General features: G+C 38.2%; 107 protein-coding genes (1 of these 107 only partly in view). 50 read left to right on the top strand and 57 right to left on the bottom strand.

The features are described 5' to 3' along the window. Positions 1-112: 112 nt before the first annotated feature. Genes LEP1GSC203_RS14000 through LEP1GSC203_RS13980 form a run of 5 tightly spaced genes read right to left on the bottom strand, consistent with a single transcriptional unit; the run spans position 113 to position 2,945 of the window. Positions 113-703 (bottom strand): HAD family hydrolase, encoded by a 591-nt coding sequence (locus LEP1GSC203_RS14000; RefSeq protein WP_002974713.1) that lies wholly within the window; start codon positions 701-703, stop codon positions 113-115. Positions 704-715: 12 nt separating this feature from the next. Next, positions 716-1,369, bottom strand: coding sequence for a molybdenum cofactor guanylyltransferase (locus LEP1GSC203_RS13995; RefSeq protein ID WP_232225902.1), 654 nt, complete (start codon positions 1,367-1,369; stop codon positions 716-718). Beyond that, a complete protein-coding gene (locus tag LEP1GSC203_RS13990; protein ID WP_002974741.1) occupies positions 1,317-1,760 on the bottom strand; it encodes a molybdenum cofactor biosynthesis protein MoaE in 444 nt (147 codons plus the stop codon). The genes LEP1GSC203_RS13995 and LEP1GSC203_RS13990 overlap by 53 nt, the downstream gene beginning before the upstream one ends. Continuing rightward, positions 1,761-2,003 (bottom strand): MoaD/ThiS family protein, encoded by a 243-nt coding sequence (locus LEP1GSC203_RS13985; RefSeq protein ID WP_002974568.1) that lies wholly within the window; start codon positions 2,001-2,003, stop codon positions 1,761-1,763. It lies immediately after the preceding gene. Next, entirely contained in the window at positions 2,004-2,945 is a 942-nt protein-coding gene (locus LEP1GSC203_RS13980) for a GTP 3',8-cyclase MoaA (RefSeq protein ID WP_002974560.1), read from the bottom strand. It lies immediately after the preceding gene. Between the two features lie 131 nt (positions 2,946-3,076). Between LEP1GSC203_RS13980 and LEP1GSC203_RS13975 the strand changes: the two genes are divergently transcribed. Then, entirely contained in the window at positions 3,077-4,153 is a 1,077-nt protein-coding gene (locus tag LEP1GSC203_RS13975; RefSeq protein ID WP_002974569.1) for a HesA/MoeB/ThiF family protein, read from the top strand. Here LEP1GSC203_RS13975 and LEP1GSC203_RS13970 read toward each other — a convergent pair. The 7 genes from LEP1GSC203_RS13970 to nirB form a co-directional block, all read right to left on the bottom strand. Further along, the gene (locus tag LEP1GSC203_RS13970) at positions 4,150-6,306 is read right to left on the bottom strand and encodes a molybdopterin-dependent oxidoreductase (protein ID WP_002974651.1); all 2,157 of its coding nucleotides are present in this window, start codon (positions 6,304-6,306) and stop codon (positions 4,150-4,152) included. The two genes, LEP1GSC203_RS13975 and LEP1GSC203_RS13970, sit on opposite strands and share 4 nt — an antisense overlap. Before the next feature lie 96 nt (positions 6,307-6,402). Further along, on the bottom strand, positions 6,403-7,758 hold the full coding sequence (locus LEP1GSC203_RS13965; RefSeq protein WP_198008581.1) for an MFS transporter: 1,356 nt from the start codon (positions 7,756-7,758) through the stop codon (positions 6,403-6,405). Between the two features lie 203 nt (positions 7,759-7,961). Beyond that, positions 7,962-9,152: a molybdopterin molybdotransferase MoeA gene (locus LEP1GSC203_RS13960; RefSeq protein WP_002974678.1), complete on the bottom strand. Its 1,191-nt coding sequence runs from the start codon at positions 9,150-9,152 to the stop codon at positions 7,962-7,964. Further along, positions 9,149-10,063 carry a bifunctional molybdenum cofactor biosynthesis protein MoaC/MoaB gene (gene moaCB, locus LEP1GSC203_RS13955; protein WP_002974596.1) on the bottom strand — a complete coding sequence of 305 codons (915 nt, stop codon included), beginning with the start codon at positions 10,061-10,063 and terminating at the stop codon, positions 9,149-9,151. Before moaCB ends, LEP1GSC203_RS13960 begins: the two co-directional genes overlap by 4 nt. 12 nt (positions 10,064-10,075) lie before the next feature. After that, positions 10,076-10,864 (bottom strand): uroporphyrinogen-III C-methyltransferase, encoded by a 789-nt coding sequence (gene cobA, locus LEP1GSC203_RS13950; RefSeq protein WP_002974676.1) that lies wholly within the window; start codon positions 10,862-10,864, stop codon positions 10,076-10,078. Between the two features lie 11 nt (positions 10,865-10,875). Then, on the bottom strand, positions 10,876-11,247 hold the full coding sequence (gene nirD, locus LEP1GSC203_RS13945) for a nitrite reductase small subunit NirD (protein ID WP_002974663.1): 372 nt from the start codon (positions 11,245-11,247) through the stop codon (positions 10,876-10,878). Between the two features lie 14 nt (positions 11,248-11,261). After that, complete coding sequence (gene nirB / locus LEP1GSC203_RS13940; RefSeq protein WP_039938051.1) at positions 11,262-13,781, bottom strand: nitrite reductase large subunit NirB; 2,520 nt, start codon at positions 13,779-13,781, stop codon at positions 11,262-11,264. 434 nt (positions 13,782-14,215) lie between these two features. On the opposite strand from nirB, the gene LEP1GSC203_RS13935 reads away from it, so the two are divergent. Beyond that, a complete protein-coding gene (locus LEP1GSC203_RS13935) occupies positions 14,216-17,734 on the top strand; it encodes a nitrate reductase (RefSeq protein WP_002974727.1) in 3,519 nt (1,172 codons plus the stop codon). Positions 17,735-17,834: 100 nt separating this feature from the next. Next, entirely contained in the window at positions 17,835-18,929 is a 1,095-nt protein-coding gene (locus LEP1GSC203_RS13930; RefSeq protein WP_002974557.1) for a PepSY-associated TM helix domain-containing protein, read from the top strand. Positions 18,930-18,936: 7 nt separating this feature from the next. Here LEP1GSC203_RS13930 and LEP1GSC203_RS13925 read toward each other — a convergent pair whose 3' ends face one another. Together LEP1GSC203_RS13925 and LEP1GSC203_RS13920 are read right to left on the bottom strand one after the other, a co-directional pair. Continuing rightward, positions 18,937-19,500 (bottom strand): LIC_11695 family lipoprotein, encoded by a 564-nt coding sequence (locus LEP1GSC203_RS13925; protein ID WP_002974685.1) that lies wholly within the window; start codon positions 19,498-19,500, stop codon positions 18,937-18,939. 16 nt (positions 19,501-19,516) lie between these two features. Then, positions 19,517-21,910: a TonB-dependent receptor gene (locus tag LEP1GSC203_RS13920; protein WP_039938050.1), complete on the bottom strand. Its 2,394-nt coding sequence runs from the start codon at positions 21,908-21,910 to the stop codon at positions 19,517-19,519. A gap of 131 nt (positions 21,911-22,041) precedes the next feature. Here LEP1GSC203_RS13920 and LEP1GSC203_RS13915 point away from each other — a divergent pair, with 131 nt between their 5' ends. Further along, positions 22,042-22,473, top strand: a complete 432-nt coding sequence (locus LEP1GSC203_RS13915) for a DoxX family protein (RefSeq protein WP_002974703.1) — start codon at positions 22,042-22,044, stop codon at positions 22,471-22,473. A gap of 67 nt (positions 22,474-22,540) precedes the next feature. Then, on the top strand, positions 22,541-22,945 hold the full coding sequence (locus tag LEP1GSC203_RS13910) for an RNA-binding protein (RefSeq protein ID WP_002974696.1): 405 nt from the start codon (positions 22,541-22,543) through the stop codon (positions 22,943-22,945). A 4-nt stretch (positions 22,946-22,949) separates the two neighbouring features. Here the strand turns inward: LEP1GSC203_RS13910 and LEP1GSC203_RS13905 are convergent, their stop codons facing one another. Then, the gene (locus LEP1GSC203_RS13905; RefSeq protein WP_002974598.1) at positions 22,950-23,486 is read right to left on the bottom strand and encodes a CoA-binding protein; all 537 of its coding nucleotides are present in this window, start codon (positions 23,484-23,486) and stop codon (positions 22,950-22,952) included. A 104-nt stretch (positions 23,487-23,590) separates the two neighbouring features. Here LEP1GSC203_RS13905 and LEP1GSC203_RS13900 point away from each other — a divergent pair, with 104 nt between their 5' ends. The 3 genes from LEP1GSC203_RS13900 to LEP1GSC203_RS13890 are packed head-to-tail and all read left to right on the top strand — an operon-like array spanning position 23,591 to position 26,109. Further along, positions 23,591-24,742, top strand: a complete 1,152-nt coding sequence (locus tag LEP1GSC203_RS13900; protein ID WP_002974672.1) for a hypothetical protein — start codon at positions 23,591-23,593, stop codon at positions 24,740-24,742. 7 nt (positions 24,743-24,749) lie between these two features. After that, entirely contained in the window at positions 24,750-25,478 is a 729-nt protein-coding gene (locus LEP1GSC203_RS13895; protein ID WP_002974680.1) for a hypothetical protein, read from the top strand. 49 nt (positions 25,479-25,527) lie between these two features. After that, entirely contained in the window at positions 25,528-26,109 is a 582-nt protein-coding gene (locus LEP1GSC203_RS13890; RefSeq protein WP_232225901.1) for a DUF4334 domain-containing protein, read from the top strand. A gap of 68 nt (positions 26,110-26,177) precedes the next feature. Here the strand turns inward: LEP1GSC203_RS13890 and LEP1GSC203_RS13885 are convergent, their stop codons facing one another. Both LEP1GSC203_RS13885 and LEP1GSC203_RS13880 read right to left on the bottom strand, forming a co-directional pair. Beyond that, positions 26,178-27,869 carry a methyl-accepting chemotaxis protein gene (locus LEP1GSC203_RS13885; protein ID WP_002974664.1) on the bottom strand — a complete coding sequence of 564 codons (1,692 nt, stop codon included), beginning with the start codon at positions 27,867-27,869 and terminating at the stop codon, positions 26,178-26,180. A 117-nt stretch (positions 27,870-27,986) separates the two neighbouring features. After that, entirely contained in the window at positions 27,987-29,141 is a 1,155-nt protein-coding gene (locus LEP1GSC203_RS13880; protein WP_084764976.1) for a DJ-1/PfpI family protein, read from the bottom strand. A gap of 118 nt (positions 29,142-29,259) precedes the next feature. On the opposite strand from LEP1GSC203_RS13880, the gene LEP1GSC203_RS13875 reads away from it, so the two are divergent. Further along, positions 29,260-30,402, top strand: a complete 1,143-nt coding sequence (locus LEP1GSC203_RS13875; protein ID WP_002974683.1) for an AraC family transcriptional regulator — start codon at positions 29,260-29,262, stop codon at positions 30,400-30,402. Between the two features lie 2 nt (positions 30,403-30,404). On the opposite strand, the gene LEP1GSC203_RS13870 is transcribed toward LEP1GSC203_RS13875, so the two are convergent. The 7 genes from LEP1GSC203_RS13870 to LEP1GSC203_RS13840 all read right to left on the bottom strand — a co-directional run bounded on the left by LEP1GSC203_RS13870 (position 30,405) and on the right by LEP1GSC203_RS13840 (position 41,550). Continuing rightward, positions 30,405-31,580 carry a YheT family hydrolase gene (locus LEP1GSC203_RS13870; RefSeq protein WP_002974755.1) on the bottom strand — a complete coding sequence of 392 codons (1,176 nt, stop codon included), beginning with the start codon at positions 31,578-31,580 and terminating at the stop codon, positions 30,405-30,407. Positions 31,581-31,589: 9 nt separating this feature from the next. Next, on the bottom strand, positions 31,590-33,281 hold the full coding sequence (locus tag LEP1GSC203_RS13865) for a glycoside hydrolase family 2 protein (RefSeq protein ID WP_002974720.1): 1,692 nt from the start codon (positions 33,279-33,281) through the stop codon (positions 31,590-31,592). Continuing rightward, on the bottom strand, positions 33,281-34,609 hold the full coding sequence (locus tag LEP1GSC203_RS13860; protein ID WP_039938048.1) for an MFS transporter: 1,329 nt from the start codon (positions 34,607-34,609) through the stop codon (positions 33,281-33,283). Before LEP1GSC203_RS13860 ends, LEP1GSC203_RS13865 begins: the two co-directional genes overlap by 1 nt. A 97-nt stretch (positions 34,610-34,706) precedes the next feature. Further along, positions 34,707-36,239 carry a lipid A deacylase LpxR family protein gene (locus tag LEP1GSC203_RS13855; RefSeq protein ID WP_039938046.1) on the bottom strand — a complete coding sequence of 511 codons (1,533 nt, stop codon included), beginning with the start codon at positions 36,237-36,239 and terminating at the stop codon, positions 34,707-34,709. A gap of 68 nt (positions 36,240-36,307) precedes the next feature. After that, on the bottom strand, positions 36,308-38,983 hold the full coding sequence (locus LEP1GSC203_RS13850; RefSeq protein ID WP_002974665.1) for a fibronectin type III domain-containing protein: 2,676 nt from the start codon (positions 38,981-38,983) through the stop codon (positions 36,308-36,310). Positions 38,984-39,092: 109 nt separating this feature from the next. Continuing rightward, entirely contained in the window at positions 39,093-41,195 is a 2,103-nt protein-coding gene (locus tag LEP1GSC203_RS13845) for a 7TM diverse intracellular signaling domain-containing protein (protein ID WP_002974719.1), read from the bottom strand. Between the two features lie 31 nt (positions 41,196-41,226). Next, on the bottom strand, positions 41,227-41,550 hold the full coding sequence (locus LEP1GSC203_RS13840) for a DUF3817 domain-containing protein (protein WP_002974697.1): 324 nt from the start codon (positions 41,548-41,550) through the stop codon (positions 41,227-41,229). 230 nt (positions 41,551-41,780) lie between these two features. Here LEP1GSC203_RS13840 and LEP1GSC203_RS13835 point away from each other — a divergent pair, with 230 nt between their 5' ends. Together LEP1GSC203_RS13835 and LEP1GSC203_RS13830 are read left to right on the top strand one after the other, a co-directional pair. Beyond that, entirely contained in the window at positions 41,781-43,796 is a 2,016-nt protein-coding gene (locus tag LEP1GSC203_RS13835; RefSeq protein WP_002974723.1) for a neutral/alkaline non-lysosomal ceramidase N-terminal domain-containing protein, read from the top strand. Positions 43,797-43,832: 36 nt separating this feature from the next. Further along, positions 43,833-46,211 carry a hypothetical protein gene (locus tag LEP1GSC203_RS13830; protein WP_002974669.1) on the top strand — a complete coding sequence of 793 codons (2,379 nt, stop codon included), beginning with the start codon at positions 43,833-43,835 and terminating at the stop codon, positions 46,209-46,211. On the opposite strand, the gene LEP1GSC203_RS13825 is transcribed toward LEP1GSC203_RS13830, so the two are convergent. Together LEP1GSC203_RS13825 and LEP1GSC203_RS13820 are read right to left on the bottom strand one after the other, a co-directional pair. Next, positions 46,115-47,557: a hypothetical protein gene (locus LEP1GSC203_RS13825; RefSeq protein WP_039938044.1), complete on the bottom strand. Its 1,443-nt coding sequence runs from the start codon at positions 47,555-47,557 to the stop codon at positions 46,115-46,117. The two genes, LEP1GSC203_RS13830 and LEP1GSC203_RS13825, sit on opposite strands and share 97 nt — an antisense overlap. Positions 47,558-47,578: 21 nt before the next feature. Beyond that, positions 47,579-48,886, bottom strand: coding sequence for a lactonase family protein (locus LEP1GSC203_RS13820; RefSeq protein WP_039938043.1), 1,308 nt, complete (start codon positions 48,884-48,886; stop codon positions 47,579-47,581). Between the two features lie 271 nt (positions 48,887-49,157). Here LEP1GSC203_RS13820 and LEP1GSC203_RS13815 point away from each other — a divergent pair, with 271 nt between their 5' ends. The 5 genes from LEP1GSC203_RS13815 (at position 49,158) to LEP1GSC203_RS13795 (ending at position 56,449) form a co-directional block, all read left to right on the top strand. Then, positions 49,158-49,961: an SDR family NAD(P)-dependent oxidoreductase gene (locus LEP1GSC203_RS13815; protein WP_002974610.1), complete on the top strand. Its 804-nt coding sequence runs from the start codon at positions 49,158-49,160 to the stop codon at positions 49,959-49,961. 14 nt (positions 49,962-49,975) lie between these two features. After that, positions 49,976-50,395 (top strand): hypothetical protein, encoded by a 420-nt coding sequence (locus LEP1GSC203_RS13810; RefSeq protein ID WP_002974552.1) that lies wholly within the window; start codon positions 49,976-49,978, stop codon positions 50,393-50,395. A gap of 109 nt (positions 50,396-50,504) precedes the next feature. Beyond that, on the top strand, positions 50,505-53,624 hold the full coding sequence (locus tag LEP1GSC203_RS13805; protein ID WP_002974677.1) for an HAD-IC family P-type ATPase: 3,120 nt from the start codon (positions 50,505-50,507) through the stop codon (positions 53,622-53,624). Positions 53,625-53,766: 142 nt separating this feature from the next. Continuing rightward, positions 53,767-55,008, top strand: a complete 1,242-nt coding sequence (locus LEP1GSC203_RS13800) for a response regulator (RefSeq protein ID WP_002974730.1) — start codon at positions 53,767-53,769, stop codon at positions 55,006-55,008. Positions 55,009-55,012: 4 nt separating this feature from the next. Beyond that, positions 55,013-56,449: a PAS domain-containing sensor histidine kinase gene (locus LEP1GSC203_RS13795; RefSeq protein WP_002974706.1), complete on the top strand. Its 1,437-nt coding sequence runs from the start codon at positions 55,013-55,015 to the stop codon at positions 56,447-56,449. Here the strand turns inward: LEP1GSC203_RS13795 and LEP1GSC203_RS13790 are convergent. Then, positions 56,446-57,552, bottom strand: coding sequence for a hypothetical protein (locus tag LEP1GSC203_RS13790; protein WP_002974625.1), 1,107 nt, complete (start codon positions 57,550-57,552; stop codon positions 56,446-56,448). The genes LEP1GSC203_RS13795 and LEP1GSC203_RS13790 overlap by 4 nt on opposite strands. A gap of 83 nt (positions 57,553-57,635) precedes the next feature. Then, positions 57,636-57,920, bottom strand: coding sequence for an STAS domain-containing protein (locus LEP1GSC203_RS13785; RefSeq protein WP_039938041.1), 285 nt, complete (start codon positions 57,918-57,920; stop codon positions 57,636-57,638). A 114-nt stretch (positions 57,921-58,034) separates the two neighbouring features. Here LEP1GSC203_RS13785 and LEP1GSC203_RS13780 point away from each other — a divergent pair, with 114 nt between their 5' ends. Continuing rightward, positions 58,035-58,340 (top strand): hypothetical protein, encoded by a 306-nt coding sequence (locus tag LEP1GSC203_RS13780; protein WP_039938040.1) that lies wholly within the window; start codon positions 58,035-58,037, stop codon positions 58,338-58,340. A gap of 53 nt (positions 58,341-58,393) precedes the next feature. On the opposite strand, the gene LEP1GSC203_RS13775 is transcribed toward LEP1GSC203_RS13780, so the two are convergent. Beyond that, positions 58,394-59,314: an FxLYD domain-containing protein gene (locus LEP1GSC203_RS13775; RefSeq protein WP_002974756.1), complete on the bottom strand. Its 921-nt coding sequence runs from the start codon at positions 59,312-59,314 to the stop codon at positions 58,394-58,396. Between the two features lie 69 nt (positions 59,315-59,383). Continuing rightward, a complete protein-coding gene (locus LEP1GSC203_RS13770; protein ID WP_002974635.1) occupies positions 59,384-60,790 on the bottom strand; it encodes an LA_3751/LA_3752 family putative glycosyltransferase in 1,407 nt (468 codons plus the stop codon). A gap of 20 nt (positions 60,791-60,810) precedes the next feature. Here LEP1GSC203_RS13770 and LEP1GSC203_RS13765 point away from each other — a divergent pair, with 20 nt between their 5' ends. Then, entirely contained in the window at positions 60,811-61,941 is a 1,131-nt protein-coding gene (locus LEP1GSC203_RS13765; protein ID WP_232225899.1) for an SGNH/GDSL hydrolase family protein, read from the top strand. Between the two features lie 13 nt (positions 61,942-61,954). Here LEP1GSC203_RS13765 and cueR read toward each other — a convergent pair whose 3' ends face one another. Continuing rightward, on the bottom strand, positions 61,955-62,344 hold the full coding sequence (cueR, locus tag LEP1GSC203_RS13760; RefSeq protein ID WP_002974642.1) for a Cu(I)-responsive transcriptional regulator: 390 nt from the start codon (positions 62,342-62,344) through the stop codon (positions 61,955-61,957). A 110-nt stretch (positions 62,345-62,454) separates the two neighbouring features. On the opposite strand from cueR, the gene LEP1GSC203_RS13755 reads away from it, so the two are divergent. From LEP1GSC203_RS13755 to purT, 6 genes are all read left to right on the top strand, one after another. After that, the gene (locus LEP1GSC203_RS13755) at positions 62,455-62,895 is read left to right on the top strand and encodes a hypothetical protein (RefSeq protein WP_002974738.1); all 441 of its coding nucleotides are present in this window, start codon (positions 62,455-62,457) and stop codon (positions 62,893-62,895) included. Continuing rightward, on the top strand, positions 62,882-63,085 hold the full coding sequence (locus tag LEP1GSC203_RS13750; protein WP_002974752.1) for a heavy-metal-associated domain-containing protein: 204 nt from the start codon (positions 62,882-62,884) through the stop codon (positions 63,083-63,085). Before LEP1GSC203_RS13755 ends, LEP1GSC203_RS13750 begins: the two co-directional genes overlap by 14 nt. Further along, on the top strand, positions 63,069-65,273 hold the full coding sequence (locus LEP1GSC203_RS13745) for a heavy metal translocating P-type ATPase (protein WP_002974578.1): 2,205 nt from the start codon (positions 63,069-63,071) through the stop codon (positions 65,271-65,273). The genes LEP1GSC203_RS13750 and LEP1GSC203_RS13745 overlap by 17 nt, the downstream gene beginning before the upstream one ends. 23 nt (positions 65,274-65,296) lie before the next feature. Beyond that, positions 65,297-66,160, top strand: a complete 864-nt coding sequence (locus LEP1GSC203_RS13740; protein ID WP_002974701.1) for a helix-turn-helix domain-containing protein — start codon at positions 65,297-65,299, stop codon at positions 66,158-66,160. Beyond that, on the top strand, positions 66,157-66,627 hold the full coding sequence (locus LEP1GSC203_RS13735) for an ankyrin repeat domain-containing protein (RefSeq protein WP_002974555.1): 471 nt from the start codon (positions 66,157-66,159) through the stop codon (positions 66,625-66,627). The genes LEP1GSC203_RS13740 and LEP1GSC203_RS13735 overlap by 4 nt, the downstream gene beginning before the upstream one ends. A gap of 76 nt (positions 66,628-66,703) precedes the next feature. Further along, complete coding sequence (purT, locus tag LEP1GSC203_RS13730; RefSeq protein WP_002974667.1) at positions 66,704-67,879, top strand: formate-dependent phosphoribosylglycinamide formyltransferase; 1,176 nt, start codon at positions 66,704-66,706, stop codon at positions 67,877-67,879. A gap of 63 nt (positions 67,880-67,942) precedes the next feature. Here the strand turns inward: purT and LEP1GSC203_RS13725 are convergent, their stop codons facing one another. Continuing rightward, positions 67,943-68,683 carry an adhesin OmpL37 family surface protein gene (locus LEP1GSC203_RS13725; RefSeq protein WP_002974580.1) on the bottom strand — a complete coding sequence of 247 codons (741 nt, stop codon included), beginning with the start codon at positions 68,681-68,683 and terminating at the stop codon, positions 67,943-67,945. A 190-nt stretch (positions 68,684-68,873) separates the two neighbouring features. On the opposite strand from LEP1GSC203_RS13725, the gene LEP1GSC203_RS13720 reads away from it, so the two are divergent. The 3 genes from LEP1GSC203_RS13720 to LEP1GSC203_RS13710 are packed head-to-tail and all read left to right on the top strand — an operon-like array spanning position 68,874 to position 72,051. After that, positions 68,874-70,370, top strand: a complete 1,497-nt coding sequence (locus tag LEP1GSC203_RS13720; RefSeq protein ID WP_002974653.1) for an ABC-F family ATP-binding cassette domain-containing protein — start codon at positions 68,874-68,876, stop codon at positions 70,368-70,370. After that, positions 70,367-71,293 carry an ABC transporter ATP-binding protein gene (locus LEP1GSC203_RS13715; RefSeq protein WP_002974729.1) on the top strand — a complete coding sequence of 309 codons (927 nt, stop codon included), beginning with the start codon at positions 70,367-70,369 and terminating at the stop codon, positions 71,291-71,293. The genes LEP1GSC203_RS13720 and LEP1GSC203_RS13715 overlap by 4 nt, the downstream gene beginning before the upstream one ends. Beyond that, complete coding sequence (locus tag LEP1GSC203_RS13710; protein WP_002974641.1) at positions 71,290-72,051, top strand: ABC transporter permease; 762 nt, start codon at positions 71,290-71,292, stop codon at positions 72,049-72,051. Before LEP1GSC203_RS13715 ends, LEP1GSC203_RS13710 begins: the two co-directional genes overlap by 4 nt. Here LEP1GSC203_RS13710 and LEP1GSC203_RS13705 read toward each other — a convergent pair. The 4 genes from LEP1GSC203_RS13705 to LEP1GSC203_RS13690 all read right to left on the bottom strand — a co-directional run bounded on the left by LEP1GSC203_RS13705 (position 72,048) and on the right by LEP1GSC203_RS13690 (position 74,781). Beyond that, positions 72,048-72,791 (bottom strand): SCO family protein, encoded by a 744-nt coding sequence (locus LEP1GSC203_RS13705; RefSeq protein WP_002974747.1) that lies wholly within the window; start codon positions 72,789-72,791, stop codon positions 72,048-72,050. The genes LEP1GSC203_RS13710 and LEP1GSC203_RS13705 overlap by 4 nt on opposite strands. Beyond that, positions 72,788-73,408, bottom strand: coding sequence for a toxin-antitoxin system YwqK family antitoxin (locus tag LEP1GSC203_RS13700; protein ID WP_002974690.1), 621 nt, complete (start codon positions 73,406-73,408; stop codon positions 72,788-72,790). The genes LEP1GSC203_RS13705 and LEP1GSC203_RS13700 overlap by 4 nt, the downstream gene beginning before the upstream one ends. Then, a complete protein-coding gene (locus LEP1GSC203_RS13695; RefSeq protein WP_002974722.1) occupies positions 73,365-74,279 on the bottom strand; it encodes a YHYH protein in 915 nt (304 codons plus the stop codon). The genes LEP1GSC203_RS13700 and LEP1GSC203_RS13695 overlap by 44 nt, the downstream gene beginning before the upstream one ends. Positions 74,280-74,376: 97 nt before the next feature. Next, positions 74,377-74,781, bottom strand: a complete 405-nt coding sequence (locus LEP1GSC203_RS13690) for an FKBP-type peptidyl-prolyl cis-trans isomerase (RefSeq protein ID WP_408605604.1) — start codon at positions 74,779-74,781, stop codon at positions 74,377-74,379. 68 nt (positions 74,782-74,849) lie between these two features. Here LEP1GSC203_RS13690 and LEP1GSC203_RS13685 point away from each other — a divergent pair, with 68 nt between their 5' ends. After that, positions 74,850-75,155 (top strand): HepT-like ribonuclease domain-containing protein, encoded by a 306-nt coding sequence (locus LEP1GSC203_RS13685; RefSeq protein WP_002974571.1) that lies wholly within the window; start codon positions 74,850-74,852, stop codon positions 75,153-75,155. Between the two features lie 13 nt (positions 75,156-75,168). On the opposite strand, the gene LEP1GSC203_RS13680 is transcribed toward LEP1GSC203_RS13685, so the two are convergent. Together LEP1GSC203_RS13680 and LEP1GSC203_RS13675 are read right to left on the bottom strand one after the other, a co-directional pair. Continuing rightward, complete coding sequence (locus LEP1GSC203_RS13680) at positions 75,169-76,302, bottom strand: DUF1577 domain-containing protein (protein WP_002974732.1); 1,134 nt, start codon at positions 76,300-76,302, stop codon at positions 75,169-75,171. A gap of 98 nt (positions 76,303-76,400) precedes the next feature. Further along, positions 76,401-76,961 carry a hypothetical protein gene (locus LEP1GSC203_RS13675; protein ID WP_002974659.1) on the bottom strand — a complete coding sequence of 187 codons (561 nt, stop codon included), beginning with the start codon at positions 76,959-76,961 and terminating at the stop codon, positions 76,401-76,403. Between the two features lie 179 nt (positions 76,962-77,140). Between LEP1GSC203_RS13675 and LEP1GSC203_RS13670 the strand changes: the two genes are divergently transcribed. Next, on the top strand, positions 77,141-78,085 hold the full coding sequence (locus LEP1GSC203_RS13670; protein ID WP_002974604.1) for a patatin-like phospholipase family protein: 945 nt from the start codon (positions 77,141-77,143) through the stop codon (positions 78,083-78,085). Between the two features lie 24 nt (positions 78,086-78,109). Here the strand turns inward: LEP1GSC203_RS13670 and LEP1GSC203_RS13665 are convergent, their stop codons facing one another. Together LEP1GSC203_RS13665 and LEP1GSC203_RS13660 are read right to left on the bottom strand one after the other, a co-directional pair. Then, positions 78,110-80,383, bottom strand: coding sequence for a Kelch repeat-containing protein (locus LEP1GSC203_RS13665; protein ID WP_002974679.1), 2,274 nt, complete (start codon positions 80,381-80,383; stop codon positions 78,110-78,112). Between the two features lie 153 nt (positions 80,384-80,536). Further along, a complete protein-coding gene (locus tag LEP1GSC203_RS13660) occupies positions 80,537-82,816 on the bottom strand; it encodes a hypothetical protein (RefSeq protein ID WP_002974602.1) in 2,280 nt (759 codons plus the stop codon). Between the two features lie 84 nt (positions 82,817-82,900). Here LEP1GSC203_RS13660 and LEP1GSC203_RS13655 point away from each other — a divergent pair, with 84 nt between their 5' ends. Beyond that, positions 82,901-83,377, top strand: a complete 477-nt coding sequence (locus LEP1GSC203_RS13655; RefSeq protein WP_039938037.1) for an OmpA family protein — start codon at positions 82,901-82,903, stop codon at positions 83,375-83,377. Between the two features lie 43 nt (positions 83,378-83,420). Next, entirely contained in the window at positions 83,421-83,816 is a 396-nt protein-coding gene (locus tag LEP1GSC203_RS13650; RefSeq protein WP_002974660.1) for an acyl-CoA thioesterase, read from the top strand. Position 83,817: 1 nt separating this feature from the next. Here the strand turns inward: LEP1GSC203_RS13650 and LEP1GSC203_RS13645 are convergent, their stop codons facing one another. Beyond that, positions 83,818-84,204 (bottom strand): LIC_11502 family protein, encoded by a 387-nt coding sequence (locus LEP1GSC203_RS13645; protein ID WP_002974714.1) that lies wholly within the window; start codon positions 84,202-84,204, stop codon positions 83,818-83,820. Between LEP1GSC203_RS13645 and queG the strand changes: the two genes are divergently transcribed. Continuing rightward, positions 84,203-85,180, top strand: a complete 978-nt coding sequence (gene queG, locus LEP1GSC203_RS13640; protein WP_002974616.1) for a tRNA epoxyqueuosine(34) reductase QueG — start codon at positions 84,203-84,205, stop codon at positions 85,178-85,180. The two genes, LEP1GSC203_RS13645 and queG, sit on opposite strands and share 2 nt — an antisense overlap. 20 nt (positions 85,181-85,200) lie before the next feature. Here the strand turns inward: queG and thiE are convergent, their stop codons facing one another. From thiE to LEP1GSC203_RS13595, 10 genes are all read right to left on the bottom strand, one after another. Next, on the bottom strand, positions 85,201-85,839 hold the full coding sequence (thiE, locus tag LEP1GSC203_RS13635) for a thiamine phosphate synthase (protein WP_039938034.1): 639 nt from the start codon (positions 85,837-85,839) through the stop codon (positions 85,201-85,203). Further along, positions 85,829-86,632: a hydroxyethylthiazole kinase gene (thiM, locus tag LEP1GSC203_RS13630; RefSeq protein WP_002974750.1), complete on the bottom strand. Its 804-nt coding sequence runs from the start codon at positions 86,630-86,632 to the stop codon at positions 85,829-85,831. The genes thiE and thiM overlap by 11 nt, the downstream gene beginning before the upstream one ends. Positions 86,633-86,653: 21 nt before the next feature. Then, positions 86,654-87,049, bottom strand: a complete 396-nt coding sequence (locus tag LEP1GSC203_RS13625) for a response regulator (protein ID WP_002974709.1) — start codon at positions 87,047-87,049, stop codon at positions 86,654-86,656. 6 nt (positions 87,050-87,055) lie between these two features. Further along, entirely contained in the window at positions 87,056-87,187 is a 132-nt protein-coding gene (locus tag LEP1GSC203_RS20095) for a hypothetical protein (RefSeq protein ID WP_002974561.1), read from the bottom strand. 58 nt (positions 87,188-87,245) lie between these two features. Beyond that, positions 87,246-88,001, bottom strand: coding sequence for a type I methionyl aminopeptidase (gene map / locus LEP1GSC203_RS13620; protein WP_002974705.1), 756 nt, complete (start codon positions 87,999-88,001; stop codon positions 87,246-87,248). A 3-nt stretch (positions 88,002-88,004) separates the two neighbouring features. Beyond that, positions 88,005-88,208: a hypothetical protein gene (locus LEP1GSC203_RS13615; protein ID WP_002974631.1), complete on the bottom strand. Its 204-nt coding sequence runs from the start codon at positions 88,206-88,208 to the stop codon at positions 88,005-88,007. Positions 88,209-88,221: 13 nt separating this feature from the next. After that, a complete protein-coding gene (locus LEP1GSC203_RS13610) occupies positions 88,222-91,452 on the bottom strand; it encodes a SpiroCoCo family coiled-coil protein (protein ID WP_002974627.1) in 3,231 nt (1,076 codons plus the stop codon). An 83-nt stretch (positions 91,453-91,535) separates the two neighbouring features. Beyond that, a complete protein-coding gene (locus LEP1GSC203_RS13605; protein ID WP_002974712.1) occupies positions 91,536-92,171 on the bottom strand; it encodes a hypothetical protein in 636 nt (211 codons plus the stop codon). Positions 92,172-92,202: 31 nt separating this feature from the next. Next, a complete protein-coding gene (locus LEP1GSC203_RS13600) occupies positions 92,203-92,850 on the bottom strand; it encodes a hypothetical protein (protein WP_002974581.1) in 648 nt (215 codons plus the stop codon). Next, complete coding sequence (locus tag LEP1GSC203_RS13595; protein WP_002974708.1) at positions 92,850-94,106, bottom strand: 1-acyl-sn-glycerol-3-phosphate acyltransferase; 1,257 nt, start codon at positions 94,104-94,106, stop codon at positions 92,850-92,852. Before LEP1GSC203_RS13595 ends, LEP1GSC203_RS13600 begins: the two co-directional genes overlap by 1 nt. A gap of 47 nt (positions 94,107-94,153) precedes the next feature. On the opposite strand from LEP1GSC203_RS13595, the gene lmtA reads away from it, so the two are divergent. Continuing rightward, entirely contained in the window at positions 94,154-94,915 is a 762-nt protein-coding gene (gene lmtA / locus LEP1GSC203_RS13590; RefSeq protein ID WP_002974584.1) for a lipid A Kdo2 1-phosphate O-methyltransferase, read from the top strand. A 6-nt stretch (positions 94,916-94,921) separates the two neighbouring features. Then, positions 94,922-95,185 carry a hypothetical protein gene (locus tag LEP1GSC203_RS13585; RefSeq protein ID WP_002974634.1) on the top strand — a complete coding sequence of 88 codons (264 nt, stop codon included), beginning with the start codon at positions 94,922-94,924 and terminating at the stop codon, positions 95,183-95,185. A gap of 20 nt (positions 95,186-95,205) precedes the next feature. Here LEP1GSC203_RS13585 and LEP1GSC203_RS13580 read toward each other — a convergent pair whose 3' ends face one another. After that, entirely contained in the window at positions 95,206-95,787 is a 582-nt protein-coding gene (locus LEP1GSC203_RS13580) for a hypothetical protein (RefSeq protein ID WP_039938071.1), read from the bottom strand. Between the two features lie 74 nt (positions 95,788-95,861). Here LEP1GSC203_RS13580 and LEP1GSC203_RS13575 point away from each other — a divergent pair, with 74 nt between their 5' ends. From LEP1GSC203_RS13575 to LEP1GSC203_RS13550, 6 genes are all read left to right on the top strand, one after another. Further along, entirely contained in the window at positions 95,862-96,776 is a 915-nt protein-coding gene (locus LEP1GSC203_RS13575) for a TIGR01777 family oxidoreductase (protein WP_002974716.1), read from the top strand. Positions 96,777-96,839: 63 nt separating this feature from the next. Next, positions 96,840-97,244 (top strand): c-type cytochrome, encoded by a 405-nt coding sequence (locus LEP1GSC203_RS13570; RefSeq protein ID WP_002974666.1) that lies wholly within the window; start codon positions 96,840-96,842, stop codon positions 97,242-97,244. Positions 97,245-97,295: 51 nt separating this feature from the next. Then, a complete protein-coding gene (locus LEP1GSC203_RS13565; RefSeq protein WP_002974582.1) occupies positions 97,296-97,517 on the top strand; it encodes a hypothetical protein in 222 nt (73 codons plus the stop codon). 42 nt (positions 97,518-97,559) lie between these two features. After that, complete coding sequence (locus LEP1GSC203_RS13560; RefSeq protein WP_039938032.1) at positions 97,560-97,910, top strand: STAS domain-containing protein; 351 nt, start codon at positions 97,560-97,562, stop codon at positions 97,908-97,910. A 56-nt stretch (positions 97,911-97,966) separates the two neighbouring features. After that, positions 97,967-99,247, top strand: coding sequence for a citrate/2-methylcitrate synthase (locus LEP1GSC203_RS13555; RefSeq protein ID WP_002974587.1), 1,281 nt, complete (start codon positions 97,967-97,969; stop codon positions 99,245-99,247). A 43-nt stretch (positions 99,248-99,290) separates the two neighbouring features. Then, on the top strand, positions 99,291-101,348 hold the full coding sequence (locus LEP1GSC203_RS13550; RefSeq protein WP_002974573.1) for a SpoIIE family protein phosphatase: 2,058 nt from the start codon (positions 99,291-99,293) through the stop codon (positions 101,346-101,348). A 90-nt stretch (positions 101,349-101,438) separates the two neighbouring features. On the opposite strand, the gene LEP1GSC203_RS13545 is transcribed toward LEP1GSC203_RS13550, so the two are convergent. The 4 genes from LEP1GSC203_RS13545 to LEP1GSC203_RS13530 are packed head-to-tail and all read right to left on the bottom strand — an operon-like array spanning position 101,439 to position 104,805. Continuing rightward, the gene (locus LEP1GSC203_RS13545; protein ID WP_002974644.1) at positions 101,439-102,359 is read right to left on the bottom strand and encodes a TPM domain-containing protein; all 921 of its coding nucleotides are present in this window, start codon (positions 102,357-102,359) and stop codon (positions 101,439-101,441) included. Next, complete coding sequence (locus LEP1GSC203_RS13540) at positions 102,359-103,024, bottom strand: TPM domain-containing protein (protein WP_198008579.1); 666 nt, start codon at positions 103,022-103,024, stop codon at positions 102,359-102,361. The genes LEP1GSC203_RS13545 and LEP1GSC203_RS13540 overlap by 1 nt, the downstream gene beginning before the upstream one ends. A 45-nt stretch (positions 103,025-103,069) precedes the next feature. Then, positions 103,070-103,924: a heme o synthase gene (locus tag LEP1GSC203_RS13535; RefSeq protein ID WP_002974689.1), complete on the bottom strand. Its 855-nt coding sequence runs from the start codon at positions 103,922-103,924 to the stop codon at positions 103,070-103,072. Then, positions 103,924-104,805: a COX15/CtaA family protein gene (locus LEP1GSC203_RS13530; RefSeq protein ID WP_002974643.1), complete on the bottom strand. Its 882-nt coding sequence runs from the start codon at positions 104,803-104,805 to the stop codon at positions 103,924-103,926. The genes LEP1GSC203_RS13535 and LEP1GSC203_RS13530 overlap by 1 nt, the downstream gene beginning before the upstream one ends. Before the next feature lie 295 nt (positions 104,806-105,100). Here LEP1GSC203_RS13530 and LEP1GSC203_RS13525 point away from each other — a divergent pair, with 295 nt between their 5' ends. From LEP1GSC203_RS13525 to LEP1GSC203_RS13500, 6 genes are all read left to right on the top strand, one after another. Then, positions 105,101-105,937, top strand: coding sequence for an SCO family protein (locus LEP1GSC203_RS13525; protein WP_002974645.1), 837 nt, complete (start codon positions 105,101-105,103; stop codon positions 105,935-105,937). Next, complete coding sequence (gene coxB, locus LEP1GSC203_RS13520; RefSeq protein ID WP_002974737.1) at positions 105,938-106,900, top strand: cytochrome c oxidase subunit II; 963 nt, start codon at positions 105,938-105,940, stop codon at positions 106,898-106,900. Positions 106,901-106,909: 9 nt separating this feature from the next. Then, a complete protein-coding gene (locus LEP1GSC203_RS13515) occupies positions 106,910-108,526 on the top strand; it encodes a cytochrome c oxidase subunit I (protein ID WP_002974599.1) in 1,617 nt (538 codons plus the stop codon). Continuing rightward, complete coding sequence (locus LEP1GSC203_RS13510; RefSeq protein ID WP_002974686.1) at positions 108,513-109,286, top strand: cytochrome c oxidase subunit 3 family protein; 774 nt, start codon at positions 108,513-108,515, stop codon at positions 109,284-109,286. Before LEP1GSC203_RS13515 ends, LEP1GSC203_RS13510 begins: the two co-directional genes overlap by 14 nt. Positions 109,287-109,299: 13 nt before the next feature. Next, positions 109,300-109,896, top strand: coding sequence for a cytochrome C oxidase subunit IV family protein (locus tag LEP1GSC203_RS13505; protein ID WP_002974744.1), 597 nt, complete (start codon positions 109,300-109,302; stop codon positions 109,894-109,896). A gap of 67 nt (positions 109,897-109,963) precedes the next feature. Next, positions 109,964-111,916: a SpoIIE family protein phosphatase gene (locus tag LEP1GSC203_RS13500; protein ID WP_039938030.1), complete on the top strand. Its 1,953-nt coding sequence runs from the start codon at positions 109,964-109,966 to the stop codon at positions 111,914-111,916. 30 nt (positions 111,917-111,946) lie between these two features. On the opposite strand, the gene LEP1GSC203_RS13495 is transcribed toward LEP1GSC203_RS13500, so the two are convergent. Then, a complete protein-coding gene (locus LEP1GSC203_RS13495) occupies positions 111,947-112,480 on the bottom strand; it encodes a class I SAM-dependent methyltransferase (protein WP_002974699.1) in 534 nt (177 codons plus the stop codon). A 238-nt stretch (positions 112,481-112,718) separates the two neighbouring features. On the opposite strand from LEP1GSC203_RS13495, the gene LEP1GSC203_RS13490 reads away from it, so the two are divergent. From LEP1GSC203_RS13490 to LEP1GSC203_RS13475, 4 genes are all read left to right on the top strand, one after another. Further along, positions 112,719-113,330 carry a hypothetical protein gene (locus LEP1GSC203_RS13490; RefSeq protein WP_002974583.1) on the top strand — a complete coding sequence of 204 codons (612 nt, stop codon included), beginning with the start codon at positions 112,719-112,721 and terminating at the stop codon, positions 113,328-113,330. Positions 113,331-113,413: 83 nt separating this feature from the next. Further along, positions 113,414-113,995: a CarD family transcriptional regulator gene (locus tag LEP1GSC203_RS13485; RefSeq protein WP_039938068.1), complete on the top strand. Its 582-nt coding sequence runs from the start codon at positions 113,414-113,416 to the stop codon at positions 113,993-113,995. 39 nt (positions 113,996-114,034) lie between these two features. Next, positions 114,035-115,072, top strand: coding sequence for a PIN/TRAM domain-containing protein (locus tag LEP1GSC203_RS13480; RefSeq protein ID WP_002974574.1), 1,038 nt, complete (start codon positions 114,035-114,037; stop codon positions 115,070-115,072). Positions 115,073-115,096: 24 nt separating this feature from the next. Beyond that, a protein-coding gene (locus LEP1GSC203_RS13475) for an apolipoprotein N-acyltransferase (RefSeq protein WP_002974742.1) crosses the window boundary here: on the top strand, positions 115,097-115,343 show its beginning. It continues 1,517 nt past the right edge of the window; only the first 247 of its 1,764 coding nucleotides appear in the window; the start codon lies at positions 115,097-115,099; its stop codon lies beyond the right edge, outside the window.

Genomic DNA, 115,343 nt, shown 5'->3' with positions numbered 1-115,343 from the left:
TTAGAATATGGGAATGTCTTTAATTGTCATGAAATCAATCACTCAAATGGGATGATTCATGGATAACGCTACAACCCCAATTCTATTCGGAACCAATTGATTGTTTGTTTGCTTATAATTTTAGGATTTCGCCTAACTCCCTGATGCAATGTGTGGCTGCATGTTTGAATGGGAATTCACCTGTAGGGTCAATGTAGATGGTATCGACACAGGCACCAGCACCAGCTTCTAAATCAAAAACATAATCACCAATCATCACCGTCTCTTCTGGAATAGCATTCCAAAGTTCCATCAACCGGAAAATCCCTTCGGGATTTGGTTTTGGCAAGGCACGTTCTCTACAAAAAATAAAATCGGGATGAAAGAAATCGATTAAACCCGCTGCCTTTAAAGTTTCAATGGAGTTGGAAAAACTATTCCTAGTTAGGATCCCTATGTTGGTTGATTGTGTTTTGAGTTCGTTTAAGATTTCAGAACTTCCTGGGGACGGAATTGATAATTTGGCAATTTTAAGTTCAATTTCATCTAGTTGGATATGTTTCTTTTTTGCCTCTAGTTCTGGAAGTTTAGATAGGGAAGTAAGGATATCAGTATCTAGTGGAATTTTTAGTTCTATCTTTATAGCATCAAAGTCGTGTTTTGCGATGGTTAGGGTTCCATCCATATCAAATATCCAATTTTTTTTTCTTTTAAAAAAACTCACAGTTTGATTCCTCTATAGATCCTTTTTTGAGTTTATATTTCTAAAATTATATTCTTCTTCAGAGGGAAGTTTTATGAAAACAGGTTTTGGATCTAAATTTTTAATTCTTTTCTGCAATGAAAATTCCTGTATTCCCGGAAGGGATAATGATTCCGTCCACTTAGACAAGGATAAAGTAGAATAGATCCCACATAAGGGTTCTAAACCTGAATGGGACTCATAAAAAATTCCAGATACAGGTGCTTTTTGTTCATGGTGTTTATCTAACAATCTTTGAATGGTTTTAATTTCAATAAAGGGTATATCAATTGGTAATACAAAGATAAAATCATTGAAGCGATTATGTTCTTTTAAATATAAATAGGAAGATAAGATTCCTTTGAGCGGACCTTCTACGGGAAGGTTTTGATCTAGAATGAGTGAGGATTTTTGTAAATACTTAGCATAAGAATCCAACTGTTCCTTGCGAAGTGAAACATAAATAGAAGTACTGAACGCATTCAGCTTTTCTAAAATCTGGCTTAGAAAATGAGAATCGGGAGTGATTGATACAAAACCTTTATCTTCTCCCATTCGTACACTTTGTCCTCCAACAAGAAGAACAAAAGTTGGATTAATGGTTGTGAGTATCATCCAAACAGCCTTGTGACCATTCTGAACTTCCATCCACATAGTATTCTTTTTTCCAAATAGGGACTTCGTGTTTGACGCGGTCTATGATGTATCGATTGGCTTTGTAAGCTTCGTCTCTGTGAACGCCACCAGTGTTAACGATTACTGCAACTTCCCCTAGATTTAGTTTTCCAAGTCTGTGAATACATTCTGCAAATTGTAAGTCCCATTTTTTGAATGTATCACTGATAATATCTGCAATCATTTGGTTTGCCATTTCCGAATATGCTTCATATTCTAGATGTGTGACTTGCCTTCCGTCATTAATATCTCTTACGATACCTGCAAAAAGTACATACCCACCCATACTGGGTAATGGGGGAAAGGAAGTTGGAAGTTCAAGTTTATTCTCTGTAATGTGTTTGTGTTGAGTATTTGTTTCCATTTAACCACCGCTTGAGGGGGGAAGGATTGCAATTACGGACCCTTCTATCAGCGAGTCTGAGTCTTTCGCAATCGTTTGGTTGATTGAGATGCGACTGATTTTAAGGAGATTTGTAGCTTCTGGATTTAAGTTACGAAGATACAATTTTAAATCGGAAACGGTATGAATCCCATCTAAAACTAGCTCTTGTTTGGATGGGAAATAATCTTTTAAAGCAGCAAATGATAACAACTGGATTTTCATTTATCCTCCAATAAATTTCATCGAAAGTTCAGAACCCGTAAATTGCATTTTTTTTGTTTCCATCGCTTGTTGCAAAACCAATGGCACTTTGGAAGGATCTGATGGAAGATCAAAAGAAGTTTGGTCACTCAAACATCCATAAATCCTACCAAGTGAATCCATACGCAGACGATTACAACCTTCGCAAAATGGTTCTGTATGATTGGCGATGAGTCCAAAAATATATCCTTCGTCTGTAATATGATAGGTGGCTGTGGAATCTGTAGCTGTAGGATATCTTTGAAAGTTGTATCGACTTAGGATGGTGTTTCGAATTTCTTCAGCCGAATAAAAACAATCAGAATGTTCCTCTTGTAAAGGACCCATCTTCATAAATTCTAAAAATCGAATGGGTATTCCATTTTCTCCCGACCATTGCAAAAGATCTAGAATTTCCGATTCATTATAACCTTTGAGAATCGTACAATTGACTTTCACTTCTAATCCAGATGTTTTTGCTTCCAAAATTCGTTTTAACAAAATAGTAACAGGAAGTTTGCGATCACTCAGCCGTTCAAAACCAGACTGTGAAAAACTATCCAGAGAAAAATTCATTCGAGTGAGTCCGGCTTGTTTCATTTTTTGAATGAGTCCATCCTGAAAAAAACCGTTGGAAGTAATGGCTACTTCCTTAATATTTAACTCTTTTAATTTCTGAATTAATTCCACTAAATTTTTATGAAGAGTAGGTTCCCCTCCTGTTAGGTGGACTTCCTTTAGGTGGATATGGGATGTGAGAGTTTTGATTTTAGTTTCTAATAGTTCCGGACTCAAGAAATGGATTTTTGGAAAAAAATTGGTTTGGTCGGGTTTATTTTTTGGAGCACAGTAAACGCATGCAAAACTACAATGAGATAGAATACTCACTCGAAGTACTTCAAATTTTCTAGTATTCTCTTTCACCTTAAGGTCGATTTTAATCTAGTTTTCACAATTGAAAACAAAAATAGGAAGTTAGATTCGGTTATTAAACTATTTTACCTCGAGTTTAATTTCTCCTTGATCGCCTTAAATCCTTAATTCTTCTCTCATTTATGGGTATAGAAGAGGAATCTTTCTTCCAACGCCAAATCCAAGTTCCAGAAATTGGCACTATCGGTCAAAAAAAATGGCGAGAGTCGTCAGTTCTTGTCATTGGACTTGGGGGACTTGGATGTCCTACTGCTTTGCATCTTGCCCTCGGTGGAATCGGACGAATTGGTTTGGTTGATTTTGATATTGTGGAAGTTTCAAACCTCCACCGCCAAACATTGTTTACATTTAAAGATATTGGACTCCCGAAAACAGAAGTGGTTTCTCGAGTTTTGTTGGAACATTGTCCTTGGCTCGTGATTCGAACATTTGCCGAACTTGTTTCCGATCTAACAAAACCAGAACTTTTAGATGGTTGGGATATTGTTTTAGATTGTACCGATACCATTTCCTCAAAGTATGCGATCAATGATCTTTGTATAAAAAAATCGATTCCTTTGGTAACGGCTTCTGTGTTTCGTACGAGTGCTCAATTTGCTATTTTTTCTGGTAATGGAAAACCATGTTACCGTTGTTTGTTTCCAGATTTAAAGGAAGGAGACATCTTAAATTGTAGTTTGGGTGGAGTGCTCGGTGTGCAGACTGCACTTGCAGGAACTTACCAAGCATCACTCACCTTACAGTATCTTTTAGATCCAAAATCGACAGACATAAATTCAGTTTACTTTATGGAATGGAATCCTCCGACACTCTACCAATCCAAGGTGGAAGCAAATGCGGAATGTCCCACTTGTGGACATGGAACCTTTAAAACCAATACAGATTGGAATGCAAAGGAAATACATCCGGAAGAATTCATTCGTTTACAGAAAAACATAAGTACTCTGTTTATCGATGTTAGAGAAAAAGATGAAACAGATTTGAATCCAATTCCTGATTCATTTCTTTTACCTCTATCAGATTTGGAACGAGGGTATCTTCCTGAATTCGAAAAAGACCTAACTCTTGTTTGCATCTGCGAAACAGGAATTCGTTCTAAAAAAGCCCTGTCTTATTTACAAAGTAAAAGTGAGGTTTATTCACTAATTGGTGGAAGGCGAGCCTACATCCAATATTTGAACAATCAACCTTCCCATTAGACCAGTTGTTTTTTTATTGATACTTTGATTCCACTAAAAGCAGCATTCCCTGAGAATTCATCAATGGTTTGGTCGTCGGTAAGATCGTTGATACTCACTCCAGAAAACTCAGTTGCTACTTTTTGATTAGTTCCTCCACGATTGTGTCCAAAGCCATGGGGAATACTCACAACACCTTGCATTAGTTCTTCGGTAATTTCTACGGGAATTTGAATTTTACCCACTGAGGATTCTACAATGACTTCCTCTTCATTGAAGATTCCTAAATGGTTAGCATCAATTGGATGGATCATCACAGTGCACCGTGGTTTCCCTGTCATGAGTTTTGGTAGATTGTGCATCCAAGAATTATTACTTCGTAAATGCCTTCGTCCTATCAGTAAAAATTGAGATTTCTCGGAGCTAAATTTTTCCCATTCCAAAAACTTACTTTTAAGTCTTGGTAGATCTTCTTTCAAAATATCTGGGAATAGATGGATTCTTTTGTCTTCGGTATACAATCGTTCAGGAAAACTGGGTTGTAATGGTCCCAAATCCACACCATGAGGACTATTTTTTAAAAGTTCCAAACTCATCTCTCGATTTTGAGTTCCTTTGTTTCCATAAGGTCCTGATTTGAGCGCATGGTCAATGATACTAGCAGGCGTTAGTTTTGTCTTAACAATGTCTTTCGGAAGTTCTTTACCGGCTCTTTTTAGTTCCAAACGTTTGGTTAAGTCAGAAAAAATTTCCCAATCATGTAACATCCCCGGTTCTGGAGTGAAGAGTGGTTGGTTGTAACGTGCCGTATTCCTAACCGCAAATACATTAAAAATTAAATCATAATGGTCATGTTCTAAAGCGGAAGTGGGGGGTAGAATATAGTGCGCATGTTTTGTCGTTTCATTCAAATAAAAATCAACACTTACCATAAAATCTAAACTAGCTAATGCTTTGTCCAACTTTAATCCGTTAGGTGTAGATAAGATTGGATTTCCTGCCGAAGTAAAAAGAGCTCTAATTTTTCCTTCTCCTTCCGTGAGGATTTCTTCTGCTAATGCTGCTACGGGAAGTTCGTCACTGAATTCGGGAAGTTTGCGAACTCGGGACTGATAGGAATTGAAACTTCCTTGCGAAGAGCGCATCACAGATCCTTCCCCCACTAAATCTACCGCAGGGAGAGTGAACATGGCACCTCCCTTTTTGTCTAAATTCCCAGTAATAATATTGATCACGTTGATAAGCCATTGGCAAACCGCACCAAATTCTTGTGTGGAAACACCAACCCTTCCGTAACAGACAGCTGATGGTGCATTCGCAAATTCGATTGTGATTCGTTCTATGGTTTCTTTGGAAACCCCAGTGATTTTGGATACTCGTTTTGGGTTATATTCTTTTGTGACTGTTTGAATGGATTGTATGTCTTCTATTCGGATTAAGTCATTTGGTTTGGTGAGTTGTTTTTCAAAAAGAACATGGAGGACTGCCAGTAAAAAATAAGCATCAGTTCCTGGTTTTATAAATAAATGCTCATCTGCATGGACGGCCGTTTCGGATTTACGAGGATCTACCACTACATACTTTCCACCTCGGTCTTGGATGGCTTTTAATCTTTTTTTGACATCGGGAACGCTCATTAAACTTCCGTTAGATGCAAAAGGGTTTCCACCTAAAATTAAGAAAAAATCTGTATGATCAATATCTGGAATGGGGACAAGGAGTTGGTGGCCAAACATTAAATAAGAAAGGAGTTGGTGGGGCAACTGGTCTACCGAGGTTGCTGAGAAATTATTTCTAGTTTTGAGCCTACTGGCAAACCGTTGTCCAAGTAACATAGATCCGTAGTTGTGAACAGTGGGATTTCCATTATAGATAGCTACAGAATCGTTCCCATAAGTAGTTTGGATTTTTACGAGTTGAGTAGCAATATCGGAGAGTGCATCGACCCAAGATACTTGTTCCCAGCCAGTTTTTGTCTTTTTTAAAGGGAATTTGATCCGATCAGGATCTTGGTAGAGGCTTTTTAGCTCGGGACCTTTAGGACAAATATGGCCTCGGCTGAACTTGTCTTCGGGGTCTCCTTTGAATCCTTGGATGGAGCCGTCTTTCAATTCGATTTGTAGTCCGCACATTGCCTCGCACAAACTGCAAGACCGATAATGAATTTGATCCATAACTCTCTCCTAAGACAGAAATCTTAAGAGAGAATTTTTCTTTAGACAAGTTTAAAATGAATCGATTCTTCGCAAAAAATCGACTCATTCGAAGTTCTATGTTGCAGAAACTAAAGTGGATTCCTTTTCGCTAGTTGGTAAAATTTTGCTCATTTCATCACCCACTTCCTTTTCCTCTTCAGTAGAAAATCTTACAAGTAGAGTAAAGAAGGAAGCAATGGTAACAGTCACTCCAATGATCAGTAGTGCATTTTGGTAAGTTAGGTCCCCTCGGAATAAAAATCCAGCAGACACAGCTCCCGCATTTCCACCAGCTCCTACGATTCCAGATACCGCTCCAATTGCCTTTTTGTTAATGAAAGGAACTACAGAGAAGGTGGCTCCTTCTGACATTTGCACAAACAAACTAAAGATGATCATTGAAGATATGGCAAGGATGAGAGAATTCATTTGCGAAAACAAAATCAAACATAGTCCTTCGCCTGCAAGTACTGCCGACAACCAAACCACTCTTCCGCGAAGACCCCATTTGATTCCGAACTTATCCCCAAAGGCACCACCGAGTGTTCTTGCAAATAAATTCATAAGTCCAAATAGTCCAGCAATGAGTCCCGCAGTGGCAGGAGATAATTTGAATTGGTCTACATAATACAAGGCAGCAATGTTATTGATGGTAAGTTCAATTCCGAAACAAGCACCATAAGCAAGGAAAAGTAACCAAACTCTTGGATCTTTGAACACAAGTAAAAAGTTACTGAGAGAGTTTTTCTTTCCACCTTGGAAAGTAGGATAGGTTTCTTTAATGTCTTTAAAGTTTCCACCAGGAGTGTCTTGTGTTCCGAAGTAATAAATGATACCCATGATAAATAAAGCAGCACCAGGAACTACCATGGCAAGTCTCCAAGAAACTCCCGTTGTAAATCCAAAGGCAACAAAGAAGCCAAATAGAATTGGCATCACCATTTGAGTAACACCACCACCTAAGTTTCCCCATCCCGCTGTGGTTGCATTGGCTGTTCCAATGATATTCGGTGCAAACATAACAGATGTATGATACTGAGTGATCACAAAAGAAGCACCGATGGCACCAATGGCCAATCTTAATAATAAAAAGGAAAGATAACTATCAGCTAGACCAATACACATAACAGGTATGGATCCTAGAGTCAAAAGAAAAGTATACGCAATCCGTGGTCCAATTTTGTCACACAACCAACCGATAAACAATCGCATAAAGATTGTTATAGCTACAGATGCAATGATGATGTTTCCTACCTGGGCCTTCGTTAAAGAAAGTTCCTCTCTAACATAAACCATAAGGGGTGCGATCCCAAACCATCCAAAAAAACATAGAAAAAATGCAATCCATGTTAGGTGAAAGGTTCGCATCTGGGGTGTCGCCAGGCTGAATAATTCGATTTTAGTTGCTTTCGCATGAGGTGTAATGGTCACGGGTTGTGTACTCCTATTGCTGATAAACAGTGCAAAAAGCGTACCAGAGCACGAATTGACTTAAAATGGGTTAAAACGCCTTAAAACTGAACTTTACGCTTATGGTTTTCCCTTATGTAGAATATGTACTACAAAAGGACAATTTTTTGACCAAAAACCGTATAAACTGCGTACCATTTGTACAGAAATGTTGAGGTTCTAGATCACCAAGGTAAAAATTCTAGGATATCTTCCTTTTGGATTTGGGAGAGTTGGCTCGGAATGATCGCAAGTCCGTCGGAGAAAAGACCGGCTCTTACATCACCACTTCCATTGAATGCAAGCGGCGCGAGATAGGTTTTGTCCGTTGTTTCTAATCGGACAGGAAAAAATTCGGTAAGGGAGCCTTTCTTTTGTTTGGTGGTCGAATAAGGTAGTTTATAAGACGGAATTTGACTTTGGCCGTATGACTTTCTAAGAAATGGTTCGAGAAAAATACGAGAACAGGTTTGGACACTAAAAGGATTTCCAGGCATTCCAAAGACAATGGTGTTTTTTCTTTTTCCAAACCAAATGGGTTTTCCTGGTTTGATGGCCGTCTTATGAAAAATGAGATCAACACCTAATCTTTGTAAAATGGAAGGTACTAGATCCAAACTACCCATGGAAACTCCTCCAGAAAGAATTAAAATATCTGCATCTAACCCTTTTTGAATTTGTTCTGTAATTTCCTTTTCTAAATCAGGAACGTGGGTTACAGATTCAGGTTGAATTTTGTATTTCGATAGAATGGAAGTTATGGTATAGGAATTGGAATCTCTGATTTGGTAGGGAAGAGGGGAGCTGTGTATTGGTATCACTTCATTGCCTGTGGAGATGATATGAACTTTAGGTGATTGAATGACGGAAACAGTTTCCTTGCCAAGACTTGCCAAAAGAGAAAACTCGGAAGTACCAATTTGGATTCCCTTTGTTAATACAATTTGGTTTTTTTTTACATCTTCTCCTTGTTTTGCGATGTTTTGCCAAGGTTTGGCATCTTTTAGGTTAAAGGTAACTTGTTTTTGACCATCTGTCTCCGTTAGATACGCATCCTCGATTTTGATCACAAGATCGAAACCAAGAGGAACAGGGGCTCCCGTCATGATTCGAATGGCCTTTTCCTTTGGTTCTAAATCCAAACTCATTCCTGCGGGAAGTTCCCTATGGTAAGGATAAACTTGTCCATCTTTGTAATCTTTTGAAGCGATTGCAAAACCATCCATCGCCGAACGATGAAACGGTGGATAGTCCCGATCGGCAGACACTTCCTCGCTAAGGACTCGGCCCAAGGATTGGCTTAAGGGAATTAGTTCACTCGGATAATTTCGAACTTCGGAAAGAATTTTTTCTAGAGCCTCTGCGTAAGAAATCAATGTCCTTCCCCTCGCATCATTTTTTTGGCATGGAAGATTGCAGGTAAAATGGCTGTCATACTTTCTTTTGCTCCATTGCTACTTCCGGGAACAGAAACGACCAGAGACTTCCCGATCCGACCAGCAAGAGAACGAGACAACATCGCAAAAGGAGTTCTATCTTGTCCAAAGGAACGCATTACCTCGGCCACTCCCGGTAAATCCTGCTCTAACATTTGTTTTATGGTGTCGGTTGTGTTGTCTCTTGGACCAAGTCCTGTTCCCCCTGTGGTAACAATCAGATCAATTTTTTCCGCTGTCCATAATGTGATGGTTTTTTGAATTTCAGTAGGTTCATCAGGAACAATTTTAATTTCTAAAACTTCCACTCCTTCTTGGCTAAGAAGTTCTGAGATGACCTTGCCCGATCCATCTTCTTTTTTTCCTGAAAAACATGAATCAGAACAAACTAAGATTTTTGCATTGGAGCCTGCTGCAAATTTTGCGATTTGCGAATCGGTTTTCCCTCCCTTTTTTTCTAACAGTCGGACAGAAGAGATTTCTATCTCTTTGTCAATGGGCTTTAGGAGATCATAAATTACAAGAGCCGCTACTGTAACGCCAGTGAGTGCTTCCATTTCAATTCCTGTTTTGCCTATGGACTTGGCTTCCGTTTGGATGCGGATGGCATTTTTTTCTTCTAAGATTTCAAATTTGATTAAAAAAGAATCAATGGGAACCGGATGGCAATGAGGAATGAGTTCTGATGTTTTTTTAGAACCTAGTAGAGCTGCAGCTTTCGCAACACCAAAGAGATCCCCTTTGGGAAGATCATTTGCCTTAACTCGTTGGATCGTTTCCGCCTTACAATACACATAGCCTTCTGCTTCTGCATACCGAAGGGTGGTTCGTTTGCCTGTAATATCATTCATTCCTAACCCTTATCAGGGTGTTAGAATGGAAGAATAGTCATTTTTCAAATTTTCCATCTCACGATAGAATCGAACAATCTCACCAATCACAAGAATGGCAGGGGACTTAACCTCGTTTTCTTCTATGATGGATTGGATGGTATTTAAATTTCCAGTGAAGACACGTTCTGTGTCTAAAGTTGCATTTTGAATGACTGCAATATTTGTCTCTTTTGCATTTCCTGCATCCAAGAGTTCAGAAACAATCAGGCCAATTGAATTCAGTCCCATATAAACGACGATAGTTTTTCCAACACAGTTAAGGTTTTTAAAACCTTCGGAGTTGGCCCCATCCTTTTTGTGACCTGATAGGAAAAGGATCTCCCTTGCATAGTCTCTATGAGTCAATGGAAAACCTAAAGAAGAGGCAACACCTGATGCAGTAGTGATGCCTGCCACAATCTCACACTGGATTCCTTCCGCTAACAAAGCTGCAAACTCTTCTCCCACGCGACCAAAGATAGAGGGATCCCCTCCTTTTAGTCTAACAACCGTTTGGAATTCGTTTGCTGCTTGGATGAGTTTTGAATTAATTTCATCTTGTAAACAACTATGAACACCCAACCTTTTCCCAACATAAACCATTTGGATTTTTTTTCGACATACACCAAGAATCCTTGGAGAAACCAAATCATCATAGAAGACAACGTCAGCTTTTCGTAGTGTCTTCAGTGCTTTGACAGTTAAAAGTTCCGGATCACCAGGACCTGCTCCCACCAAATACACATTGCCCTTGTTTGTATGTTTACTTTGCGAATCCATAATAATAGCGATTAACCGTGGTTAACTGTAATGGAGGGATCCACTTCCAAATAGACTGACCCATTTTCCACAATCACAGGGTAGAGATTCACTTTGTAATTTTCCCCACTGAGGCAATCACCACTTGTCAGTGAATAATTTCTTTTATGCAATGGGCAAACTACTTTCGGTTCTCCATTGGTATCTCCTAAAAACCCACGAGACAAAACCATATCTCCTGTGTGGGGGCAGGCATTGTCACAGGCATACCATTCGTTTCTTGATTCAAAGTAGAAGATTGCAATTTGTTTTTCTCCTACTTTTGCTGTGACTCCACCTTCTTTTTCAAATTCAGAAACTGGACCTATGAATAATCTTTCTTTATTTTTTGTATCTACTGACATTTTGATTCTCCTGTTTATGAATTGACTAAGTCTTTTTCTACCCAATCCACTGGGCGGATCTGACCACGTTCTTCGATGAATTTGATATTTGGATCTGTTTCTGAACTATTGACAAAATGTCTAAATTTCTTTTGTTTTTCAGTATCTTCGACAACATCTTTCCACTCACAGAGATAAGTGTTTACGAGGGCATTCATTTCTTCATCCAGTTGAGAGTTGATTCCCAATCTGTCGTTGATGACCACATCTTTTAAGTAATCAATTCCACCTTCGAGTTGTTCTAACCAAGTAGAAGTTCTCATCAGTTTGTCCGCTGTTCTAATGTAAAACATCATGTAACGGTCGATATACTTAACACAGGTATCTTCATCAAGATCTTCAGCAAAAAGAATTGCATGTTTTGGATTCACTCCGCCGTTTCCACCGATATAGAGGTTCCATCCTCTTTCTGTAGCAATGATACCAAAATCTTTTCCGCGAGCTTCCGCACATTCCCGAATACAACCGGACACTCCGCACTTTAATTTATGAGGAGCACGAATTCCTTTGTATCTTTCTTCTAATTTGATCGCAAAAGAAGTACTGTCTTGGACTCCAAACCGACACCATGTAGACCCTACACAACTTTTTACAGTTCGCATGGACTTTCCATAAGCATGTCCACTTTCAAAACCAAACTCAATCAAATCCTTCCAAATAGCTGGGAGTTGATCGATTCTTGCACCTAACAAGTCGATACGTTGGCCACCAGTGATTTTACAATAGAGATTGTATTTTTTGGCAACATCCCCAATCGCAATGAGCTTTTCGGGAGTGATTTCTCCACCAGGGATTCTTGGAACGACAGAGTAGGTTCCTCCTCTTTGGATATTGGCAAGGTATTTGTCGTTGGTATCTTGGATCTCTCTGTGTTTGAGAATGGGTTCATTCCATACACTGGCAAGAATGGATGCAACTGCTGGTTTACAAACTTCACATCCGTTCCCACGACCCACTTCTTTGATTACGTCAGGAAAACTTTTGAGTGCTTTGACTTTGATGACTTGGAACAGTTCTTTTCTAGAAAACTTAAAATGTTCACAGAGATGTTCTGTAACTACCTTTCCTTGGACTTTTAATTCTGCTTTGAGAATGGAGTTTACTTGTGGCAAACATCCACCACAACCACTACCTGCTTTCGAACAATTTTTTAAACTGGTGATGTCATAACATTCTTTTTCGCGTATGGCAGTGAGGATATTTCCTTTAGAAACATTGTTACACGAGCAGATCTTAGCTTCATCAGGAAGAGCATCAGCACCAAAAAGGTTTTCTGCAGAAACAGACCCAACAATTAAAGTTTCTGGTTCTTCTGGAAGTTCCATTTTGTTTAAATAGAAGGAGAGAAGGTTTCCATAGGCTTTGGCATCTCCTACAAGAATTCCACCTAATAGATATTTGCCGTCAGGAGAGATGACTAGTTTTTTATAAACACCACTCCTTGGGTTTTTAAAAACAATGGGAATGTGTTCTGATTGACCGAGAGCATCTCCAAAAGAAGCCACTTCTACACCAATTAACTTTAGTTTTGTGGATAAGTCGGATCCGATATATACTTTTGGTTTGCTACCAGGACTACATAAATTAAAAGCAAGGGTTTCTGCCATCTCGTAACCTGGAGCCACAAGTCCATAGATAAAATTTCTATGTAATGCTACTTCCCCGATGGCATAAATTCCATACACATTGGTTCCCATCCCATCATCTACAATGATACCGCCGCGTTCGCCAACGGCAATCCCAGCTTCTTTTGCAAGTTCGTCTCTTGGGCGTATCCCTGCAGAAACAATCAACATATCAAACTGAAGGTTACCGCCATCTTTGAATTCAAAACCTTCGATTTTTTCGTTACCTAAAACTTTTTCTGTTTGTTTGTTTAAATGAATTTCAACACCAATTTCTTCAATTTTGGATTTTAAAATGGCAGCACCACCATCATCCAACTGCCTTGGCATTAGCCTTGGAGCAAACTCAACAACATGAGTTTCTTTTCCTAAGTCTACTAGTGCTTTCGCAGCTTCTAATCCTAAAAGTCCACCACCGAGCACAGCTGCCTTTTTTACTTTTTTGCTGTATTCCATAGTTTGTTCTAGGTCTTCAATGGTTCGATAAACAAAAACTCCTTCTTTGTCTAATCCTTCGAGTGGAGGAACAAATGGAGAGGAACCAGTCGCAAAAATCAGTTCATCGAAATCAAGTTCTGTGCCTAAACTAGTAACTAACTTTCGTTTGATGGTATCAATAGAGGTCGCAGGTTCTGATAATAATAATTTAATTCCATTGGATCTATACCAATCGGGAGTACATAAGTATAAGGAATCAGCGGACTTATCGGCAAAATATTCAGATAGATGGACTCTGTCATAGGCTCGCCTTGGTTCTTCCCCAAGGACCGTGATCTCAAATTTGTCTGTGCCACCGAACTCCACTAATTTTTCGCAGAATCTATGGCCAACCATCCCGTTTCCTATGACGATTAACTTTCGCTTGATCATTTTGTTACCCTACCCGGACCCAAAAGTTTTCCGATGGAACCGCTAGAACAGTTCCAATCTTCCTACAATATGCACGAAGTGTACCTAACTGAGGCAGCTAGATTAAAAATGCTACTAGTACAGGCGATTCCTTAGGGAATTGAGAGAGTCTTTTGGAAAAAAAGATAAAATTCACTACAAGAGAAGGGAAACTATCTTTCTTTGGTAAGTGAGTTACTGGAGTAAGCCACTTTCTATTTGAGGTTTTTTTAATCCTTTCTGCTAGAACATAACGATTATGTACGTTTTATGTGCATTTTTCCCAAATATTTTCTCCATGGTTTTGCCAGTCTTCGCATCCATTTGGGAAGATTGAATTCAAATCCCTATGGTAATAAGCATTTTTGTGAATATTTCAGCAATTGGCATAGTTATTGCTGATTGTTTGTGTGCAAATGCAAGAATCCTATGCATCGACTTGTTCCTACTGCGGGGTTGGTTGTGGTGTTACTGTCCACAAACTAGGCCCGACAGAGATATCTATTGAAGGGGACAAAGACCATCCAGCGAACAAGGGACTATTGTGTTCTAAGGGAATGAATTTGCATTATACTGTCATGGATAGAAGTGATCGTATTCTCTATCCAAGTCATAGGAAAGATAAGAATCTTCCGCTATCAAAAGTTAGCTGGGAAATCGCCCTATCAGGAATTGCCGACAAATTCAGAAAATTGATTCAAACTTATGGACCGGACTCTGTGGGATTCTATGTCTCAGGCCAACTCCTGACAGAAGAATATTATATCATAAACAAACTCATCAAAGGTTTTATCGGCAGTAATAATATTGATACAAACTCAAGGCTTTGTATGAGTTCGGCGGTTGTGGGATACAAAATGGCATTGGGGGAAGACAGTGTACCGATTGCTTATGAAGACATTGAACTTGCCGATTGTTTTCTAATCGCAGGTGCCAATCCAGCATGGTGTCACCCCATATTATTTCGTAGAATCGAAGCTCACAAAAAAAACAATCCAGATGTAAAGATCATAGTAGTCGATCCAAGACGGACAGACACATGCGAGGATGCGGACCTCCATTTACAAATCCATCCAGGGACTGATATTTACCTTTTCCATGCGATTGCAAAAGTTCTTATCGATAATGGTTGGATTGATAATGAATTTATCCAATCTCATACAGAAGGTTTTGAGGAATTAAAAACTCTTCTTTTAAATTTTGATTTAGAATCTGCGGCAAATACTTGCGGAATCCCTTCGGACGACATTCGTTTGACTGCCAATTTCATTGGCCATGCGAAAGGATTTTTATCCTTATGGGCAATGGGGCTAAACCAAAGTGTGGTCGGTGTTAACAAAAACCTGGCACTAATCAACTTATCTTTGTTAACTGGTAAAATTGGAAAACCAGGAAGTGGCCCTTTTTCTCTTACTGGCCAACCCAATGCCATGGGAGGAAGGGAAGTTGGTGGACTTTCCAATTTGTTGCCAGCACACCGTGATTTGAGTAATGCAAATCATAGGGAAGAAGTAGCTAAGTTTTGGGGAGTACAAACTGAAGTCATTCAAAGTAAACCTGGGTTTACTGCAGTGGAGATGTTTGAAAACCTTCGCACCGGAAAGATGAAGGCGGTATGGATCATTTGTACAAATCCGACCACAAGTTTACCTGATGCTCGCATGGTAGAACAAGGGTTACGTGCCGCAGAACTAGTGGTTGTGCAAGATATATCAATGAATTCTTCTGCCATTCCCTACGCAGATTATGTTCTTCCTGCAGCAGGTTGGGCTGAAAAACAGGGAACCATGACCAATTCCGATCGTCGTGTGACTTATCTTGCAAAGATATTAGACCCGCCGGGTGAGGCACTTGCGGATACTCTTATCATTCAAAAATTTGCAGAGAAAATGGGTTTTGGTTCTTCCTTCGATTACAATTCAGAGGAAGATGTGTTTCTAGAACATTGTGCACTAACAGAGAATACCAAAATTGATATTAGTGGACTCAACTATTCCATTCTAAAAGAAAAACGCTCTGTACAGTGGCCTTATCCTCACAAAGACCACGGAGGAACTCCCCGTTTGTTTTCTGATCATATCTTCTATCGTGCTAATGGAAAAGCAAAGATCTTTGATATATCCCCAGAAGATACTTCAGAAAAAACTTCAGAAGAGTATCCTTTCATTTTAACTACAGGACGAATCCGAGACCAGTGGCATACCATGACTCGAACGGGCAAAGTGCAAAAGCTCATGGAACACAAATCGGAACCTTATCTGGAAATCCATCCAGAAGATGCAACACGAATCGAAATCATTGATGGTGGGATTGCTGAAGTTTCAAATGAAAGAGGTGTGGTGCGAGTTCGGGCAAAAATCACAGACACCATCAAACAAGGTACAGTTTTTTTACCCATGCATTGGGGGAAAAAAAATAAAAACGATGAGTCTCGAGCAAACAACCTAACAAGTAAAAGTTTTGATCCTTTTTCCAAACAACCAGGTTTCAAAATCTCGGCAGTGCAGGTAAAACCGTATGCCAAAGAAAAAGAAAAAATTCTAATCATTGGTGGGGGAAATAGTACCCATGCATTTATTAAAAATTATAAAGAATTAGCTCCCGAAGATGAAATCACAGTAATTTGTAAGGAAGAAAATCCTTTATATAATAGAATCCTTCTTCCTGATTTTATCAGCGGAGAAAAAGAATTTCATGAACTTTCGAGTGCAGATTCAGATGAAGTTGTCTCTTGGAATATCAATCTATATACTTCTACTTCTGTTACTGACATTTTACCGGAAGCAAAAATTGTAAAAGATGCTTTTGGTAATTCTCACTCATATAACAAACTCATCCTTGCTACTGGAAGTTCTCCTCAAGTTCCCAAATCCATAACACCGGATATGGTGGGGGTCTTTAGTTTACGTGCTAAAACAGATGCCGATCGAATTAAAGGTTTTTTTGTTCCTGATTCTCATGCACTCATTGTAGGTGGTGGTCTTCTCGGGTTAGAACTTGCAGCAGCACTTAAGACCTTAAATGTTAAAGTAACAGTTCTTGTTCGCACTGATAGACTTATGTCCAAACAACTGGATTCAGTTGCTTGTGATATCTTAAAAGACGAAATTTTAAATAGAGGGATCGAAGTACTTTTTAATTCTGAAATTTCGAAAGTGAATGGGTATGGTCGTATCACCAATGTAGAGTTAAAAGATGGGCGAAAATTACATCCGGATGGAATTGTTTATGCGATGGGAACAAGTCCTAATTTGCATTTGGCCAAAGGTTTGGGATTTGAATTAGGGGAAGGGATCAAAGTAAATGAATTTTTACAAACAAGTGATCCTGACATTTATGCTATTGGGGAAGTGGCAGAGCATGCCAGTGGTGTTTACGGGACAGTCCTTGCCGCAGAGGAACAGGCAAAAGTTGCCGCCTCACATATATTTGGTTATAAATATAAAACTTACTCCGGATCACTCCATTCCAATCTATTAAAAATTCCTGGATTGGAGTTGGTATCACTACGCCTTCCAGGTGTATCATTCGAAAATCTTTCCGATGAATACGAAGAGATTGTATTTTTGGATCGAAAGAGAAGGCGTTATAAAAAATGCATTGTGAAGGGCGATAAGTTAGTAGGAGCCATTCTCATTGGGGACAAAGCAGAATTTGTTGAATATAAGAATCTGATTGCAAGTGGGATAGAACTTGGGGACAAAAGAGAGAAGTTACTCTCTGGAGGAACCGCCACCAAACCACCGAAAGGTGCACTTGTCTGTTCTTGTAACAGTGTGGGTCGAGGAAATATAGAAGACGAATTCAAAAATGGCGCATGCAATTTAGAATCCATTATGACTACAACAGGGGCCGGCACTGGTTGTGGAAGTTGTCGCCCAGAAGTGAACAAAATCATTCGAGAAATGTTAACTCATTCGATGGAAAAAGCGTAAAAATCGAAAACCCAAGAGGAAACCACAGAAGTAAAGATTTACTTGAAAATGAGACCCGATCTCAATAATATGGCTCTATCCCCTAAGGAGTCGGTGGTTCGTGAAGGCAAAAACTTGGTATCAGTTACATATGGTTCTCGGAATTTTGGGAGCGAGTTTCCTTTTGGTTTTGGGTCTGACTGGATCCCTATTGGTTTATGGAAAGGAAATCCAGTCTCTTACAGGTTCCCACTCCATTTTAGTTGAAAGGGATCGGTTGCCTTTAGATACACTTTACAAACAACTGTTAGAACAAATTCCAGAAGGAAGTGTTGCCGGTTGGTTGGTATCCGACTTAAAAGACCAAGCTGACCAAGTTTGGTTTCATAATTTAGAAATCCCCAGTCGTGAATCTGTTTATTTAATCAATCCTTACAATGGTAAGGTTATTGGAAAAATGAAAGAGGATCGAAGTGATAGTGTATATGGGTTTTTACTAGTTTTACATTATAGTCTTTTTTTAGGTGGAGTGGGTTATTTTCTTACTGGATGTATTGCTTTGATCTATTTATTTTTAGCAATCAGCGGGATTAAACTTTATAAACGATTTTGGGTAAGTTTGTTTCGCCTTCGATGGAAAGAAAGTAAACAAATCCTTTTTTCCGACTTACATAAGTTCGTTGGTATTAATGCAGTCTGGTTTCATTTGATTTTAGCTATCACTGGTGGATGGTGGAGTTTGCGAGACACGGTGATACTAAGTTTTCCAGAAGAAAAAGTAGTTCACCATTTATGGGCTAGAGAAGAATCGATTAATCAATTGGTGGAACGAACAAAAATAGAAATACCTGGATTTCGATTGGGATATATTTCGTTTCCACACCACTCAAAAGATGAGCCAATCGGAATTTATGGGAATCGTTTTAATTCTCCTGGATGGGAAAGTCGGTATGGTTCTTACATTCGATATAATGTAAAATCAAAGAATCTATTTGATAAAGTCGATATGGCAAAAGAAGGATTTTGGAATCAAGTATTGGATTCATTTCGTCCGCTTCATTTCGGAACATTTGCAAATCATTTCAGTAAAGTAGTTTGGGTGATCGGTGGGCTTTCGCCTGCAATACTTTCGATTAGTGGAATTAGTATATTTTATATTAAGAGAAAGAATAAAAGAAGAAGAACCCAAAAGATTCCTTTGAGTTCTTCTGTATAATTTTAGTTTATTGCCAACACTTGCTTGGATCGTAACAAACGTAAGTACCTTTGAATCTTTCGCAGGCTTCTTTCGCACTTTTCAGATCCGTTACTCCATAGTAAGCGTTTGCTGGAATTAAATATTTATGTTCACCTTCAGTCGTGTAGGCATAAGGAATAAGATCGTTGATTCCGTCCACTCCGTCATAATGACATGCTGCTACTTTATTAGTGACAGCACAAGGTCCACTCATTCGTTCTACTACGATTTCTATACCTATTGCATTACCAATAGTAGCATATGTTTGCTCCATATCTTTTTCCCATTCTGCTTGTTTTTCTAAGTAAGCAGTTGAATACTCACGGCAAAACAAGTGCGGGCCATTTTTGATACTAAACCTATGGCTATATGCAACGTTTAGTCCAAGTCTTTGTGCTTCACTCATACTATTTGCATTGATTTGTTGCAGAGCTAACATGGAAACCAGGTCATCGCCGGTAACTTTTGACTTAGGATCAAATAAATCACATTGGAAAAGAGTTAATCCAAGAGTGATTAGTGTGAGAAGGGTTTTTAATTTTGTTTTCATATTTGTCTCCAGAAATTTAAATTTTATACGTTAACATAAATCCGTAGGTTTTGGGTGCACCAGGTACAGCTTGAAAGGTTCCATCAATATAAGATGTGAAGTAATACCGATCGTTCATATTGTTCATGTAAAGGTAGGCGGATATTGTATCTGTTTCATATCCCACCCTTGAGTTGATTACATAATATGGATCGCTATATACAGTGTTATCTGCTGCAAAATACATTTGGCCAACAGCTTGAAACTCTCCACGAAAGAACATCCCATATTCGTTTCTATATTGGAGATAACTTACAATATCGTATTTCGGAATGAAATGAACCCACTTCCCATTGAAGTCACGATTTAGCACTGAGTCATAAAACTTATTGAAAATTCCTTCCGTATAACCAGCAGAGAGTCCTATCTTTGCATCTTTATGTGGTTTAATAAATGTTTCTAATTCATATCCTCTGATAGTGACAAGCTCAGCATTGAGGTTTACATATTGGGAAAGGTTGATGGCCCGAACTACATGAAAGTCCTGTGTTTCAGTATAAAACTGTGTATATTTTAATCCGAACTTTCCTTTAAAAAATTCTGATTTGATTCCGGCTTCAATCGTATCATTGATTTCAGGTCTAAAACTTGCTTTGTCAGGAATATTAACAACGGTGCTATAACCTGCATTTTTATATCCCCGGCTAAAACCAATAAAAAACATTAAGTTTTCAATTGGTTTATAATCAAAAATGAACCTTGAGACATTGTAATTATAGCGATTGTTAATTGTATATGGGTCTGACAATACAAGTGTTTCACCTAAAGGATTGTTGTTGCGGGAAATTCCTACCGCTTGTTCCGTATGGGAAAGACGACTTTCTTGTCTTTCAAGACGGGCACCAATTGTTACTGTAAATTTTTCAGCAAATGTATAACTGTTATGTGTATAAAAACTTATATTTCTGTCTTGAAGTCTTGATAAATTCTTTTCTCTTGCAGGAGAAGTAAGACCTGGAAAATCATTGATCACATAAATTGAAGATCTATGTTCTCTTGCTTGGTCAATATTTGTGATTTTATTGGAAGCGTAAATACCTGCTTTAAATTGTAATGGATCATGTTTGTCTTTTGATTCAATATACACATCATTGAGAAAGGTAGTTGCTTTTTCTACGTAAATGGATCTGTTCTGATCGGTTGTCGTAAAGTCAGAATCTGCAGTGATTGGATCAATGTCCATTTTACGTATTGCAGATGCTGTTTTTAGATTGGCATGAGGTAATTTTGTGGTCGTTGCTAAAGAGTATGTATTTCCGGTGACGTTACTTTTCCCTTCATAATCCCAGTATACTTTTCTATCTCCGTTAACTCTGTTGGTATATGTTCCATATAACTTGGAGCAGTTGGAAGGCATGGCGACACAACCTTGCAATAAAGCTTTTTCTCTTTCTGATTTGGCACCCAAATAATTTACTAAGTTTAACGATCCATCGTCGAAACTTTCTGCGCTTATTTGTAAGTCTGCTTCAAAAATTTCATTGGGAGTAAAGTATAATCGAAATCGTCCAGCTTGTCCCTTCCTACCATCGGGGTGAGTTTTATAAATCTCTACGGGAAGTTCATAGGGACGATTATTCGGATAATAAAATCCAGTTATATTGGAAAGATATCCTTCACGTTCTGTCGTTTTTCCAGCAATTCCAAAAAATAATTTATCTTTGATGATGGGTGCATTATAATAAGCAGACGTTTCTTGTTTTTTATAATTTCCTGCATCATAAGTAATTTTTCCTTCAGCGACATTCGTTGGTTTTTTCGTGCGAATTTCAACTACCCCTCCTTGAAAGTTTTTTCCAAACAGGGTTGCTTGACTTCCTCGATACACTTCAATGTTTTCTAATCCGTATAACTCAGTGTTAAGTGCAACATTATCATTGAGTGGAACCCCATCTAAAATCAATCCTACTGCGGGTTCACTGAAGGCAATACTTCGCATCCCTCTAATGTTAAAATATGTAAAGTTACGTGATCCAGAATCAATGATGGAAAAATTGGGAACTTGTTTATCAATATCATTGGTTCTGTTGATCCCGGCATCTTGGATATCCTGTTCGTTCAAACGGCTGATGCTATTGGGAGTACGAAGAATCTCCCGGTCTCTCGGATCTTTTTTGCCGGTCACTCGAATTCCTTGTTCTACTGGCTTTGTTCCCGTATTGGGAACAGGCTCTGTCTCTCTCGGTGGAGGTTCAGGAGTTTTTTCCTTAGCTTGCGGATGGAGAGGAGGTGCCAAAAGCAATAGGATAGAAATGAGAATATGGGAGGAGAGGATTATGAATTTGGATCGAAAGAGAATTCCTTGGTGATGGGGGGATTGCTTCCAGAATTTAGTTTTTATATGAGAGTCATTCTCAAAAAGGAAAGTCATACGGCCATTCCTTCGGATTCCTCCTAAATTGTCTAGAATTAAATGAGATAAAGACTCAATCTCATAGGTTTGGGATTTCCCGAAGATTTTATCGGAGGGGCCAAAGCATTGTATTTTTAGTCTAAGTTACCATGAATCAAACAAACACATCCGAAAGGACTATATTCCAAACCGTTTTACGTATCTTACTCGGAGCCTTTTTGGCATTCGCTGGAACTGGCCACCTAACATGGCATAGAACTGAGTTTTTGGCTCAAGTTCCAACTTGGTTACCTATTGATGCAGATTTAGTAGTCTTATTGTCGGGGGTAGTGGAAATCAGTTTAGGATTGTCTTTGATTTTCCTTCGCAACAAACAAGTGCAAGTTGGTTGGGTCGTTGCTTTGTTTTTTGTATTAATTTTCCCGGGAAATATTTCCCAATATATGAATGGGATCAGTGCTTTTGGTTTGGATACTGATAGAGCCCGATTGATTCGTTTGTTTTTTCAGCCAGTGCTTGTCCTTTGGGCTCTATGGAGTTGCGGGTCTTGGCAAAATTTCCGAGCTAAGAGTAAAAACTAAACATCAATTTTCGGATTGTATTTTTCGTATAGATTGTACGTTTTAATGATTAAAGGTAGGTATCCCAGTGATTAAAAATAGTCTTTCTATACTTGTAGGTTTGGTTTCGGCAATGGCCATCATGATGACATTAGAGTTTATGAATTCTTTTTTTGTAAAACCTCCAAGTGATGAGATCATTGCCAATCCAGAACTTTTGAAACAGTTCATGACCAACTTACCAACGTCAGCGTATCTCCCCGTTTATCTCGGATATGTTTTTGGTTCATTCATTGGAGGAATGATCACAATGAAACTTAGCAAAAATCACAACTCGCTCATGGTGATTTTGTTAGGTTGTATTCTTACTCTGGCAGGTTCTTTTAATTTTTTTATTTTCCTACCGGGTCAGCCCCTTTGGTTTGTAGTACTTAGTTTGTTATCCTATCTTCCCTTCGTTTGGTTTGGTAAAAAAATAATTTCTAGACCTTAACCTTTTAAAAATAATTTCTATGTTCGATGATGAGGCAACGATTAGAAACAACACGGATTCCTGCTTCTTCTGCTTTTTTCTCGGCTTCAGGATGGGAAATACCTAATTGGAGCCAGATCACTTCTGTTCCTCCTAGGGTTAAAATTTCATCGATTACTTCAGGAATTTTATCAGAACTTCGAAACACATCGATAAATTTCCGGTCTTCCTTGGGGACATCCTTTAAACTAGGATAGATAGTAAATCCACCTACGCTGTGTTCTTTGGGATACGTTCCAACGACTTCCCATCCTTTGTCTCGAATGTAGACTGGAACATAATGGCTTGGTTTGGATGGATCATTGCTGAGTCCATACACTGTAATCTTTTGGTAGGTCTCAAGAAGCGATTTGATTTCGGTATCTGCTACATTCATAAGAAGAGTATAAAAGATAAATAAGAAATTGCAAGTGGAGAAATGGAAAGGTTCCGCAGAGGTCAATCTTTGGATAGTTAGTTGTATGGCAAACTTTAGCAGGGAAACGGGCGGTGGTTCAAACAAAGAAATTCGATAGGTTTTATTATTGTTTATAAATTATGAAAAAAACCCCCATTGTTTGTTTTTATTGTCTTGAATGTTTTAATAAAGATTAATACGTATTAGCTATGTTACGGATTGAGTTTATTAAAAAACTATCCTTTACTGCTCTTTTGATTGCTGGGATTCGTTCGCAAGTGGGAGGTGAGCCAACCAAAGATGTTACTTCGCCATCAAAATTTGGATTGAACTTTTTTCCTATCTACCCTATGGCTCAGACCGAAGAAATCATCACTTCGATAGTTTCCAAAATTTACCAAACCGGGATGGAACTAGATTTTTTTCTAAATCTCTTCACCGAAGAATTGAAAACACGTTTTCCTTTTGAAGAAAACACGAAAGTCTCAAACTATAAGCAATTATATTCTGCATCTATTCGTTGTGAGGTGGCACACAAACTTGTGGTCACATTGGTCAGAGTCTGGCAAAATTTATGCCTTCAATTTGGGCTGGAGTTTTATGGAAGGGAAGAATTAGAAGCCGATTCAATCCAAATTCAAAATAGTATCCTATCTTTCGGTAATAGATTTGCAATCGGTGATAAACCTCAGTTTTTTAGAGGAACTGGTGAAATTTCAGATTGGAATTCCAACCAAGTATCTTTTTTAGTTCCTTGGTTCGGCCAAGAAAAAACGGAATCCATTCTTATCGATTCGTATCCTATAGATATTGAAGAGGTATGGAAGTCCTTTGAAAATTCAGGCAATACAACCGATTACAATCAGTCTGTTGTTTCGGAGATTTTGGAATTCACTGATAGACTCATTGAGAAAATGGTTTATTTTAGCGCAAAATTACACCAATATTCTGTTCGGTTTTATTATTTAGAGTTCGTACAGAACGAATTTGAAAAAATCCAAAGAACAAAAATCCAAAAAAAGAAAATCAAAACCAAGGATGATTACTTTTGGGTTCGGTCCATATCTTTAGAGTCTGCGATTAAAAGTATAAAAGAAAGAGCGTTTCATATGCAAAGTGGGGTTTACCACCCACTTGATAGACAAAACCAACAAATGACAGTTTCCTCACTCATACGCGTGATTGATCAGATATCCTCGGCCGCTGGCGGAGGTAAAGATGTATGTAAGAGATTAAAATTGGCAAACGATTTTGGTGGTATTTTGACTGTATCAACTGCGAATACTGCCAGTCATGCTCTTCCTGTTTTAGAGGATGCAATCCGAACATTGCAAAAAGAACGTAAGTTATATTTTCCATGAGGAATTGATGAAACTACCATATAACCTAATTCAGTCGGTTGATCCACAAAGAGAATCTATCATCCAAAAACAAATATTGAAGATAAGAAAAGAGATATCTCAATGGGGTGATAAATATGTAGATACAAATTTGGGACAAAATGAAATTTTACTTCGAATTGATACTAAAGCATATACATCTTTTTTGATAAAATTAAAAAGAAATTCTGAGTATACAATTGATTCCAGATTAAAATTTATTTCTTTAACAACAAATGCATTAGAAAGGTTATACCAGTCACAACCTACAAAAACGACTTTTCAAAAACAAACCTTCCTAATCAAAAAAACATTAGTTTATTTAGACACCTTACTTGCGATTACTAATCGAATTTCAATGATTTCTAAATCAAAACGTTTTGATAAAACTAATCAATTGAATGTCCAAGAGGAAGTTACAGAATTAATCGACGAAGTGGATCGAATTGCTTCATTAGCCGAGTATCATCAAATGAGGTTGTTTGGTGGGGATTATGCTAAATCCTCGAGAACTGCTTCCATGTGGTTTATCAATGAACAAAAACGGGAACTTTTTAGAATCTTCATTTCCACTATGACTTCGAAGGCCTTGGGGCTAATGGGATACGATGGATCTTATTTGACGTTATCGAATCCCATTTTGTTTCAGAAAAAAATAGAGGAAGCTATTATAAGAATCGCCGAAGAACGAAAGAGGATTCAATCTGTTCTTGATTGAAGTTTCAAAATTCGTTTTGTTTTTTTGTATATATATTTCCTAGGAGTGTGTGTACAAAAAGATTGGCTTAGGTTACAATTTAATTATGAATACAAATGAAAAAAAGTTTAACGAAATGCGTAGTAAAAAGAACAATTCCGTTAACGATTCGTTCGCACTCTTTGACGCACTTGAAAACGTTTCTATAGAAGATACTATTGGCCAGTGGCATGGATCGGGATTCCATACATCTCATACGATGGATGGTGCATTGGAAACATTCAATTGGTATGGTAAAGAATTTGTCGACCCAGACAATGTTCACCCGCTGGTGTTTAAGTCTTTTGGTAAAACATTATTTAAAGTAAATCCATCCCTAATGCCTGTTCGGTTGGCAACCATAATCCCTTCCACAAGCTTATGGCCATTGCGGTATTTATTTTTATTGGTTCGGTTTTTGTTCCAAACTTCCAAATCAAAAGCTCGTGTCAGAAGAATAGAATTTCGTGGGCAACTCACTGCCGCCATGATCTACGATAATCTTCCAATTCATGACGTATTTAAAAAAGTAAATCAAAATACTTTGTTTGGATGTATGGATTACAAAGGAATGAATCAACCTTTTTTCTTTGTTTTGGAACGAGATAAATAGAAAATATACAGATCATTTTGATTATAATTATAATAACAATGGTCTGTATATTTTGTTCGTTTAAAAGTTTAGTCGTTTAACCAAGTTATTCCTGTTTCTAAACTTGGTACCGATTTTAGTTCTACATTTCCTGTTTTCAAAGTTTGGTCATCAATAGAGATAGCGGCCAGTGCAGAGTTTGGTACAACTACTGCCATCTTTCGGAGGCTGGAATTACTTGCTTTGGGAAACCAATTGACGTTTACCCATTCTTGTGCGGAACGAGTTACTAGTCCCATCCTTCTAGTATCGGCAAGCCACTTGCGGATGTTATATTTGTGTATAATGTTTAATGCTTCGTTTAAGATTTCTGTATATTTATCTTCACTGAAGTTTGGCGTCCAAACTACTTCCAATAAATCTTTTTCTTTCACATAATATATACTACCGATTTCTGATCGGAATTGAAGTTTGTGGGTAGCTTCATCTCTCTCTGAAATCGACGATTCATCGGAAGTAACATCTGTTTTGAAAAGATCGACCATTGAAATCAGTTTGTCTGCAGTGTTTGCAATTGCCGTGATTTTTCCAGCAAGTAGGTCGCTACTTTCAGAATTACTAAAGGACGATTGGCTAATTGAGGCAACAGATGCCATTACTTCGTTTGTTGCTGTTTTGTGTTCGGTAACAGCTTCTTTGATTTCTTCAGATCGTTCTTTTACAAAGATTGCTTCTTTGAGTAATTTGTTTTTTAATTCTTTTTGCATATTTACTGCAGAATGAACTTCTGTTATTTTTCCAGAAATAGAATCAATGTTACCAATGATTTCTTGAATTTCCATTGTGGTTTTTTCAATTCGTTCTCTACCCAAAGAAACATCATTTTGATTCTTTTTCATTAAAGAATCGATCCCTTTGACGGCACCTGCAGTTCGTTCTGCAAGTTTTGATACCTCTTCTGCAACAACAGCGAATCCTCTTCCTGCATCACCTGCACGTGCAGCTTCGATTGATGCGTTGAGGGCAAGCATATTGACTTGTTCGCTAATTTTCGAAATTACATCTACAGTTTTAGAAATTTCAAGGGAACTGTTGGACAAATTGTCCATTGCTTCATTCATTGTGCGAAGTGTATTTTTTCCCGCTTCTGCGCGATCAATTATGTTTTTAATAGAATCTAGAGTTCCTTCTACATACTCTCCTGTTTTGTCAATCGCAACTGATAGTCGATCTACTTCTGACGTTAGGTTACTCATGCTTTGTGAGTTGTTTTCCGCTATGTTTGAAATGGAAACAGCTACTCCTGAAATTTCCTCTATGGAAGCCGATACTTCTTCAGTTGCTGCTGACTGGGATTGTAAGTTTGTTGCAAAGTCAAGAGTTACTAACTTCATTTCTTGTGAATCAGAAGATAGAGTGTCTGCCGATGTTTTGATATGTTGTATGAGTTCTCCTTGTGCTTGTAACATTCTATGAAAACTCGTGTAAAATTCAGACAATAGATCATTTTTTTTGAATATGAGTCGAACTTGCAAATTTCCAAGTCCCACTTCCTTAAAGGCAGCTTCCAACTTCCCAAAGATTTTACCAAACCAAGAACTTAAGATCAAACCGAAGAGAAATCCAATGACCACAAGAAGTATGATTTCTGTTGCAATGATTGGTGTTAGGTTTTTTGGCAGGGAGTTTTGTATCTGCAAAACGATAGTCATGCAGGAAAGCAAAACTAAGCCAAAGACCAAAAAGGAAAGAATGAAATATAGTTTTAGTTTTGAATGCATAAGTTGAATGATTCCAGTTTTCATAGGAGCAAAAGAGATGCTAGCCTAAAACCCAGGAAGAAGAATTTTTGAAATTGGAATCTGATCCTATCTGATTATACACGAGACATAATGAAATCATTGTTGGATGGAAAACTCTAATTGCATCGCAACAAATTGCTTTGTGAGCATTCCGTATCTTCTTTCAATCTCCGACAGTGTATCGATTAATTCTTGGCTCGCCTTTGTATTCTTTGGAATTTCTTTAAGGTTTTGTACTTGATTTGAAAGATTCTCTTGAGAATCAGAAACGAACTGGATTCCTGATTTCGTAATGACTGTGACCTGTGAACTTGAAATTGTTACCGCTTTTGATTTATATGTACGAGAGTAGGCATCCGCAACTAAAGCTAAAGAGATTTCATCAATGCCATCATAGATAAAAATTCCTATGGTTTCGTAACTCCAAAAGGCAATCAGGTTTTTTGCGGCAGTTAGATATTGTTTCCAACCTAAATGAAATTTTTCGCTATCATGCGTTGAATCCCAGTGGGAAACACCTAGTTCGTTTCCTATTTCCATGGCTTTCTTTTCTCCACCTATGGATTCTACGAGAGCTAATGAGAAAGGAATGGAAGCGGTAACTCCAGAAGTTGTGATGATATTTTTATCTTGAAGGTATCTTTTGTTTTTGATCCAATCCGTGTCTGGAAACGATTTTGTTAGTTCGGGTATTGAATACCAATGTCCGGTGGCTTTTTTGTCTTTTAACAAACCCGCATGAGCCAATGTCCACACTCCATCACAAATTCCTGCAATAGAGGCACTCAATTTGTTTTGTTTTTGAATCCATTGGATTATAGTTTTGTTCTCCATGTTATGAATGGCGGGAACGATCACAAGATCTGCTCCTTCCGGATGTAGAGTATCAAAGTCTTCTATTGAAGTGGTAATTTCGATAGATAAGGAAGGAAACATTTCCATTTTTCCTTTGTTAGGTGCAACTGCATACACTTCTGCAATGTTGGCCCTTTTAAGGACTCCATAGGGAACTATGAAATCAGTTAGTTCTGTATATTTGTTTTCGCCAATCACAACTATGACGGGTTTTTTGTGCGGTGGTTTAACTGAAATTTTCTGTAAATAGGTTTTTTGGTCTTTGTTTGTTTGCCCTAACAGTTTGATGGCACCGAAACCAAGAGTTAAAATCACAAAAAAAGTTATATGACTCAGAAATCGTCGTCTGACTCGGGAAGATGATTTTCGGGGAATTGTTGTGTGGTTTAAATTCATAGAGAAAGTATCACATGTTTATTTAGGCCAGTCGTCCGTTCGGATACAAATGGACTAAAAAGATTGTCATTACTTTAAAAAAAATAGACAATCGGCATTTTAGTTTATACATTGCGTTATGAATTTGATTCCGTTTGCCGGATTTGTCGTGGCAGTTTTACTTGCAGTTTCTCATGGGATAGAAACGTTTCAACAAATGGGTGAGAGTAAAAATGGCCACTCTCCAAAAATGCCACCGCAAAAATTGTTTGAAGTTAATTTTTATTTCAGATCTTTCTATCGTTTTACTTCTACGTTTCTCTTCCTTGCCCTTGCCATTTTGCAATTCCACATCTACGGTGAGTTGACTAGAGAAATCAATTCCTTCCCCTTCCTTTTTGGAATTCATATTCCATTCCTTCTTTTGATTGGACCTTTAAGTTATATTTATTTTGAAGAAATGAGTGGAGGTGAAATTTACAAAATTCGTTTCTACCATTTTTTGCCGAGTATACTTTCTTTAATCTTTGTTTACCTGCTACGTCCCAAGAATTTTGAACTGCCACTACTACATTCGCAGATATCTATTGAAAATTTTTTTTACCTTACTATAATTGAATCACTACTGAGCATTGGAGTTGTATCAATTTTTATATATACTGTATCGATCATGATACGGGTGTTTCGATGGAAATTTGATTTTAAAAAAAGTATAGAATCTTCCTTTATTCCTTTTTTATTTTTGTTAATTTATTCCTTGTCTGTTGTTGTTTTGTTCGTTTTGTCTCAGGTTTTATTTATGCAATTGTTTCTCCTCGCTTGTATTGGGCTAACCTCTCTTTTAGTTTTGATACTATTATTAAAAATAAACGGTAAAGAACTCATTTCAAATTTCAAAAAGGAAACACGTTCTGTACGTTATAAAGAAAGTCGTGTGAATGGAATCAATGTAAATCAAGTTTTGCAAAGATTGGATGACTTGATGAATCTGGATCATTTGTATTTGAACGAAGACTTAAGTTTGCCTATTCTTTCTAAACGTTTAGGACTACATACACACCAACTTTCAGAAATCTTAAATTCTATGTTGGGTTGTACATTTCGTAACTATATTAATCAATTTCGGTTGCAAGAAGCTGCAAGGCTTCTTTTGGAAAAACCTGATATGACAATATTGAGTGTGATTTATGCCTCTGGATTCAATTCTAAATCTTCATTTCATAAACTTTTCCAAGAACGATTTGGTATTTCGCCACAGCATTATCGTTCAAAAATAGATTAAATCTATTTTCTCTTCGCTTTTTTTCTAGGTTTTTTCGCTAAGTTTGGTTTATATAAATTTTCTTTGAGAACTGCGGAAAAATATTCTCCTATGATTTTGTCAGACCAGGAACTTGCTTGAATTCCTTCAAAATAGGCGATATGGCTTCCTCGTTTTGTATGTACATGAATTGTATTAGGAAGTGTCTCTAACCAGTGGAGATTTTCTAATACATTTTGGTTCACACAAATAGGATCGTCTGCCGAATTCAAAACTAGTAAAGGTGTTTTTATGTTTTGTGCAACTAACACAGGATTGGAATGGAAATAGTAATTTTCCTTATCTTTGAAGCCAGAAATGGTATGTAACTTATCTTGAAATTCACCGATGGTTTTAATTTTGAAGAGTTCATCCACTCCTTTTAATTTCGATAAACTTTCGTAATGAGTTTTTAAAAAATAATTAATTAATCTTTGTCCCATAATTTTACCATACACTGGGTGGACTCTGTGAAAGGCTTTTTCAATATCATAAGCAGGTGAAACCGCAACAGCTGCTGTAAATTGGCTTTTTATACCTGCTTCCCCTAAGTAACGTGCAAGTAATCCGGAACCAGCCGATATTCCTACACCAAACAATTGTTTTTTGGGATATTTTTTTTGGATATATGCTAATTGTTCTTTTAAATCAGAAGTTGAACCCATCGTATTTATTTTTGGTTTGGTAAGTGGGAGATTTCCATGCCCCCTACGAATACAAACAACCACAATCCAGTCAAAACGCTCTCGCAAATATTTTACTGTAGATTTCACATCTTGTTCATCACCGCTAATTGTATGAAAGAGTACAACGATTGGCTTTTCATCATTTTTGGAATTTACATTGATGCCTGACCATGCAAGACCCGTAATTCCTCCATCTTTCATTTTTAACTGTTCCAATCGGTCGTAAGAATATGGTTTTGTGCGATACTCTTTTATCATCAGGAGGAATAACATGAGGTGCTGGTTAAAACACCAAACTGTAGGATAGTATTTTTTTGTGAGGTTTGGAGATCTGTCTATGATCCGAAGTAAAAACTCAGATTCACTAAATCGCAGAACGGGAGTTTCAGTTACATCTAAAAAATAGTAAATTAGAAAGATTAGTGTAATGATTGTTAAAACAGTAAATATTGGATAGTTTGAAATGAAATCCATTCTTTTGTCCTATCGGTATACTAATTTCGAATTTAATTTACGCATAAAATCTATATCGAATTTTACTACTTTTCGATCGTAAGTGACTATTCCGTTGATTTCTTCCTCAACATCACTAACTTGAGTATAGATGGAAGCGCTGAGCCCTTTTTCGATTAAAGGAATAAGTTCCTTTTCAATCAGATTGCGATATTCTTTTTCTAAACTTTCTTTATTGGGTAAGATTTTGTAGCCAAAAAGATTGTTTTCATCGTAAACATGGCCATCAGTTTTTAATGAATAGCCGCCAAACTCACTTAGTACTATGACTCTTTTTTCATTTTTAGGGACTTTTAGTTTTTGGTAGTAAAGATGTAAACTTTTAAGGTCACTACTATCCTTCCCTTGGTCATACCATCCGCTGACACTATCAATGGTTCTTGTATAGTCTAATTTTTTTAATTCAGCTGTTAATTTTATACTATCGAACTGTCCCCATCCTTCGTTAAATAAAACCCAGACAGATAAACTAACTGTATTTTTCAATAAGTTGACTGTTTTATTCATCTCTGATATAAATTCGTTTCTGCCTGATTCATCAGTTCTATTTAAAAATTTATATTTTGTATCATTTGTTTTCCAACCTATAAATGGTAAATAAGCAACCTTCCATGTCTCGTAAGGACCTCCACCACAAACAAAGTCTTGCCAAACTAAAATGCCTAGTCGATCACAATGATAATACCAACGTAATGGTTCTATTTTAATATGTTTACGTAACATATTAAATCCCATCTCTTTCATGAGTTTGATTTCTTTTACCATTGATTCATCGTCTGGTGGTGTGAGAAGTCCTTCTGACCAATAACCTTGGTCCAAAAGTCCGTTATGAAAGTAAGGTTTGTTGTTTAGGAATAATCTTTTGAATTTTCCATCGAATCCAATTGAAAATTTTCTCATTCCAAAATAAGATTTTACAGTATCACCTGGAGTTTTGATTAAAACACTATAAAGTTTTGGATCTTCTGGTGACCATAGTTGCATATTGGGAATCTTTATGTTTGCATTTTGATTTGAAGATTCTGCAATTATTTTTTCCCCATCTAATATTTGTATTGTTATGGCTGAACTTTCTGTATCTACAATGATTTCTACTGATTCTGTGTCTATATTTGGTGTAATCTTAACGTCTTTTACATAATCTTTCGAAACACTTTCTAACCAAACCGTCTGCCAAATTCCTGATTGAGGAGTGTACCAAATCCCACCTCGTTTCAGTTTTTGTTTTCCTCTGGATTGTGTTCCTGTATCAGTAGGATCAGTAACGATAAGTTGGATTTCATTTTTACCAATTTGAATTAACCGAGTGATATCGATTTGGAATGGTAAAAAACCTCCTTTATGAGATCCGGCTTCTGTTTTGTTAATATAACATACGCAAGCGTAATCTACAGCACCAAAATGAAGTAAGGTGATTTCTTTGATAAACTCGGAAGAAAGGTCAAATTCTCTTTTGTAAATTAATTCTTCATTTGGTTGGAGTATGAAATTTCCGATTCCACTTGCCGAAGTTTCTGGAGAGAAAGGAACATTGATTTTATAATTTGTCTTTGTTTCAACCCCTTGTTTTGAGTGAGATAAATCCCATTCTCCATTTAAGTTTATATAACTAATACGCTCAAGTTGAGGTCGTGGATATTCTGTATGAGAAATAATTTTCATTATGAATGTTTACCTCGTAATAATAGGGAAAGAGGAATGAAAATGAGGATACAGAAGATAGCGCCGACTAAAAAGATTTCTGGCGACGGCACATGTGCCATTGCTCCATTCACTGGATCGATATAAGTAAGGTTGGTTCTTTCATTGATTGTTTCCCCAATCATAGGGCCGATGTACATTGGGATCAAAACAAAAAATATCATACGAATTCCCTGAAGTTTGCCTGTGTTTTCTGTTGGTGTATTGTCCCGAATTTGTGCTCCTAAGAGTGCTAAAACTTGCACAAATCCAGTGATTAAGATGAGGCTAGTGATACCTGTTAACCACATGACCATTAAACTCTGGCTTAAGTCAATTGTTTTGGACATTGTATATAACGATAACATTCCAAAGATATATAGGATTGAGAAGTATATGAGTAATTTATCTTTGTTTTTCCCGTCAAATTGTTTTCCCAGTATAACGGTGATGATGCTAGCTCCAAGAATGACACCGGCAAGGACAATTGAATATTGTATGGCATCGAATTTTAAGTATTCTTGCATATAAATGATCAGGTATGGCATATAAATTTGACTTGCGATTCCATAGATACCCATAGCAAAAAAATATAAATATAATTTTTGATTTTCTTTAATAACAACAAATTTGAAACCATAAGAAATGTCTGAAATAAAATTTGTATTTTGTTTTTTAAGATTGGAGTTGTCTTTGATAAGCCAAATTCCAATGATTCCTGAAACAGACATCATCGTTCCTACAGCAACAAATAGTCCAGGATAACCTAATGCACTTACAATCATTCCAAAGCCACCGGCAACAATTAACATTGCAAGAAGTGGCATAGCAGACAACACACCTTCCGCTAAACTTCTCGCATTTTCTGTGTTATCTGTTACATAAGCATTAAAAGCTGCATCGTTGGCAGTGGATCCAAATGCTGTCATTATACAATCTAAAGTGATCACAATTGCAATGGTTAAGCTTATGATTTCATTGGGGTCAGATAACCCGAACCATTGTGCTGTATTTTCTTTGGAAACAAATGCAAAGGACAACGTAAGTATCCCCCATAGTAGATAACCAAAAGAAATAAATAGTTTTCGATTTCCTGCTTTATCTGTTAGAATACCGGCGATCAATGTGGCAACGGTTGCAACAATCCCACTCAACTGAACCATAAGTGTAACAGAAGATGTATTCTTTGCGATTGTATTATAGATGAAGAGGTTGAAATACATATTCTCGACGGACCAAGCGATCTGTCCCACGAGGCCAAATAAAATGAGTACCGACCAAAGTCGTCCACCTAGATTGTGATTGTTCATGATCGCTTAGTGTCAGAGATAGATGGCTTTATTGGCGACTAAATTTTTGACACTGGTTCAATTTTCTTTAATAGTGATTCTAATTACAAAAGGATTTTTAGAATACTTTTCCCAATTGAAATCCAAGCCATTGGTGTTGTTGAGGTAATCCTTTTCCTGATTGAAAATCAATTGTTTGGTAATTGTAATGAATACCAAATAAAAATCCTGCATTCGAAACCGAAACAAAACCTGCTCTGACAAAACCGACAGCTCTTTTTAAGTCTGCCACATAAGTTTTTTCATCTCTATATTCTATTTCTTCACGTAACAACTGCAACAAGACTTCTCTTTGTTTTGGATCTAAAATAAACTGTGATAAAATTTCATAAGAATAAAGACGAATCAATGGAGGAAGTTTTCCTCCTTCCGGTCTAAAAATTGAATAAATTGCCAATGCACGAGCGTTATCTGGTATTTGATCCCATTGGTCTGTTAGGTTTTTTAATAAAAATAAACGAGTCCCTTTTTCGATATCTTCAGCACCGTTAAAAATATTGTTAAAGATCAAATAATTGAGACCTATGTTGTAAGGGTTATTCGTGCCATTAACTAAAAATTCATTAAACAAAATATATCTTTGAAGAGAGTTTCTTCCGTTATCTTCTGCAAGAGCTCTATATTGAATTTCTCTTTCTCCAGCTTCTGGAGTTGGATTGTTTAAATAATTATCCCAATTACTAAACGCGGAATCTCTACTCTGAGATTTGTATGTTTTGTCTGTACCCATTTGGCCTTGGATCGTTGCATTGTAGAACTGGAATGTTCCACCAGGATTTATATAAAAATACCAATACCCTTTTCCATCTTCATGAAGAATAGGCGGGCCTGGTTGCAGTGCAGAACTACCTGGTCCCGGTGTTTTGTCTACATTCCCAAAACGAAAGATAAGTCCAAAGGAGGCATCAGTTTGTATATTCCCTAAATTTAAATTGTATTGGGTTCCAAAAAATCGATGATGAAATTTCCTTACGTCTGTTTTTAATGCGCCTGAGTAGGAATTGGGGATTTGTGTGTCCCATCCTTGTGGGGTAGGTGATCCGATGAGATTGTGAAAGTTCATCTGCGCTGATTTTCCTCCTACTGAAGGTCCTATCATTCCTACTTCCAATTCTGTTGTGATGCTAGTATCTTCAGTAGCTGTCGTTAAAGAATTACTGAAATATGCACGACTCGAATATGGTCGATCTCCGTAAGATACATCCGCCTTTGTTATGTTTGTTGGTGTATAAAATTCTTGGCCCAGTGCAAATCCTTGCAGATACCTGGTGTTTTGAGAAGGTGTAATGAATAAATCATTCCAATATCCTAATATCCTGCGAGTAGGATTCGATTCTCCTGCTGTCATATGAAATTCTAAACGAGAACCGTTGGTATAATATCGATCTGAAAAAGCTCCAAAGGCATCATTTTCCATAATGAGCCTAATTTGGTATTGGTCTTTTGTTTGTGTTACAGGGACCATCCTCTCAGTTTCTGGCAAGGTTTCCAGTTTTACTGGTTTTTGTTTTTTGGATGTTTTTGAAGTTTGGGCCCAAATGCCAAAGTTAAATATAATTACCAACAGGAGGAAGTGGCGAAGGACTTTCATGGTCCTATAGAAAATCCCCCCAGAGAAATCGCAAGGAACTCTCTGGAGTTTGAATGAGTTTCGTTATCTCAATTGACTGTCATGGTACCCATCTGGGCATCTGAAAAGGAAAGGCCGCTGTTTGATCCACTTCCATCTAAATCACAATAGGTAGTGGAGGCTACACCGGAAATGGAGAACCTAAAGACATACCGATAAGTACCAGGAGTAGAAGGTGCTGTGATTGTAGAATAGTATTCATCATCATTACCAATTTGCAAATTAAATGTGGTAGGAGTGAAAACCCATAACTGTGGGTGTGTGATTGGATTTGTATTGTTCGGTCCATAACCGACACTTGCAATCACTCTAGCGTCAAAGCCTGCTACTGGAGTTACTAATTCATGATAAATTCTTCCGTAAATAATATCAGAGGTTCCACTGGCTGAAACAATTAAAGTTGGTGGCCATTGAATTACACAATACTGAGCAATCGGTAAATTTGTCGGTGTCTTATTCACTTCCGCACTTAGAGAACTTTCTCCTCCCGCATGAATCGCTGCTAATCGAAAATAATAGATTGTATCATTGGTCAGTCCAGTCACAACTATGGGTGAAGACGTTCCAGTAACGGAAGAGTTGCTTGTTGTCACTCCTGATGTTGTACCGTAGTATACTTTATAACTTGTGGCACCAGAAACTGTAGTGAAAGCGATAGAAATTTCCGTATTTCCCACTGTTGCTAAGGAGATTGTTGGTGCGGATGGGGGACCAACAACAACAGCAAGACTGGATACAGATGATACATTCCCAGCTTGGTCACAACTTCGCGCTTTAATCGTATAACTTCCATTTGGTAAGGTAGCTGCCGTTGTATATTCTGATCCACTGGAAATGGTACAAGCGGTTCCACCACTAAAAGCGGGGTCCGTTCCTGTAGTCGAATAAGCTGTTTTTTTGCATCCGGTTCCACCAGTATCTGAGCAACTTAATGTTACCGTAGTTCCACTTGGATGAGGGCCATTCGTTGTTGGAGAAGTGATACTTACGTTTGGCGCCGTAGAATCTTTAGTGAGAGAAAAGGAATTGGAGCCAAAGTTGGACACTAGGTTTTCAACACAAATTCGAATTGTATTCGATCCTACTGAAAAGTTGGAATTGATTATAGTCGAAGTGGTATCTGGACCCCCTGCAGCCACAGATCCAGATACATTTAGATTTCCAGATCCATTGGATAAGGCAGTTCCCGTAGAACAACTGGATCCACCCACTCTGAGTTGGTAAGAACCAGCCTTGGAACTTTGCCAAGAAACAGTCACTGTGTCTGTTCCATTAAGGTATGTAGTATGTGAGTTAATTGTAATATTTGCAACTGTTGTATCAACACTATAAACACCACTGGTTACCGAACTGACGTTTCCTGCGGCATCTCTTGCGATGTATTTTAAATAATTGGCATTTGCGTCAGAAAGAGAAATGGCTGAGGTATACTCAGTTCCTGAAGTGGTACTCCCAGAAACTCCATTGATAGCAGGGTTTGTTGGTGCAGAACCAGATTGAAGTGCATAAACAGTTTTGGTACAACCGGATCCACCCGTATCAGAACAAGCTAAGGTTACAGAAGTGGTCGTCGAAAAATTTCCCGGACCTGGAGTCGGCGTTACAGATGGTGCTGTATCATCTCTGGTGATTTGAAATGTTTGAGAACCTGTAAGTCCTAATGAAGTAACACAAATTCTATATTCTTTACTGCCTTCTCCGGAGAAATGAGATCCAGCACTTCTCGTAAAAGATTTGTTCACACCGGAAGTAACAGAACCATTATCCACTTCAGTACCATTGTTACACGAAGAGGAACCTTCTTTGATACTATAGGTCCCCGTTTTATTGGATGTCCAAGTTGCAGTAGAACTTGCGATAGCCCCAGCAGAGTTACTGATATAATTTGCCGAGAGTGATACCGATACAGAAGGAGCAGCTGAGTCAATAGTATAAGTCCCGGTTGCAACTGTTGATACATTTCCTGCTAAGTCACGGCACAAGGCTTTTAATGTATAATTTCCATCTCCCGAAAAGGAAACAGACTTATTCGGGGGATTTGCCGTTAAACCTACCTTAGGTGAAAAAGAGGGAGTGTTCCCATCAATAGTATAAAGAATGGTCCCTGCTGCTACAGTATCTTGGCATTGGATTGTGACTGTAATTGTAGAGGAGGAAGTAGCAGAACTAGGTGATAAGTTCAATGTTGGAATAGTAACGTCAGTTAATATTTGAACTATGGTTGTATCATTTGCAGTTCCATCTCCATCAGTATCAAATCCTTCGGGATTTCCATCCTTATTTGCATCGACTAACACGACTGTATTACCAGTACCATTTGGTCCGGTAGTAATCGCGATGATACCGGCGTCGGTTACGGAAATGTAATAGTCAGGAACTCCGTCACCATTTTGATCTACAGCATCTGGGATTCCATCACCATTTGTATCAAGTAACACTAGTGAAGGAAAGTCGTTTCCATTTAGATTGATTCCATCAGAGATTCCATCCCCATTAGAATCTGTAAGAATACCATCAGGAATGCCGTTGTTGTTTAGGTCAATTGTGGCTCCCGGTTTTAGGTTCGACGAATTTCCTGTGGTGCCACCACCTAAACCGAGTAAAATCGATTCCATTCCAGACTTTTTTTCTTCCCCTGGCAAAAGGATGCACTGGGTAGTGATTAGAAATGATATAAACAATACTGATAGAGTTCTAATTTTCATATGTTTTCTCGCTTGTTAGTCGATAGCCATATAACAAACAAATTTCGCAGACTGTCAATCTGAAATCTTTGTGATTATACTCATGTTTTTTTGAGGACTGGGGAAAATCTTACTCTTCTTCTTCTGTTAACCCTAACTGAAGGGAGGAGCCTTGGTTAGTCGCAGGGAACAGTCGTTTTAAATACAATTGAGTTGCCTTATCCTCTGGGAAAAGTTTTGCGACCCTTTCAAATTTTTCTTTGGCCTCGGGAAAGTTTTCAGAATGGTAGGCTTTCGTTGCTTCTAAATATAAATCTTTCGTGTTTAATTTTTGTTCTAAGGATTTCGGATCATCACCATTCAGGATTTCATAAACAGAAACAGGCTTCGTTTTCCCTTTTACGCGAACGCGGTCTAAAAAGCGGTATTCTAAGCTTTGAATGTGTTTGTCATCTATGGCATGAATTGCGGCTTCAGTGACGGCAATTTTAGCTCCATAAATTTTAGTTAGGTTTTGGACGCGTGAGGCTAAATTTACCGTGTCTGAAATGACGGTACCTTCTAACCGTTCTTCAGCACCTATGGTTCCTAACATAAGGGATCCCGCATGAATCCCAACCCCAATTTGAATGGGAACATAACCTTGTTTGCTTCTATGGTAATTGTATTCTTTTAAATACAATTGCATATCAACACCTGCAAAAATCGCATCTGTAATATTTCTTTCGAATAAGGCCATGATAGCATCTCCAATAAACTTATCGATAAAGCCATTGTGCTTTTGGATGATAGGGCTCATTCTTCCTAAATATGAATTAATGAAATTAAAATTTTGTTCGGGGCTCATTTGTTCCGAAAGTGTAGTAAAGGAGCGAATGTCACTAAATAAAACGGCCATATACTTTTGTATTTGGTCACCTAACTTAACATCCAATATTGTTTCTTTTCCTAGGTTTGCTAAGAAGTCTTTTGGTACAAAACGAGCATAAGATTCTGTAAGAATTTTTTGCATTTCGATTGCTTTTTGTTGAGCAATTTCCTTTTCTTCTTTCATAATATTGATCCTGTCTGCTAGTGCAATGGAAAGTAAGATCACTTCCGAAGCAGAACCTATATAAAGACCATATTCTGTTAGAATGTTAGGTGAAATTAGATTTAAATACTTAAAGGCAACTACAATTGTTGCTCCAATAAGAATTGTGAATGCAAGAAGGAAAAACCGTGCTGCTCTATAATGGTTTAAGAAACTAATAACAGCTGCAATAAAAATGAGAATGGGAACAGGAAGGAAAAGTAGGAGTCCAATTTTTACAGTGATTTCCGGAGAAAAAAGTAAGATAAATGGAATTTGTGCGACTTGAAGTATAAAAAACAACTTTAGCAGTTGGTCCAACCAGTAAGGTATATTTTCTTTTGTATTTAAAAAACGTCTTGTGAACAAAATTAGCGAGGCAACACAAAAGCCGCTAAAAAATACAAATCCATTCCTTTGAAACTCAGGTAAATTAGGCCATAAATACTGAAATCCATTGCCTGTGAGAGTTAACTGTAGTCCTAAAAATCCTAAAATATAAGTTACGTAATACAAATAACTAATATCTTTTACACTTAAAAAAATGAAAAAATTATACAGGATCATGACAATCATGACTCCATAATACAATCCCAGACCTTGTTGGATGTCTGCGTAATGTAAGAAAAACGATTCCTCATTCCAGATTTTTAATGGAACAGATAAGCCACCGCTATTGTAGAGTTTTATATAGATTGTTTTGGATGTACCCTTTTCCATTTCAATAGAGAATATAAAATTTCTATTTTTTATTTTTCTCTCTGAGAATGGAAACATCATTCCTGTTTTATCTGTTCTTTGGAATTTTCCGTTCGACTCTGAGTATACTTCTACTAAATCAATATTGTTATAATCAATTTCTAAAAGTCGTTTTGTATATTCTGGACTTTTATTTTCAAAATTGACTTTAATCCAATAGTGAAAATTGGTTTGTCCAAAATTGGGAATCTCATCCTTCGAAGGTAAAAATTTCTGATTGTGATTCGGATCTAGAATATCATTGATTGTGAGTAATTTAGTAGAGTCTTCGAAAATTTGAATTTCTTTCCCAATTGATTTTTGATCTAGAACACTACTTACTTCTACTGACCATAGAGCACCTGACAGTAGATAGCTAAATAGAAAAATAGTTTTTAGTAAATAGTGTGGAGATGATTTCAAGAGAATGTTAAGCAAACCGATTCATTATTTTTTATTTTGTAACTGGAGTTTCGGAATCAGATTTCAAATACAAATATCGTTCCGCAACGAAAGTTCCGAAGGGGACAACAGAAGCTAAAGCGGCTAAGGCTGTTTTTTTTGCCTTCCATTCTAATTCTACTTTCACTTGGAAGAGTTCGACTAAATACAAAAGAAATAACAAACCGTGGATGAGTCCGACGATCTTATTTGGCCCTGGATTTTGAAAAAGATATTTGAGTGGCATGGTCACAAAGAGAATGGTGAGAAAAGAAAGACCTTCTAAAAAAGCTAAAATGCGAAATCGACCTAATTTGGTTTGGAGTAATGTATACACTAACAAATCCTTTTTTTTTGCGTTTAGTATTTTCCAGGTTCTTGAAATTCTTTAGTTTCGTCCTTACTTTCTTCAGTGACTTACCTTCTAAACGGAGTCGATTTTGCCTCTTTTGGCAGTTTCGACCGCATTTTTCACAGAAATCATGGCGACTCTTATCGAAAGATTCTAAATTAGTCGACAATTGTTCGGGATTGACATTTGGCAAAAACCCATTTAGAATTTGAAAGATGCAGTTTCGAATTTTAATTCTCGTTATTTTTTGTTTCGCTCTCCCCCTTTGGTCTGAAGAGAGGCCTGTTTATTCTGCCGCTATGGCGAAAAAAGACATTACTGGGCCGTCTGTCGGTGTTATGTTTTGGGGTTATGCTAGAGAAGACCAAACAGGTGTTGGAATTCATACAAGACAGTTTGCAAGATCCCTTGTCATTCGTGACCAAAGTTCCAAAAAACTATTAGCCTATGTAACCGCAGAAGTTGGTGGCATTCCCTTTGAAATCCAAAGAGAGGTTGTAAAAAGATTACAATTAGAACTAGATCCTGGATTTAACTACGGCAATGTTTTAATTAACGCATCTCATACTCATAGTGGTCCTGCGGGTCATTTTCATTATTCAGAAGTTTCTTTTTACTCAAAAGACTTTTATTCGGAATCCTACGCTGTCCTGAGAGATGGAATCTTTGAATCCATCAAAGAAGCATATTTAAAACTGAAACCTGCTGAGTTAAGTGTAGGTAAGGCGATGGTGAGTGAAGGGGGAGTCAATCGAAGTCTTACCGCATATCTTGCCAATCCAGAATCAGAAAGAAAATTATACTCTGATACAATTGATCGCGAGATGTTACAACTTACTGTATCGGTATCTGGTGTTCCTATTGGATTTGTGAACTGGTATGGGGTGCATCCAACCAATATCACTTTTGACAATCGGCATATATCTTCTGACAATAAAGGTATCGCTTCCTTACTTGCTGAATCAGAAGCCAAAAAACAGGGGTTAAATGATTTTGTTGCAATTTTTGCACAAGCAAATGAAGGAGATGTATCTCCCAATCTAAACCTTAACAATACAGGTCCTGGAAAAGATATGTATGATAGTAGTTTTATCATTGGGAAAAGACAATTTGTTGCGAGCCAACAAATTTTGAAATTAGAAGGAAAACGTTTGTCAGGTGGTCTTTCTTTTACCCAACGATTCATTGATATGAGTAAACATCCAGTAACTAGCGAGTTCTCGGGAACGGGAAAAACAGAAACTACTTGTCCTTCTGCATATGGTTATTCCTTTGCTGCAGGTTCGACGGAAGAAGGGGGAGGGCATTGGTTATTTCATGAAGGGATGACAAATCAAAACCGTAGGTTCTACATTGACTGGATTGCAAAATTTATGTTACAATCTCCTTCGAAGGAACTTAGAGAATGCCAAAACCCAAAAGCTGTTTTGTTTCCGATGGGAGAAACCAAACCGATTCCTAGTTTGCCGCAAATTCTACCGTATGGACTTGCTCTCGTTGGTGATCTTACCATTTTAGTTTTACCACATGAGGTCACTACAATGTCCAGCAGACGTCTGAAACAAGAAGTTCGGTCTGTATTAAAAGACAAAACAACCGAGGTAGTTTTATCTGGACTCACCAATGATTTTTCTGGGTATATCACAACACCGGAGGAGTATTCCACTCAGAACTATGAAGGTGGACATACTTTACATGGACCTCAGAGTTTAAATGCTCTAAGACAAGAATTTCATAAGATGTCATTGGAGTTACAAAACGGATCACAAACTTCGTCAACAACACTTATGCCACTGGATTTATCAGATCGTATCCATCCATTGAAGGTACCAAGTTCAGATTCAGTTTCGGTACACAAACCTCAAAATATCATCCAACCAAGTTCTGAATATTATAAAAAAGGAGAAGTGGTCTCTTGCCGTGTGGCAGCTGCCAATCCGAATGTAGGTTATCCAAAAGTATTATCCTATCTTTGGGTGGAAGTATTGGACAAAGCAACTTGGAAGCCGATTCGTTCCGATGCAGACTATGATACCAAATTTACCTATCAGAAACGTGGAATATGGGGGAGAGCGGAAGAAAGTATTGATTTGATTTGGGAAACCAGTGTCGATACAAAACCGGGTGAATACAGATTGGTTCACGAAGGAATTTACCATGGTTCTGATGGAGTAAAATCTTCTTATCGTATCGAGTGTCCAAACTTTCGTATAGGGGAAGGCGGAATATAAGATTGCAAAATCACTAAGATCCATTATTTTTCCACTATGGATCCACTTTCAGAACGCCAAGTTTTATGGGCTAAGTATTTAGCCTATGGACTTGGCTTTTTAGTTTTAATATCGATTCCGTTGCAGTTTTGGTATTTGTTTTCAGGACAATCTTTGAGTGGTTGGGATACACCTGGTCATATTGTTTTAGCAAAAGAATTTGCTAAATTGGTTCCTGCGGGTTCGGCCACTGGATGGTCAGAAGTTTGGTTTGGCGGGTTTCCAATTTTTTATTTTTATCCCCCCTTTTATTATCTAATCGTTTATTGTATACATATTCTATTTTCAGTTAGTGTTGAGTCTGCTTTTTCCATTTCTATTTTCTTTACAATCTTACTTCTCTTTTATGCCATTTATTCCTTTAGCAAACAGTTCTTATGGTCTTTATATCCTAGATACATGCGAATCCTTTTCGGTTTCTCAGCTGTATTGTTTTATTTTAATTATGCAGGAGATGGCCTCCAAGGCACCAGTTTGGTTGGAATTGTTGAAGGAACTGTAATCTCAAGTTTTGCCCATTCCCTAATATTTTTAGGATTGGTTTCCATTGATAAATATAGAAAAAGTTACAAATTGAACCATTTGGTTTTTTTTGTAGGATTAACATCCGTTATTTTCTATTCCCATCTTTTAAGTTCTATATTTTATAGTTTAATTCTATTTTTGTATTTTGTAGAGTATCGTTCTTTTGTAAGACAGAATATTAAAAGGTTTTGCCTGGCTGCATTCGTAATATTTTTTCTGATTTTACCTGTTGTATACAACTACATTCGATTTTCAGAATATACCAGCGGGGTCTTTTATGGACACTCTTATCCACCTTTACTTTCTATTCTAGGTAAAGATGTTTATGATACGGCAATGAAAGCTTCAGTCGACGGCGGAAATATTACATTGCTAATTTTGACTGGAATGTTTAGTTCGGGAAGATGGTTGTCTTTAGTTGCCGTAATTATATTTGTTTTCAATTTCAGGAATTTTCATACCTCGATTCGAAGTAAGTTTATCACAACAGTAATTATGATTTTTCTTTGGTTTTCTTTGGATTCTTCATTTGGGTTTATATTTCCAAATATTAAAATTCATAACTATCGAGCGTTTGATTGTTTTTTCATAGCTTTTTCCATTCTATTTCCTTATAGTTTACGTTCCATTACTGGAAAAGGAAAACTTCCCCTTTTCCCAGTAATCTATTTCGCACTCATTATACAGTTTTTTCTTTTTTTAAGTTTCAATCCTTCAAAATACCAAGATTATGTTTCACCAATTTGGCAAAACGCGAGAACCGAAGAGGAACTTGCAATATATCGAAATCTAACTGAAAGACTAAAGTCATTGCCAAAGAATGCATTGGTTCAGCCAGAGATCATCAAATCAAAATCAATGTTTGGGACTCCCCATTTTTGGTTACCACTCTTGTATAATGCAGGTGTTCGGAATAACCTTGGCCTGACTGTTGAATCTTCCTATTATTCCACTCTTGTATTTAACTGGCAAGAATTTGGTTTTGGACATACTTTCCGTTGGGGAACTGATGTCGATTGGCGCGATCAATTGTTATCACTTGGAATAGGAAAAGTTGACTCCGGCTATTATTTAGATTTTTTGTTTCGATCCGGTGTTACACATATGATTGGGTTTAGTCCGGAATACCAAAATTATATAAATGTACATGCAAAAAGGTTGGAAATCGTAGCTGTGGAACATCCATTCGTGATTGTAAAAATTTTATCCAACCCAAATTTGAAATGGATTAAGCCAATTGGACTGATCCATTCGGAACTATTAAATTCTAATTCCGAATATGGTTATAGAGACTTTCTTAAAACAAGTAATTTCCTGCAAATGCATGTAGCAAACTTAGGTTATCAAACAAAATTTCTTAGGATCACTAAAACCCAATTGAATGATATAGATTCAAGCCTACCATTTTTATCTTCGGTGATTTTGGTCACAAAGGAAAATGGACTGGGTGAGGTTTCTTGGATCCAAGGTTTAAATAAAAAAAATATATCCGCTAGTTTAGTCCGTGAATCGGATTTACCACTAGTAACAGATTCTATCTCGACTCAAAATATTTCTGTGCTTTTAAATCAGGCATCTCAAGTAACCCATATACACCAAGTGGGAACGGAACCTCAATCTTATTTTAGAGAGCGTAGAATCTCAAGTGGTGAACTTATGTTAGATGATACGGCTAGAGAATTTTTTGTTTCAGAAGAAAAAAATCAACAGCAAGAAAAACCAGAAGTCCTTTTGTTTTCCTTTGGAGGAAAACTCTATTTATTGGGAATGGTGATTTCTTTTTTACTATTGTTAGTTGGATTAGTTTTTACAAAAACGCCATATTTTTCATTTTCAAAAACTAAACGGTAGTCTGTGGATAATCTTTTAAATTCAGAATTTGAAAAACTATAATAGAATTTATTGATGACCACAGTATTGTAATCTAAAATTTTTGGGATATGTTGGAAACCTTGAGTGGTTCCTTCAAAAAAAGCTTTTTGCGTAAAATAACGATCTTCGTGAAATGACCAAGCATATAATGGATTGAGTCCAAAAAGAAATCGATATTCGGGAATTTTAAAAGTAAAATATGGGTAGTCTGCCCAAGAAAGAAAAATCTTTTCCCCTTTAGGAATGTTAAAACGAATCCATTCCGTAACGATAAATCCATATTTGGTTTCAGAAGATCGGAATTGTTGTCCCATTTTCCCATAAACAATCGGGAATTGAATTACAAATATAACAATTGCAGCTAAAACTTGGTATTTTTTGGAAATAGGTATATTCAGGAATATGAATATAAAAAACATCAGCCAGCTGATTTCGAAAATCCGTAACGATGATCCTGTAAATACCAAACAAATAATTCCCAAAAATAAAAATACAAAACTTTTAGAATGGAATTGGTTTTGAATCTTTTCTCTGAAACTTAAGAGTAATAAAGGCAAAATCGGCAAAAAACCAAGAATCAGAATGTCTCTCGTGGGTGGGAGCCATTCGGCGATTGCTTCTACTCCTGGTGGTGGGAAGGATTGAATGATTAGTTCAATAAAATAACCTTTAAATTGAAAGGGAAAGGAAGGGTGAACTATTAGCCCAACCAACATTCCCAAGGTAGAGGCTAAAAATAATTGAGTATGCTCTCTTTTATATTCTAAAACGGTAATAAATAAACTTGTGAAGAATAAAAATGGAAATCCGCTATAAGACCAAACAGATAAAAAAGAGAAAACAAATATCCATTTCAGGTATTTTATATTCCAGAAACGTAAGGAAAGAAAGTAAATCGAAAAGAAAAGTAAATTCCCTCTTCCAAACAACATCCTTCCTGTAAATAACACAGAACCTAAGATAAAAAAGACCACAACGAAATAAGGTGATAGATTGGAGGATTCCTTTTGCATGTAGTCTGTAACTAGGTAAAGTAATGTTGAAATTGAAATTAAGATAAAAAATTTAATAGCTATAGTTTCTTCAACCGGAAGTAAGAGAAATGGAATTTGCAAGATATGAAATAGAAAATGATAATCTGTAAATTCTCTAGATTGGATCCCAATTTCAGGCCATGGAAGCCTAGACACAAACCCTTCCTTTAAGTAAAGTTTGGCGACTGAAAAATGGTAGAATATATCAGCATCGGGAACTCCAGGAAATGCAAAAAGTAAAATTGCATATATGGAAATTCCGAGAAGGATTGCATTACGGAATGGAGTCACTTAAGAAAACAGTTTAAACTTTCAATAATAATATTTTTGAATTGGTTTGATGTCCTGCGGCGCATATCCATTTGTCATAGAACTGATTACAATGGGAGAATTTTCACCTCTAGTAAGAATTCCACCAGATAATTTGAAATATTCGATTTGATGGTTGTTTGTTGTTCCGAAGCTGTCCGAAATTAAATAAATGAATTTTCCGCTACGATCCCACTGCAGAGATTTTGGTCCATTGCCAACAGTAAATTTTTGATCGGTTTGGATTAAATTACCTGTTGCATCATCGATGGTCAGCAACCGGATATTATGGGTGGAACCTATGGCGTAGATAAAAGCAGCATAGGTACCAGTTGGATCTATAGATAAACTCGTTGTACCTGTAAAGCTAGGAGCGTGAGCAGTCATAGCAGAGTCTGCAGAGAAAGGAGATCCTGGAAGTAAAGTTACATTACCTGCACTATCATACCGGTAACCAAAAATCGGTGTTGTTGTGTTAATTGAAGTACTGTAAAGTAATCGTTTCGATTCAATTAAACATAAATTTTCATGGAACGAGGGATTTATCGGAAGAGTGACCGGTGCCCCTCCCACTAAGGAAAGACTGTCCGATCCTGTTTTTTTCAAAACATGGATCCCGAACGGTACTAAAGTTGAATTAATAGTAACGATTAGATTGTCTATTTCGCTTACTTTAATTGCTAAAGGATTACAGCCCACTGCAAATGGATAACTTCCAACATTGTTTGAAGTTAGAAATCCTGATTCTGAATCGCGACTCCACCTGTTAATTGTATTTGGATTTGCCACAATATTAGAATGGTAAAGAGTCTTACCATCTTCGCTAAATCCCATTATTTTCGGACTCCCGATTCCTGCTTGGTCTTGAAGCAAAGTGAGAGTACGTTCAGAACTGTATCTATGAACAACAACTCGATCACTCAAACTACCTGTGAATGTAATGATGTCCCTGGAACGTGGGGGTACTCCTATTCGGTAAGGAGTGCATCCTGGAAAGGCAGAGGTATTGGCAGTACGTACATCACTTACGTATTCATCCTGAACTCCACTTTCTGTATCCACTTTGTAAACACGGAGACCAGTTTCATAAGGAACTGAACTTTTTACTAGGACAACGGCAAGAGCCTCTGGCAGAGCTTTTTCTCTCAGCAGATAACGAACAAATTCGGAAAGGATCGATCGTTTGGCAAATTCGTCAGAGAATGCGTCGCTCGGGTTGTTTAAATCGGCCATCCTGCATTGAGTGACCAGACCACAAATAAGAATCAATCGGAGAATGAAACCTTGGTTAAAATGAAAACGAATTACCATAGAATCCTTCTATAAGTCTCGGATTTAAAAATACTGCTACCAGATGGGAAAGCAATTTATTGACTACTTACTTTAGAGGTACATAGAATTTGTAGTTTGTCAATCCCATTTAGTTGGGTCCGTTCTCTTTGAACTCCGCTTGAAAATGGACTTAAGTTTAGAAGTATTCTTTCTGTTCGAAATCCCCATTCTCTCGAAAAACAAGTTGTGGGAATTCCCTATATAGTAGAAAACCTTAGGAAAAGAGAACAGAGATACAAGAGGGCCTCATATGAGCGAGTTTTACCAAGATGAATGGGTTTGGATTACGGGAGCCTCTTCTGGAATTGGAAAAGAATTAGTAGCGCAAGCATCCAAACAGAAAGCAAAAGTCTTACTCGCTTCTCGAAAAACGAAAGACTTAGAAGCCTTAGCGAAGGTACTACATTTAGAAAAAGGTAGATACGCTGTAGAAAAATTAGATTTAGAAGATTACAAATCAACCGCTGGTTTTGCTAAGCGTTGCATACAAAAATATGGAATCCCCAAAGTAGTCATTCATAATGGAGGAATTAGTCAAAGGTCTTTGACTAAGGAAACAAACTTAGTCACACTAGAAAAGATTATGCACACTAATTTTTACGGTGCCGCCGAAATGACGAGGGCAATGATTCCGCAAATATTGGGTAAAAAAGATGTACACTTTGCTGTCATCTCTAGTGTAGCTGGAAAAATTGGAAGCCCACTTCGATCTGCATACTCTGCCTCCAAATTCGCGTTAGTTGGTTTTTTTCATTCTTTACGATCAGAAGAAGAAAAGTCAGGAATTTTTGTCACCATGGTGTATCCTGGTTTCATACAAACGAATATATCTAAAAATGCCTTACAAGGAGATGGTTCTTCCACGGGAACTATGGACTCAGTGATTGCTGCAGGTTTACCGGTTCAGTTATGTGCCCATAGAATTTTACATGCTGTAGCAAACAAACAACGTGAGGTTGTGATCGCTGGGATCAAAGAAAAATTTGGATTGTTTTTACAGATGGTTTACCCATCATTATTTTTTAAAATGATACAAAATGCTAAGGTAAGATAGAGGAGACTACTCATTTGAAACGATTTTTGTATTCTATTGGAATCATTCTATTTCTAACATTGGGAGTTTTTGGTGATTCTACTGTTCTCGATTATAAATCAAAATCCAAAACAAACGAAAAAGAAAGAACATACCTATTGGATCTTTTACGAGCGAATCTTTCCAATGAGTTCAAACAAGAATTCGTATTTGTAGTAGAACATTTTAAAATCTCTGGTGATTATGCTTGGTTTCGCGGAACGGCAAAGAGAAAAGATGGGAAGGAAATCACCTTTTCGGAAGAAATACCTTATGACTGCTGTCATGTAGAAGCTTTATTCAAAAAAACAAATGGGAAGTGGCAAATTTCTGAATCAGCAGCATTTAGTACGGATGTTTGGTGGGATGGAATTCAGTCTCGTTATCCAAAAGCTAGCAAAGATATCTTTCAATAACTGAAATTACCATCCTTAAGGAAACTAAAGATCAGTAAATACATCGTATAAATTAAAAAAGTGATGATATTTTGATAGAATCTGCGTTTGGGGAAGGTTTGATTAGAATATGCTTCTCGAGTATCTAAATGTTAATTCGATTCAAATCCTCCCCAAAGCCCAAAATTGGGATGATGTCAGTTTAGAATTATTGCGTAAGGTGGAAGGAGATCCCGTTAAGGAAGATTTACAAAGCCGCATGGAGTCTTTTCCGAACAGTCTGTTCGGAAGTCTTGGGCCTCATATTTTGATTCCACATTTTCGCTCCATACACATCAAAACACCTGAAGTTTTTTTGTTTCTAATCCCCAATGGCATTCATTTAGAAAATCGTTTGATTCATTTGATTTTGTTTCAAATGATACCGGAAACTCAACCTTCACTCCATTTACGTCTATTACATGGCTTGTCCTCTCTTCTGCCTCAAATATTTGATGCACTGCTGCTTTGTGACACTGAGTCAAAGGTATTGTCGGTGGTTCAACGCGGCGAATCAGATATGAAGCCAAGTTACAAAAATTTAAATCAATCGCAAATTGAATTCGAATTACAAACAAATTTACAAACCGGTTTAACACAATCCGAAGCAAACATCCGATTGAATACTTTTGGTAAAAATGCGATCGAAAATGAAAAATCTACACCGGTCATTTGGAAGTTTCTAAAAAGTTTTTTTAGTTTGTTTGCAATCTTACTTTGGATTGCCACTATTCTTTGTTTTGTTCCTGGCGTTGATATGCCTGAATTGGGGATCGCAATTTTTATTGTAGTTATCATTAATGGAATTTTTTCGTTTTTTCAAGAATCCAAATCTGATCATGCGGTAGAAGCTTTACGTAAGTTATTGGCACAGGAATGTCCTGTGATTCGTGATGGATTGACAACTACTGTTCCAGCAGATGAAATAGTTCCAGGAGATTTGATTGTCCTTTCTGAAGGAGATATTGTTCCTGCTGATTGTCGTATCATTGAATCAGAAGATGTAGAAGTAGATAATTCTTCTCTCACTGGTGAGTCCACATCGGCAAGAAGATATAAATCAGACAGTGAAGTTGTTTTAGAGGGAAAGTTTCTTTGGTTGGAAATGCCAAACATCCTTTTTGCTGGCAGTTCTCTTATCAAAGGAAAAACAAAAGCTATTGTCTTTGGAACGGGACAGTCTACAGAGATAGGCCAAATCGCTGGTATAACTTCACAAATCAAACGAGAAGAGAGTCCGTTACAAAAACAATTAAAACAAACTGTTATCTCAATATCGTTATTTGCCTTTGTAATAGGAATCGTTTTCTTATGTTTGGGTTACATGGTTGCGGGTTTAAGTTTTGTCCAAGCATTCATCTTTTTTATAGGGATTTTTGTGGCAAACGTTCCAGAAGGATTATTACCAACGGTAACACTTTCTTTGGCGTTAGGTGTTTCTCGAATGGCCAAAAGAAACGCAATCTTAAAAGATTTGTCTAGTGTAGAGACTTTAGGATGTACGACTGTTATTTGTTCTGATAAAACAGGAACACTAACACAAAATCAAATGAGAGTGATTGAAGTCTATTTTGACTCTCAATCCTTTACACCACAGGAGCTGGAAACTAAAGAAGGAAACCAAATATTCCTTAGTTGTGGATATCATTGTAATAATGCAATTTTAGATCCAAAACCAATGGGAGATCCTACAGAATTAGCTTTGTTATATCTATCTCAAGGTAAACTTTCCAATGTTAGTGGAACAAGAATTCATACAAACGCTTTTGAATCAGTAAGAAAGAGAATGAGTGTTGTAATTAAAGGAGAAAACTTTACAACAGCTTATGCAAAAGGTGGGCCAGTTGAAATTCTTTCGATCTGTACTCATGTATATGAAAACGGATCCGTCGTTTTATTGGATGAAGAAAAACGTATAAAATTAAAAAATGCATCTGACCATTCGGCAAGCCAAGGTTATCGTGTTCTTTCTTTTGCTTATAAGTTGATAGAGGGAGAAGCGAATTCATCAGTATTTGATTCGGTAGAGTCCTCTATGGTGTATTTGGGCCATTGTTGCCTTGCGGATCCTATTCGTCCCAAAGTACCTGATGCTATTTCTAAATGCCACACCGCAGGAATTCGGATATTGATGATTACAGGAGACCACCCTTTAACAGCAGAGTCTGTAGGTAAGTCCATTGGAATTGGAGGAGAGACTCCGGTTGTGATCACAGGTGTGCAAGTGGACAAAATGAACGATGTCGCCTTGAAAGAATGGATTCGAAAAGGGGAACCGATATTTGCCAGAGTGTCTCCTTCTCAGAAGTTAAGAATTGTGACTATGTTGCAAGAGTTAGGTGAAATTGTGGCTGTGACCGGAGATGGAGTCAACGATGGCCCTGCACTTAAAAAAGCAGATATTGGAATTGCGATGGGGAAAAGGGGAACAGAAGTAGCAAAAGAAGCGGCAAGGATGATCATAGTCGATGACGATTTTGCAACGATTGTTGATGCGATCGAAGAAGGAAGGGGTGTATTTGATAATATTAGAAAGTTTTCTGCGTACGTTCTGAACTCTAATCCACAAGAATTAATACCATTTTTACTTTGGGCGTTGTTTCCTGGATTTCCCTTGATAATGACAGTTATGGGTGTTCTTGCTGTCGATGTGGGAACAGATTTAATTCCAGCAATGGGACTTGGAGCTGAACCACCGGAAAAAGGAATTATGTACCGGCCTCCTAGAAATCGAAATGAAAAGTTGATTTCAATAAAGTTTATTTTAAGATCTTATCTTGTAGAAGGAATGATTTTATTTTTCTCATGTTTATCAACCTATCTTTATTTTGTATTTACTGAGTGTAATGGTGTTTTGCCTGTTTCTCCAGTCGGATTAAACATGGCAGAAGCAAGTCCAAAGTATCTCCAGTCACTTACAGCATTCTTTTTTCCAACCATCACTGTTCAAATTGCCAATGTACTTTGTAAACGATCAAGAACTGAATCTATATTTCAAATGGATTTGTTTTCGAATCGAATCATTTGGATAGGCATCGGGTTTTCATTATTTCTTTGTGCTATTTTCTTTTATACTGATCTAAGTTCTGTTTATTATTTTGCGCCGATTCCAATCCATGTATACCTCTTTGCATTTCATGGAACCGTTGTGATGGTGATTTACTCAGAGATCGTTAAATATTTTAGAAGGAAACGTTTTAATAAAACTTAGAATCATTCTATCGGTAAGTAGATAGAAATTTATTGATTTTTATTTTGATTCGAACATTCATTCGGTCGTATCAGTTGACCATTGGATAATAAAAATAAACCTGTAACAATTGATAGTTTTTAAGAAAGTTTAGGAAGTTTAGTTGAACGATAAACGAGTTCTATTGGCTGAAGATGAATTAGTTTCAGCGACATATCTTAAGGACAGTTTGTCCGCATTGGGATATAAGGTAACACTCGCCAGTGATGGCAAACAAGCCTTGGATTTTTATTTTGAAAATCCATATCCAGTGGTTATTACTGATTACGAAATGCCCGGTTTAAATGGCGCCGAATTGATTCAGGAATTAAAAACTGAAGATATTGAACCAGTGATATTTATGTTAACTTCTCATATTGACCCTAAGTTGATAGTTAAGGTAATGAAACTAGGAATTTATGATTACCTAGTAAAACCATTAGAAGAACATGAAATTTCAATCAAACTCAAACGAGCTTTTGAATATTATGAAATGAAACGTATGGAAACTATTTCCAAAAAAGAACGCCAACTTCGGTTGGAAGGTCATTTGGAATGGATTCAATGGAAAGAAAAAATGGCAGGCGGTGAATTCAATCGTTTGAATCAAAACCTGTTCGAAAGTTTAAAAAATAGTTTTTGCCAAGGTGCAGGTTTTGGTGCCCTTGTGACCCTATTGAAATTAGTCGCTGATACTACTGTTAAAGAAGGGAATCATTATAAAATTGAATCTGAATTAATGGAGTTAATTCAAATCAACACAGAAATGGCAGAGAAAGCACTAAAAATGTTTTCTGATATTGATCTAATGGTTTCTAGTCCGATGCAGTTTGAGGAATGTTCATGTGAAAAACTATACGAACAACTCCTTTTTTGGATTGAGGATTTAAAACCAATATTGGCTCTAAAAAACCAACAGGTTCTCGTAAGCGATTTAAAACCCAATTTTTCAAAATTTAAAGTATCATATAATCCATTTTCCTTAGAAACCTCATTTAAAGAAATCATTACCAATGCTTGCAAATTTTCACAAGCTGATTCTAATATTACACTAGTAACAAATGTGGAATACAACTGGTTTAAATCTATGATTTATAACCAACCAACTTCAAATGCAGATGGTACTTACGGAATCCCCCTCCAATATGAAAATTTAATTTTTGAACCATTCTATCGATTGTCAAAAAATGTTTTTGATCAGTATGGTACATTAGATTTCGGATTAGGACTTTGTTACGTTGACTCTTGTTTTAAAAAACATGATGGAAAATTGTCTGTTCATAATGTTATAGACCATTCGGAATGGAGTGACAGTCCTATTACTAAAGTGGCATTTCAGTTTTCGTTACCTGTGATAAAAATTTAACGGTATGTTTCAAACTAATTATAGCGAACTACTCTCAAATATTCCTGATTTAATTTGCGAATTGGATTCATTTGAAAGAATTCGTTACGCAAATTCTTTTCATAAAGAAAAATTAGGTTATGAGTCTCATGAGATACTAGGTCGTTCCGTTGACGAATTTTTTCATCCAGATGATAGAAATGAATTACGAACAAAGATTTCACTTCTAGAAAGTCCAGGATCTGAAACCAAAGGGATATGGAGAATTGCTCATAGGGATGGACATTTTTTAACTTGTGAATGTCGCGGAAAACTCCAACAAGATTCCAATGGAATCAAAAAGATCATAGTTGTTGCTCGTGACATAACGGAAGAACTCGGAACAGAATTTAAGATACATACAAAATCAAATAAAAAAGTACAGACTACTTCCGAATTACATTATCAGAGTTTTTTCGAATTGAAAATGTCTCAGTTCGAATTTTCTCAATTAAAATATGCTTTCGACGAACATGCCGTCATTACGATTACGGATAAAAATGGAAATATCACATATGCAAACGATAGGTTTTGTGAAATCTCAATGTATTCCAGAGAGGAATTAATAGGAAGTAATCATCGTTTGTTGAACTCAGGATTTCATTCTCCTGAATTTTTTAAACGAATGTATCATATGATACAAAGTGGATATGTTTGGAAAGGGGAGATTCGAAATCGAACAAAAGGTGGGTCAATCTATTGGGTAAGTACAACCATAGTCCCGTTGCGTTCGATTGACGGAAATATTAATCGATTCGTTGCATTACATACTTTAATCACTCGTACCATTGAATCAGAGGAAAAGGTAACGCAGTTATTACAAGAAAAAGAACTTCTTTTGCAAGAAGTCCACCATCGAATTAAAAATAATCTATTTTCTGTTTTTAGTCTTTTGAAAATGCAATCTAACTATTATGAGGATCCCCAACTAAAGGAACAATTTGAAGAGGCGGCAGGTCGTTTGCGAAGTATGATGGCTCTCTACGATCGCTTGTACCGATCTAAGAATCCTAATGAAATTGACCTCAAGGAATACATTCGAAATTTAGTTGGACAGATTCTAGCAACTTATCCTAAAGACATTCGTTTTCTTTTTAGTTCCGATGAGTCCATCATTGTGAAACCTGACATCGCAAGTAATTTGGGTATCATATTAAATGAATTAATCTGTAATTCTGTAAAACATTCCTTTTTGTTAAAAGATACAGGAGAAATAAAGATTCAAATACAGAAAACTGGCCATCAAATTCTTTTTCTTTATAGTGACAACGGTGAACCACTTCCCGATTCCTATTCTTTAGAAAATTCTGAGGCAGGATTTGGAATCAAACTTATGAATTTATTGGTCCAACAATTAAAGGGAAAGGTAGAAGTTAGACCCGGACAAAGTGTTCAGTTTGATTTGGTTTTCCCTGTTCGTTAACTTTTTTTTCTAATCCAGTGTTTCCATTTTTTATGATAAAAATAAAAAACCATTACCATAGATGGAATTAGAAACCAAAGTAGAAATATACTATTGGCAGGCAAAATTCTGATTTCTTCAATGTTAACTACTTGCTTGAAGTTTTCGATTGTCCACTGCACTGTATGTTTGAATGGTCCTTGTCCTTTAATCACCGATAAAGAAATTTCTCCTTTGATCAATATTGTTTCTCCTACTGGAATCACAAATCGATTTACTTCAATGGTAGGAATGACAAGTCCAGTGTTTGGATCTATTGAGTTACAGTAGTTTGATTCACATTGGATACAATTTCCAGTTTTACCTTTAGATTCTAAACTACCTGAAATATAGGCATTAGCAGAAAATCCTTGAATGCTCTTATGTTCGTTACCGATGTATGTGCAAGTAGTATATAGATTTTCTTCTGTAATGAATTTGAGTTCTAATGTATTTGAACCTGCATGCCCATTTCCATCGGCAACTACAATGGGAAATTCTTTTGGAATAGTAAATTCAGCACTTCCTAAAATAGGAAACGAATCAACACAGCGACTTTCTACTAAATTCGTATAGCAATTGTTTGATGTACTGTCTTTGGATTGGTTTTGAAAGCTATACATTTCAATATGATTTGTATCTGAAGGAATGGGTCTGAGAAAACAATATAGATTGGATTTTTTATCTGCTGGAAAAAGATTGGAACCCACTTCTAAATTTATTGGAAAATTAATTCCTGTATAAGACCTAGGATCCAAGAGAACTTGTTCTCCGTTTTCGTTTGTTTTCATATAAATACAAGTTGGGTCCAGTTCCGAAGCGCTACATGTTGTTTCTTCCCCTTGTGTGTATTGAATGAAGAGGCCGCCGTAGAGTGGACAAAAGATTTCTGTTGCTTCCGGTAAAAGGATACTCAGTTGGATTGTAGTAGGGATGTTTGTCTCAGGTGTACCGATCGGTTCATCAGGAGTTGGGACTGTGTTGGAATTCCCAAGAAGTGGGATGAGCCATAGGAGAGAATCTGTTTTTTTATGAGAACAAGTTGTCAGAAGGAATAAAAAGAAAATCAGTCTGAGTGGTTTCATATACAATCTGACGAAACACTTAAGTTATACTAACCATTGATTTTTTGTAAAGACCTGCAAACACTGGTACTCTTACGTAAGTTTTAATCAATTAAATGTAGAATTGTATCTAATTTGTTTAGGCGAAAGACAGTGCGGATGAGTTTATTTACCCCTCGTATCTGTAACTGTAAATGTTGTGATTCTAGAGCCGAATGGAATTTCATTAACTCGCCGATGGTAGCGCTGTCCAAGGACATCGAAATTTCAGTGAAGTCTAAAACAACATCCTCCTTTGTGTGGTGGATGGTAGACATAATTCTTTCTCGGAATCCGCTGAGTCCATCAAAAGAGAGATCATTGTTCTTAATTTCTATTACAATTGCCAAGGTTTAAAACTATTTTTATTTGATCGGATATTTTGAAAGAATTTTTCCATTTTAATTTTTTGTTTCTGAATTGTTTTTGATTTTCTTCTGTGATCAGATTGGTTTTGGTTCTATATGTCCGTCAGTGATCGACAATTGAGATTAATCAAAGAAGCAGCGGAGTTACTGGTGATGGAACACCGCCTAACTGCAGATGAAGCGGTTGTTGTCATTTCCACAGCGATCAAAAAAGAACTATCTCTCCGAAATACAAATTTTGAAAAATTGGAAAAAGGGTCCAAAATTGATCGTACAAGTTTTACTAGAAGTGTAGTGAAATCTGTGCAAGATAGTTTGGAAGCCAACCCTTATTGGCGTTCCCATAACTTAGAAAAATCAATTGATAACTTTTATAGAGTTTTGCATAAACATTGGGACTAAATTAAAATCCAAAATGGATTTTTATGAATTTATATTTTGAATCCGTAAATTCGCTACAAGTTTGTGTTTTCTTTTACAATTGCATCTGTTTCGCAGTAATAAGAATTTGGAACCTCTTTTGCCCTAGGAAAAATGATTTCAAAGTTTTGTGATTCTTTTGGTAAAAAATCTTCCTTTTCTAAGCTAATTGTGTTATAATCGATCGTTTTTTCTTGTTTGTTGATAAGTAAACATATGATCCTTGTGAAATTGACAGTAAAATTACTTTTATTCTGTATTTTCCCAAAGAGGACAATTTCCTTGTATTGATTTTTTTTGAAATCAAGTTGTTTTAAGGAAAGTTCTGGCCGGTTAGTCTCGTTAGTAATCGTTGTAGCTGTGACTTGGATATTGAATTTATAATCACTTGGTGCTTTTTCAATTAAGACTTGGAAACTGACGGACTCACCATCTGCGACGACATTTTTTTCCCCATATCCAAAACCAGTTCCCAAATTTTGATTTTCGGCATTGAGTAATTCCACGGTAAACTTTGGCATTAACAATGAATGTCCACTTCGATTCGTGAACTTCCCTACAATATAATCATTACCAATACCATCGGGAATGGCAGTGTTATATTGAAATTCTCCTTCAGGAGTGATTTCCTTTGATTCGTCATTGAGGTCCATTGGAATGGAAACTGACTCTTCTTCTTGTGTGAGATTTAAACCAGTTTTAAGTTTCTGATAATAAGTAAAAGCAGAAGAACCTAACACGAGCCATGCGACCATAATTCCAGTAATGAGGTTTTTCCAATTCCCAAAGGAATTTGTTTGAGAGTTTTGTTTGGATGTCCCATAAACCTTTGTAGGTGGAAAATCTACCATTCCGCCTGTAGGTAATTTATCAAAACAATCTCCACAACGATAGATGGTTGCCGATTCTTGGTATAAATTGGTGCTACCACAGGTTGGACATTGTTTTGAGTTCATATGACGAATTCAAACAAAAGCCAAAGAAAATCCAAGGAGAAAACAAATTGGGAAATAACTTTCTGTTAATTATTTTCTAAGGTATTGTGTTTGGGTGATCGGGAGTAAAGCATTTGGTAAAAGAATGGTCTCCGTTTTAGAAAAAGTACAGTTTTTGTTACAATTAGGAAGACTGAAATGATTCGGAAGAGTATAAGGAGAAGGTGGAAGTTCTAAAAAGGTAAATGATTTTGTATTTTCATTTTGTAGTAACCCTACTAATATTTGAGGATCGTAATCCTTTCTTAAGAGTAGCAAATCTTTGTTTTCTTGGAGTAAAGGTAAAACAACAAAAGAAAAATCGGAATTATTAAATATAAGAACTGAATCATCTAACTTACGTATTTCGTTTAATGTATTCGCTTGGTATTTGGATATTTTTATTAGTTCTTTTATCTGACCATTCAGATTCCAAATTGTATAAAGAGAAAGGAAAGATAAGAGAAACATCCATCGGAAAGAAAGTAATGGATTCACCTCAATATCCTTTCTCATTATTAGAATATAAAGTGGTATGAATCCATATAAATAACGCGGGGTATTGTGCCCACCAGTATTAGGAGCAAGAACGATTGTAACAAGTGTTGCTAAAATAATCAGAATCATTGGATAAGATATTTTTCTAGAAACACAAGATCGAATCAAGATAAAACACGATAAGAGAAAAATGGGAACTTGTTCGATCCAAATTTTTGTTAAATAAATTGTATTGTCTGTTCGAAATTGAAAATTAGAATTTTTTACCATCCGGAGAGGAAAAATAGAATCCGTTGTGTATAGATTTCCCAATGCAAAAACACTAATTCCTAAGAATAAAGAAATACCAAATTTGAGAATATTCGAGTAGTTCGTAAAACAAAAAGGAACTAAAACAATTACCATACACATTTCTGGACGAATCCAAACTATCAGGGCGGACAGGATTCCTGAGAGAAAAAACCGATTTCTAGAAAATAAAAAAAGAACTAAAATTTCTAAAAAAAATATCAGAACTGTTTCGTGGATTAAGAATATATAAATGGGGAGACTAGAGCCAAATAACAACAAAAAGGTGGCAGTAAAATCTTTTTTGATTTGGTGAAAAATATAAATGGCACCAGAAAATAAAACTAACTGAGCAATCGTGATACCAGCTGTTCCCCAAATTTTAAGTATAGGTGAAAATAAAAATGGATAGAAATTAGGAAAGGTGGAATATGCCTTTCCATTGGTTAGCTGGAAAAAAAGATCTGGCAGCGGGAAAAATAAAAAACTTGGATCTTGTGTTTGGTGGAGGTAGGGTAAATAAAATATAAATTGGCCTGCTAATTTCATTTGCCATTCTAAGAGTGCAAAATCAGTAAAAGGTAGGATTCCTCTAGCAGAAAAATAGAAAGATAGGAATGCCAAAAATGCGAAACTGCAGAAGAAACCAATTGCTTTTTTGGAATGTATCATATGGAATCAAAAACAGGTACATGGTTTCTAAATTCCTAAGTTCTGCAATGAAAAAAGTTCGTTCTCTATTTTACTTTCTACCAAAGAAACTTTATACCGGACTTTTTGTATTTTCTTTCTTTGTCTTTATTATCCTTACGTTTCGTTTCCTTGATTTTCTTAGTTTGAGTTTTCACTCTCCATTTGGCCATTACCACTTTCCGAAAAACCAGGAGATTCCCTTTTTTCGGATGGTTGACAAAGAGATGGGCAAAATTGGAGAATTGGGAATTCGAAGGGGAACTTTAAAACCTGAGGCTAATTGTAAATATCTATTGTTAGGTGATTCCCAAACTTTTGGATCAGGAATTTTTTGGAAAGATACTTTTTCCGAAATTCTAAATCGCGAGACAGAATGCCAATGGACCAATGCCGGTGTACCTGGGTTTACACTTGAAAATGAATTTTCCTTATACGAAACTATAAAATCAAATATCTCCTTTGATCGGGTTTATCTCTTTGTATACGGAAACGATATTTATGAAACAGGGGATACTCCTGACTATTTACATTTTGTAAAAAGACAAACTTGGTATGTCCATTCATTGTTGTTTGTTTTTCCGGAACAAACTCGTCTTTATTTAAAAACAAAATATTTTCAGACCATACAAAAACGTATGGAGTTGGAACTAGAAAGAGTTTCCAAATTAGAAATTCAAAAACCTCAAATCTCTAGTTCAAAGAAAGAAGAATTTATTACGTTACGAGGTTTGTACAACTTAAGTCCAGACTATTTGATTGGATCATTAGATACCAAAACATATTCTAAAACTAATTTTAATCGATGGACCAGGGCATTACGACTATTAAATGAAAAAATCTTAGCAGATAAAAAAGAATTGGTAATTGTTTATATACCTTTAGAAGTAGAATATGATCCGATCAGATTCCAAATATACAAAGAAATTGGGTTTGAGATGAACGAGAACTGGATTCAGTCGGATTCCGATTTTATTTCTGACATAAAAGCCGTTGCTAAAGAAAATAAGATTCCCTTAATCGATTTGCGCAAATTTATGAGATTTAGATCTGATCTATTGCAAAAAGAAGACATTCACTTAAATGAAACTGCAACGCGTTTGATATCCGATATTATAAAACAGAAACTTTAATTTTCACGTTCCATTAATTTTGTTCTAATTTTTTTAGAATTGGACAATCGGGTCTATGGTCACCATGACAATGTTTGACGAGGTTTTTCAAAGTATCTGACATATCTTTTAATTGTTTTAGTTTTAAATCCAATTCGTTTAAATGTTTTTCTGCTAGCAGTTTTACTTGTTTGCTGCTTCGCGATTTATTTTTCCAAAGCCCAAGTAAACTTTTAATATCTTCTAAAGGAAATCCAAGTTCTCTCGATCTTTTGATAAACCGTAAATAATGAATGTCATCAGAACTATAAGATCTGTATCCGTTCTCAGTTCGGCCCGCTTCGGGAATCAAACCAATGCCTTCGTAATGGCGAATGAGTTTTGTGCTGACTCCTGATTCTTTGGAAAGTTCTCCAATATTCATTCTAATCCTCCAAAAAAAATAATAAAAAAAGGTAAAAAAAATACAATCGGCTATTGACCTTCCAACAATTGGAAGGTTTAGACTGGATTTATGTTAACAAAGGAGTTACCATGAAACCAATCAAAAATTTACTGAAACTTGCGATTTTTGCAATGTTTTTGAGTTCACAGAATATGGCAGCACACGGGGAACACAAACCTGGTCCTCACAGCGGCGTAATCCAAATGCCGGGAGCTTTCCATACTGAAGTTCTTCCTTACCAAAATTTAGGATTTAAGGTGTATCTACTTGATATCAATTTTGAAAATCCTACTTCCAAAAATTCGAAGTTGCATGGTAAGGTAGTAGCAAAGGGAAAAGAATTTCCGCTGAAATGTACAGGTCATCCTGATCATTTTTATTGTGAGATTCCCAAAGGAAGTTCGGTAGAAGAAGGGGAACTTATTTTATCTCCTGTATGGAATTTCCAAAAAGGTGCGGATGTAAAATACAAACTTCCGCTAAGAGTATCGAAAGAAGTAAAAAAGGAGCATCATCATGGTTCATTATGAAGTAGAAGGAATGACTTGCGGGCATTGTAAAAAAACGGTAGAAAAGGCCTTTGCTGAAATCGGAAAAGAAGCAACTGCTAACATAGAAGAAAATCTAGTCACTGTGAATGATACTCTAACTGATGAAGAACTCAACCAACTTCGTAACCGTTTGAGTGAGGATGGATATTCCCTTGGAAACGTCAAATAATACCACAGAACGAACCTTAGACCTTTTTGGTATGACCTGTGCCAATTGTGCCCTTCGCATTGAGAAGGGCCTATCCAAAATGGAAGGAGTTTCTGAAGTTCGTGTCAATTTTGCTCGTGAATCTGTTTTTCTAAGGAGTGATGCTACGGTAACCGTCGATTCTCTGTTAGAAAAAGTGGAATCTCTCGGGTATTCAGCAATTGTCCATGATGTTAACAAACAATCAGAAACCGAGAAAAAACAGAAGGACCATATTCGGAATTTAAAAATCCGTTTTTTACTCTCAGCATTTCTCTCCTTACCGTTGTTTTACGGTATGGTCACCCATTTTAGTTTCTTAAGTTTTATGCCTATGCCACATTTTTTGATGGATAGGTTTGTGCAAATGGCCATTGCCTTTCCGGTTCAGTTTTTGATTGGATTTCCTTTTTACCAATCTGCTTATCGTGCCTTAAGGAATGGAACTGCCAATATGGATGTTCTTGTTGTCATAGGAACGAGTGCTGCCTATGGGTACAGTATCTTTGGAAAGGATCTCTATTTTGAAACTTCTGCTGTCCTCATTACATTTATCCTTGGGGGTAAGTGGATAGAACATTATGCCAAAGGGAAAAGTAGTGATGGGATCAATGCACTACTCAAACTTCGTCCAGAAATTGCGACGGTTAAGTCCAATGGGGTTTGGACAGAAGTTCCCAATGAATATTTAAAACTAGGAGATCTGGTTTTAGTGAAAGCGGGGGAACGGTTCCCTATGGATGGAATTGTAGCGGAAGGGGATAGTTTTGCCGACGAATCCATGTTAACTGGCGAAAGTATGCCGGTCGAAAAGACAGTGGGGGATAAAATCCTTGGTGGGACTGTGAATGGGAGTGGATCTTTGGTGGTGAAAGCAAACAGAGTTGGAAATGATACCACACTTTCGCATATCATTCGTTCTGTGGAAGAATCACTTGGTACAAAAGCTCCGATCCAAAGGATTGCAGATCAAATCTCTGCGTATTTTGTTCCTGTTGTAGTCTCCATTAGTCTCATTGATTTTTTTGTTTGGTATTTTTTGATTACACCGGGTGTCGTGACCTCAGCCATTGAAACAAGTATTGCGATTCTTGTGATTGCTTGCCCTTGTGCCCTCGGTCTTGCCACTCCCATCTCTTTACTTGTGGGAACGGGGCGTGCCGCGAAAAGGGGAGTGTTATTTCGCAGTGCCGAAGCTTTGGAATCTGTTTCTAAAATCAATTGGATTGCATTTGATAAAACAGGGACACTCACCGAAGGTAAACCAAAAGTAACAGAGATGACAAATGTTGGGTTGGATTCCACAAATTTGCACCTTGTTTTACAAGACATTGTGAGGATGGAAGAAACCTCCGACCACCCTCTTGCCAAAGCAATCGTAGGTTATGGAAAAGAAAATAACCTATACCAAGTAAACTCTGAAATGGTATCTACAAAAACCTTTCCTGGCGGCGGGATTCAATCGGAACAAAAGGGAAAAGTCTATTTTGCCGGCAAACAAACGTTTGTTGAAGAAAATGGGTTTTTGGTTTCTGATACGATAAAAAAAACCATTCAACCTTGGACAGAAGATGGTTCCAGTTTAGTCTATGTTGGCATAAGAGGTTCAATCGAAGCTATGGTGGTTTTTCGCATTGAAGATAAGTTACGAAATGAAGCAAAGGCTGCCATTTTGGAATTAAAATCCATCGGGGTGGAACCTGTCCTCCTAACAGGCGATAACCAAACTTCAGCCGAAAAGATTGCACGTTTAGTTGGGATTTCTGCTGTTTATTCAGGACTTCTTCCTGAAGACAAGGCAAAAATTATCACCACCTTAAAAACGGACAAAGTACATTCGGCTATGGTTGGTGATGGAATCAATGATGCTCCTGCACTTGCCTCAGCGGATGTAGGGATTGCCATGGGAACAGGTTCTGATGTTGCCATTAACACTGCAGATGTGGTCCTTGTGAATGGAGACATTCAAAGAATTGTCGACCTCATACATATTGGTAAAGATACAGTGATTAATATCAGGCAAAACTTTGGTTGGGCTCTTGGATACAATTTACTCGGAATCCCCATTGCCGCATCGGGGTTACTCGCTCCTTGGGTGAGTGGAGCTGCCATGGCATTCAGTTCTCTATCGGTTGTTTTCAATGCATTACGAATGAGTCGCTGGAAATAAAACAAAAGAGAGTGAGTATATCATTGGACATTACCTTTTTAAAACCTCCCTCCCAATTTGAATCTTCTGTGAAGGAATTTTGGATTTGGAGAGGAGTGAATGTCCATGAACTTCCTTGGATTTTGCCATCTTACGAATGTGAGATGGTGTTTCATTTAGGAAACCCGCCGCTGGTAGAAACGGAAGATAGGAAACTCATTCGATTGCCCAAATGTCATATTGTGGGCCCACAAACGAGACGATGGCGGCTTTTATCAGAATCGGATCTTTCTTTGTTCGCCATCCGTTTTTATGTAGGAGGAATGTATTCTTTATTTTCTAAACGTGGGGACGAATTACAAAACAATTTTCCTGCCATTGGCACCGAACAGACAGCCAGTGAATTTTCCGAAATGAATCACAAATTTTTGTTCCACCGAAATTCTAGTTCCGAAGTTTATTCTGAAGAGGAAATGGTTCATTTACTTACTTCGTTTCTCGACCAATATCCAGGAGAACCAAGCGAAATTCCTGCCTATATTCGGTTTGCTCTTTTGGAACTAACGCGACCTTCCACCTCGATTGAAAGTCTTAGTCAAACATTGGGAATTTCTAGAAAACAATTGGATCGTAAGTTCAAAGAGATTGTGGGAATGGCCCCCTCTGAATACAGAACAGTGCACAGGTTACTAGAAATGGTTCGAAACCCAGAACACTACCGAAAAAACAATCCAGACCTGCGGTTTACTGATTTGGCCCAGGAATTCCATTATGCAGACCAGTCCCATTTTAACCATGATTTCAAACGAATTTCTGGATCCATTCCCAACGAATGGTTCGCAGAGTATGAAAAAATGTCCCATTTTTACAATCATGATTCGTCAGATACTGATAGGATGGATATATGATTCAAAACATAATTGATTTTGTAGGTAAAACAAAGTTTAATCTTAGGTTACGGACGTTATGTTCTTCCATCACGAGAGAAGATAAAGAATCTTTTGATTTGTTGTTATCTGATCCAGATCTAAAGGACATTTTGGTATCAGAATCTCCTTTGTTACTCGGACTTGCTGTAACCGAAGTTTCCGATATTTATTATTTAAAAAAATTATTAGCACTTGGTTTAGATCCTAATCTACCAGATAACATGGGTTTGTATCCCATTCACAAAGCAACGGAGACCGGGAATGCGGAAGCAGTGGAAGTTTTGCTTAACTCCGCTGCCAATCCAAACGTTGCTGATCCAAGCGGAGTCACTGCCCTTCATATTGCGAATAGTTTTGATGGTTTAGGTGAAATTTCGGACCTCCTCATTCGGATGGGTGCCAATATCTACCAAAGGGACAAACTGGGAAAACGTTACCTAATGTAATTCTCCTGATTGATTTCTAAGGAGGGAGATTCATAATCTGTTTGTCTGATTGGGCCGGTTCCCAATCTTTGTGATTATGATCGGAACACCTTTTACACCCAACGCTACAAAACTTTTACTCCTTGGTTCAGGAGAACTAGGGAAAGAGGTTGCAATCGAAGCGAACCGTTTGGGTGTTCATGTCATTGCCGTCGACCGTTATCCCAATGCACCTGCCATGCTCGTAGCCCAGGAATCTCGAGTCATCAATATGCTCGATCCAAAAGAATTAGAAGCCACCATACGAGAGTTAAAGCCAGATTTTGTAGTTCCAGAAATTGAAGCCATACATACAGAAACCTTAGTTCGGTTGGAATCCGAAGGTTTTCGGATCATCCCTTCTGCAAAAGCCGTAAACTTAACTATGAACCGTGAAGGAATTCGTAACTTTGCTGCGAAAGAACTTGGATTAAAAACTTCTAAATTTCTTTTCGCTGATACAGAGGAAGGATTTCAAAAAGCGGTGCGAGAAATTGGATTTCCTTGTGTAGTCAAACCCATCATGAGTTCTTCCGGTAAAGGACAAAGTCTTGTAAGAACTGAGTCTGATATTTTAAAGGCCTGGGAATATGGCCAAACGGGAGGAAGGACAGGAAAAGGCAAAATGATCATCGAGGAATTTATTTCCTTCGATTTTGAAATCACTCTACTCACCATACGCCATATAGGTGGGACTACTTTTTTACCACCCATTGGTCATAGACAGGTAAACGGGGATTATGTGGAATCTTGGATGCCACAACCGATGACAGAGACTGCCCTTCGTTCTGCACAAAAAATGGCAGAGGTTGTCACAACGGGCCTTGGGGGTCTGGGAATTTTTGGAGTGGAACTTTTTGTCAAAGGGGACGAAGTGTACTTTAGCGAAGTATCTCCGAGACCACATGACACAGGTCTTGTGACACTAATCTCCCAAAATATTTCTGAATTTTCCCTCCATGCGAGAGCCTTACTTGGTCTACCTATTCCAGAACTAATCTTTCAAACTCCGGCGGCAAGTTCCGCCATTCTTTTGGAAGGAAAAACCAATGCCCCTGTGTATACGGGACTCGAGGAAGCTCTTCAAATGCGAGGAGTGGACATTCGTATTTTCGGGAAACCAGAAATTGATGGAAAACGCCGAATGGGTGTTAGTTTGGCAATTGGAAAAACCATCGAGGAAGCGAAAGAAAAAGCAAACCGTGCCCGTGATTGTATCCACCTGAAAAAATAGAAATTAAGCACTTTCTAACGAAACAAACCCGTGAACCAATTTATAGATTTGGTTGGAAGTCTTTTAGTCTTTTTTGATTTCTGGGGACTTAAACTGGGTCATCATTCCTTCATATATACTTTCTTCGCCAAAAGGGAGAAAGGAATTATCATAATGAAGTGCAAGAAGTTTGTTATTTCCTTTTCCAAAACCACGAATGAGTTCTGATTCGATGGAATCAAAGTCTGATTCTTCAATAGATTCCATAAACTTCCCATCGTGGAGAAGATTTAAAAAGATTACAAACTTACCTGCATGTTTTAAAATTTTTAAGGCAAATAACATCTCTCGAAGTTTTAAAAGGTATAGTAGTGGGCGAGTGTTTCTTGCCATCACTAACTTTTGTTCGGCTTCACTTGCATCGCGAAGGGCAAGGCGTAAAAAAGCCCGGGTTTGTGTTTTTTCTTTGTCTCTAGATTTCCCCCCAAGTAAAATTAATTCGGAACGAACCAAGTCCAAATTTTTTGTAAGGATTTTATCGTAGAGTTGGATGAGTTTGTATTGAGTGGAACGTACTGCCAAATAGGCATCTCCGTATTTGCCTTGGATGTGGAGACTTTTGAAACGCAAATACTCATCGATGATTTCTTTGTACTCGGCCTTTTCTTCAGCACTACCCAAGTGAATCACACTTGAGTCAAGCGAACGTACCAAAAGATAGTTTTCTTCTGCACCAAAGGCCACTTGTAAGTTGCCGTTGGCATAACTTCCACTGCCAATACTTAGGCATAGGAAACTAGTGAAACGAAAAAGAAATGTTCGCACAGTACAGTTTCGGACTAAGTAGACCTGAAAAAAAGTCCATAATCTCACTCGTGGTTTTCCCTCTCATTATGTCCGTAAAGGTTGCCTCTTTCTAATAGAAAACTGGCAGATTTTCTTTCCGATTCTACTCGTCGTATCCGGTTCTTTTTCGATCCTGGTTTTATATTCAAGGGAAACCTTCGGAAATAATATGATCAAAATCTCTGGTTTAAACAAACAATTCAACGGCAATGTTCTATTCGATGACTTACAATTCAGCGTCAACCGTGGCGAACGAGTGGGACTTGTGGGCCGCAATGGACATGGAAAATCAACTATGGTCCAAATCATTTTAGGAAAAACGGAACCGGACTCAGGAAATATAACCATCCCCAAAGGATACCGCATTGGGCATTTGGAACAACATTTGGTTTTTACTAAACCGACTGTGTTAGAAGAATGTGCCCTCGGTCTCCCAGAAGGTGATGAATACGAAACTTGGAAAGTAGAACGAATTTTATTTGGTTTAGGATTTTCAGAAAAGGATATGGAACGAAGTCCTGAAGAATTTTCAGGTGGATACCAAATCCGTATGAACTTAGCCAAACTTCTTGTTTCGGCTCCGGACATGCTGATACTCGATGAACCAAACAACTATTTGGATATTGTCACCATACGTTGGTTAGAAGAATTTTTAAGGGAGTGGGAAGGAGAAATTATCCTCATCACACACGATCGAAGTTTTATGGATAGTGTTGTGACTCATACTGTAGCGATACACAGAACTAAGGCAATCAAAGTGCAAGGGGATACGGAAAAGTTATACACTCAAATCAACCAAGCAGAAGAGATCTACGAAAAGACGAGATTAAACGAAGCAAAAAAACGCAAACAAGAAGAGATCTTTATCGCAAAGTTTAAAGCCAAAGCAAGTTTTGCAAGTCGGGCTCAATCGAGAGTCAAAAGATTAGAAAAACAAGGTGAGATGAAAGCACTCGAGAATATAGAAGATATGGAACTTTATTTCAACAGTGCTCCCTTCTCTGCAAGTCAGATGTTAAGTGTGGATGAAGTTACCTTTTCCTATAATGGCAATTCCCCATATTTATTTGAAAACTTTTCTATCAGTGTAGGTCCAGAAGATAGGATTTGTATCATCGGGAAAAACGGAAAAGGAAAGTCCACATTACTCAAGTTAATCGCTGGTGAACTGAATGCCGTCAAAGGGGAAGTCAAAAAACATCCTATTTTGAAGGAAGGGTATTTTGGCCAAACTAACAAACTGAACATGAACGAAAGTAATACGGTGGTTCAAGAAATTATGAGTGCTGATACGAACTGCTCTGAAGGGAAAGCTCGTAACATTGCAGGTGGACTTATGTTTTCCGAAGACCTTGCCTTAAAAAAAATCAAGGTTCTCTCCGGGGGAGAAAAGAGTCGGGTGTTACTGGGTAAAATATTAGTCACACCTTGCCACCTTTTATATTTGGATGAGCCTACGAACCACTTAGACATGCAGTCCTGTGACTCCCTGATTGAGGCCATTGATAACTTTGATGGATCTGTAATCATGGTGACTCACAATGAAATGCACTTGCGCGCTGTAGCCACAAAACTAATAGTATTCGATGATGACCGAGTTTTTGTTTATGACGGGGGTTATGACGACTTCCTCACAGACATTGGCTGGAAGGACGAAACCGTTTGAAATCTATCCTCACCGTAAAACAAGTTTCCAAGTCGTATGACAACGGATTCCAAGCCCTAAAGGATGTGAATTGGGAAGTAAAAGAAGGCGAAATTCATGCCTTACTTGGTCCCAATGGAGCAGGAAAAACCACACTCATCAATTTGATCTGTGGGATAGTGTCACCTAGCTCTGGTGAGGTGAAAGTAGGTGGTTTTGATATCTTAAAAGATTTCAAAAAAACCAGATCATTCATTGGCCTTGTTCCACAGGAACTCAGTGTCCATGCCTTCGAAACTGTTTGGGCCAGTGTTTCTTTTACCAGAGGGCTGTATGGAAAACCAGCCAATCCAAAATACATTGAAGAAGTTTTAAAATCACTTTCCCTTTGGGACAAAAAAGACCAAAGGATTATGACTTTATCTGGTGGAATGAAACGCCGAGTACTCATCGCCAAAGCATTGTCACATGAACCAAATATATTATTTTTAGATGAACCGAGTGCTGGAGTCGACGTAGAACTACGAAAGGATATGTGGAAGATTGTAGAATCTCTCAGAAAAAAAGGTGTTACCATCATTCTTACCACTCACTACATCGAAGAAGCGGAATCGATCGCCGATAGAATCTCTGTCATTCGTAAGGGAGATATTTTTCTTACCGAAAACAAAGACCGATTGATGAAACAACTCGGAACGAAACAGCTCCGGATTGAATTAAAAAAACCTTTGAAACTAATTCCCAAATCACTCGCAAAATATGAATTGGAACTCGTGGATCAAAGTACTGCTCTTGTGTTTACTTATGATAGATCGGATGACAGTAGTTTGATTACCAAACTTTTGGATGATTTGAAAAAACTGAAAATCCAATTCAGTGATTTGAGTACAAAACAAAGTTCTCTAGAAGAAATCTTTGTTCAGTTGTTACAGGAGGCTGTATGAATTTTTACGCAATTAAGTCCATCTACCAATTCGAAATGGCAAGGACCTTCCGGACACTTTTACAAAGTATTGCCTCTCCAGTACTTTCTACATCTTTATACTTTATTGTATTTGGATCGGCCATTGGTTCCCGAATCCAAGAAATCGATGGAATCCATTATGGAAGTTTTATTGTACCAGGTCTTGTGATGTTGTCTTTACTTACGGAAAGTATTTCCAATGCTTCCTTTGGAATTTACTTTCCCAAATTTAATGGAACGATTTACGAAATCCTTTCGGCACCTGTGACAATGTGGGAAGTGGTGATTGGGTATGTGGGTGCTGCGGCCACTAAATCTTTGATGCTTGGGGTGCTTATGCTCATCACCGCATCCTTTTTTGTTCCCATACGAATCGATCATCCTATCCTAATGGTGTTTTTCTTAGTATTAACTTGCATTAGTTTTAGTTTGTTTGGATTTGTGATTGGAATTTGGGCGGATAGTTTTGAAAAACTGCAAATGATTCCAATGCTTGTGATTACACCACTGGTATTTTTGGGGGGAAGTTTTTATTCCATTCAAATGTTACCTCCCTTCTGGCAACGTTTGAGTTTGTTTAATCCGGTTTTGTATTTGGTCAGTGGATTTCGTTATAGTTTTTTCGAAAGGGCAGATGTGGCACTTTCTGTCAGTATCTCTATGATCCTTGTGTTTTTGACACTATGTTTGACAGTGACTTGGATTATCTTTCGCACCGGATATAAAATCAAAAACTAAAGGGATACGTTTCTTAACTTGCGTAAATCTTTCACTAACCTTTGTATATCGCCCGTGCCTTTGGCACGGTAGATGCCTCGTAAATACCTATCTTTATCAAATAAAAAGATATTTTCAGTATGAACAAATTCATACTTTCCTCGTTCCACAGAGTACCCTTCCATTTCGGCGCCACATGTCTCTTTGGCAAAGGCCTCAATTTCGGTTTCTTTTCCCGTGTAAAAATACCAATTTGGATTCTCAATTTTATAAGTTTTTCGATAGGATTGTAAAACAGGAACTGTATCTTCTTTTGCGTTAATAGAAAGAGAGAGAATTTGTAAGTCAGGAAACTCGGAGAGTTGTGGTTGGATTTGCAAAATGTTTCTTGTGATAAGAGGGCAAATCCCCCGACAGGTGGCATAAAAAAATACCACCAAACTTTCTTTTGGTGCCCAGTCCTTGGGATGTATTTGTTTTCCTGTATGTTCGATTAACTCGAGAGAGTTTGGAACTTGTTTGAGACTTACATTTTTCTCCGGAGTCTGGGTCCAAACTGGATCAAAGTCTTTTCCTGAAAAATAGGGAAGTTCCAATGAGTTTGGTTCGCTTTCTGAAGGTTTGCATCCTGCACCTAAAAAAGTGAAAACAACGAAGGTGAATATGACTTTTGCAAAAAGAGTTTTATGGCGATTACAAAAGGGAACTAAATTCCAATGGGCCACCAAACCAATGGATTGTTGGGTAAAGTAAAATTTCATTTGGAATTTTCGACCTTTGTAGAGTCGGGAACTGGTTCACAAAGTTTGCTACCGGGACGGCCAAAACTTTCCCCTGACTCCATAAACACATGGTTCATATAGATTTGCCCTTGCCTGTTCCATTTTTTGGAAACCTTTGGTTTTCCAGATTCGTAGAACGTTTGATAGGTGGCCATATTTCCATTATCAAAATAATCTATGTACTCACCAATGGGTTTGCCGTTATCAAATTCGGATTTTTGCCTGAGTTTTCCATTTTCAAAATAACTGACTTGTTCCCCATGTTTTTGTCCATAACGGATGTTTCTTTCTTCTAAAAGAATTCCATTCTGTTTTTTTGCCGTATAACGACCGTGAGGAACTCCCTTGTAGTATTCTGTTTCATAGACTTCTAAAAGAGTGGGATTGGTTTGGACAAAAATTCCATTCAATGGTTTTCCTTGGTAAAGAAGGAAATGGTTGGAATCTTCGGAAAGATCGGGATTCCCGTTTTCCACTCGAAGCGGAGAGCAAGAAATAAGAATGAGTGAGAGAAAAAGAGAGAGGACGGCCTCTCTCTTGGAATCAGGAAATTTAATTGGAAACTGTCCCCGGAGTTCCGTGGAAAGAGGAACCAATTAAAGTGTTAATTCCTGCAGTGGCGTCACTTGCAAAATGGTAGTGATAGATTCCGCCTGGGAAAAGCACAGTAGCAGCAGTGTGTCCATGATTGGCATCAAGGGCTGGTCCAACGGTTCCTGGAACATTATCATCACCAGTTCCAGCTGTGCCATTATCACAATGCAATCCATAAACAGGGAATCCATCAATCAATACTCCCACCAAATTTGCATTGTTATTAGTTACATTGAGTGGTTGAGAGTGGTGGTGGTAAACCCCAGAACTTTGTGGGTGGCCATTAAATGTATCAAAGGTTTGCGCTTCTGTCGCAAGAGTATCACCAGGAGCTGCCGCGTTGTTGAAGATCGCTAGGCCATTGACTGTAATTCCCACTGAGGCATATCCACTTTGTGTTCCCACTAAAGCTCCAGACTTGGCAGCAGGAGAACTAGGAATGGTGTACACCAAACACTGCGATGCAATTTGGTTGTTTCCTGCAGATTTTTGTCCACCAGCGAGTGCTACATACATTGGAGAAGAAGTTCCAAAATAAAAACTTTTATTGTTCGGTACATTTTGTGATCGGAATACATAATTGGATCCAGAAACAGATCCTACGGCACATTTAAAGTTGTTTCGAATCCAAGCCGGTAGGTCTGCCGACATAGAAGAGGTCATTCCTGTGATACAATCTGTATTGGTATCTAAAGTGGCAGTTGCGTTCACAACAGTCGAACCCGTAAAGGAGTTATTCACACAAATTTTGGAAGCAGCGGCAGCTAACAAGAGTAAGGTTTCTTCGTCAGAATCTGACTTGGGTTTGCATTGGGTCAGCGCAAGACCAAATACAAAGAGTAGGGCAATCGTTCGGATTTTTAATAATTCCATAGTCACAGCAACTTAGAATCAATCTTATCTGAGTCAAGAAATTCGTAACTAGGGAGAACGATAAATCCCCCTAATCTGCGGAGAAACACTAAAGGATTTAATAAATTTTTAACAGTTCTACTTCAAAGATCAATGTGGAGTCCGCAGGAATGTTTCCTACTTTTTTACTACCATAACCGAGTTCTGGAGGTATGATGAGTTTGCGTTTTCCACCCACTCGCATTCCTTTGATTCCTTTATCCCAACCCTTGACCACTTCTCCCGCACCTAAATTAAATTCAAAAGGACGGTTACGATCACGTGAACTATCAAACTTGGTTCCATTGGGAAGTTTGCCTACATAGTGTACAGTTACATAGGATCCGGAAAAAGCTTCCTCCCCTTTGCCCACAACGAGATCAATGATTTGGAAGTCCTTTTCTGCTGATTGGATGGGGAAGACCAAAACAAAAAGGAAAAATAAGGCTGCTTGGATACGGATCTTCATACGTAGTGAAAGCATCTGGGATTTGGATTTCTTTGCCAATGAAAAAAACTGTTCCAAAGACTGTCTCATTTTAGAGTAACCAAATGTTTCATGAGTTTATTTTCTATTGCCGGGAGCTTGAAGCCTTCCTCTTCAGAAACCAAATCCAAGAATTCAAAGAAGGGGACCACGATAGTTTTTTTGCCGAAGAAATGCTTCGTTATATCCAAACCGAATCCTTAAAGATCCCTGATTCAGAAAAACAAAAGTACCCTAACTTACCCTGGGAAAAAATTGATAACCTTTGGCAAAAGGATTTGGCCAGAGCTTATGACTACATCGACTTAAAGATGTTATACTATATCTGTGCTTATGAAATTCCGAAAATTACAAAAGCAATCAAACTATAAAACCGCAGGCGTTTTAGGCAGCAGATTTCCCGTTATTTTTGATGATTTCGATGTTTTCTTCGAAACGAACTTTTTCAGCATAGGTTCGTTTTCCAGAAAACTCAACACCTACCAGTAAATCTCCGGATTCTTCCTTTTTTGCCCAAGCAATTTTGCCAAAAAAGCGGAAAGGGGTTTGCAGTTTAAAAACTAATTCTAACAAAATTCCTTTTTGTTTGGGCAGTGTTTCCACCAAACTACTATTTCCAACACGAAGCCTAAGTCCAGTGACTGACAAATCTAAAACAGGGAATTTTTCGACAGTAGTCATTAGGTTTGCATCTTTGATCCTTTCGATCATTTCTGCAATTTGTGTTTGGTAGAACGTCAAATCATCATTGGTAATGATATTATCTTTGGTTTGTAACCAGTAGTATCCAATGGGAATAATTTCTTCTAATTCGTTTTTGTAGAGGATGGGAACAATCAGTTCTGATTTTATTTTTTTGTCCCGAGCTGCCATTGCAAGTTTATCAACATGTTCGTCGATTTCGTCTTCGTAATTGATAAACCCTTCTTCCGTTGACCTGTAACTATCTGCGTTACTTGCATCTTTGATGAAGAGAATTTTTTGCGTGGATTTTACCACATCAAACTTACGTTCCATTCCCGATTTAAAAATATCCATGGTGCCTGCTTCACCGGATCTTGCCATCATACGTTTGCGATAGTCTTCAAAGTTAACACGCACTAGAGTCGGAATGTTAAACATATTGGCTTCAATGATAGTTTTGGAACTTACGATGTTGGTTACATTGACAAGTCCTTCTTCCGTGATGGAAAAACGTGGATTTAATCTTTCTTTTTTAGCGATGAGAACTTTATCCACATGGAGCTGGATTTTTGTAGGTGAAATCTGTTTTATAAAAGTGCAATGAAGTTCTAAGTAACGAGCTAAAAGTTTAGAGAGGATGAATGTGGTTCCTTCTGCAAGAACCCATGCTTCGGACCAATCGACCAATATCTCATCGCTTCCAGGTAATTCCTGTCTTACGGTCATGGTTTGGATTTGCCCATTCCAATTCGCTTTCATTTCCTGATTCATTAGATAGTGTAATATCACATGGTGTTTTTGGTCTTTCCCTGTGATTTGATCCATTGGTCGCATAGCTAGTTTCCGATTTCCATTTTATGAGACGGAAATAAATTTCCGTATCTAATGGAAAGTAAAGCTAAGACCTTCTCTTTGGCAAGAAAAACGAAAAATTAAAGCAAGAGTAGGTGCTTTTTTTCTGTTAACTCATAACAGAAGTGAATCCATGAAAAATGATTTTGTAGGTGAGAATACTCGGGAAGGTACTGAGATAAAAACACTTCACAGCGTTTCTCTCTTTCTAAATATTTTTTTTCCATGACAAAGGTTAGATCGTTTAAAGTTTTTTCGTATGTGTCTGCATCCATATAGCCCTCTTGTAAGGCCTTTTTGAGAAACATACATTTTTCATTCCACTCAAGTGGGGAAAGTACTGAGATTGTTTCTAGTTCTAACCAAAACTCTTTTAACTCTTTTTCGAACTTAGGCACTTCCTTTTTGATGTTTTCACATTTATGGAAGAGGGTGCGGAGGTGGCTTGTTGCATAACCATCGATTTCGGAAATATGTCCCTCCCAAAGTGCATGGTAAATTTTCGGAAAAGAGAACGTAAACATTGGTCCTACGTAAGGAGAAAGTAAGTCCAATTGGTATGCTCCTCTTGCATTCAGTTGCAGAGAACCTTTGACTAAGGTTCCGTTCACTTCGATCTCCAACGTTTTGATTCCGAGCATACTAATATTCAATTGCGTACGTAGTGAAATTTATTGTATGAGTATGAAATTTTTTCCAAAATTCGAATTGGTCTTAGGAATCACTCACTTCTGCTTCGCGTTTCCCCTAAGAATAGAAATCTGAACTCTAGTTTGAATAGTTTTTTGCAACCGGAACCGGGCTAGAAGACTCTGACATTATGGTGCCATTTCCATCCTCTAACGAATCTTCTAACCACCCAAAACTTCCTAAGGCCAAAGGCTCCAAAAGAGCGCTTCTCGTGGAAGGGGGAGGGATGAAAGGGGCATTTTCTGGTGGTGTTTTGTATGCTTGGAATCGTTTCCTAAGACCCAATTACTTTGATTTGGTGGTGGGTGTGTCTTCTGGAGCTTGTGCCGCCGCTTATTATGTTTCCATGCCCAAGGAAGAACCAGTAAAAAGTGAAAAAGCACTGGCAGTTTGGTACCGAGATTTGTCGGGAAGTAAACTCATATCTTTTTTCCATCCCTTCCAAGGAAAAACCCTCCTCAACCAAGAATACTTAATTGATTTTATCTTTCGTAAAAAAGTTCGATTGGAATCAGAAACTTTGGATAGAAAAAATGTTCCTCATTTTGCCATTGCAGTGAGTAACCTTCACACTCATTCTATCGAGTATATCAAAGCCACTTCTTCTAATATCTTTGATCTTTTGAAAGCTGCTACTTCTTTACCTATTGCAACTCGCGGTAAACATTGGTTAAATGGAAAACTTTATTCGGATGCGGCCATTTTAAATCCTCTTCCGATTCAAGATATCATAGAAGCGGGATATAAAGAAATTGTTGTGATTATGAACTCACCGATCCGCCATATTTCAGGTCCTTTAACTCGTTTCACAAGTTTACTTGCGTTCCCAAAACATAGAGCCATTCGTAGGTTAATGCGAAAACTCCACCACTTCCATTTTAATTCTGCAAGAGAACTTGCAGTCAAACCTCCGCGCGGAGTCAAGATCATCACTGTAGCACCGGATGCACCACTACCGGTCAAACTGACAACAACCATTCGCACGAAACTTTATAAAACAGTTCTCCTTGGTGCCAAAAAAGGGGAAGAAGCAATGTTAAAAATCCTGAAAAGAAAACCAAAAAAACAGAAATAGATCTGAAGATCTGACTCAAAGAACCTATCTTTCGTTAAGATCGCTTATGAATAAGCCGCCATACGCTTTGTTAAATGCATTTTTAAATTCACCACCAATGTACCATTTCCCATTTCGATAATGGGTGGCGTATCCGGTATTTTCCAAATTTGGGGCCCATGGTAAAATAGTATTTGTTCCACTATCAAATGCGCCTAAGTAGTTTGAATTTGTTGAACCATTGAGTCCTGTAAAAGAACCGGCTACGACTACCTTCCCTTCCGGCGAAACAGCGATAGAATTTACAAATCCATTCGCATAAATTGGGTTAGGTGAAATATAAGATTGATTGATGGTATCATAGATGGCGAAATTACTGAATGATCCAGCACCAATCGTAGTAAATATCCCACCCAAATATATATTACCATTAAAATAAGCCTGAGCGGATACATCACTATTGGGATAGATTGAGTTAGAAGGGTAGTTTAATGCTAACCCAGTATTTGTATCTACTGCTCTGTAATTGCTTATGGTATTGTTTCCGTTGAGAGTGTTGTATAAACCTCCCACAAATACGGCGTCATTGAATACAAGAAGGGATGTGGCGCTATTTGGTCCTAAATTGGGATTCCAGCCAGTCAGAATCAGGTTTTCCGAACTAATAGAGGCGAGAGCATTTCGTGACTGTCCACTGACTGTAGTCATTCCGGCTCCGCCAAAAAAAATTTGAGATTCGCTACTTGTGATCGTTCTAATTTCAAGAGAACTGCCAGAAACTCCTAGATTCGTTGGATTCAAACTATAAGATGGCAAATCTAAAATGGCAAAGGCAACTCTTGGCGTTCCGTTTACGTTTTCAAAACTCCCACCAACAAAAAGATGATTGCCTTTTCTATGTAAGGTTTTGATAGGAAAATCAAAATTGGGAGTTCCTTCTATGGGTGAACCCGTTGACTCTTCAAATACAACAAAATGGTTTCGGAGTTTGGTATTAACTGCTGTGTGATTGCTCGCTATGAGAAGTGAAGATCCAGAAGAAACAATATCTCCAGCAGGAAAATAGATCACAGAGTTCAAATTGGGATCCCAAATATTTAGACTCCCACTTGGTAAATCATAACTAGCAGCATAGTTTCTCTTTTGGCCTTTGGCTTCAGTAAATTCACCGAGGACATAAAGTTTATTTCCAATGACAGATAAGTTTCTTACATAATTGTTGATGGCAAAATTATTTTCTTTGACCGCACCTAATTGATTGTCTACACCCACCAAGTAATTCGCAGGAGTGACTCCAATGGTTGTGAAATCGCCACCCAAATAAATTGTATTTTCATATTGTTGGATTTTGAATACTTCTAAGTTTGGGTTTGGTGCCCAAGTTGTTTGAGTTCCGTTTAAATAAAAAGACCTCGCACGACCGGTAAATGGTCCGACTATATAAAGCACTGGTGTGCCTGTATGATCCGTTCCGAGATACAAATCATTCACCTGACCACCGACAGGTGCTTGGCCTGTAAAGGTCGAATCGATGGCTCCCGTGTTGGGAGATAATTTCACAAGTCCATATCTAGGTGTTGCCCCAATGTTTTGAAAATGCCCACCGACGTACAAGGCCGATCCATCACTGACAATATCAAAAACTCCATTATCAAAAGTACCGGTGATAAACTCTGGATTGAGTTTTCCCGTATAACGATTGAGAGATGCAATATTGGATTGAGAACTAGAATCCCAACTGGTAAACATACCGCCTACATATAAATTGTCACCTAATAGTTGCAAGGCTGTTATGTATCTCGTTTGGTCTTCTGCTGGATTAAAGTTGGGATCCACTTGGCAACCAGGTAAAATATGGGCCACTTGGCTTCGTTTGATTCCTTGGACATAGGAGAAATCACCTGCGATATAAAATCCACCAGACCCATCAGAAATAGCTGCATTACTAAGTCCTTTTACTTTTAAATGAGGACAAAACCGGTTGGGAACCACTGCCCCAGTGACAGAATCCACCATGGAAGCACTCCCAGTAGCGACACCGGTCAACGTGAAATCACCACCCACAATGATTTGGTCATTATAACTTGTGATGCTATAAACCTTGGAGGTAGTGGATCCATACACTCCCCATTGGTCAAGAAAGGTAAACGCGGGAAGGCAAGAAGCGGATCTGTCCCCTGTGGCAAACCGAACTAAACTTGCCAATAAATAGGATTCTGACCGAGCATCACAAGTATTCTGGAGTTCCGCTGGTTTGCAGAGAGTCAGAGAAGTAAATGATACGGAAAAAATACATAAAAAAATAAGAATTCGGCGCATAGATACAGAGTTAAGATCTATAGATTCATGTCTAGTTTTTTGAAATTCTTAAATCTTAGCATTTCTACTTAAGATTCTAAGTTAAAAAATGTATCTTATTTGAGTATCTGAATCTAAGAATTTTGTAAATACAGAATAACGTCTGTTATGTAATCATTCGTTCAAACTAGACCGAACGAGCCCACCATTACTTCTTTTGTGTGCTATGCTAAATGCGCCACCAAGATAGTATTTTCCATTTTTATACATGGATGTATAAACCACATCATTGATAGATGCCTTCCAAGGAGAAAGAGTATTGGTGTTACTATTGAAGACCCCTAGGGAATAGTTATTAGCAACACCATTCAATGCAGTGAAGGATCCGCCAATCAATACATTCCCATCTGGATAGGCTGCAATATGGTTTACAATATTGTCGGCATACACCGGGTTAGGTTGTTCGTAAGATTGTGTTGCAAGATTGTACACAGCAATGTTATTGTAACTGACGCCACCAATCGTCGTAAACTGTCCCCCTAGGAAAATTCTTGATCCTGCTAAGCTTTGCGCATAAACACCACTACTCGGAAAACTGGTGGAAGAAGGAATGTTGCGTTTAGTGCCAGTGACTTTGTCCACGGCTTGGTAGCTAGTGGTGACACCATCACCATTAATCCCTGTATACAAGCCACCGAGAAATATCAGGTCTAACACAACGAGAAAACTTTCTCCGCTACCGTTGAGATTAGGATTCCATCCACTAACGGAAAGGTCACCTAAGTTCAGAGCAAAAGCACCGTTTCTAACTTGAGCGTTCACATTGGCTAAACTTGTTCCTCCTACATAAACTTGTGATTCATCGCTCGTGATCGTGCGGATTTCCGGGGAGCCAGTAAGGACGGTGTTAATAGGGCTTACATTGTAATGGGGTAGATCCAAAATGGCAAAAGCGTTTCGAGCCTGGCCTGCAATATTGGTAAAACTCCCTCCGACAAATAGTCGGTTGTTCACTCTATGAAGGGCTTTGATCGGAAAATCAAAGTAAGGTGTTCCTTCTATCGGTGCTCCTGTCACTTCATCTAAAACGGCAAAATTATTTCGGGCGGTTACATTCACCGTGTTACGACTGGAAGTGAAAAGTACGACCCCGTTCCCTGCCGATACAATCCCCGAACCAGGATTGCTGAAACTACCATCATAGTTCGGATCAAAGGCAGTGACCGATTCATCGGGTAAAGAAAGTGCCGCAGCATAGTTTCTCGGAACAGATTTCACAGCGGTAAAACTTCCGGTTAAGTATAATGTATTTTCAATGATTTGAATCGTAGCTACAACGCCATTGACGCCGAAATTTGTGGTTATGGCAGTCCCTGTGCTATGATTCACAGATACTAAATTGGCAGCTGCGGTTCCCCCATTGATGGTAGTGAATTCTCCCGCTAAATAAAGTATATTGTTATACTGTTGGATGGAGTTGACCTTAAAATTGGGATTTGGATTCCAAGTGGTTAAAGTCCCATCGGGAAAAAAAGATATGGCTCTACTAAATGTTGGGGTTGTCAAATCACCAACGGCATAGATATTCGGACTTCCATTGGCATCGGTTCCGTAGTGCAAGTCTAAGCAACTACCTCCGTTTATCGTTGTCGTGAAAGAAGATATGATAAGACCGGTGGAGAGAGAAAACTTCGCTAAACCAGTTTTCGCATAACCACCGATATTCGTAAAATCTCCACAAACATAAAGAGAGTCCCCATCGGTTTCTAAATCGGACACTAGGGTATTCGGATTGGGAGTGAACGAAGTGTCCAAGGCTCCGGTATATCGATTCACACGAACCAGATACCCACTATTATCGTCCGTATAATATCCGCCTAAATAGAGGAAATCTCCTGCTAGTAATAAGCTATAAATATTTTTATTATTATCATTGAGAACGTTGAAGTTACGATCTAATTGGCAACCAGGAAGGATATGGGCAACACTAAATCTTTCTTCGCCTTGGACTGCAAAGAATTCACCGCCAATATAAAAACCACCATACCCATCAGAAATGGCGATACCCGTAGTTCCCACTACTTTTAAATAAGGACAATAACGATTGGGTAGTACCTTCCCCGTGGCTGTTTCTAAATAAACAACATTACCAGTAGAAGGGCCTACGAATTGGAAACTTCCCCCAATGATGATTTGGTCGTTATAACTAGTCATCGCATTGATACTTGTTACGATTGACGGTGGCGTTGGCATAAACACTCCCCAAAGATCTTGGAAATCAAAAGAGGGTAGACAAGAAGGGGAACGATCCCCCGTAACATAACGTATGATCGTTGCATATAAAAAAGCATCTGTTTTCGCATCGCAAGTGTTGGAAAGTTCCGCAGGTTTGCAACCGAAGAATGTCCCCACTGACAATGAATAAATTATAAAAAGTTTTCGTAATAAATTCATAACTTGATAGTTTACTTTTTTTTAATCATTTTGTCTACTAGTTTGAAATTAATTTCCAGGAATCAGTAGGGAGTCTAACGGGTAATGGTTTGGATATCCCTAATGTTAGTCGGAATGGGCTTTCTTCTCCTTTGGATTTGGACAAACAGTCCAAAAAATAAAGGGTCTGCACCTATTTTACGCGGATTGGAAAATTCCACTTTTGAAAAAAATACAAATGTTACGGAATCCACGATTCGGGAATTTTCTGTTCTCTTTGCTGCTGGTTCCTCTCAATTGGAAAAACAATCGATGGATTCGTTACGATTCCATTTTAACTCTGGTATTTTATCCCAAATAGAATATGTTACACTCATTGGTTCGGCTGATGCATCGGGCAATCTTGCAAAAAATCGACGTTTAGTGAAAGAGAGAGTTCTCATTGTAGAAAAAAATTTGGTCTCTTGGGGAATTTCCAAAGATAAAATAAAAAAGTCTTTTTTAGATCCAATTTATGGAAGAAGTCCTGAATCGCGAAGGTTATTACGATCGGTCCAGATCCAATACAAAATAGAAACATAGAGGTGACGAATTGGATTCGATTTTGTCTTTTGATTAAAACACTATGATTCGAACTGATATCCAAATTCGATTTAATGACATGGACCCCATGCGAAGAGTCAATAACGCTAGTTATTCGTCCTATTTAGAGTTAGCAAGATTAGATTTTTGCAATCGTTACTTATCGGTATCAGAACTAGATGACATTCCTTTTGTTTTAGCTCGAGTAGAAATGGATTTAAAGGCCTCGGTTTTACCTGGTGCTTCCATTTTTGTAGAGACGTGGGTTTCTTCCATTGGCACTACCTCTTGGGAATTTTCTTACGAGATTCGAGATCAAAAAACAAATGTTCTTTATGTTTCGGCAAAGACTGTGCAAGTTTACTTTGATTACCGAGCCAAATCCAAAAAACCCATCCCACCAGATTTTTTAAAATCTTTAGAAAAGGAAAGTTTGTAACCTAGAACAACTCTCTCGAATCAAAATGTTTCCACTCCCAGTGATAAGCAGATTTGTCTCCAAATTGGATGCATTCGTCTAACCAGTTGGACTCTGCTTCCGGATGTAAAATAGAATAGGTTTCGGAAACAGAACGAATGAGTTCCCCATATTCAGGAAGGATTTCTGGAAGGAGCGGGTCCGTGTTTCTGTCGATGAGACGAACCACAGATTGCAGTAATGCAAAATAAATTCCCTTTCGTAGTAAGTCTGGAATTCCTTGGGGAAGGGTGACTAGGGCTTCTATTTGTGGAAATAAGGAAACGAGTTTTGGGACATGGACATACAAATGGCTTGGCAACTTTGACTTAATTTCATTAAGATACACTTCATTCTTCTTTTCACCCATGACAAATCCAATCTATCAGATTCGTTCTCAAATTAAAACCATTTGTGAAAAAGAAGGTTTTTCTTTGGTTGGATTTGCAGAGGCAAAAATCCCTGCTTCCGATTTAGAACATCTAGAGGAATGGATTTTGGAAAACCGGTTTGGAAATATGACTTGGTTTGCCAAAGACCATGCGGTGGGAATTCGGAACCGTTTTGAAAATTTGGGCCTTGCCCCTCGTTCTGTGATTTGTCTTGGATTTGTTTACCGGTCAAACGAGGGAGAGCAAGTTGTTTCCCAAATGGAATCCAAAGTTTCTCGTTATGCGTTAGGTTCTGATTATCATAGTGTTTTAAAAGAGAAAGGCAATCGAATTTTAAAGACTCTTCGCAGTGAGTTTCCTGGTCATAAATTTCGTCAATCCGTGGACAGTTTGCCTATCGCTGAAAAAATCCTGACAAGAGAGTCGGGGATTGTTTGGCAGGGAAAAAATACAAATTTGATCCATCCAACATTAGGGTCTTATTTTTTTCTCTCCACCATTCTAACCGATTTAGAGTTAGGTGGACCAGATCCAGAAGAAATTGTCACGGACCACTGCGGGAGTTGTCGTAAATGTTTGGATGTTTGTCCTACAGGAGCCCTCGAAGAATATAAAATAGATGCAAGAAAATGTATTTCTTACTTAACCATCGAGGATAGAGAAACTTCGGAAATTTCAGAATCATTTTTGCAATGGGACCGAAAGGGTTGGGTGTATGGTTGTGATCTTTGCCAAGAAGTTTGCCCTTGGAATGCAAATGTGGCTAAACGGAACCGGGTTGAAACTACGGAGCCAAAATTTTTACCCAGAGCCTTCTGGACAGATCCCGAATTTACTGAAAAAACACATCTCACAAAACAAGAGTTTGGTGCTTATTTTCAGGATTCACCGATTGAAAGGATTGGCTTTGAAATTTGGAATAGGAATTTACAACAAAGAGATACTAACGAATAAAACTACCAAATGGTTTCGGTTTATGCATGGAATTTTTTCGATAAAGTTTCCGTTACAAATTTCGGATCTTTTGCCGAACAAATCGCACTGACTACTGCAAGCGAATCGGCACCTGCTTCAATTACAGATTTCGCATTCGATTCTTTAATTCCGCCGATAGCAACAATAGGAATTGTGGTTTGAGTTCTTAACCAATGGAGGCCTTCTAATCCCCAAGCTGGTTTTGTATTGGTTTTGGTGGCCGTATCGAATACGGGAGATACGGCAATATAATCTAAATTAGGTTTTGGTTCTGTTTGTATCAAAGAATGATAGTCTTCTTTGGTTTCCAAGGAAAGACCAATAATGGCAGAAGATCCAAGGAGACGACGAGCTTCCATCCAAGGAAGGTCTGATTGGCCAAGGTGGACACCATCGGCACCGGCCGCCAAACAAATATCAATGCGGTCATTGATAAGGAGAGGGACCTGAAAAGGGGTTAGGATTTCTTTTATATGTTTTGCTAATTCTAAAAATTGACGGCTGTTTGTTTCTTTTTCTCTAAGTTGGACAAGGTTTACTCCCCCAAGGGCAGAAAGTCGCACTACCTCCGCCAAATTATGGTGGAAACAAAGAGGTCTATCTGTTACCAAATAGACCCCATTGATTTTATTCACCATTTAACTTTTGTTTTATGGTATCTGGACTTATTTCATAAAGTGCATCCAAAAATGCTACTTGGAAACTACCTGGAGAAGACGTTTTGGTTTTTGCCATTTCTCCGGCGATTCCCATCACAGCCATAGCAGAGGTGGCAGCACGAAATTGGTTTGCTTGTATGGCAGCAAAGGCACCACAAATAGCAGAAGCAGTACAACCAAGACCAGTTACCTTTGTCATGAGAGGGTCACCGTTTCTCACTTGCGCTTTGTCTGTTCCACTTAAGATATAATCTGTTGCACCTGAGATCACAACCACACCACCAGTGACTTTGGAAAGAGACTTTCCTGAATCCACTGCTGAATCCGAAGAATCTGTAGAATCAACTCCTTTAGTTTTTCCAGAAGAATTGAGTGTGGATAGAATTTCAGAAGCATTTCCTCGAACAATACTCGGGCTACCTGCACCTAAGATTCGTCGAATTGCCATATTACGCAAGTTACTCGCTCCGGCACCCACAGGATCCAGTATCAGTGGTTTTCCAATAGAAACAGCTTTTGCTGCTGCTTTTTCCATACTTTGGATCCAAGGTTCTGAAAGAGTTCCAATGTTGATGACCGTTGCCGAACAGATTGTAACCATCTCTTCGACTTCTTCGATGGCATGAGCCATAATCGGAGAGGCGCCAATAGCAAGAAGTGCATTCGCGGTGTTATTCATGACAACATAGTTTGTAATGTTGTGAACGAGTGGTGATTTAGAACGTAAAGATTCTAAGTCGTCGATTGTGTTTTGAATGATTGATTGAGACATGCGGAGGTTTCCTAGGAAAACCTAGGCAATCTTCGCAATGGCGTCTTCTACTTTTTTGATTAAATCCGACTCAGACCATGGTTTGTTTAAAAAACTATGTAAGTCTACTTCCCCTCGCAATTTATTGAGTGAAAGCTCATCGATGTGACCAGAAATAATTATTTTTTTAATCCCTGGATAAGTTTTGTGTACATCTCGAAGGAACTCATCTCCTCTTTGGTTTGGCATGAGCCAATCGGAGATGATGATGAGAATGTCGATTCCTTCTTCTGCCAACTCTTCGATGATAGACCACGCCTCTTCTGTATTTTGGGCCGTTTCATAACGATACTCGTTCCCAAAATGTTTTTTGAGCTGAGACTTCAGACTCATCAGAATGATTTGTTCGTCATCGACGAAGAGGATGGCTTTATTCATTGAGAACTACTTTCCGTCGTGTGGGCACTCGACGAGTTTGTCTTTTCCTGGGCAGGAACGTTTTTCTTTTCCAGGGCAAATGGCAAATGATGCAGATGTAATGACAAATAAACTAAATAGAGTGATGGTTAGTTTCATAAAAAATCCTCTCTTGGAATTAGACGACAAATCGAATGCGAAAGCAAGAACCTTTTGTTCAAACTTTTGTTAGAATTTCGTACCCTTTGTCTGTGACAAGTATGGTATGCTCAAATTGGGCAGAGAGTTTTCCATCTTTGGTACGGACGGTCCACTTGTCGGATTTATCAAAATTCACTTCCCAAGTTCCTAAATTGACCATGGGTTCGACTGTGAAGATCATTCCTGCTTCAATTTTTGCTAGTTTTCTGGGAGAGCGAAAGTGAGGCACTTGTGGTTCTTCATGGAAATTGCGTCCCACGCCATGTCCCATTAAATCCCGCACAATCCCATAGCCCAAAGGAGTTAAAAAATCATCGATTGCGTTACCGATATCATCAATCCGGTTTCCTGGCTTTATTTGCTCAATTCCGACCCACATGGCTTTTTCTGTATCAAAAACCAGTTTTTCTGCTTCGGGAGAGGATTTTCCCCCCACGATAAAGGTTTTGGAGGTGTCTCCAATGTATCCATCCACAATCGGGGATACGTCCAAGTTCACAATGTCTCCATTGGCAAGGACATCTTCTTTTTTAGGAATTCCATGGCAAACCACATGGTTTATGGAAGAACAGATGGATTTAGGAAACCCTTTGTATCCTAGAGGAGCCGATCTGTGGCCGTTTTTTTTGGTAAAAGCTTCTGCCAAATCGTTTAGTTCTAGGGTGGTGACCCCAGCTTTTACGAAAGGTTCTAGGTAAACGAGGAGTTCGGCGGCAAATTTTCCCGCCTTCCTCATCTTTTCAATTTCTGATTTGTTTTTAATGTAAATCACGGATTAGAAATCTGTGGACCGAACCGTTGTTCTTTTGTTTGCAGAGGTTCTTTCCAAAGCTTTGTCGATCAGTCGGTAGATTTCATCGTTGATTCCATCAATCGCATCGCCAGAAGTCATAAATCCCTTACTTTTGATGTATGCTTTCACTTTAGAAGTGACAATTAGGGATTCCTTCGACGTTGTTTCTGTTTGTTCTTCGGACATGGATACCTCGGTTTTATTTCTTTCTAACTCCGAGGATGCTATCTACGAGGGATTTTTCAATATTTAATTTTTCACTAATTGCCTCGGAAGACCATTGGTAGTTGTCGTGGAGGTTCTGGATGGTCGCTCTTTTTCTCTCGACAAGGGGATTTCCCGAAACTTTTCGGTCCGATTTTCCAGTCGGAGCGGGGCTTTGCATTGCTCCCTGAACGATATCCAGGAATTCGGAAAGTTTTTCGAAGGTTTCGTCTGCTTCTCCCAGGAGGGATTCCAAATCGTCTTTGGTTTCTCTTGAGGATTCTTTCAGGTCTTCCAAACGTTTTTGGAGGGTAAGGATTTGGCGGTGGCGGTCAGAAAGGTCACCTAGCAGCTCTTCAATTTTATCAAACTTGCGTTCCACCGAATCGATCTGTGCTTCTCGTTCCACAAGGAAGGAAGTTCGGTTTTCCGCTTGGCGGATGGTTTCGGTAAGTTCTTTTTCCCGTGCTTCCACCACTTCGATTTCGCGGTCAAGGATGTCGAGGCGAGCCTGGAGTTCCCGTGCATTGTGTTTTTGGCCTTCTAAGTTTTCGACCAAATGGAAAACAGAGTCTTGTGATTCTTGTAAGGAAGAAAGGAAGGATTCAATTTTCGATTGTTCTGTCGTGAGTTTGGTCACTCGATTTTCGATTGAAGTAATCTCTGTTAAGCTTTGTTCAAAACCTTCCATAGTTTCAGAAACATGGACAAGGTTCGATGCAAGAATTTGTACCTGTTTGTCGATATCTTCTGTTTGGAACTGAGCTTCTTTTAGAGTTTCTAGTTCACTTGCGATTTCTTTTCTAAGTTCCGAAAATTCAGAAATTGCCGATTGGTAGAGGTCAAGATCAGGTCTGCCTTTTTCTAAGGCTTGTAAGGCTTCTGAGATTTCTTCTACGGCCCGGTTGGATTCGTCTGCAATTTGTTTGGCGGAAGCAAATAAATCAGAATGTTCTTTTACTGTTTCTAGTTCGCTGGAAAGAGTAAGGATTTCCTCTTTTAGTGTTTCCATTTCGGATTGGAAACTGGAGAGAGTTTCTTCCTTGGTATCATTTAGATCTTGCAGACCATTCCCGATCTCATATTTCAAATCTTGAAAACGCTCCAAACTTTCTTTTAAGAAGTCTTGGCTTTCTTTCGCAATTTCTTTGAATGATTTTTCGTAATCTCTTTGGTAAGTTTCAATTTGTTTTTTGGATTCGTCTTTGGAACGTTTGATACTCTCTTCTAAATTGCGACGAACTGTACTTAGGTGATTTGTAATTTTTTCTTCGAGTTGGCCGAGTTGGATATTTCCTTTGTCCAAAAGTTTTGTCAATTGGTGGGAAATTTTCGAATCAATGGTTTCATTGAGTCTATCCATTTTCTCTTCTTGTAAATTAAAGAAAGATTCTCCCGATTCCTCTAAATGTTTGAGGATTCGATCCACTTCGCTGCGAGCAAGTTTTGCCTCATCTTCCAAACGAGAAATACTTTCTTTGGTTTTGGATTCTGCCGCCATTTCCAAATTGGATTTTGCTTTTTGGAATTGGTTTTGGAATTCACCGAGTAGGTCAGCTCCTTCCACATGGATTTCTTTTAATCGGTCCTGCAATCTTTCAATGCTATAGTTTTGGTCGTCTCGCATTTTTGCGAGTTCGTCTTCCCATTTGCTAACAAACTGCTCTAAATTGGCATTAGCGATTCGAATCTTTTCGGTTACAATTTCTTCCGATTCTTTGGCTTTTTCTTCTGCTGTTTCTAAAATTTCATGTGCTGATTCGCGGAGTGCAGATTTTAATTCTTCAACATATTCATCTACATCTTTCGTTTGTGCTGTTATGGATTCACTTAAGTCTTTCACCTGGGACTGTACTGTTTCTAAATCCGATTCCATCTCTGTTTTTTGGATTTGAAAATCAGAATGCATTCTTTCTTCGAGTTCTTTTCTTAATTCAAAAAGAGAAGTTTTGATCACCGTCTCTTGGTTAGAACGAACAGTATCCAACTCACGATCGAAATCTTTGAGTTCTTGGAGTGCACTTTTTTTCAATGAACTTGCTTCTTCTTTTAATTCTTCCGAGATGCGGTGGAATTCTTCAGAGAAAGCTTCTATTTCACGAATCAGCTCTTGTTTGCGAATGTCTGCTTGGCGTAGGAGTTTGTTTTCCGCTTCCAAATATTTTTCTTGGAATTGGATAATGGTTTGGTTGATTCCATCAGCTTGTCTTCTGGTTTCATTGATGATGTCATCTCGTTTGGAAAGTGTTTCCAAAGAGAGATCTTCAATTTCACGTTTGATAGCATCTGTTTCTTGGGAGAGGCCCTTCATAAACGAATCTTTCGTATGAGTGACTTGGTCAAAGATGGAATCAAAACGTTCTTGGATTTTTTTATCGAGAAGGTTTACTTTTTCGTCTAGTTTGCCGGAAGCACGTTGGTATTTTTCTTCTAACCTTTCATCAAATTTATCTACTTTGTCAGAAAGAAGTGAGGACGTATCTTCAAACTTTGTTAGGCGAACATCCAAATCTCCTTGTGCATATTTCATGGACTCGAGTAATAAGTCCATTTCCTTGCGTGCATGGTCCAGACGACCAGCAGTTTCACCAACCATCACTTCTGCGTGAGATAAAAGTTTTTCGCGAGCTGTCTCTGCAATTTTAGAAAGTGAGTTGTCCAAAAATTCTGATTTAGTTTCAAGTAGACTTTCTAGCTCCACCATCTTATGAGCTACAGATTGTAAAATCTCATCACTTCTCAGGTTGAGTTTATTTTGAAAGGTATCCAACATTGAAATGGATTCGTTGTGAAGGGATTCCATGTCTTCGGAAACTTCACGTAACTCTCGTTTGTGGGTATTGATTTGAGAGAGTCCTTCTTCCATGTATTGTTTTTCCCGACGGACTTGGGTACTCAAATCTTGGATTTGTTCCATCTCTCCTGATAAAGAAGATAGGTAGTCTTTACTCGCTCGGATTTTTTCGAAGAGGTCGCGGGACTCGGAACTTAAAGATTGGATGTCTTCGGCAACTTTTCGGGATTGTTTCACAAGGATGTCTAAGTCAATTCCGGCATCTTTTACCAATTGGATTTTTTGAAGAGCCACTCCATGGATTTCGTCGGTCAATTTAGACGCATAACGTTTGAGTTGGGACAGTTTGGTGTTGGATTTGTCTAAACGACGTAGCCCAATGGTTACCGCAACACTGGCCAAAAAAGGCAATAAAAAGACTTCTAATCCCATTTTCTCAAAGATCCAATAATAGTATTATGTCGCATGAAGATGGTTGAAGAAAACCAGGCTCGGATTTTTTCCGCAAGCCTTTTTTAATTCAGTGAGAATTCACGGATTTGGAGCCAGAATCGATTGAAAATTTTCGCTTCTTCGGCCTCTAAATTTGCCAATCTTTCCTTTGCCCCCGGGTCAAGGCGGAACATTTCGGAACTCATTTCGGAAAGGTGGCCTTCCTCTTCTAAAATCAGGTTGGTTAGGCGAATGGGAGAGCCGGTTTTGTCCAAAATTTCGTCATAGGCTGCATAGACGACCATAGCCCGTTTTTCGATGACAGTGGTGGTATACAAATAGGCAAGGTAGGTGAATTGTTTTTCATCAGTAAACACTTTCCGTAAACTCCGGCGAACTAAGGTATCTAGTTTTGCGAAATAAATTCTTGCCGCAGTCCCCCGGACCAGAGCGGAATTTTGGTATCCCCATTGGAAACTGGGCTTTATGGTGCGGGCAGCTTTTTTAAAGAAGAGAGCGTGCCTTGCTTCTTCTGTGGCATGTCTTAGAATCATTTCCGATGTTTCTTCGCTGGATTGGGTGAGAAGGATTTTTCTAGAACCCAAATGTTCTAAAAGAGAAAGTGTATTTAACCAAAGCGCATGGTTTGATTCATTGGCAACGATGTCGGAGAGAACATTAGGAATGGAATCATTCGAGAGGACAGTAGCAGAACCCATAAATCCAAAATCTGAGAAATGGTTCTTTGGGCTAGCCTTTCTTTAGCGGGATGGTAAGCTGTGCTATCGTTTCTCCATCCTCATGGTAGATCCGAAATTGGTCCGTAGGAAGGCCTTCGCCCTTGAGTAGGATGACACAAAGGGCGATCCCAATCCCTTCTCCTTCCGAATTATCTCCTCTTTCAATATAGTATTCCATAATATCATTGTAGTTTTGTGCATGTAATAGAGAGTTTCTAATTTTTTGCATCTCTCCTCGGACAAGCATTGTGTTGTTTCTCACATCAAATTTTATCTGGGTTTCGTTATGTTCAATTTTGATATGAACATAGAGATTTTTTTCCCTAGCTAATGGTTCGAAAGTATTTCCTCGACCAGAAAGGATCAGGCTTTTATACATTCTTACACCTAACTCATAGTCGGCGGGTGAGTGAATGTCTAGTTGGTTCTCTTGAAAGAAAAGTCTTTTGAAGTTGGCCTTAAAGCCATTGAGGATTAGATCTTTAACGATAGTAAAAAGAATTGCCGATAAGTCTGAAATTCCATATTTTTCTGTAAGTGAATCCAATATGGTTACTAGGTTTTCATCCAATGTTTTGGAAGCACCATAGGTTGTCATTTCTATGGGCTTAGACTGGGTGACCCAATCCTTTACTTGATCTGGACGAAAGGCTTCCATTAAAAAATATATTGGCTCGGAAACAAAGGGTTGGATTTGGATTTTTCTTCCACAAGCATTGTTTGTAACTCTTTTCTTAGACGTTCTGTAATGGAATCTAGCGTTTTCTTTTTGTCTTCTTTATAAGAACTTAAGTATTCGTTGATCGTGAATGGTGTTCCAAATCTAACGACTGCTTTGTGAGGTCTGGGTCTAAATTCTCCAAAAAGTTCGTTTTCGTAGCGATACAAAAACTCATACAATCGTTCCGCACTCGGTAGTTCTTTAATATAGGCAGTTTGAATGGTAATAAAATCGTAGGCTTTGGTGGCCGCTTTTCTTGCCCAAGTGGCCATTTCTAAACTAGGAAGATCGCCATTCGGATCGGGCATTCCGACAGACACCATTTCGAGAACACTTAAGATCCTTCGTAGTTTTTCGATGGCATTGGCATCCGCGTCCCACTTGGGGATGTTGGCTTTTCTTGCAATGTTGTCGAGCATGGCATGGCGCATTCGTCCCAGTCGGTAATCAAAGTCATCGGCTCTTCCTTCTTCGACAGGTACTCCGTATTCTTTTTCTTCTCTTTCAATCATTCGTTTTCCCACAGATAAAAATCTGTGGACGATGTCTTTTCCGGTCTTTTCGATCCCTAACTTCTGTTCCATTTTAGTAATGGTTTGATCAATGTCTTTTTGCATGGATTGAATCGAACCGGTCATTCTGTACTTAACGAAGGTGGGTAAAATCCAAATTTTTGCTTCTGGATCTTTTTTCAGTGCATCTTCCAAACCCCAAAAACCTAATTGGGCCACCCCCGGTTGGAAGGGTAGGAGGGTATCGTTCATTCCACTCGTGGGTTCTCCTTCTGGAAAAAGGGCGAGTTTCCCTCCTGATGATGCTAAAATTTCCCTGGATGCTTTGAGTGATTCACGATCCGGTGCTCCAGCTAACACAGAATAGGCTCCTATGGATTGGATGAAGTCACCAACAAAGCCGTAAGCCCATTCAAATACCTCTCTTGCGGCCATATAATGAAACCTTGAACCCATGATGTTTGCCGAATGGTAAGCCACACCAGGTTCTTTGGTAGTTGGGTGATTGGAGATATAAAGTAATCTTTCTTTTTGAAAGGATTTTAATGTCTTTTGGTCCGTTTCTGAGATCTCGATCGATTCTAGATTGTGGACCATTTTATTGAGAACGGGAAGAGTCAGATCCGTAAACCATAAAGCCGGGAGATTGAACTTTGCAGGGATAAAGGATTTGATTGACATAGGACGAATGCTAACAACTTAATCAAAGGAAGCAAGTACGAATTCACATGGCACTTATAGAAGAACTCAACCAACAAGGCAATTTTCTCTTCCGATGGCGCTCCTACATTCCAGGAGTCATTTTGTTCCTTTCCTTACTGTATCTACCGTATGTCCCTTATTTTCAAGGTAACTATAACTCCAATTTATATTGGCTTTGTGGAGCATTTCTTGTAAGTTTTGCGGGACTTTTTGTTAGATGTTTTACGATTGGATACACACCCAAAAACACTTCGGGTAGAAACACAAAACAACAAGTTGCTGATGTGGTAAACCAATCAGGAATTTATTCGTTAGTCAGACACCCTCTTTATGTAGGGAATTTTCTGATGTATCTCGGGCCAGTTTTTATTCTTCGGGATTTCGCTTTTGCTCTCGTTTACATCATGTTCTTTTATCTATATTACGAAAGGATTATATTCGCAGAAGAATACTTCCTTCGTGGGAAATTCGCAAAAGGATATTTGGAGTGGGCAGACAAAACACCAGCTTTCATTCCTAGACTTTCTGGATATGTGAAACCTAATTTAGGTTTCTCTTTTCGAAATATTTGGAAACGTGAATACCCAAGTTTGTTTGGAATCATTGTTGTTTTTACTGTTTTTGATTTAATTCAAGTTTATTTCCAAGAACCAATACTTCGTGCCACAGACATTACTGGGATTTGGAAACCATTCCATACTTGGTTTTTTGGTTTTGGTTTAGTTTTTTATATTGTCACTCGTCTGATCGTAAAGACCACCAAACTTCTGGAAGTCGAAGGCAGATAGTTTTTTATGAGTCGGTTGTCCAATGGTTGGAAAGTTCCTGAGTCTTTATCAGATAAAAAAGAGCTTATGGAATCCTACCAAAAAACGGTAGAAAGTATGGAGGCGGAAAATCCGCTTACCATCTTTCGGGAACATATGGACAACGGACTTTTGTTTAAGGCAGGCCTGCAAGATGCTATGAACCAACTCACAACATTTGCCAATTTGTATATGAGTATAATCGAACTAAAAGCAGAAATAGAAAAACAATCAAACAACCAAGTGACTTAAAATCTTTTTAAGAATACAAGTTACTTTATTTCTTTAAGTTCTACTTCCGATAAACAACCTTCCGAAGAAAGAATTTTAAACTCCGGTGTCAAGATATAGATATTTTTAGGGTAGTTGGTTTCTTTTTGAAATTTTGGAAGTTTCAAGAGGGGGATGGAAACTTGCGATTTGTTTTTTTCTTCAAACCGGTAAACAAATGTTAGTTCATCTTTGGGCATTCTCAGTTCTTTATCTACATTGATGCTTTCACGTAACAAAAATCGCATTTGAAAAGCCGGTAATGATTCGCCGGGGCAGGCATAAACGGTTAGATCTTGAAACTTACGCGGTAAAAAAATACTTCCTTCCCAAAAATGGGACAATTTCATTTCTAAGAAAAAATCAAAATCCTCCTTTGCATTTTGTTTCTTTCTCCAAACAGTATTTTTATCTTTGTCTAATAGAAAATGAACTCCACCAGATCCAGTAACATCTTCGATACGGAACGGTGGGTTTTCTTTGTATCTTTCAATGCTTTTTTTAGTTCCAGAAAATAGATAATAGTTCCCGAAGAGAACAAGAGAAATGGCGAAGAGAATGGGAAGGACAACAACGGATCTCATATGAAAGAAAAATTTATGTTTACTCACAAAATGGGCTACTTCTTTTTTTATGATTCTATCCAAATGGAGATCAAATGAAAATTGGGATTCTTGGTGGTACAGGCCTTATTGGTACATCGCTCATTGAAACGGCAGTTCGTAAGGGCCATCGTTTTCGAGTGTTTTCGAGAAAATCTTCCTTACCTCCTGCACTTTCCTCCTTTCCTGAATTGGAATTTGTTTCTTGTATTTTGCCTCAAACTGCAGACTTAGAAGGTTTGGATGCCATCGTTAACTTAGTTGGAGAGCCAATAGCGGGTGTTCGGTGGACGGAGGAACGCAAACGACTCATCGGAATTTCCCGGGTTGATTTTACCAGAGGACTTGTTGCTCGTGTTTTGGATCTAAAATCTCCTCCAAAAGTTTTTATCAATTCAAGTGCCGTTGGTTATTATGGAATGAGTGATGGAACTCATTTACCTTTCACTGAAAATTCTGCACCAGGTGAAGACTTCCTTGCGAAACTTTGTGTGGATTGGGAAAACCAAACCAATTTATTAAAATCCGCAGGCATCCGTACTTTGGTTTTGCGAACTGGAATCGTTCTATCTCCGAAAGGAGGAGCTTTGGAAAAAATGGTCCCTCCTTTTTTATTGGGAGTGGGTGGTTCGATTGCTTCCGGAAAACAAGGAATGAGTTGGATCCATATATTGGATTTTATTTCTGCCATTTTACACTTAATGCAGTTAGAATCGGCATCAGGTGCTTATAACTTGGTATCACCTTTTCCTGTCAGTAACGAAGAGTTCTCTCGAGTATTGGCAAAAACTCTCCACCGTCCTAACATTTTTAAAGTTCCCTCTTTCGCCATACAAGCGCTCTATGGAGAAGGTTCAGTTGTAGTGACCAAAGGGCAGTATGTGCTTCCTGAACGACTTCTTTCTGCAGGTTATGAGTTTCAGTTTCAAAATTTAGAAAAGGCTCTTTCAAATCTTTTAGAAAAACAGTGATTTCTTCTTTTCAAAAGACAAGAAGGGTGAGAGACTGGAGCCAACCTTATCTTGGAGTAAGAAATGAACTCAAAAAAAGTCTTAGTCTCTCTATTCGCACTCTCCTTCGCATTTGTGATGGTAGCTTGTGGCGATTCCAAACCAAAAGAAGAAACACCAGCTGCTGTTGAATCTGGCGCAAGTGCAGATCCTGAGCTAGCCAAAGGGGAAGAACTCTACCTACAAAACTGCTCTTCTTGCCACGGTGAGAAAGGTGCTGGTGATGGTGCGGCTGCTGCGGCTCTCAACCCAAAACCAAGAAGTTACAAAGCTCCTGCTTCGGAATGGAAAAATGGAAATACTGCTGCTGGTGTGACTAAAACATTAAAAGAAGGAATCAAAGGATCTCCGATGGTTGCTTACGGACATTTGGGTGATGATAACATTCGCATCCTTGCTAAATACGTAGAACACCTTTCTAAAAATTAATCATTGCCTTTTTCGGTTCCGCCTACGGGTCGGAGCCGAACACTTGTCTTTATGAACCAAATCATTAAAAAAGCCGATCGACCCACTTGTGATTGTGGGACCACACGTGGTGACGAAAATGCACGCAAAGTTGTAAAATACTCCGCATGGGGAATGATCGCCATGGGTCTTGTCGGGATATCAGCTACACCGACTGATGTGTACTTTGTCTGTAGAAAATGCAAACAACCCTTCGGCCGATTGACGAAAGAAGAAAGAAAATCGAAATCCTAATTTTTGTTGACCCGCGTTCTCAGTGGATTTCCCTGGAAGCTAATGATGGAAGAGTTTAAGATTCGGTTGGGATTTGAGAACGGGGGGAACCTCCCTGTGATTCATATATCTGGCGAAATTACGTCCGAAGCCGAAGAAGAAATTGTTGAATCTTATGAATCCATCCCTTCTGACAAACGTACTCGCGTTATTTTGAACTTTTCCGAAACTTCTTATATCAATTCTGCAGGAATTGCTACCCTTATCAGTTTGATTACAAAATCTTCTGAGAACCAAGGAAAAATCGAATTTGCAGGTCTCAATACCCACTTTCGCAAAGTGATGGACATTGTAGGTTTGACTGACTTTGTCCTCATTCACGATTCTCTTAATTCTGCACTCACCCAAGTCTAAATTATTCTAGATTCCTAACTTCCCTTCCGTAAGTTAGGAGGGAGAGAGGTCTTTTCATGAGTGAAGTGGAATTCCACGTCAAGGGCAAAACATACAAATTACCGGTCATCGTTGGTACCGATGGAAAGGAAGGAATCGACCTAACCGATTTTTATAGAAAAACGGGACTCGTGACTGTTGATCCTGGTTTGTTCAACACTGCTCTTGGATTGTCAAAAGTATCCAGACGTGATCCAGAAAAAGGCGAATTGACTTATCGCGGTTATGATTTGAAAGAACTTGCTTACCAATCCACGTTTGTGGAAACTTCGTTTTTATTAATTTATGGAAATCTTCCCACCAAGCAAGAGTTAAATGATTTCTCTAGTCGACTATCTAAACACTCAATGATTCATGAAGATATGTTGAATCTATTTGATGGTTTCCCTGGTGTTGCCAATCCTCTTGCTGTTTTATCAGTTATGGTGACATCTCTTTCTAGTTATTATTTAGAAGAATACGAAGAAAAACTTGATATGGGTGTAGACTTGATTGCAAGGTTACTTGCAAAGATTCGCACAATTGCCGCTTTCACTTACAAACACGCCGTCGGCCATCCGTTTGTGTATCCATTGGATAAAAATCCATATTGCACTAACTTTCTTTACATGATGCATAAAATGCCTGCAGACAATTATTCTGTTCCAGAAGAGTTTGATCGTATCCTAAACCAAATGTGGATTTTACATGCGGATCATGAACAAAATGTATCCAACACAGCAGTCCAAGTAGTAGGATCTACACAGGCCAATTTATTTGCTTCGATTTCTGCTGGGATCATGGCTCAGTGGGGAGCTCGTGAAGGGGGAAGGCCTACTGCAGCCATTGGTCTAATCGAAGACATCATCAAAACAAAAACACCTGTTAAAGACTATTTCGAAAGATTCAAACGGGGAGGCCTAAACATCCAAACTAATGGATTTGGACAAAAGGCTTATGACGTCGTAAGTCCTCGTGCCAAAGTGGCGCGTGAGATCATTCGTGAATTCTACAAAGGTAGAACTTTAAGTGCAGTCGAAGACGTGGCACTACAAATAGACGAAGTAGTTTGGAACGATTCCTATTTTATGGAAAATCTTCTTTATCCGAATCTAGAATATTACTCAGGACTCGTATTTCACACGTTGGGAATCCCCAAGAATATGTTCTCTGTGATGCAAGTGATCGGTAGACTCCCTGGTTGGCTTGCTCATTGGAGAGAACAACGTATGAAGGGAGACTTCTCAAAAGTTCGTCCAAAACAAATATATGTGGGCGAAAATCAAAGAAAATACATCCCTGTTCAAAACCGCCTATAGGTTTGTTAGACTAACAATTTCAATGAATCTCCGGTGGTTCGGAATGGTTTGGTTTTTGGCACTGATTTCGTGTATAGCGAAGGATGTGCCACCAACAGCGAATAAAGGTTTTCTGTCGGCAGAATCATATCTATTTTCTCCGGCAAAAACTCTAGAACTTGCCGGAGATTGGGAATACTATCCTGGACTTCTCATCTCTCCAAAAGAATTCGATTCTTTACCAACCAGCCGTGAACCACATTTTTTTAACGTCCCTGGGATTTGGTCAGAATCGTTTTTGGATCGAGGATTTCTGGCAGGGGATGGTTATGCTACCTTTAGTCTAGAAGTCAAACATGGGTTACAAGGGATTCCTCTTTCACTAAAAGTCCCTGAAATGGAAACCGCCTACAACCTGTTTATCGATGGGGAAAAAGTTGCCTCGAATGGGGTTGTCGCCACTTCCTACCAAACAGGAAAACCAGAATACCGTCCTCGTATTGTTGATTTTTTTCCAAAAGAAAATCAAACGTCCATCGTATTACAAATTTCCAATTACCATCATAGAAAGGGTGGTCCTGCTCAAGTGATCACATTGGGAAGAACATCCGATATCCATAACAAATATGAATTCGCAATTTTAAGAGATATGTTACTTGTCGGTAGCATTTTGTTTATGGGAATTTATCATTTGTTTTTGTTTTGGAACAGAAAAAAAGATCCTTTTACCTATTGGTTTGCGCTCACATGTATTCTTGTCGCCTTACGGGTGTTTATTACTGGAAATAAATATATAATTCAATTATATCCAGACCTACCTTGGGAAATCCATTTAAAGTTAAGTTATTTAAGTTTCTTTTTGATCACACCTATTTTTGCAAGATACGTTTATTTGCTCTTCAAACCTTACTTTTCGAGAAGGGTATATGAGTTTTTAAAGTATTTAGGTTTCGCCTTTTGTTTTATAGTTTTAGTCACCAGATCTTCGTTTTATACATATTTGATGGTCCCGTTTCAGATATTTACTTTGTTAGGTGCAATTTATACTTTTTTTGTGATTTCGAGAGCCATACGTGATTCATTATCAGGGGCCGTATTATTTTTGTTTAGTTTTGCCATCTTCATTGCTAGTTTTATCAACGATATACTTGTTAATAATCTAATCATTCATAGCCCACTTACGATTCATTTTGGAATTTTTACGATGTTTTTTGTTCAATCAGTATACATTGCCAGAAATTTTTCAAAGGGATTTGTGGAAGCAGAAAATTTAGCCATAGAACTTTCCGATAAAAACAAAACATTACAGAAAGTTCAAAACCAACTCACTGATTTAAACGAACGATTGGAAACACGAGTAAAAGATAAAACAGAGGAACTTCAAGGAAAACTGGATCAGATAGGCAAAGATATGAGACTTGCGAAGTCCATTATTCAAAGTGTCACCAAACTTCCTGATGTAGACCCCTTTCTCAAAGTGGATTTATTATACAAACCGATCGCTGAAGTAGGTGGAGACATTTACTTTGTAAAAAGAATTCAAGATTTTTATTACCGATTCTTTTTGGGTGATGCTACAGGACACGGTTTACAAGCTGCTCTTTATTCCATGATGATTCAATCTGAGTTTGAACGAGTTTCTGCAGTAGCCATGCGGCCAAATGATTTGTTGTTCTATATGAACCAACATTTTTACGATAAAAATGCGGACCTTCAGATTTACTTCCCAGCACTCGTCATGGATTTTGATTTCCATCAAAAGATACTTCGTTATGCGGGAGGTGGTGTTCAAAATCAAATTCATATGAAAAAAAATGGAACCTTCACTAAGTTGGAAAACACAGGCCCCATAATTGGAATTTTAGAACACTACAGGTATGGAATTTTGGAATCCAAAGTAGAATCGGGAGATCGAATTTTTTTATTTACCGATGGATTGTTTGAAGAGTTAAACGAATCCGATGGTGTTCAGGCTTGGGTCGATTTGTCAGAGGTAATTCAAAATACAGTTTCCTTACCATTTTCTGAAGTGATTCCTTCCATTCAAACGATGTTATTCCAAAGAATGAACAAATCGCAATGGAAGGATGATTCCACACTTATCTTTATAGAAATCACCTAATGCGCGAAAGTGGCAGGTCATTTCAAATTCGATCGATTTAGATTCAAATGAATTTACTTTATTTGGTCAGCGATTTGCTAGAATCTTCATTTACCAGTCACCTGAGGCACCGCCACCTGCAGAATCTCCACCACCGCCAGACCAACTGTCTGTTCCACCTGAGGACCAAGAGTCACCTCCGCTAGACCAACCACCACCGCTGTAAAAGCCACCCCCAGACCCACCGCCACCTTGTCCAAATCCAAAAATTCTTTTTAAGATCATAACTAAAATAAAAAGAAAAATGGCAACAAATAGAGCTGCTGTTCCGCCAAAGATAAAAACTAACAATGGATAAAGGACAAAGAGTCCTACAATCGTAAATACCAATCCACCAAATGCGGGAATAAACATAGAAATGAATGTGAATATTCCGCCAACAAGTCCAGAAGGTGCTACATCAGAAAAACTATTGTCTCTGTTCGTTGCTACATCATCCTCTGAAGGAGCATACTCTCCACGAATCGCTGCCATAATGGAATTGACGCCGGCAGTGACTCCTCCATCCATATCGCCCGATTTGAAACTGGGTCTAATTTCATTACGGATGATTTGTTTTGCTTGTATGTCTGTTAATGCACCTTCGAGTCCCCGACCTACCTCAATCCGCATCTTCCTTTCGTTAGGTGCAATGAGGAGGAGGACTCCGTTGTTTTTGTTTTTTTGTCCCAACTTCCATTCGTCGAAAATTTCAATTGCAACTTCTTCTATGTTTTCCTCGTGGAGGCTCGGAGTGGTGTAGACTGCGATTTGATTGGAGGTATCCGCTTCAAATTGTTTCAGATCTGATTCAAGTTTTGTGATGGTTGCTTCAGATAAAATACCTGCATGGTCCATCACTCTTCTTTCCAATTGGGGAACGGGAAAAGAAGAGAGACCGGTTAAGAATTGCAATAGGACCAAAACAAATAGCCATCCTTTAGGTAGCTTGAAATTGAATTTTGAATTTATAAATTTTAATTTGGAATTCATTACATCAATTTCCCACCATCACGGATTTCGTTTGAGATTTCGTTTTTGTCATCTTTCTCAATTTGGATATTGTATTTTTTAAGTAGGTCCCCACAAAAAAGAATACTAGAAACAATCCCTTCTTTTTTCTGATTCGATTTCATCCCTTCTATGATCAAACGTACCGCTTCGCTCCACTCAGACTTTGGAACAACTTTGGATATTTCTTTGTCAGGTAATACTCGTACAAAGTGTTCGTATAAAGAGATATAGATTAATATACCTGTTCTATTTTTAGTTCTAAAAACTTCTTCATCTAAAAATGCTTCTTTGGCTCTGAGATCGACAAAGTATTGTTTGGCGCTTCTAGATACTAAATTGATTCTAATTTTTGGGAAAAGGGCTGTGATGGCTAAACCTAAAAGAGCACCCACCCAAACCGACAAAACGGCAAATAAAGACTCACCACCCCAAACAAGTCCATAGAGATTTTGGGCTGTATAAAAGGTTACCCCACTCACCCCACCCATAAGAAAAGCACCAAGCCATGCCCATTCTTTGTAATGGTGAGACGATTCAGCAAAAAAGGGAACGATTTCTGCAGAGGTTTTGGATTCTGCCTCACCAACTGCTTTTTTGATTTCATCCAAATCAGATTTAGAGAAATAACGTGTTAGTATGCTCATTGGCAGAAGAAAAACAGGAATTCCTGCCCAAATCAATCAAAAAACCTAGATTTTGGAATCGATGACGATAACCAAACTGACCAAGAATAAATGGAAGATGCTAAAGAAGAAAAACCGTTTTGCGAGTATTTTGTCTTGGGAAAGTTTGAGTTTGTATGCAAAAACTAAAATCAAAATTGTAAGAAAGATTGCAGAAACAAGAAACAACATACCCATTCTGCTATCAGCAAAGTAAAACCCGATAACAGAAGCAGAGTAAGCAATAGCATATAAAAAGATTTGATTTACTGTTTTTTGAATTCCTGAAACCACAGGCATCATGGGAATTCCAGCAAAAGCATAATCATCTTTTAAGAAAATTGCCAAGGCCCAGAAATGTGCAGGTGTCCAAAGAAAAATCATTAAAAACAAAACCCAAGCAGGGATAGGAAGGGAATTTGCCATTGCTGCATATCCGATGAGTGGACCAATACATCCAGAAATCCCACCGATCACAATGTTTTGTTCTGTTCTTGGTTTTAACCAAATAGTGTATAAAAACACATAAGCAAGTAAGGCAGATAAAGCACAAACGGCCGTTAGTAGGTTGATGTAATAGGTTAAAATTCCAAATGCAATAATGGCAACCAACACTCCCAGTGAAAGAGCAAAGGCAGGTGAAATTTCTCCAGAGGGAATCGGTCTTTGTTTTGTCCTGTACATCACAGCATCTCTTTCTCTTTCAATGTACTGATTGAGAATAAAGGAGGCAGAACTCATTAAATAAGTACCGAAAAGAGTTATAAATACTTCCCAGAGAGAGGGATATCCTGAGGTTCCTAGATACATTCCCGGAAGGACTGTGGCAAGGACAAGTACAGTTACCCTAGGTTTTGTGAGTTGGTTCCATAATCGGAACATTATAAAACCTCTTTTCCTTGAGACCTAAAATGGTAAAAAGCAGCAATATAACAAAACATAAACACAGTAACACCGTTTAGCGTATGTAATCCGGTAATCAGTTTTGGAAGTTGGTATAATACATTCATTGCACCCAAAAGAATTTGGAACGAAACCAAATAAGCTGCAATTTTAAGGGATTTTTTGACATTTTGATCTTTTAAATAGAGAATCCCGTAAGCGGAAAGCGAAAGAACAGAGAAGGTTACCAAATAACCAAACAACCTATGTTCCATTTGGAAACGAATGGTTCCTTCCATCTTCGGAAACCATTCTCCATAACAAGTAGGGAAGTCGGGGCAAGCAAGTCCTGCATAATGAGAGCTCACCTTTCCTCCAAGGAAAAGTTGGTACAATACGACTACGAGTGTAAAAACAAAAAAATATTTGCCGGGTCTTTTCCACTGAAACATGGAAGAGTTATCTTCGGAGATAAGTAGTCGAACCGTAAGACAAGAAGATAATAACAATACTGCATTGAGTAAGTGTAGGTTAACTGTTGTTGGGTGAAGGAGTTTGGTAACAGTCAATCCTCCGAGGATTACTTGGGATATGAGGAAAATGAGTGATAGGGTCGCTGCGATCCCCAATCTTTCACGGGTCTCTCGATTTCTAAGAATCCATAGAAAACCGATTCCAACAAGGATTCCTAAAACTCCAGAATAGTATCTATGTCCTACTTCCATAAAAATTTGGAATGTAAATTCTGGCACAAACTTCCCATGACATAAAGGCCAATCAGGACATGCCAAACCAGAATCTGTTGCTCTTACGAGTGGTCCGTAGAGAAGATTGATTAGGATCATTGCGGAAAGGATGGTGTAAAAACGTTTGAGTGTCATACGTCTATCTGTTTCCTCCAGGTTTTGTGATCAGAGTTTGGGGAAAATAAAATTAATCTTGCATCTTTTAAAAATTGTTGGATAAAAAGAGGAGTTTTTCGTATAGACTATATCAGGTAAAATTATGCAAAACACAGACCTTTACAATAAGGGTGGCTACTGGACTTTCCTTGTCACACTCGTACTCAACATTCTTTTTTTCGCTTATATTTCCTTTGTACATCCGGGAACTCCGGATAACCCTGGAATGGAATCGAAAAGCGTTCAATCCAAATAGGGTAACTGCCAAACCTTCGTGAACATTAGATTTTCCTTTTTACTTGGTTTCTTGTTTTGGTCTGGGGTCTTATATGCGTATGATCCTCATTCCAATCTCACGCGGGAAAACAAACTCCCGAAAGAACTAGAGAATATCGGATTTTCCGATGTCACGGGGAAGTCTCTTAGCTTGGACATTCCCTTCCGCGATGAATCAGGAAAAACTGTTCGTTTCTCCGATTTTCTTACGAAAGGAAAACCAATCCTTCTTTCTCCTGTTTATTTCAAATGCCCCACACTTTGTAACTTCCATTTAAATGGTGTGTTCCAAGGACTTAAGGCCCTTGATTGGTCTCTCGGCAAAGAATACCAATACATTGCTGTATCCATTGACCCGAAAGAAAACGAATCCATTTCCTTTCCCAAAAAAGGCGCTTATTTGAAAGAATATGGCAGAGACGGAGCCGACCAAGGCCTCCATCTCCTGACTGGTACACAGGAATCCATTGATGCACTTACCAAACAATTGGACTTTCGGTATGCTTGGGATTCGGAAGCAAAACAATACATCCACGCGAGTGGGGTATATGTTCTGACTCCTGAGGGAAAGGTTTCTAGAATCTTTCAAGGGATTCAAATCGAACCAAGAGATTTAAAATTTGCCTTTCTCGAGGCATCTTCTGGTAAGATTGGGAGTTTTGTAGACAAGTTTGCTTTATTTTGCTTTCAATTTGATCCGAGAAAAAATAAATATACGATATACGCATACAGGATGATGCAATTCGGGGGGGCGGTCACCTTACTCCTTCTCGGTGCGTTTTTATACATAAACTGGCGAAAAATAACAAATAACAACCGTCAAGGAGTCACATAGATGTCTTGGAGCAGTCTCATTCCAGCGACCTCGTTCATGCCTATCCAGGCAACTGAAATCGCAAAAGAAGTCGATCTTCTCTATGCGTTTCTGATCATAGCAAGCCTTGTTTCGTTTGTCATCTTGATTGGTGGAATGACATGGTTCCTCATCAAGTTCAAACGTACAAGTTTAGACCAGAAATCCGCATACATTACTCACAATAATTTTGCAGAATTTCTCTGGTCGTTCATTCCTCTCATCATTATGATGGGGATTTTCTACTGGGGTATGGTCATTTTTGAAAAACTCAGAACTCCACCTGAAGACATTGCGGCTGAAATTCATGTTACTGGGGAACAGTGGGCATGGACTTACCGTTATGCGAATGGTAAAGAGTTCTATAGCTCTGCAAACGATCCAATGATTGTTCCTGCAGGAAAAGCAACAAAACTCGTTTTAACTTCTAAAGATGTCATTCATAGTTTCTATGTTCCTGCTTTCCGAACCAAACAAGATGCGGTTCCTGGAAAACTCACTCAACTTTGGTTCGAACCAAAACAACCTGGTGAATATATTGTTTTCTGTACGGAATACTGTGGAACCAAACACTCTGGTATGATGATTAAAATCAAAGCAATTCCTTCTGAGGAATATGCCGCTTGGTACCATGCTGAGAAAAAAGGTGCAGATAGTCCTGCTGATCTTGGAAAGACACTCTTTGCTCAAAAAGCTTGTGCATCTTGTCACTCGATCGATGGATCTAGAATTGTAGGACCTACCATGAAAGGACTGTTTGGTTCTGGTAGAAAGTTTGCTGACGGAAGCCAAACCAAAGCAGATGAAAACTACTTACGTGAGTCTATCCTTGTTTCTTCCGCAAAGATCGTAGAAGGATATCCACCAGCAATGCCGGTGTTCCAAGGCCAATTGTCTGATGAAGACGTTGCCAATCTAATAGAATATATCAAATCCATTAAATAAGGAAGAGAGATGAGTTCAGCACATACAAAAACCGAACATGGTCATTCCACTGACCATAATTATCTGAACCACGGATCCGGAATCTGGTCTTGGATGACCACTCTGGACCACAAACGCATTGGTCTTATGTACTTTGCAACAGTTTCCACGCTTTTTTTAATTGGTGGTTTCTTTGCTCTGGGGATTCGTTTGCACTTAGCAAAATTTGGTGCAGAACCACTTTTGCAACCAGATACTTACAATAAGTTTATGACTTTCCATGGTGCCATTATGGTATTCATGGTAATCATTCCGGGAATTCCTGCGTTTCTAGGAAACTTTGTCCTGCCTATCCAATTGGGTGCGAAAGACGTTGCTTTCCCAAGACTAAACCTAGCTTCTTACTACATTTTCATAGCAGGAGCTGCTATTGCTGCTTCTTCTATGATCTTTAACCAAGTCGATACAGGTTGGACATTCTATACTCCCTACTCTACAGCAAAGACTTCGAATGGTGTGATTTTGCTTGTTTTGGGTGCCTTTACTATGGGTTTTTCTTCCATCCTTACGGGATTAAACTTCATTGTAACCACTCATAAACTTCGTGCACCAGGAATGACTATGGACCGAATCCCACTCATGATTTGGGCTTTGTATTCCACTTCCATCATTCAAATTTTAGCGACTCCGATTCTTGCCATCACTCTTCTACTGATTGGTGCTGAGAAAACTTTGGGTGTGGGAATCTTTGATCCAGACTTAGGTGGAGATCCAGTTCTTTTCCAACACTTCTTCTGGTTCTACTCTCACCCGGCAGTATACATTATGATCCTTCCTGCGATGGGTGTGATTTCTGAACTCATCACTGCTTTCTCCAAAAAAACAATTTTTGGTTATCGTGCGATTGCTTACTCTTCCGTAGCGATTGCGGCAGTATCCTTCCTTGTTTGGGGACACCATATGTTTGTATCCGGTCAGTCAACACTTGCAGGTATCATATTCTCCATCATCACAATGTTTGTTGGGGTTCCAACTGCCATCAAACTCTTCAACTGGATTTCTACTATGTATCGCGGAACAGTTACCTTCGAAGCGCCTATGCTCTTCGCTCTTGGTTTTATGTTCTTATTTACCATTGGTGGTTTGACCGGTGTATTCCTTGCCTCTACTGGTATGGATGTTCACTTCCATGACACTTACTTCGTAGTAGCACACTTTCACTATGTTATGGTGGGAGGAACTCTTATGGCTCTTATGGGTGGTATTTTTTACTGGTTCCCAAAAATGTTTGGAAGAATGACTTCTGATCTTGGGGGAAGGATCTCTTGGGTTCTTATCTTCACTGGATTTAATGTAACTTTCTTCCCACAATTCGTTCTTGGTGCGATGGGAATGCCTAGACGTTACTTTGACTACCTTCCAGAATATACCAACCTAAACCAAATTTCTACCGTGGGTTCTTGGCTCATTGGACTTGGATTTTTGGTAGGTCTTATCACTATCATTCATGGAATTTTTAAAGGGGAAAAAGCTTCTGACAACCCTTGGGGTGCAAAAACACTCGAATGGCAAACTTCTTCTCCTCCTCCACACGAAAACTTTATTAATACTCCAACAGTAACTGCAGGGCCATATGACTTCCGTTAGTTCTTCAAGTGAATTTCAACACCAACACCATTTTAAGAGTGCAGAACACCAATATGCCTCTTCCAAACAAGGGATCTGGATATTTCTTTGCACTGAAATCTTGATGTTCGGTGGCCTATTCGTAGGTTACCTCATCTACCATTCTCTTTACCCAACCGTTTTTAAAAACGGTTCCGAAACTTTGGATTGGAAAATGGGTGCAGTAAACACTGTTGTCCTTCTCATCAGTTCCTTTACAATGGCAGCTGCTATAAACTATGTGCAACGTGGTTTGCATAAAATAGCAGCCATTATGCTTGCTCTTACGATCGCTTGTGCTGGTGCCTTCATGGTTATCAAATACTTTGAATACAGCCACAAGTTTCATGTAGGAACAGTTCCAGGAAAGTTTTCTCTAGTAGATCCTTCTTGTGCAGCTGGTGGAAAACGATTAGAGTGTGAATCTAAGATTTCTGCTCTTTTGAAAAATCCAGCAGAGTTAGAAAAGAACCATGTAAGTGCAGAAGAAGTCTCTCGTTTAAAAGCAGTGATTTCTCAACCAAGATGGGAAATGTTCTATGGTTTTTACTTTGTTATGACTGGTCTTCACGGGGTGCACGTGGTAGCTGGTGCCTTCCTTATCTTCTGGGTTTTCGTTAAAACTCTAAGAAGAAAGGTAGGACCTGAATACTACACTCCAGTAGAAGGTGTAGGTCTTTTCTGGCACGTAGTGGACTTGGTATGGATTTACCTCTTCCCACTTCTTTATTTGGTAGGATAAAAGGTATTATAGAATGGAATACGTAATCAATTACGGACTTTACTTCATTGCTCTTGTTGCAGTTTTCACTCCAATTCTTGGATTTGGAATTTTTGCTCCAGGGATTGCAACTGCTACCATTTTAGGATTTATCGTAAACTGGTTCGGTCAGTTCTTTCAAACTGATCGGTTTGCAAAATTTACAGAAGAAAACAAAGACAGCAAATTATTAAAATTTGTTTTAGGTGATGAAGATCACAAAGAAGACCATGCTTCTGCTTCCATGTGGGTAGAAGATGGAGAAGAGGAAGAAGAACCTGACCACCATGTAATATCCATTAAAACATACGTGTATGTTCTATTGGCTCTTTTCTTCGGAACGTTTGTTACTGTTTGGGTTGCACAATACGATTTAGGAAAGTGGAACATGATTGTAGCCATGGCAGTTGCAACTTGTAAAGCCTTCTTCGTTTTAGCTTACTTCATGCATTTAAAGTATGATAATATGTTGAACCGTGTTATTTTCTTATCTGCCTTTGCTTTTCTAGCACTCCTTTTTGCTTTCTCTTTCGGAGATATTATTTCTCGAATTGCTCCGACACTTGAGTTTCCAGCAAAACCTTTCTTCTAGAAAAAATAGACAAAACCGTTTTAAAGAAGCCCGCCCTCGTGCGGGCTTTTTCGTCTAATGAAGAATCGTGTATTATTACTTTAAAACGATTCTATCAAAATTTCTAGATCTGGTCCCTGAGAGGGAAATTTATAATCAGGATTATATACAGGAATTAGATAGGCACACAAGGATTATCCAAATCCCAGGAAGTATCATTGGCGTCTTTGGTATGTTAGGTTTCGCATTTGATACTGATGCCAAACTTCACCCTGAATTCCCAGAATTATTTTATTTCCGGATTGGATTTAGCTTACTTTGTTTTTTTTATATTGTCTTTATTCTTTATAACCACTCAAAAAAGATACATTCTTCCTGGGAAGGTCTGACTTGGGCCTATTTGGTATATGCTTATTTGCTTTTCACTGCCGCCTATTATACCGGTCGGATTGCAGACGATGCGGCTTATGTTTCAGGGTTCCAAATGTTGGTAATGATTCTCCCATTTTTACCGCTGCCGAGAAAAACTTTATTTATTTATTATCCCATTTCGCTTGTTATCTTTCTTGTTTCGGTAATGATTTATAAACCAAATCTCGCCACTGCTGCTGCATCCTATTCCATGCAGAATTTAGTGATCAGTTATATCCTTGGTATTTTTAGTGGATTCATCATTGAAGGGTATAGATTTCATTCCTTTTTAAATCACAAACGAATCATTAAAAAGAACGAAGAAATTACGAAAACTGTAGATGAAATTCAAACCTTAAAGTCACAACAAGATGGTGATTATTTTTTAACTTCACTTCTACTTGAACCATTACTTGGACATGAAACCGGTGGGAGCGCTGTGGCAATTGAAACAGTGGTCAACCAATACAAAAAATTTAACTTCAGAAACAAAGAATATCAGTTAGGCGGAGATTATGTATCCGTTTTTAACTTAATTTTGCAGGGAAAACGTTACAAAGCTTTTATAAATGGTGATGCGATGGGAAAATCCATCCAAGGAGCAGGGGGAGCCATCGTACTCGGTGCAGTCTATAACTCTATCATCATTCGTTCTAAGATGGATCCTGTTTCCTCTAATCGTTCTCCTGAACGTTGGTTACACGATTGTTATTTGGATTTACAGAAGGTTTTTGAAACCTTCGATGGGGCAATGTTAGTTTCTGCTGTAGTTGGGCTATTGGAAGAGTCTACTGGAACTTTGTATTTTATAAATTTAGAGCATCCTTGGGTAATTTTGTATCGTGATGGGAAGGCCTCCTTTATTGAAAATGAAATCCACTATTACAAGTTAGGTGTAATGGAAGGTTTGTCAGATACTTTTATCTCTGTCTTTCAAATGAAAAAAGGAGATAAAATTTTTTGTGGTTCTGATGGAAAAGACGATTTGGTGCTTTCCGAGGATGGAAGATTTCGTGATATTAATGAGGATCAAAACTTAATATTAGAAAATATTGAAGAAGCAGGTGGGGATATGCAATCTATTTTGGGTTGTCTCCGTAGGAAAGGAAAGTATTCGGATGATTTGAGTTTGATATCATTGCAATATAATTTGGATGCATATCCAAAACCAGGTAAGTTTTTTGTAGAAGCTCGCGAAAATATTCGAGAGAAACGTTTCGATAAGGCTTTGGATTTGTTATTGTCCTACGAGTCTGCTTTGGAAACTTCAATTTCCGAATTAAAGTATATAGCTAAATTGTATGAGAAAAAAGATGATTTAGTGAAAGCTATGGAATATGCAAGTCTTGCATTGGAAAATTATCCATCTGACACTGTATGGATGTTTCACACTTCAGTTTTGTATAAAAGAATGTATTCTTTATATAAGTCTCAATCATTTCTTGGAGAATCTCAAGAATTAGGGGAAAGGGTACGTCTTCGACAACCTTCTAATATACGAAACTTGATCCATTTAGCGGATGTTTGCCGGTTGAATGGGGATAAGGACAGGGCATCTTTTTTGATTGGATTGATTAAAAAAATGTCACCTGACCATCCTAAATTACAAGATTTACTTTCTGTTATGTAATTAGATAGAGACATATGATTCACGGTAAGTTTATATTTGGAGCCGAATGATTCTGCCTTCAATGTCTAGCTTTCGGAATGAATAATGTTCGCAAATCCATTCAAAGGCTTCTGCTGTATAAAAGAAGGTATGGGTACGGTCATTTTTATAATACCAACTTTCAAAATTGATAGAATCATTGTATGGGTAAGTGAGTATATACAGACTTCCACCTGGTTCAAGTAAGTTAGCTAATTTTTGAAACTCCTTTTTCGGTGAATGAAAATGTTCTACAACTTCAGTGAGAATGATAAAGTCGTAAGTTTGTTTTAGGTTTTCTGGATAATTTTGAAAGAAGGGATCATACAATTTGATTTTGAAACCCTCCTGTTCTAATAAATATTGAACCACGGGACCCGGACCTGCACCATAATCCAAACCTTTGTCAGACACTTTTTGATGCCTGATAACTTTTTCCACAATTGGTTTTAGAAAACTTTGGTAACGAGTATCATATACATCATTGTTATGTTCTATATACCTTAATTTTTCTGTTTCCTCGTTTGGCCAAAACGCCTGGTCCATAAATACCGAAAGGCAATTTAAACATCTAGAATAGGAACGAATGCGGTTCTTATGGAAAGGGGCAGAGTCAGATTCACAGAGAGGACAGTTCACGATTTTATAATATCATTTTAATAAATTGATTAGTGATATCAACTACGATCTCCAAGAATCAGAATCATTCTGATTTCATAAAAAACCATTCTATTTTTTCGATTTGGTGTCCGACAATTAGAGTAATAGAGATCCCGGAACGCCCATGCAAAATATCGATTATTCAAGAAAGCTTAGATCCGGCCGACCCTTAGAAGGCGAGGTTCCATCCTATTCTCCCCAACCTCATTCTTATCTTTCTAGTCCTCCGAAACCAAAATCTGCATTTATCCTTCTTATCGGAGGAATTCTATTGTTTACTTCAGGTATGGTTGTGGGAATCCAATTAGGACAAAAAGAGACTAAATTTAAAGAAAACTCTGAAACTTCTTTTTCCAATGTAGGTTCTACAAAAATACCTGCACCCAAACAAGCAGAAGCCAACGAAGAAGGACTCAACCCAAGCGAGAGCCGAGCCGAAGGATCAGATTCAGCTTCTGGGTCACCGTTTCCTGCAACCTTAAAATTCCCTCCAAAAAATGACCAAATCAATTACATGGTCCAAATTGGGGATTTCACCCCGGAAGAAGCCATTGCTGTGGGTAAACAACTGATTGATACCCATCCTTCCTTACGAGGAAGGATCTTTCGTACCTCTACTGGCAAACTATTTGCAGGATACTTCTATCGGTTGGATGACGCAAAAGAGACTTTGGATGCTGTGAAGTCAAAACTTCCTTCTCTTACCGACGCTCAGGTAAAAACCATTCGATTCTGAACTATTTTTGCCAACTTCCTTGACATTCGTCAATTTTCAGGTATAGTATGGGCAAGAGTATTTACGGAAGTTATTATACTTACTTGGCTACAAAAAAACTAAACGAAAAAACTAAAGAGCCTAAATTCAAGGTTGGGGATTATGTTGTATATCCCATCCATGGAGTAGGTGAAGTCACAGAAGTTGCAAAAAAGCTGATTCTGGGAAAGAAAAAAGACTGCTACAGTTTGGAAATTCAAGGTTCCAAAATGAAGGTCTCTATCCCTGTGGATCGCGCAATTGATGTGGGTATCCGGTCGATCATTGATAAAAAAGAGATCAAAAAAGTTCTCACTCTCCTAAAAAAGGATGAGGTCGACACGGAAGAGGACTGGAAGGTCCGTTACCAGAACAATATGAACAAGATTAAATCTGGTTCCATTTTCGAAGTGGCTGATGTTTGCCGTAATCTTTACAGACGTGCCTATGGCAAAGAACTTTCCATTATGGAAAGAAAGCTCTATGAGAGCGCCTATAATTTAGTAAAGATGGAAATTGCACTTAGTAAAGGTGTACCCCAGGAAGAAGCAGGGAACATCGTCTCGGACGTGTTAGCAGCTTCGGTTCAGGGAATGGCTCCACCACCACCTCCAAAAGAATTGGATGATGATCTAGATCTAGAATAAACTTCCGTTTTTGCTCAACTCTTTTACAAGGATTGAGTTATGAAACACTTACTTTCAGCCCTTGGGACGATTCTCGTCTCTTCGGTATCGTTTTTCTTCTTATATTCGGAATCGCAAAACCTCGTTTTGGCGGGGACACTTGCTGGAATCATTCTCGTATACTCCCTATTCCTCGTGTTAGGTGAAAGAAAATTATTCCCTGAAATCAAAGCCGATGTTGTACTTTGTGCTAGCATTGGAGCACTTCTCGGATTGTCTATTGCAGCATTTCCTGTGAGTCTCCTAAATGATTATGGCTATAAATCTATTGCTATTTTTGTAGCAGTACTTTTGTTCCTTACTGGAATCAAAACTGGAGTTGCGTTTTCAAGAAAGCCCGGTCTTGCCATTTTTGGTGGTGGAACTGGCGGAACAGGTTCTAGTTTTCAGATCCCAGGGTTAGAAAATGCAAATAGTCATATCCGCGATAAGATATTAGATACATCCGTTGTGATAGATGGTCGTATTTTAGATATTGCTGATACACATTTTTTAGATGGTCCCCTCATTCTACCTAACTTTGTATTACGAGAAATCCAACTAATTTCCGATTCTTCTGATCCTATCAAACGGGCTCGCGGAAGACGTGGTTTGGAAATGTTGAACAAACTCCAAAGAAAAGGTTCCATCGAAGTTAAAATCACTTATACTGATTATTCAGATACTAGAGAAGTCGATGCAAAACTTGTGAAATTAGCACGTGATACGGGAGGAGCTGTTGTTACAAACGACTTCAACCTAAACAAAGTGGCTGAATTACAAGGAGTTCGAGTTCTCAACTTAAATAACCTTGCCAATGCTCTAAAGCCTGTAGTTTTACCTGGTGAAGAATTTCAAATTTCCGTCATTAAAGAAGGGAAGGATGAAAACCAAGGAATCGGTTACTTAGAAGATGGGACTATGGTTGTGATTGAAAACGGCGGGCACTTAGTTGGTAAAGATGTACGTGTTGTTGTCACAAGTATCATCCAAACCGCTGCCGGTAAAATGATTTTCACAAAAGTGCAAAACGGTAACAATAACTACAACAAATCGTAATCTTTTTTTAGTAGTCTAACGGGTATGAAACTAGTACGTTTTTTAATTTCACGCGAAGGGTTCATATCCGTTTTTTGTTATACGATTACTGCTGTTTTTTCCTTTCTTTCCTTTGCTCCTTTGAGTTTGCCTTTTTTTGTTTGGGTAGCTCCATTCGGACTTTTTATCATCGAAAAAAGAAACCGAGGTGATTGGAAAAAACTGATCTATCACGGGTTTGGTTTTTCCATTTTATTTTATTTTGTTTCCTTCCATTGGGTTTACCATATGA

It is taken from the genome of Leptospira terpstrae serovar Hualin str. LT 11-33 = ATCC 700639 (assembly GCF_000332495.1).
GTDB lineage: Bacteria > Spirochaetota > Leptospiria > Leptospirales > Leptospiraceae > Leptospira_A > Leptospira_A terpstrae.
This window is presented reverse-complemented; position numbering and strand designations above follow the sequence as displayed.

Bases quoted from the DNA above. Each gene is read 5' to 3' on its own strand.
- LEP1GSC203_RS13995 (WP_232225902.1), bottom strand. From the start codon at position 1,369: ATGGAAGTTCAGAATGGTCACAAGGCTGTTTGGATGATACTCACAACC.
- LEP1GSC203_RS13990 (WP_002974741.1), bottom strand. From the start codon at position 1,760: ATGGAAACAAATACTCAACACAAACACATTACAGAGAATAAACTTGAA.
- LEP1GSC203_RS13985 (WP_002974568.1), bottom strand. From the start codon at position 2,003: ATGAAAATCCAGTTGTTATCATTTGCTGCTTTAAAAGATTATTTCCCA.
- LEP1GSC203_RS13975 (WP_002974569.1), top strand. From the start codon at position 3,077: ATGGGTATAGAAGAGGAATCTTTCTTCCAACGCCAAATCCAAGTTCCA.
- LEP1GSC203_RS13970 (WP_002974651.1), bottom strand. From the start codon at position 6,306: ATGGATCAAATTCATTATCGGTCTTGCAGTTTGTGCGAGGCAATGTGC.
- moaCB (WP_002974596.1), bottom strand. From the start codon at position 10,063: ATGAATGATATTACAGGCAAACGAACCACCCTTCGGTATGCAGAAGCA.
- cobA (WP_002974676.1), bottom strand. From the start codon at position 10,864: ATGGATTCGCAAAGTAAACATACAAACAAGGGCAATGTGTATTTGGTG.
- nirD (WP_002974663.1), bottom strand. From the start codon at position 11,247: ATGTCAGTAGATACAAAAAATAAAGAAAGATTATTCATAGGTCCAGTT.
- nirB (WP_039938051.1), bottom strand. From the start codon at position 13,781: ATGATCAAGCGAAAGTTAATCGTCATAGGAAACGGGATGGTTGGCCAT.
- LEP1GSC203_RS13935 (WP_002974727.1), top strand. From the start codon at position 14,216: ATGCAAGAATCCTATGCATCGACTTGTTCCTACTGCGGGGTTGGTTGT.
- LEP1GSC203_RS13925 (WP_002974685.1), bottom strand. From the start codon at position 19,500: ATGAAAACAAAATTAAAAACCCTTCTCACACTAATCACTCTTGGATTA.
- LEP1GSC203_RS13920 (WP_039938050.1), bottom strand. From the start codon at position 21,910: ATGACTTTCCTTTTTGAGAATGACTCTCATATAAAAACTAAATTCTGG.
- LEP1GSC203_RS13915 (WP_002974703.1), top strand. From the start codon at position 22,042: ATGAATCAAACAAACACATCCGAAAGGACTATATTCCAAACCGTTTTA.
- LEP1GSC203_RS13900 (WP_002974672.1), top strand. From the start codon at position 23,591: ATGTTACGGATTGAGTTTATTAAAAAACTATCCTTTACTGCTCTTTTG.
- LEP1GSC203_RS13895 (WP_002974680.1), top strand. From the start codon at position 24,750: ATGAAACTACCATATAACCTAATTCAGTCGGTTGATCCACAAAGAGAA.
- LEP1GSC203_RS13885 (WP_002974664.1), bottom strand. From the start codon at position 27,869: ATGCATTCAAAACTAAAACTATATTTCATTCTTTCCTTTTTGGTCTTT.
- LEP1GSC203_RS13880 (WP_084764976.1), bottom strand. From the start codon at position 29,141: ATGAATTTAAACCACACAACAATTCCCCGAAAATCATCTTCCCGAGTC.
- LEP1GSC203_RS13875 (WP_002974683.1), top strand. From the start codon at position 29,260: ATGAATTTGATTCCGTTTGCCGGATTTGTCGTGGCAGTTTTACTTGCA.
- LEP1GSC203_RS13870 (WP_002974755.1), bottom strand. From the start codon at position 31,580: ATGGATTTCATTTCAAACTATCCAATATTTACTGTTTTAACAATCATT.
- LEP1GSC203_RS13865 (WP_002974720.1), bottom strand. From the start codon at position 33,281: ATGAAAATTATTTCTCATACAGAATATCCACGACCTCAACTTGAGCGT.
- LEP1GSC203_RS13860 (WP_039938048.1), bottom strand. From the start codon at position 34,609: ATGAACAATCACAATCTAGGTGGACGACTTTGGTCGGTACTCATTTTA.
- LEP1GSC203_RS13855 (WP_039938046.1), bottom strand. From the start codon at position 36,239: ATGAAAGTCCTTCGCCACTTCCTCCTGTTGGTAATTATATTTAACTTT.
- LEP1GSC203_RS13850 (WP_002974665.1), bottom strand. From the start codon at position 38,983: ATGAAAATTAGAACTCTATCAGTATTGTTTATATCATTTCTAATCACT.
- LEP1GSC203_RS13835 (WP_002974723.1), top strand. From the start codon at position 41,781: ATGCAGTTTCGAATTTTAATTCTCGTTATTTTTTGTTTCGCTCTCCCC.
- LEP1GSC203_RS13830 (WP_002974669.1), top strand. From the start codon at position 43,833: ATGGATCCACTTTCAGAACGCCAAGTTTTATGGGCTAAGTATTTAGCC.
- LEP1GSC203_RS13820 (WP_039938043.1), bottom strand. From the start codon at position 48,886: ATGGTAATTCGTTTTCATTTTAACCAAGGTTTCATTCTCCGATTGATT.
- LEP1GSC203_RS13815 (WP_002974610.1), top strand. From the start codon at position 49,158: ATGAGCGAGTTTTACCAAGATGAATGGGTTTGGATTACGGGAGCCTCT.
- LEP1GSC203_RS13805 (WP_002974677.1), top strand. From the start codon at position 50,505: ATGCTTCTCGAGTATCTAAATGTTAATTCGATTCAAATCCTCCCCAAA.
- LEP1GSC203_RS13795 (WP_002974706.1), top strand. From the start codon at position 55,013: ATGTTTCAAACTAATTATAGCGAACTACTCTCAAATATTCCTGATTTA.
- LEP1GSC203_RS13790 (WP_002974625.1), bottom strand. From the start codon at position 57,552: ATGAAACCACTCAGACTGATTTTCTTTTTATTCCTTCTGACAACTTGT.
- LEP1GSC203_RS13780 (WP_039938040.1), top strand. From the start codon at position 58,035: ATGTCCGTCAGTGATCGACAATTGAGATTAATCAAAGAAGCAGCGGAG.
- LEP1GSC203_RS13775 (WP_002974756.1), bottom strand. From the start codon at position 59,314: ATGAACTCAAAACAATGTCCAACCTGTGGTAGCACCAATTTATACCAA.
- LEP1GSC203_RS13770 (WP_002974635.1), bottom strand. From the start codon at position 60,790: ATGATACATTCCAAAAAAGCAATTGGTTTCTTCTGCAGTTTCGCATTT.
- LEP1GSC203_RS13765 (WP_232225899.1), top strand. From the start codon at position 60,811: ATGGTTTCTAAATTCCTAAGTTCTGCAATGAAAAAAGTTCGTTCTCTA.
- cueR (WP_002974642.1), bottom strand. From the start codon at position 62,344: ATGAATATTGGAGAACTTTCCAAAGAATCAGGAGTCAGCACAAAACTC.
- LEP1GSC203_RS13755 (WP_002974738.1), top strand. From the start codon at position 62,455: ATGAAACCAATCAAAAATTTACTGAAACTTGCGATTTTTGCAATGTTT.
- LEP1GSC203_RS13750 (WP_002974752.1), top strand. From the start codon at position 62,882: ATGGTTCATTATGAAGTAGAAGGAATGACTTGCGGGCATTGTAAAAAA.
- LEP1GSC203_RS13735 (WP_002974555.1), top strand. From the start codon at position 66,157: ATGATTCAAAACATAATTGATTTTGTAGGTAAAACAAAGTTTAATCTT.
- purT (WP_002974667.1), top strand. From the start codon at position 66,704: ATGATCGGAACACCTTTTACACCCAACGCTACAAAACTTTTACTCCTT.
- LEP1GSC203_RS13720 (WP_002974653.1), top strand. From the start codon at position 68,874: ATGATCAAAATCTCTGGTTTAAACAAACAATTCAACGGCAATGTTCTA.
- LEP1GSC203_RS13710 (WP_002974641.1), top strand. From the start codon at position 71,290: ATGAATTTTTACGCAATTAAGTCCATCTACCAATTCGAAATGGCAAGG.
- LEP1GSC203_RS13705 (WP_002974747.1), bottom strand. From the start codon at position 72,791: ATGAAATTTTACTTTACCCAACAATCCATTGGTTTGGTGGCCCATTGG.
- LEP1GSC203_RS13695 (WP_002974722.1), bottom strand. From the start codon at position 74,279: ATGGAATTATTAAAAATCCGAACGATTGCCCTACTCTTTGTATTTGGT.
- LEP1GSC203_RS13690 (WP_408605604.1), bottom strand. From the start codon at position 74,781: ATGCTTTCACTACGTATGAAGATCCGTATCCAAGCAGCCTTATTTTTC.
- LEP1GSC203_RS13685 (WP_002974571.1), top strand. From the start codon at position 74,850: ATGTTTCATGAGTTTATTTTCTATTGCCGGGAGCTTGAAGCCTTCCTC.
- LEP1GSC203_RS13680 (WP_002974732.1), bottom strand. From the start codon at position 76,302: ATGCGACCAATGGATCAAATCACAGGGAAAGACCAAAAACACCATGTG.
- LEP1GSC203_RS13675 (WP_002974659.1), bottom strand. From the start codon at position 76,961: ATGCTCGGAATCAAAACGTTGGAGATCGAAGTGAACGGAACCTTAGTC.
- LEP1GSC203_RS13670 (WP_002974604.1), top strand. From the start codon at position 77,141: ATGGTGCCATTTCCATCCTCTAACGAATCTTCTAACCACCCAAAACTT.
- LEP1GSC203_RS13665 (WP_002974679.1), bottom strand. From the start codon at position 80,383: ATGCGCCGAATTCTTATTTTTTTATGTATTTTTTCCGTATCATTTACT.
- LEP1GSC203_RS13660 (WP_002974602.1), bottom strand. From the start codon at position 82,816: ATGAATTTATTACGAAAACTTTTTATAATTTATTCATTGTCAGTGGGG.
- LEP1GSC203_RS13655 (WP_039938037.1), top strand. From the start codon at position 82,901: ATGGTTTGGATATCCCTAATGTTAGTCGGAATGGGCTTTCTTCTCCTT.
- LEP1GSC203_RS13650 (WP_002974660.1), top strand. From the start codon at position 83,421: ATGATTCGAACTGATATCCAAATTCGATTTAATGACATGGACCCCATG.
- queG (WP_002974616.1), top strand. From the start codon at position 84,203: ATGACAAATCCAATCTATCAGATTCGTTCTCAAATTAAAACCATTTGT.
- LEP1GSC203_RS13645 (WP_002974714.1), bottom strand. From the start codon at position 84,204: ATGGGTGAAAAGAAGAATGAAGTGTATCTTAATGAAATTAAGTCAAAG.
- thiE (WP_039938034.1), bottom strand. From the start codon at position 85,839: ATGGTGAATAAAATCAATGGGGTCTATTTGGTAACAGATAGACCTCTT.
- thiM (WP_002974750.1), bottom strand. From the start codon at position 86,632: ATGTCTCAATCAATCATTCAAAACACAATCGACGACTTAGAATCTTTA.
- LEP1GSC203_RS13625 (WP_002974709.1), bottom strand. From the start codon at position 87,049: ATGAATAAAGCCATCCTCTTCGTCGATGACGAACAAATCATTCTGATG.
- LEP1GSC203_RS20095 (WP_002974561.1), bottom strand. From the start codon at position 87,187: ATGAAACTAACCATCACTCTATTTAGTTTATTTGTCATTACATCTGCA.
- LEP1GSC203_RS13615 (WP_002974631.1), bottom strand. From the start codon at position 88,208: ATGTCCGAAGAACAAACAGAAACAACGTCGAAGGAATCCCTAATTGTC.
- LEP1GSC203_RS13610 (WP_002974627.1), bottom strand. From the start codon at position 91,452: ATGGGATTAGAAGTCTTTTTATTGCCTTTTTTGGCCAGTGTTGCGGTA.
- LEP1GSC203_RS13605 (WP_002974712.1), bottom strand. From the start codon at position 92,171: ATGGGTTCTGCTACTGTCCTCTCGAATGATTCCATTCCTAATGTTCTC.
- LEP1GSC203_RS13600 (WP_002974581.1), bottom strand. From the start codon at position 92,850: ATGGAAGCCTTTCGTCCAGATCAAGTAAAGGATTGGGTCACCCAGTCT.
- LEP1GSC203_RS13595 (WP_002974708.1), bottom strand. From the start codon at position 94,106: ATGTCAATCAAATCCTTTATCCCTGCAAAGTTCAATCTCCCGGCTTTA.
- lmtA (WP_002974584.1), top strand. From the start codon at position 94,154: ATGGCACTTATAGAAGAACTCAACCAACAAGGCAATTTTCTCTTCCGA.
- LEP1GSC203_RS13585 (WP_002974634.1), top strand. From the start codon at position 94,922: ATGAGTCGGTTGTCCAATGGTTGGAAAGTTCCTGAGTCTTTATCAGAT.
- LEP1GSC203_RS13580 (WP_039938071.1), bottom strand. From the start codon at position 95,787: ATGAGATCCGTTGTTGTCCTTCCCATTCTCTTCGCCATTTCTCTTGTT.
- LEP1GSC203_RS13575 (WP_002974716.1), top strand. From the start codon at position 95,862: ATGAAAATTGGGATTCTTGGTGGTACAGGCCTTATTGGTACATCGCTC.
- LEP1GSC203_RS13570 (WP_002974666.1), top strand. From the start codon at position 96,840: ATGAACTCAAAAAAAGTCTTAGTCTCTCTATTCGCACTCTCCTTCGCA.
- LEP1GSC203_RS13565 (WP_002974582.1), top strand. From the start codon at position 97,296: ATGAACCAAATCATTAAAAAAGCCGATCGACCCACTTGTGATTGTGGG.
- LEP1GSC203_RS13560 (WP_039938032.1), top strand. From the start codon at position 97,560: ATGATGGAAGAGTTTAAGATTCGGTTGGGATTTGAGAACGGGGGGAAC.
- LEP1GSC203_RS13555 (WP_002974587.1), top strand. From the start codon at position 97,967: ATGAGTGAAGTGGAATTCCACGTCAAGGGCAAAACATACAAATTACCG.
- LEP1GSC203_RS13550 (WP_002974573.1), top strand. From the start codon at position 99,291: ATGGTTTGGTTTTTGGCACTGATTTCGTGTATAGCGAAGGATGTGCCA.
- LEP1GSC203_RS13545 (WP_002974644.1), bottom strand. From the start codon at position 102,359: ATGAATTCCAAATTAAAATTTATAAATTCAAAATTCAATTTCAAGCTA.
- LEP1GSC203_RS13540 (WP_198008579.1), bottom strand. From the start codon at position 103,024: ATGAGCATACTAACACGTTATTTCTCTAAATCTGATTTGGATGAAATC.
- LEP1GSC203_RS13535 (WP_002974689.1), bottom strand. From the start codon at position 103,924: ATGTTCCGATTATGGAACCAACTCACAAAACCTAGGGTAACTGTACTT.
- LEP1GSC203_RS13530 (WP_002974643.1), bottom strand. From the start codon at position 104,805: ATGACACTCAAACGTTTTTACACCATCCTTTCCGCAATGATCCTAATC.
- coxB (WP_002974737.1), top strand. From the start codon at position 105,938: ATGTCTTGGAGCAGTCTCATTCCAGCGACCTCGTTCATGCCTATCCAG.
- LEP1GSC203_RS13515 (WP_002974599.1), top strand. From the start codon at position 106,910: ATGAGTTCAGCACATACAAAAACCGAACATGGTCATTCCACTGACCAT.
- LEP1GSC203_RS13510 (WP_002974686.1), top strand. From the start codon at position 108,513: ATGACTTCCGTTAGTTCTTCAAGTGAATTTCAACACCAACACCATTTT.
- LEP1GSC203_RS13505 (WP_002974744.1), top strand. From the start codon at position 109,300: ATGGAATACGTAATCAATTACGGACTTTACTTCATTGCTCTTGTTGCA.
- LEP1GSC203_RS13495 (WP_002974699.1), bottom strand. From the start codon at position 112,480: ATGGACCAGGCGTTTTGGCCAAACGAGGAAACAGAAAAATTAAGGTAT.
- LEP1GSC203_RS13490 (WP_002974583.1), top strand. From the start codon at position 112,719: ATGCAAAATATCGATTATTCAAGAAAGCTTAGATCCGGCCGACCCTTA.
- LEP1GSC203_RS13480 (WP_002974574.1), top strand. From the start codon at position 114,035: ATGAAACACTTACTTTCAGCCCTTGGGACGATTCTCGTCTCTTCGGTA.